This window comes from Nocardia sp. NPDC004718 (assembly GCF_053601535.1).
The window spans coordinates 1-112,709 of the sequence record NZ_JBSGCA010000025.1 but is presented as its reverse complement, the minus strand read 5'-3'; the positions used below and the strand labels follow the sequence as shown (position 1 = coordinate 112,709).

105 protein-coding genes and 3 tRNA genes (1 of these 108 running past the window's edge) are annotated in these 112,709 nt (G+C 69.0%); 49 read left to right on the top strand and 59 right to left on the bottom strand.

The features are described 5' to 3' along the window. From thrC to argS, 4 genes are all read right to left on the bottom strand, one after another. Positions 1-763 carry the 5' portion of a threonine synthase gene (thrC, locus tag ACWEH3_RS20475; protein WP_450016495.1) on the bottom strand. Its footprint begins 359 nt before the window's first position, so only the first 763 of its 1,122 coding nucleotides appear in the window; it begins with the start codon at positions 761-763; its stop codon lies beyond the left edge, outside the window. Positions 764-786: 23 nt separating this feature from the next. Next, positions 787-2,142, bottom strand: a complete 1,356-nt coding sequence (locus ACWEH3_RS20470) for a homoserine dehydrogenase (RefSeq protein WP_450016331.1) — start codon at positions 2,140-2,142, stop codon at positions 787-789. After that, positions 2,139-3,560 carry a diaminopimelate decarboxylase gene (gene lysA / locus ACWEH3_RS20465; RefSeq protein WP_450016333.1) on the bottom strand — a complete coding sequence of 474 codons (1,422 nt, stop codon included), beginning with the start codon at positions 3,558-3,560 and terminating at the stop codon, positions 2,139-2,141. Before lysA ends, ACWEH3_RS20470 begins: the two co-directional genes overlap by 4 nt. 133 nt (positions 3,561-3,693) lie before the next feature. Next, the gene (argS, locus tag ACWEH3_RS20460; protein WP_450016334.1) at positions 3,694-5,352 is read right to left on the bottom strand and encodes an arginine--tRNA ligase; all 1,659 of its coding nucleotides are present in this window, start codon (positions 5,350-5,352) and stop codon (positions 3,694-3,696) included. A 92-nt stretch (positions 5,353-5,444) separates the two neighbouring features. On the opposite strand from argS, the gene ACWEH3_RS20455 reads away from it, so the two are divergent. From ACWEH3_RS20455 to ACWEH3_RS20445, 3 genes are all read left to right on the top strand, one after another. Then, positions 5,445-6,380, top strand: coding sequence for a DUF3105 domain-containing protein (locus tag ACWEH3_RS20455; RefSeq protein ID WP_450016336.1), 936 nt, complete (start codon positions 5,445-5,447; stop codon positions 6,378-6,380). A 365-nt stretch (positions 6,381-6,745) separates the two neighbouring features. Further along, complete coding sequence (locus ACWEH3_RS20450) at positions 6,746-7,381, top strand: DUF305 domain-containing protein (protein WP_450016497.1); 636 nt, start codon at positions 6,746-6,748, stop codon at positions 7,379-7,381. 105 nt (positions 7,382-7,486) lie between these two features. Beyond that, positions 7,487-7,559: transfer RNA gene (locus ACWEH3_RS20445), tRNA-Arg, on the top strand. 121 nt (positions 7,560-7,680) lie between these two features. Here ACWEH3_RS20445 and ACWEH3_RS20440 read toward each other — a convergent pair. Beyond that, entirely contained in the window at positions 7,681-7,938 is a 258-nt protein-coding gene (locus ACWEH3_RS20440) for a Txe/YoeB family addiction module toxin (RefSeq protein ID WP_450016338.1), read from the bottom strand. After that, positions 7,935-8,255 (bottom strand): type II toxin-antitoxin system Phd/YefM family antitoxin, encoded by a 321-nt coding sequence (locus ACWEH3_RS20435; RefSeq protein ID WP_450016340.1) that lies wholly within the window; start codon positions 8,253-8,255, stop codon positions 7,935-7,937. The genes ACWEH3_RS20440 and ACWEH3_RS20435 overlap by 4 nt, the downstream gene beginning before the upstream one ends. A 508-nt stretch (positions 8,256-8,763) precedes the next feature. Here ACWEH3_RS20435 and ACWEH3_RS20430 point away from each other — a divergent pair. Next, positions 8,764-9,831, top strand: coding sequence for an asparagine synthase-related protein (locus ACWEH3_RS20430; RefSeq protein WP_452358368.1), 1,068 nt, complete (start codon positions 8,764-8,766; stop codon positions 9,829-9,831). Here the strand turns inward: ACWEH3_RS20430 and ACWEH3_RS20425 are convergent. Further along, positions 9,760-10,089, bottom strand: coding sequence for a type II toxin-antitoxin system Phd/YefM family antitoxin (locus ACWEH3_RS20425; RefSeq protein WP_452358370.1), 330 nt, complete (start codon positions 10,087-10,089; stop codon positions 9,760-9,762). The two genes, ACWEH3_RS20430 and ACWEH3_RS20425, sit on opposite strands and share 72 nt — an antisense overlap. A gap of 164 nt (positions 10,090-10,253) precedes the next feature. On the opposite strand from ACWEH3_RS20425, the gene ACWEH3_RS20420 reads away from it, so the two are divergent. Further along, the gene (locus ACWEH3_RS20420) at positions 10,254-11,141 is read left to right on the top strand and encodes a hypothetical protein (RefSeq protein WP_450016344.1); all 888 of its coding nucleotides are present in this window, start codon (positions 10,254-10,256) and stop codon (positions 11,139-11,141) included. Between the two features lie 164 nt (positions 11,142-11,305). Here ACWEH3_RS20420 and ACWEH3_RS20415 read toward each other — a convergent pair whose 3' ends face one another. Together ACWEH3_RS20415 and ACWEH3_RS20410 are read right to left on the bottom strand one after the other, a co-directional pair. Further along, entirely contained in the window at positions 11,306-11,989 is a 684-nt protein-coding gene (locus ACWEH3_RS20415; protein ID WP_450016346.1) for a hypothetical protein, read from the bottom strand. Between the two features lie 136 nt (positions 11,990-12,125). Continuing rightward, complete coding sequence (locus tag ACWEH3_RS20410) at positions 12,126-12,548, bottom strand: hypothetical protein (RefSeq protein ID WP_450016348.1); 423 nt, start codon at positions 12,546-12,548, stop codon at positions 12,126-12,128. Between the two features lie 141 nt (positions 12,549-12,689). On the opposite strand from ACWEH3_RS20410, the gene ACWEH3_RS20405 reads away from it, so the two are divergent. From ACWEH3_RS20405 to ACWEH3_RS20380, 6 genes are all read left to right on the top strand, one after another. Continuing rightward, positions 12,690-13,091, top strand: a complete 402-nt coding sequence (locus tag ACWEH3_RS20405; protein ID WP_450016349.1) for a nuclear transport factor 2 family protein — start codon at positions 12,690-12,692, stop codon at positions 13,089-13,091. 248 nt (positions 13,092-13,339) lie between these two features. Then, positions 13,340-14,197 carry an Rv0361 family membrane protein gene (locus tag ACWEH3_RS20400; protein WP_452358367.1) on the top strand — a complete coding sequence of 286 codons (858 nt, stop codon included), beginning with the start codon at positions 13,340-13,342 and terminating at the stop codon, positions 14,195-14,197. Between the two features lie 145 nt (positions 14,198-14,342). Continuing rightward, entirely contained in the window at positions 14,343-15,623 is a 1,281-nt protein-coding gene (locus ACWEH3_RS20395; RefSeq protein ID WP_450016351.1) for a metallophosphoesterase, read from the top strand. Between the two features lie 108 nt (positions 15,624-15,731). Continuing rightward, positions 15,732-16,754 (top strand): iron ABC transporter substrate-binding protein, encoded by a 1,023-nt coding sequence (locus ACWEH3_RS20390; protein WP_450016352.1) that lies wholly within the window; start codon positions 15,732-15,734, stop codon positions 16,752-16,754. 2 nt (positions 16,755-16,756) lie between these two features. Continuing rightward, positions 16,757-18,310: an ABC transporter permease gene (locus ACWEH3_RS20385; RefSeq protein WP_450016353.1), complete on the top strand. Its 1,554-nt coding sequence runs from the start codon at positions 16,757-16,759 to the stop codon at positions 18,308-18,310. Then, the gene (locus ACWEH3_RS20380; protein WP_450016354.1) at positions 18,307-19,359 is read left to right on the top strand and encodes an ABC transporter ATP-binding protein; all 1,053 of its coding nucleotides are present in this window, start codon (positions 18,307-18,309) and stop codon (positions 19,357-19,359) included. Before ACWEH3_RS20385 ends, ACWEH3_RS20380 begins: the two co-directional genes overlap by 4 nt. 89 nt (positions 19,360-19,448) lie before the next feature. Here the strand turns inward: ACWEH3_RS20380 and ACWEH3_RS20375 are convergent. Further along, a tRNA-Cys gene (locus ACWEH3_RS20375) sits at positions 19,449-19,523 on the bottom strand. Positions 19,524-19,636: 113 nt separating this feature from the next. Between ACWEH3_RS20375 and ACWEH3_RS20370 the strand changes: the two genes are divergently transcribed. Together ACWEH3_RS20370 and ACWEH3_RS20365 are read left to right on the top strand one after the other, a co-directional pair. Continuing rightward, complete coding sequence (locus ACWEH3_RS20370) at positions 19,637-20,188, top strand: MarR family winged helix-turn-helix transcriptional regulator (RefSeq protein ID WP_355073651.1); 552 nt, start codon at positions 19,637-19,639, stop codon at positions 20,186-20,188. A gap of 125 nt (positions 20,189-20,313) precedes the next feature. Next, complete coding sequence (locus tag ACWEH3_RS20365; RefSeq protein WP_450016355.1) at positions 20,314-21,345, top strand: Hsp70 family protein; 1,032 nt, start codon at positions 20,314-20,316, stop codon at positions 21,343-21,345. A gap of 37 nt (positions 21,346-21,382) precedes the next feature. Here ACWEH3_RS20365 and ACWEH3_RS20360 read toward each other — a convergent pair whose 3' ends face one another. The 6 genes from ACWEH3_RS20360 to ACWEH3_RS20335 form a co-directional block, all read right to left on the bottom strand. Further along, positions 21,383-22,156 carry an enoyl-CoA hydratase gene (locus ACWEH3_RS20360; protein ID WP_355073647.1) on the bottom strand — a complete coding sequence of 258 codons (774 nt, stop codon included), beginning with the start codon at positions 22,154-22,156 and terminating at the stop codon, positions 21,383-21,385. Further along, positions 22,153-23,049: a 3-hydroxyisobutyrate dehydrogenase gene (gene mmsB / locus ACWEH3_RS20355; RefSeq protein ID WP_450016357.1), complete on the bottom strand. Its 897-nt coding sequence runs from the start codon at positions 23,047-23,049 to the stop codon at positions 22,153-22,155. Before mmsB ends, ACWEH3_RS20360 begins: the two co-directional genes overlap by 4 nt. Next, positions 23,049-24,113 (bottom strand): enoyl-CoA hydratase/isomerase family protein, encoded by a 1,065-nt coding sequence (locus ACWEH3_RS20350; protein ID WP_450016359.1) that lies wholly within the window; start codon positions 24,111-24,113, stop codon positions 23,049-23,051. Before ACWEH3_RS20350 ends, mmsB begins: the two co-directional genes overlap by 1 nt. A 70-nt stretch (positions 24,114-24,183) precedes the next feature. Continuing rightward, positions 24,184-25,323, bottom strand: a complete 1,140-nt coding sequence (locus ACWEH3_RS20345; protein WP_450016361.1) for an acyl-CoA dehydrogenase family protein — start codon at positions 25,321-25,323, stop codon at positions 24,184-24,186. Between the two features lie 5 nt (positions 25,324-25,328). Beyond that, positions 25,329-26,828: a CoA-acylating methylmalonate-semialdehyde dehydrogenase gene (locus ACWEH3_RS20340; RefSeq protein WP_450016363.1), complete on the bottom strand. Its 1,500-nt coding sequence runs from the start codon at positions 26,826-26,828 to the stop codon at positions 25,329-25,331. 137 nt (positions 26,829-26,965) lie between these two features. Beyond that, a complete protein-coding gene (locus ACWEH3_RS20335) occupies positions 26,966-27,943 on the bottom strand; it encodes a DUF2157 domain-containing protein (protein WP_450016365.1) in 978 nt (325 codons plus the stop codon). A 193-nt stretch (positions 27,944-28,136) separates the two neighbouring features. On the opposite strand from ACWEH3_RS20335, the gene icmF reads away from it, so the two are divergent. Both icmF and ACWEH3_RS20325 read left to right on the top strand, forming a co-directional pair. Continuing rightward, a complete protein-coding gene (gene icmF, locus ACWEH3_RS20330; RefSeq protein WP_450016367.1) occupies positions 28,137-31,355 on the top strand; it encodes a fused isobutyryl-CoA mutase/GTPase IcmF in 3,219 nt (1,072 codons plus the stop codon). A 212-nt stretch (positions 31,356-31,567) separates the two neighbouring features. Next, positions 31,568-32,638: an amidohydrolase family protein gene (locus ACWEH3_RS20325; protein WP_450016369.1), complete on the top strand. Its 1,071-nt coding sequence runs from the start codon at positions 31,568-31,570 to the stop codon at positions 32,636-32,638. 144 nt (positions 32,639-32,782) lie between these two features. Here ACWEH3_RS20325 and ACWEH3_RS20320 read toward each other — a convergent pair whose 3' ends face one another. The 3 genes from ACWEH3_RS20320 to ACWEH3_RS20310 form a co-directional block, all read right to left on the bottom strand. Next, positions 32,783-33,580, bottom strand: coding sequence for a helical backbone metal receptor (locus ACWEH3_RS20320; RefSeq protein ID WP_450016371.1), 798 nt, complete (start codon positions 33,578-33,580; stop codon positions 32,783-32,785). Between the two features lie 282 nt (positions 33,581-33,862). Continuing rightward, on the bottom strand, positions 33,863-34,630 hold the full coding sequence (locus tag ACWEH3_RS20315) for an SWIM zinc finger family protein (RefSeq protein ID WP_450016373.1): 768 nt from the start codon (positions 34,628-34,630) through the stop codon (positions 33,863-33,865). Then, positions 34,627-37,446 (bottom strand): DEAD/DEAH box helicase, encoded by a 2,820-nt coding sequence (locus ACWEH3_RS20310; RefSeq protein ID WP_450016375.1) that lies wholly within the window; start codon positions 37,444-37,446, stop codon positions 34,627-34,629. Before ACWEH3_RS20310 ends, ACWEH3_RS20315 begins: the two co-directional genes overlap by 4 nt. 149 nt (positions 37,447-37,595) lie before the next feature. On the opposite strand from ACWEH3_RS20310, the gene ACWEH3_RS20305 reads away from it, so the two are divergent. Beyond that, on the top strand, positions 37,596-37,958 hold the full coding sequence (locus ACWEH3_RS20305) for a hypothetical protein (protein ID WP_355073623.1): 363 nt from the start codon (positions 37,596-37,598) through the stop codon (positions 37,956-37,958). 4 nt (positions 37,959-37,962) lie between these two features. Here the strand turns inward: ACWEH3_RS20305 and ACWEH3_RS20300 are convergent, their stop codons facing one another. After that, a complete protein-coding gene (locus ACWEH3_RS20300) occupies positions 37,963-38,781 on the bottom strand; it encodes a sulfurtransferase (protein WP_450016377.1) in 819 nt (272 codons plus the stop codon). A 237-nt stretch (positions 38,782-39,018) separates the two neighbouring features. On the opposite strand from ACWEH3_RS20300, the gene ACWEH3_RS20295 reads away from it, so the two are divergent. Continuing rightward, positions 39,019-40,167 carry a benzoate/H(+) symporter BenE family transporter gene (locus tag ACWEH3_RS20295; protein WP_450016501.1) on the top strand — a complete coding sequence of 383 codons (1,149 nt, stop codon included), beginning with the start codon at positions 39,019-39,021 and terminating at the stop codon, positions 40,165-40,167. 331 nt (positions 40,168-40,498) lie between these two features. Here ACWEH3_RS20295 and ACWEH3_RS20290 read toward each other — a convergent pair whose 3' ends face one another. Genes ACWEH3_RS20290 through ACWEH3_RS20280 form a run of 3 tightly spaced genes read right to left on the bottom strand, consistent with a single transcriptional unit; the run spans position 40,499 to position 42,499 of the window. Then, the gene (locus ACWEH3_RS20290; RefSeq protein ID WP_450016379.1) at positions 40,499-41,305 is read right to left on the bottom strand and encodes an SDR family oxidoreductase; all 807 of its coding nucleotides are present in this window, start codon (positions 41,303-41,305) and stop codon (positions 40,499-40,501) included. A gap of 20 nt (positions 41,306-41,325) precedes the next feature. Further along, complete coding sequence (locus tag ACWEH3_RS20285) at positions 41,326-41,964, bottom strand: antibiotic biosynthesis monooxygenase family protein (protein WP_450016381.1); 639 nt, start codon at positions 41,962-41,964, stop codon at positions 41,326-41,328. 43 nt (positions 41,965-42,007) lie between these two features. Then, positions 42,008-42,499 carry an Lrp/AsnC family transcriptional regulator gene (locus tag ACWEH3_RS20280; protein ID WP_450016383.1) on the bottom strand — a complete coding sequence of 164 codons (492 nt, stop codon included), beginning with the start codon at positions 42,497-42,499 and terminating at the stop codon, positions 42,008-42,010. Positions 42,500-42,647: 148 nt separating this feature from the next. Between ACWEH3_RS20280 and pdhA the strand changes: the two genes are divergently transcribed. Genes pdhA through ACWEH3_RS20265 form a run of 3 tightly spaced genes read left to right on the top strand, consistent with a single transcriptional unit; the run spans position 42,648 to position 46,242 of the window. Then, positions 42,648-43,760 carry a pyruvate dehydrogenase (acetyl-transferring) E1 component subunit alpha gene (gene pdhA, locus ACWEH3_RS20275; protein ID WP_450016385.1) on the top strand — a complete coding sequence of 371 codons (1,113 nt, stop codon included), beginning with the start codon at positions 42,648-42,650 and terminating at the stop codon, positions 43,758-43,760. Continuing rightward, entirely contained in the window at positions 43,757-44,740 is a 984-nt protein-coding gene (locus ACWEH3_RS20270; protein WP_450016387.1) for an alpha-ketoacid dehydrogenase subunit beta, read from the top strand. Before pdhA ends, ACWEH3_RS20270 begins: the two co-directional genes overlap by 4 nt. Before the next feature lie 29 nt (positions 44,741-44,769). Beyond that, positions 44,770-46,242 carry a dihydrolipoamide acetyltransferase family protein gene (locus ACWEH3_RS20265; RefSeq protein WP_450016389.1) on the top strand — a complete coding sequence of 491 codons (1,473 nt, stop codon included), beginning with the start codon at positions 44,770-44,772 and terminating at the stop codon, positions 46,240-46,242. Positions 46,243-46,254: 12 nt separating this feature from the next. On the opposite strand, the gene ACWEH3_RS20260 is transcribed toward ACWEH3_RS20265, so the two are convergent. Both ACWEH3_RS20260 and ACWEH3_RS20255 read right to left on the bottom strand, forming a co-directional pair. Then, complete coding sequence (locus ACWEH3_RS20260; protein ID WP_450016391.1) at positions 46,255-46,677, bottom strand: acyl-CoA thioesterase; 423 nt, start codon at positions 46,675-46,677, stop codon at positions 46,255-46,257. Beyond that, on the bottom strand, positions 46,674-47,627 hold the full coding sequence (locus ACWEH3_RS20255) for an AraC family transcriptional regulator (protein WP_450016393.1): 954 nt from the start codon (positions 47,625-47,627) through the stop codon (positions 46,674-46,676). Before ACWEH3_RS20255 ends, ACWEH3_RS20260 begins: the two co-directional genes overlap by 4 nt. 387 nt (positions 47,628-48,014) lie before the next feature. On the opposite strand from ACWEH3_RS20255, the gene ACWEH3_RS20250 reads away from it, so the two are divergent. Then, the gene (locus tag ACWEH3_RS20250) at positions 48,015-49,367 is read left to right on the top strand and encodes an MFS transporter (protein WP_450016395.1); all 1,353 of its coding nucleotides are present in this window, start codon (positions 48,015-48,017) and stop codon (positions 49,365-49,367) included. Between the two features lie 5 nt (positions 49,368-49,372). Here the strand turns inward: ACWEH3_RS20250 and ACWEH3_RS20245 are convergent, their stop codons facing one another. The 5 genes from ACWEH3_RS20245 to ACWEH3_RS20225 all read right to left on the bottom strand — a co-directional run bounded on the left by ACWEH3_RS20245 (position 49,373) and on the right by ACWEH3_RS20225 (position 53,493). Beyond that, the gene (locus tag ACWEH3_RS20245; protein ID WP_450016397.1) at positions 49,373-49,537 is read right to left on the bottom strand and encodes a hypothetical protein; all 165 of its coding nucleotides are present in this window, start codon (positions 49,535-49,537) and stop codon (positions 49,373-49,375) included. 22 nt (positions 49,538-49,559) lie between these two features. Beyond that, complete coding sequence (locus ACWEH3_RS20240) at positions 49,560-50,306, bottom strand: proline-rich domain-containing protein (protein WP_450016399.1); 747 nt, start codon at positions 50,304-50,306, stop codon at positions 49,560-49,562. A 237-nt stretch (positions 50,307-50,543) separates the two neighbouring features. After that, entirely contained in the window at positions 50,544-51,974 is a 1,431-nt protein-coding gene (locus tag ACWEH3_RS20235) for an NAD(P)(+) transhydrogenase (Re/Si-specific) subunit beta (protein WP_450016503.1), read from the bottom strand. Beyond that, positions 51,974-52,288: an NAD(P) transhydrogenase subunit alpha gene (locus tag ACWEH3_RS20230; RefSeq protein WP_063023007.1), complete on the bottom strand. Its 315-nt coding sequence runs from the start codon at positions 52,286-52,288 to the stop codon at positions 51,974-51,976. The genes ACWEH3_RS20235 and ACWEH3_RS20230 overlap by 1 nt, the downstream gene beginning before the upstream one ends. Continuing rightward, positions 52,288-53,493 (bottom strand): Re/Si-specific NAD(P)(+) transhydrogenase subunit alpha, encoded by a 1,206-nt coding sequence (locus ACWEH3_RS20225; RefSeq protein WP_450016401.1) that lies wholly within the window; start codon positions 53,491-53,493, stop codon positions 52,288-52,290. Before ACWEH3_RS20225 ends, ACWEH3_RS20230 begins: the two co-directional genes overlap by 1 nt. 406 nt (positions 53,494-53,899) lie before the next feature. Between ACWEH3_RS20225 and ACWEH3_RS20220 the strand changes: the two genes are divergently transcribed. Genes ACWEH3_RS20220 through ACWEH3_RS20210 form a run of 3 tightly spaced genes read left to right on the top strand, consistent with a single transcriptional unit; the run spans position 53,900 to position 55,855 of the window. Next, on the top strand, positions 53,900-54,361 hold the full coding sequence (locus tag ACWEH3_RS20220) for an HIT family protein (RefSeq protein ID WP_450016403.1): 462 nt from the start codon (positions 53,900-53,902) through the stop codon (positions 54,359-54,361). Then, positions 54,358-55,194, top strand: coding sequence for a maleylpyruvate isomerase family mycothiol-dependent enzyme (locus ACWEH3_RS20215; RefSeq protein ID WP_450016405.1), 837 nt, complete (start codon positions 54,358-54,360; stop codon positions 55,192-55,194). The genes ACWEH3_RS20220 and ACWEH3_RS20215 overlap by 4 nt, the downstream gene beginning before the upstream one ends. 7 nt (positions 55,195-55,201) lie before the next feature. Continuing rightward, positions 55,202-55,855 (top strand): Type 1 glutamine amidotransferase-like domain-containing protein, encoded by a 654-nt coding sequence (locus tag ACWEH3_RS20210; protein ID WP_379252129.1) that lies wholly within the window; start codon positions 55,202-55,204, stop codon positions 55,853-55,855. A gap of 368 nt (positions 55,856-56,223) precedes the next feature. Here the strand turns inward: ACWEH3_RS20210 and ACWEH3_RS20205 are convergent, their stop codons facing one another. Both ACWEH3_RS20205 and ACWEH3_RS20200 read right to left on the bottom strand, forming a co-directional pair. Continuing rightward, positions 56,224-56,733 (bottom strand): GtrA family protein, encoded by a 510-nt coding sequence (locus ACWEH3_RS20205; protein ID WP_450016408.1) that lies wholly within the window; start codon positions 56,731-56,733, stop codon positions 56,224-56,226. Between the two features lie 60 nt (positions 56,734-56,793). Next, positions 56,794-57,123, bottom strand: a complete 330-nt coding sequence (locus ACWEH3_RS20200; RefSeq protein ID WP_450016410.1) for a hypothetical protein — start codon at positions 57,121-57,123, stop codon at positions 56,794-56,796. 225 nt (positions 57,124-57,348) lie between these two features. Here ACWEH3_RS20200 and ACWEH3_RS20195 point away from each other — a divergent pair, with 225 nt between their 5' ends. Beyond that, entirely contained in the window at positions 57,349-58,707 is a 1,359-nt protein-coding gene (locus tag ACWEH3_RS20195; RefSeq protein ID WP_450016412.1) for an FAD-binding oxidoreductase, read from the top strand. A 46-nt stretch (positions 58,708-58,753) separates the two neighbouring features. After that, positions 58,754-59,038, top strand: a complete 285-nt coding sequence (locus tag ACWEH3_RS20190; RefSeq protein WP_397280147.1) for a GNAT family N-acetyltransferase — start codon at positions 58,754-58,756, stop codon at positions 59,036-59,038. A 103-nt stretch (positions 59,039-59,141) separates the two neighbouring features. Here the strand turns inward: ACWEH3_RS20190 and ACWEH3_RS20185 are convergent, their stop codons facing one another. The 3 genes from ACWEH3_RS20185 to ACWEH3_RS20175 form a co-directional block, all read right to left on the bottom strand. Next, complete coding sequence (locus ACWEH3_RS20185) at positions 59,142-59,348, bottom strand: DUF397 domain-containing protein (protein ID WP_450016415.1); 207 nt, start codon at positions 59,346-59,348, stop codon at positions 59,142-59,144. 75 nt (positions 59,349-59,423) lie between these two features. After that, on the bottom strand, positions 59,424-59,630 hold the full coding sequence (locus ACWEH3_RS20180) for a DUF397 domain-containing protein (RefSeq protein ID WP_450016417.1): 207 nt from the start codon (positions 59,628-59,630) through the stop codon (positions 59,424-59,426). Further along, complete coding sequence (locus ACWEH3_RS20175) at positions 59,627-60,034, bottom strand: DUF5753 domain-containing protein (protein WP_450016505.1); 408 nt, start codon at positions 60,032-60,034, stop codon at positions 59,627-59,629. The genes ACWEH3_RS20180 and ACWEH3_RS20175 overlap by 4 nt, the downstream gene beginning before the upstream one ends. Before the next feature lie 15 nt (positions 60,035-60,049). On the opposite strand from ACWEH3_RS20175, the gene ACWEH3_RS20170 reads away from it, so the two are divergent. Both ACWEH3_RS20170 and ACWEH3_RS20165 read left to right on the top strand, forming a co-directional pair. Then, the gene (locus ACWEH3_RS20170) at positions 60,050-60,244 is read left to right on the top strand and encodes a hypothetical protein (protein WP_450016419.1); all 195 of its coding nucleotides are present in this window, start codon (positions 60,050-60,052) and stop codon (positions 60,242-60,244) included. Continuing rightward, on the top strand, positions 60,237-60,458 hold the full coding sequence (locus ACWEH3_RS20165) for a hypothetical protein (protein WP_450016421.1): 222 nt from the start codon (positions 60,237-60,239) through the stop codon (positions 60,456-60,458). Before ACWEH3_RS20170 ends, ACWEH3_RS20165 begins: the two co-directional genes overlap by 8 nt. 339 nt (positions 60,459-60,797) lie before the next feature. Here the strand turns inward: ACWEH3_RS20165 and ACWEH3_RS20160 are convergent, their stop codons facing one another. Then, on the bottom strand, positions 60,798-61,955 hold the full coding sequence (locus ACWEH3_RS20160) for an acyl-CoA dehydrogenase (protein ID WP_355073573.1): 1,158 nt from the start codon (positions 61,953-61,955) through the stop codon (positions 60,798-60,800). A 166-nt stretch (positions 61,956-62,121) separates the two neighbouring features. Beyond that, the gene (locus ACWEH3_RS20155; RefSeq protein WP_450016423.1) at positions 62,122-62,808 is read right to left on the bottom strand and encodes a TetR family transcriptional regulator; all 687 of its coding nucleotides are present in this window, start codon (positions 62,806-62,808) and stop codon (positions 62,122-62,124) included. Between the two features lie 83 nt (positions 62,809-62,891). On the opposite strand from ACWEH3_RS20155, the gene ACWEH3_RS20150 reads away from it, so the two are divergent. After that, on the top strand, positions 62,892-63,056 hold the full coding sequence (locus ACWEH3_RS20150; RefSeq protein WP_450016425.1) for a hypothetical protein: 165 nt from the start codon (positions 62,892-62,894) through the stop codon (positions 63,054-63,056). A gap of 182 nt (positions 63,057-63,238) precedes the next feature. On the opposite strand, the gene ACWEH3_RS20145 is transcribed toward ACWEH3_RS20150, so the two are convergent. The 3 genes from ACWEH3_RS20145 to ACWEH3_RS20135 all read right to left on the bottom strand — a co-directional run bounded on the left by ACWEH3_RS20145 (position 63,239) and on the right by ACWEH3_RS20135 (position 66,624). Continuing rightward, positions 63,239-64,282, bottom strand: a complete 1,044-nt coding sequence (locus tag ACWEH3_RS20145) for a hypothetical protein (protein ID WP_450016427.1) — start codon at positions 64,280-64,282, stop codon at positions 63,239-63,241. 29 nt (positions 64,283-64,311) lie between these two features. Then, positions 64,312-65,244, bottom strand: a complete 933-nt coding sequence (locus ACWEH3_RS20140; protein WP_450016429.1) for an RNA polymerase sigma-70 factor — start codon at positions 65,242-65,244, stop codon at positions 64,312-64,314. A gap of 180 nt (positions 65,245-65,424) precedes the next feature. Next, a complete protein-coding gene (locus ACWEH3_RS20135; RefSeq protein ID WP_450016431.1) occupies positions 65,425-66,624 on the bottom strand; it encodes an NAD(P)/FAD-dependent oxidoreductase in 1,200 nt (399 codons plus the stop codon). Between the two features lie 212 nt (positions 66,625-66,836). Between ACWEH3_RS20135 and ACWEH3_RS20130 the strand changes: the two genes are divergently transcribed. Then, the gene (locus tag ACWEH3_RS20130) at positions 66,837-67,304 is read left to right on the top strand and encodes a helix-turn-helix domain-containing protein (protein WP_450016433.1); all 468 of its coding nucleotides are present in this window, start codon (positions 66,837-66,839) and stop codon (positions 67,302-67,304) included. Positions 67,305-67,313: 9 nt separating this feature from the next. Here the strand turns inward: ACWEH3_RS20130 and ACWEH3_RS20125 are convergent, their stop codons facing one another. From ACWEH3_RS20125 to ACWEH3_RS20115, 3 genes are all read right to left on the bottom strand, one after another. Next, positions 67,314-67,892, bottom strand: coding sequence for a phosphotransferase (locus ACWEH3_RS20125; RefSeq protein WP_450016435.1), 579 nt, complete (start codon positions 67,890-67,892; stop codon positions 67,314-67,316). 166 nt (positions 67,893-68,058) lie between these two features. Continuing rightward, the gene (gene purE, locus ACWEH3_RS20120) at positions 68,059-68,574 is read right to left on the bottom strand and encodes a 5-(carboxyamino)imidazole ribonucleotide mutase (RefSeq protein WP_450016437.1); all 516 of its coding nucleotides are present in this window, start codon (positions 68,572-68,574) and stop codon (positions 68,059-68,061) included. Further along, positions 68,567-69,787, bottom strand: coding sequence for a 5-(carboxyamino)imidazole ribonucleotide synthase (locus tag ACWEH3_RS20115; protein ID WP_450016439.1), 1,221 nt, complete (start codon positions 69,785-69,787; stop codon positions 68,567-68,569). Before ACWEH3_RS20115 ends, purE begins: the two co-directional genes overlap by 8 nt. 39 nt (positions 69,788-69,826) lie before the next feature. Here ACWEH3_RS20115 and ACWEH3_RS20110 point away from each other — a divergent pair, with 39 nt between their 5' ends. Then, complete coding sequence (locus ACWEH3_RS20110; protein ID WP_355073560.1) at positions 69,827-70,366, top strand: GtrA family protein; 540 nt, start codon at positions 69,827-69,829, stop codon at positions 70,364-70,366. Between the two features lies 1 nt (position 70,367). On the opposite strand, the gene ACWEH3_RS20105 is transcribed toward ACWEH3_RS20110, so the two are convergent. Genes ACWEH3_RS20105 through ACWEH3_RS20095 form a run of 3 tightly spaced genes read right to left on the bottom strand, consistent with a single transcriptional unit; the run spans position 70,368 to position 72,911 of the window. Beyond that, positions 70,368-71,669: a sensor histidine kinase gene (locus ACWEH3_RS20105; RefSeq protein ID WP_450016441.1), complete on the bottom strand. Its 1,302-nt coding sequence runs from the start codon at positions 71,667-71,669 to the stop codon at positions 70,368-70,370. 1 nt (position 71,670) lies between these two features. Continuing rightward, positions 71,671-72,348 carry a response regulator transcription factor gene (locus ACWEH3_RS20100; protein ID WP_040865082.1) on the bottom strand — a complete coding sequence of 226 codons (678 nt, stop codon included), beginning with the start codon at positions 72,346-72,348 and terminating at the stop codon, positions 71,671-71,673. Positions 72,349-72,365: 17 nt separating this feature from the next. Then, positions 72,366-72,911 carry a PH domain-containing protein gene (locus ACWEH3_RS20095; RefSeq protein ID WP_450016444.1) on the bottom strand — a complete coding sequence of 182 codons (546 nt, stop codon included), beginning with the start codon at positions 72,909-72,911 and terminating at the stop codon, positions 72,366-72,368. Between the two features lie 158 nt (positions 72,912-73,069). Here ACWEH3_RS20095 and ACWEH3_RS20090 point away from each other — a divergent pair, with 158 nt between their 5' ends. After that, entirely contained in the window at positions 73,070-74,023 is a 954-nt protein-coding gene (locus ACWEH3_RS20090; protein WP_450016507.1) for an acyl-ACP desaturase, read from the top strand. 17 nt (positions 74,024-74,040) lie between these two features. Here the strand turns inward: ACWEH3_RS20090 and ACWEH3_RS20085 are convergent, their stop codons facing one another. Both ACWEH3_RS20085 and ACWEH3_RS20080 read right to left on the bottom strand, forming a co-directional pair. Further along, the gene (locus ACWEH3_RS20085) at positions 74,041-74,844 is read right to left on the bottom strand and encodes a biotin--[acetyl-CoA-carboxylase] ligase (RefSeq protein ID WP_450016446.1); all 804 of its coding nucleotides are present in this window, start codon (positions 74,842-74,844) and stop codon (positions 74,041-74,043) included. 27 nt (positions 74,845-74,871) lie between these two features. Further along, complete coding sequence (locus ACWEH3_RS20080; RefSeq protein ID WP_356964601.1) at positions 74,872-75,060, bottom strand: hypothetical protein; 189 nt, start codon at positions 75,058-75,060, stop codon at positions 74,872-74,874. A gap of 205 nt (positions 75,061-75,265) precedes the next feature. Between ACWEH3_RS20080 and ACWEH3_RS20075 the strand changes: the two genes are divergently transcribed. From ACWEH3_RS20075 to ACWEH3_RS20065, 3 genes are all read left to right on the top strand, one after another. After that, positions 75,266-76,906 carry an acyl-CoA carboxylase subunit beta gene (locus ACWEH3_RS20075; RefSeq protein ID WP_450016448.1) on the top strand — a complete coding sequence of 547 codons (1,641 nt, stop codon included), beginning with the start codon at positions 75,266-75,268 and terminating at the stop codon, positions 76,904-76,906. 203 nt (positions 76,907-77,109) lie between these two features. After that, complete coding sequence (locus ACWEH3_RS20070) at positions 77,110-77,436, top strand: acyl-CoA carboxylase subunit epsilon (RefSeq protein ID WP_450016450.1); 327 nt, start codon at positions 77,110-77,112, stop codon at positions 77,434-77,436. Continuing rightward, positions 77,433-78,065 carry a nucleoside triphosphate pyrophosphatase gene (locus ACWEH3_RS20065; protein ID WP_450016452.1) on the top strand — a complete coding sequence of 211 codons (633 nt, stop codon included), beginning with the start codon at positions 77,433-77,435 and terminating at the stop codon, positions 78,063-78,065. Before ACWEH3_RS20070 ends, ACWEH3_RS20065 begins: the two co-directional genes overlap by 4 nt. Here the strand turns inward: ACWEH3_RS20065 and ACWEH3_RS20060 are convergent. Then, on the bottom strand, positions 77,994-78,767 hold the full coding sequence (locus ACWEH3_RS20060) for a helix-turn-helix transcriptional regulator (protein ID WP_450016454.1): 774 nt from the start codon (positions 78,765-78,767) through the stop codon (positions 77,994-77,996). The two genes, ACWEH3_RS20065 and ACWEH3_RS20060, sit on opposite strands and share 72 nt — an antisense overlap. A gap of 169 nt (positions 78,768-78,936) precedes the next feature. Here ACWEH3_RS20060 and ACWEH3_RS20055 point away from each other — a divergent pair, with 169 nt between their 5' ends. The 3 genes from ACWEH3_RS20055 to ACWEH3_RS20045 all read left to right on the top strand — a co-directional run bounded on the left by ACWEH3_RS20055 (position 78,937) and on the right by ACWEH3_RS20045 (position 82,928). Beyond that, positions 78,937-79,854 (top strand): sulfurtransferase, encoded by a 918-nt coding sequence (locus tag ACWEH3_RS20055; protein ID WP_450016456.1) that lies wholly within the window; start codon positions 78,937-78,939, stop codon positions 79,852-79,854. Between the two features lie 197 nt (positions 79,855-80,051). Then, positions 80,052-81,857, top strand: coding sequence for an acetyl/propionyl/methylcrotonyl-CoA carboxylase subunit alpha (locus ACWEH3_RS20050; RefSeq protein ID WP_450016458.1), 1,806 nt, complete (start codon positions 80,052-80,054; stop codon positions 81,855-81,857). 132 nt (positions 81,858-81,989) lie between these two features. Further along, positions 81,990-82,928, top strand: coding sequence for a patatin-like phospholipase family protein (locus tag ACWEH3_RS20045; protein ID WP_450016460.1), 939 nt, complete (start codon positions 81,990-81,992; stop codon positions 82,926-82,928). 180 nt (positions 82,929-83,108) lie between these two features. Here ACWEH3_RS20045 and ACWEH3_RS20040 read toward each other — a convergent pair whose 3' ends face one another. Then, positions 83,109-85,070 (bottom strand): protein kinase domain-containing protein, encoded by a 1,962-nt coding sequence (locus ACWEH3_RS20040; RefSeq protein WP_450016462.1) that lies wholly within the window; start codon positions 85,068-85,070, stop codon positions 83,109-83,111. A 170-nt stretch (positions 85,071-85,240) separates the two neighbouring features. Continuing rightward, a complete protein-coding gene (locus ACWEH3_RS20035; RefSeq protein ID WP_452358366.1) occupies positions 85,241-86,692 on the bottom strand; it encodes a protein kinase domain-containing protein in 1,452 nt (483 codons plus the stop codon). Positions 86,693-86,723: 31 nt separating this feature from the next. Here ACWEH3_RS20035 and ACWEH3_RS20030 point away from each other — a divergent pair, with 31 nt between their 5' ends. Next, entirely contained in the window at positions 86,724-86,876 is a 153-nt protein-coding gene (locus ACWEH3_RS20030; protein ID WP_450016466.1) for a hypothetical protein, read from the top strand. Then, positions 86,876-87,220 carry a hypothetical protein gene (locus ACWEH3_RS20025; protein WP_355073528.1) on the top strand — a complete coding sequence of 115 codons (345 nt, stop codon included), beginning with the start codon at positions 86,876-86,878 and terminating at the stop codon, positions 87,218-87,220. Before ACWEH3_RS20030 ends, ACWEH3_RS20025 begins: the two co-directional genes overlap by 1 nt. A gap of 22 nt (positions 87,221-87,242) precedes the next feature. Here ACWEH3_RS20025 and ACWEH3_RS20020 read toward each other — a convergent pair whose 3' ends face one another. The 3 genes from ACWEH3_RS20020 to ACWEH3_RS20010 form a co-directional block, all read right to left on the bottom strand. Further along, positions 87,243-88,484 (bottom strand): YVTN family beta-propeller repeat protein, encoded by a 1,242-nt coding sequence (locus ACWEH3_RS20020; RefSeq protein WP_450016468.1) that lies wholly within the window; start codon positions 88,482-88,484, stop codon positions 87,243-87,245. 126 nt (positions 88,485-88,610) lie between these two features. Then, positions 88,611-89,945, bottom strand: coding sequence for an L-lysine 6-transaminase (gene lat, locus ACWEH3_RS20015; RefSeq protein WP_450016470.1), 1,335 nt, complete (start codon positions 89,943-89,945; stop codon positions 88,611-88,613). Positions 89,946-90,009: 64 nt separating this feature from the next. After that, positions 90,010-90,462 carry an Lrp/AsnC family transcriptional regulator gene (locus tag ACWEH3_RS20010; protein ID WP_355073522.1) on the bottom strand — a complete coding sequence of 151 codons (453 nt, stop codon included), beginning with the start codon at positions 90,460-90,462 and terminating at the stop codon, positions 90,010-90,012. A gap of 112 nt (positions 90,463-90,574) precedes the next feature. On the opposite strand from ACWEH3_RS20010, the gene amaB reads away from it, so the two are divergent. The 4 genes from amaB to ACWEH3_RS19990 all read left to right on the top strand — a co-directional run bounded on the left by amaB (position 90,575) and on the right by ACWEH3_RS19990 (position 95,353). Then, positions 90,575-92,104 (top strand): L-piperidine-6-carboxylate dehydrogenase, encoded by a 1,530-nt coding sequence (gene amaB, locus ACWEH3_RS20005; RefSeq protein WP_450016473.1) that lies wholly within the window; start codon positions 90,575-90,577, stop codon positions 92,102-92,104. 75 nt (positions 92,105-92,179) lie between these two features. Further along, positions 92,180-92,253 (top strand) — tRNA-Met (locus tag ACWEH3_RS20000). Between the two features lie 611 nt (positions 92,254-92,864). Then, entirely contained in the window at positions 92,865-93,494 is a 630-nt protein-coding gene (locus ACWEH3_RS19995) for a hypothetical protein (RefSeq protein ID WP_450016475.1), read from the top strand. Positions 93,495-93,889: 395 nt separating this feature from the next. Next, on the top strand, positions 93,890-95,353 hold the full coding sequence (locus tag ACWEH3_RS19990; RefSeq protein WP_450016477.1) for a subtype B tannase: 1,464 nt from the start codon (positions 93,890-93,892) through the stop codon (positions 95,351-95,353). Between the two features lie 55 nt (positions 95,354-95,408). On the opposite strand, the gene ACWEH3_RS19985 is transcribed toward ACWEH3_RS19990, so the two are convergent. After that, entirely contained in the window at positions 95,409-98,882 is a 3,474-nt protein-coding gene (locus ACWEH3_RS19985; RefSeq protein WP_450016479.1) for an indolepyruvate ferredoxin oxidoreductase family protein, read from the bottom strand. A 286-nt stretch (positions 98,883-99,168) separates the two neighbouring features. Here ACWEH3_RS19985 and ACWEH3_RS19980 point away from each other — a divergent pair, with 286 nt between their 5' ends. Next, the gene (locus ACWEH3_RS19980) at positions 99,169-99,648 is read left to right on the top strand and encodes a hypothetical protein (protein ID WP_355073468.1); all 480 of its coding nucleotides are present in this window, start codon (positions 99,169-99,171) and stop codon (positions 99,646-99,648) included. 359 nt (positions 99,649-100,007) lie between these two features. Beyond that, complete coding sequence (locus ACWEH3_RS19975) at positions 100,008-101,195, top strand: lipase family protein (protein WP_450016481.1); 1,188 nt, start codon at positions 100,008-100,010, stop codon at positions 101,193-101,195. Positions 101,196-101,250: 55 nt separating this feature from the next. Here the strand turns inward: ACWEH3_RS19975 and ACWEH3_RS19970 are convergent, their stop codons facing one another. The 3 genes from ACWEH3_RS19970 to ACWEH3_RS19960 form a co-directional block, all read right to left on the bottom strand. Beyond that, a complete protein-coding gene (locus tag ACWEH3_RS19970; protein WP_450016483.1) occupies positions 101,251-102,087 on the bottom strand; it encodes an SDR family NAD(P)-dependent oxidoreductase in 837 nt (278 codons plus the stop codon). Then, complete coding sequence (locus tag ACWEH3_RS19965; protein ID WP_450016485.1) at positions 102,084-103,031, bottom strand: patatin-like phospholipase family protein; 948 nt, start codon at positions 103,029-103,031, stop codon at positions 102,084-102,086. Before ACWEH3_RS19965 ends, ACWEH3_RS19970 begins: the two co-directional genes overlap by 4 nt. A 62-nt stretch (positions 103,032-103,093) precedes the next feature. Then, entirely contained in the window at positions 103,094-103,642 is a 549-nt protein-coding gene (locus ACWEH3_RS19960) for a histidine phosphatase family protein (protein WP_039796212.1), read from the bottom strand. 108 nt (positions 103,643-103,750) lie between these two features. Between ACWEH3_RS19960 and ACWEH3_RS19955 the strand changes: the two genes are divergently transcribed. The 3 genes from ACWEH3_RS19955 (at position 103,751) to ACWEH3_RS19945 (ending at position 110,158) form a co-directional block, all read left to right on the top strand. Continuing rightward, complete coding sequence (locus ACWEH3_RS19955; RefSeq protein WP_450016487.1) at positions 103,751-108,643, top strand: ATP-dependent helicase; 4,893 nt, start codon at positions 103,751-103,753, stop codon at positions 108,641-108,643. Positions 108,644-108,682: 39 nt separating this feature from the next. After that, on the top strand, positions 108,683-109,465 hold the full coding sequence (locus ACWEH3_RS19950; protein ID WP_450016489.1) for a DNA-formamidopyrimidine glycosylase family protein: 783 nt from the start codon (positions 108,683-108,685) through the stop codon (positions 109,463-109,465). Positions 109,466-109,591: 126 nt separating this feature from the next. After that, positions 109,592-110,158 carry a TetR/AcrR family transcriptional regulator gene (locus tag ACWEH3_RS19945; protein WP_450016509.1) on the top strand — a complete coding sequence of 189 codons (567 nt, stop codon included), beginning with the start codon at positions 109,592-109,594 and terminating at the stop codon, positions 110,156-110,158. A 6-nt stretch (positions 110,159-110,164) separates the two neighbouring features. Here ACWEH3_RS19945 and ACWEH3_RS19940 read toward each other — a convergent pair whose 3' ends face one another. After that, positions 110,165-111,898, bottom strand: a complete 1,734-nt coding sequence (locus ACWEH3_RS19940; protein ID WP_450016491.1) for a glycerol-3-phosphate dehydrogenase/oxidase — start codon at positions 111,896-111,898, stop codon at positions 110,165-110,167. Between the last annotated feature and the right edge of the window lie 811 nt (positions 111,899-112,709).

Genomic DNA, 112,709 nt, shown 5'->3' with positions numbered 1-112,709 from the left:
CCTTCACCGGGGCGCCGTTGACCAGCGGGGCCGCGCCCGCGGCCTGCACGCCGAGCATGCGCGGCAGCCCGCCGGTGACGCCGTCGGCGTAGTACTCCCGGTAGCCACGCCAGTACGCGGTGATGTTGCCCGCGTTGCCGACGGGAAGGGCGTGCACATCGGGGGCCTTGCCGAGCACGTCGCAGATCTCGAAGGACGCTGTCTTCTGGCCCTCGATGCGGGCCGGGTTCACCGAGTTCACCAGTCCGATGCTGGGGAAATCAGCGGTGACCTTGCGTGCGAGTTCGAGGCAGTCGTCGAAGTTGCCCTGCACCTGGATGATCTTCGCGCCGAGCATCACGGCCTGGGCCAGCTTGCCCATCGCGATCTTGCCCTGCGGAATCAGCACGGCGCAGCTCATGCCCGCGCGGGTGGCGTACGCGGCGGCGGATGCCGAAGTGTTGCCGGTGGACGCGCACAGCACCGCCTTCTGGCCGCGGTACTTGGCGTCGGTCATCGCCATCGTCATGCCGCGGTCTTTGAACGAGCCGGTCGGGTTCAGGCCCTCGACCTTCAGGTAGACCTCGCAACCGGTGATCTCGGACAGGTGCGGCGCGGGCACCAGCGGCGTTCCGCCCTCGTACAGCGTGACCGGCTCCCAGTCGGCCGCGCCGGCGAGCCGGTCGCGGTAGGCAGCGATCAGGCCAGGCCAGCGGGAGTGCACCCCTGCCTGTGGCGCGACGCCGGTCGCGTGCCCGCCCGTCTCCCGGCCGCCGCCCCTCATGGAGTCGCTGCGCGACGCTGTGGTCATTCTTCGGTGCCTTCCAATCTCAGAACGCTGGTCACGGATGTGACGGATGCCATTCCCGCCAGTGCGGCCACGGTGTCCGCGAGCGCCGACTCCACGGCGTGGTGGGTCACCACGACCAGGCGCGCACCCGAGCCGTGCCCTTCTTGACGGACGGTCGAGATGCTCACCCCGTGTTTGGCGAATTCGCCCGCCACCGCGGCCAGGACTCCAGGACGGTCCTCGACCTGCAGGTTCACGTGATAGCGGGTGGGCGTATCGCCGATCGGCGCGATCGGTAGCTCAGCATAAACCGATTCGCCGGGAGCGCGACCCCCATAGAACTTGTTCCGTGCCGCCATCACCAGATCGCCGAGTACGGCCGACGCGGTCGGAGCGCCGCCCGCGCCCTGCCCGTAGAACATCAGCCGCCCGGCGTTCTCCGCCTCGACGACCACCGCGTTGAACGCACCGGTCACCGCGGCCAGCGGGTGCTTGCGGGGGATGAGCGCCGGGTAGACGCGCACCGAGACGCGCTCTTTGCCGCCGTCCTCCGGTCCGGGCTCGCCGGGACCCGCGTCCACCCGCTCGCAGATGGCCAGCAGTTTGACCGTGCAGTCGAGCGCGGAGGCGGTTTCCAGATCCTCGGCGGTGATCCGCGAGATGCCCTCGCGGTAGACATCGGCGGCGGTGACCCTGGTGTGGAACGCCAGCGAGGCGAGGATCGCGGCCTTGGCCGCGGCGTCGAAACCCTCCACGTCGGCGGTCGGGTCGGCTTCCGCGTAGCCCAGCCGGGTGGCCTCGGCCAGCGTCTGGGAGTAGTCGGCGCCGGTCTCGTCCATCGCGGAGAGGATGAAGTTGGTGGTGCCGTTGACGATGCCGACGACCCGATTCACCCGGTCGCCCGCCAGTGACTGGATCAGCGGGCGCACCACGGGGATGGCGCCCGCGACGGCGGCCTCGAAGTACAGGTCGGCGCGGCTGGCTTCGGCGGCGGCCGCGAGCTCGCCGGTGTAGTCGGCCAGCAGCGCCTTGTTCGCGGTCACCACGGATTTGCCCGCGTTCAGCGCGGCCAGGATCAACCGGCGCGGCGGATCGATGCCACCGATCACCTCGACCACCAAGTCGACGTCGTCGCGGGCGACCAGGGCGTCCGCGTCGGTGGTCAGCAGGTCCGCGGGGATGCCGCGGTCGGTGGCGAGACTGCGCACGGCCACACCGCGGAGCACCACCGGCGCGCCGACACGGGAACGCAGGTCGTCGGCGTGCTCACGCAGGATGCGCACGACCTCGGTACCCACATTGCCCATGCCGAGGACCGCCACCCCGATCGGGCGATCGGTCCCCCACACGCCGTTCTTCGCGTTGACCGTCACGCTTCCACCTCCAAGCTGAGCAGGTCCGCCACCGTTTCCCGGCGCAGAATCAGACGCGGCTGTCCATCCCGCACCGCGACGACCGCGGGCCGGGTCAACTGGTTGTACCGGCTGGACATCGAGTAGCAGTACGCGCCGGTGGCGGCGACGGCGATCAGGTCGCCGGGGCCGACGTCGGCGGGCATCCAGGTGTCCCGGATGACGATATCGCCGCTCTCGCAATGCTTTCCGACGACGCGCGCGACCACCGGCCCGGCCTGCGACGACCGCGAGACCAGACGGCAGTCGTAGTCGGCCTGGTACAGCGCGGGCCGGATGTTGTCGCTCATGCCGCCGTCGACACTCACGTACCGGCGGCGCAGACCGCCGTCCAGCGAGACATCCTTGATGGTGCCGACCTCGTAGAGCGTCACCGTGCCGGGCCCCGCGATGGCGCGGCCCGGCTCCACCGCGATCGTCGGCGTGGGCAGGCCCGCGCGTTCGGCTTCGGCGGCGACCAGTTCGCGCAGGCTCGCCGCGAACCGGTCCAGCGGCGGCGGGTCGTCCGACGGCAGATACGAAATGCCAAGTCCGCCACCGAGATCCAGCGTCGCGATCTGCACGGTGCGCTCGATGCCGAACTTGTCGATGGCCTCGCGGAGCAGGCCGAGCATGCGCCGCGCGGCGATCTCGAAGCCGTCGATCTCGAAGATCTGCGAGCCGATGTGGCTGTGCAGGCCGACCAGGCGCAGGTTGTCGGCGTCGAAGACGCGCGCGAGCGCCTCCATCGCGTCGCCGCCCGCGATCGAGAAACCGAACTTCTGGTCCTCGTGCGCGGTCGAAATGTATTCGTGGGTATGGGCTTCCACTCCGACGGTGACCCGGACCAGTACGTCCTGCACCACGCCCGCGCGGCTCGCGACGGCTTCCAGGCGCTCGATCTCGATGAGCGAGTCCACCACGACGTGGCCGACGCCCGCGGACACCGCGGCTTCCAGCTCGGCGACGGATTTGTTGTTGCCGTGCAGGGCGATTCGCTCCGCGGGGAAGCCCGCGTGCAACGCGACGGCGAGTTCGCCGCCGGAACACACGTCCAGCGAGAGGCCCTCGTCCCGGATCCAGCGGGCGACCTCGCCGCACAGGAACGCCTTCGACGCGTAGTGGACTCGCGCGTTCGCCCCGAACGCGCGGACCATGTCGCGGCAGCGGGAACGGAAGTCGTCCTCGTCCACCACGAACAGCGGCGTGCCGAACCGCTCGGCCAGCTCGTACACCGGCACGCCCGCCAGGTGGACCACGCCCGCGTCGTCGCGGGTCGCGTTGCGCGGCCAGACGTTCGCGGGCAGGTCGATCATCTGCCGCGGATCGCTCGGGCGCTCAGGCAGATTCGGCGCATGCGGCATCTCGGCGTGCCGGGGACCGGCGGGATGCGCGCTCATACCTCCACCTCGCTAGCGCTCGGCTCCGGCATGACCGCGCATGCGGCTGTAACGATGGTTCGCAGGCTCACGACGTCCACCTCGCTACGCTCGCTCACTTTCGCTTCCTTCCTCGCTTCGGTCGACCGGACGGTCACATGCGCTCCGGCGCGCTGACGCCGAGCAGGCCCAAGCCGTTGGCCAGGACCTGGCGCGTGGCGTTGACCAGAGCGAGCCTGGCCGCGTTCGTCGGCGAGACGGGGTCGTCGCCGAGCGGCAGGACGCGCAGGTTCTTGTTGGTCTGGAAACGGTGGTACGCGCCGGCCAGTTCCTCCAGGTAGCGGGCTACCCGATGCGGTTCGCGCAAGCTCGCCGCACCGCTCACCACGCGCGGGTATTCGCCGAGGGTGCGGATCAGCTCGCCTTCCTCGTCGGACGACAGCAGCGCGAGGTCGGCGGCGACGGAGTCGTAATCGAATTCGGCGGCGTTGCGCGCGATGGACGCGGTCCGCGCGTGCGCGTACTGCACGTAGTAGACCGGGTTCTCGTTGCTCTGACTGGCCCACAGGTTCAGGTCGATGTCGATGCTCGAGTTCACCGACGAACGCACCAGCGAGTACCGCGCCGCGTCCACGCCGATCGCCTCGACCAGGTCGTCCAGGGTGACCACGGTCCCAGCGCGCTTGCTCATCTTCACCGCGACGCCGTCGCGCAGCAGGTTCACCATCTGCCCGATCAGCACCTCGACCGCGGCCGGGTCGTCGCCGAACGCGGCCGCGGCGGCCTTCAGCCTGCCGATGTAACCGTGGTGGTCGGCGCCGAGCATGTAGATGCACAGGTCGAAGCCGCGGGCCCGCTTGTCCTGGAAGTAGGCGATGTCGCCCGCGATGTAGGCGGCTTTGCCGTCGCTCTTGATGACCACCCGGTCCTGGTCGTCACCGTATTCCGAGCTGGCGATCCACCAGGCGCCGTCCTTCTCGTACAGGTCTCCGGAGTTCTTCAGCCGCTCCACGGCCTGCTCGACCGCGCCGGAGGCGAACAGCGAGCTCTCGTTGAAGTAGACGTCGAAGTCGGTGCCGAATTCGTGCAACGACTCCCTGATGTGCGCGAACATCAGCTCGACGCCCTCGGCACGGAACAGCTCCAGGCGCTCGGCCTCCGGCATGCTCAGCACGTCCGGGGTGGCGGCCACGATCTTGTCGGCGATCTCGCCGATGTAGGCGCCCGCGTACCCGTTCTCCGGGGTCGGCGCGCCGGTGGCGGCCGCGGCCAGCGAGGCGGCGAACCGGTCGATCTGCGCGCCGTGGTCGTTGAAGTAGTACTCGCGCACCACGTCCGCGCCCTGCGCGGCCAGGATGCGGCCCAGCGCGTCGCCGACCGAGGCCCACCGGGTGCCGCCCAGATGCACGGGACCGGTCGGGTTGGCCGAGACGAACTCGAGGTTGATCCGGGTGCCCTTCAGCGTCTCGGCGGTGCCGTACGCGGCGCCCGCGGCGAGCACCCGCTCGATGATCGCGCCCTGCGCGGAGGCCGCGAGGCGGATGTTCAGGAAGCCGGGCCCGGCGACCTCGGCGGCGGCGACGCCGTCGGCGGCGGCCAGCGCGTCGGCCAGCCAGGTGGCCAGATCACGCGGCTTGGTTCCGGCGCGCTTGGCCACCTGCATCGCGACATTCGTGGCATAGTCGCCGTGTTCGGGGTTGCGGGGACGCTCCACGGTGACCTCGTCGGGCAGGACCGCAGGGTCCAGTCCACGTTCGACAAGCACCTTCGCCGCGGTAGAGCGAAGGAGATCTGCAAGGTCAGCTGGAGTCACGAGTCTCTATCCTATGGTCTTGGCGGGTGTGCACCTCGGGTGGGCACTGCGCAGCCAGCGGATCCATCCACGTCGAAAGAGCACACTGAGCGATGCCTAGCAGTCCCAGCGCCAAATCGGCCAAGGCCGCCAAGGCCGCGGCGAAGTTGTCGGCTCCCCGCAAGCGGGGCGGGCAAGGACAGCTTCCGAAGAAGAATCGCCAGGTTCCCTGGTTGGCCATCGGCGCGGCCGTAGTAATCATCGCATTGATCGGCGCGCTGGCTTACAGCCTGGTCCCCAAGTACCGGGAAAAGGCCGACCTGGAGAAGTACACGCCGAGCGCGCAGAAGAAGGACCCGTCCGACGGGATCGCGGGCGTGGTGAAGAAGGAATACCCCGCCGGGCTGCACATCAGCTCCAGCCAGCGCGTGGCCTACGACCAGGCTCCACCCTTCGGCGGCCCGCACGACCAGTCGTGGGCGACCTGCACCGGCGTGGTCTACAACAAGCCGATCCGGGTGGAGAACGCGGTGCACTCGCTCGAGCACGGCGCGGTGTGGATCACCTACAACCCGGACAAGGTGAACGCCGACGGCATCGCGACGCTGAAGGCGAAGGTCGAGGGCAAGCCGTACACGTTGATGTCGCCCTACCCCGGCCTCGACTCCGCCGTCTCCTTGCAGTCCTGGGGGCACCAGTTGAAGCTGGACAGCCCCGACGACAAGCGCGTCGGCCAGTTCATCACGGCGCTGCGGCTGAACAACTACGCCTACCCCGAGGTCGGCGCGGACTGCTCGACCATCGTCTTCGACACCGACAACCCGCCGCCGTTCGACCCCACGCCGCCCGGACCCGACGCGGTGCCGATGGACGGCAAGGGCTTGCAGCAGGACCAGACCGAACTCGGCGGCATGCCCGGTGGTCTGCCCGGCGTGCCCGGCGTGCCAGGTCTTCCCGGACTTCCCGGTGTGCCCGGCGCTCCGGTGCCCGCGCAGCCCGCGCCCGTTCCGCCGGCGCCCGCGCAGCCCGCTCCTGGCGCGGGGCAGTAGTGGCCGGCGATCAGGGAGGCGCCGATCGCAGCGCTACCGGGTCCGGCGAACCGACGACAGCCGCCGGCACCGGAGTCACCGAGTCCGGCGATCTCCAAGCCGCCGGGTCCGGCGATCGGGCAACAGCCGCAGGGTCCGGTACCGAGGAAGCCAGCAGGCCCGAGAGTGTCGGATCCTCGAGATCGGGCGATCGAAAGACACACGTCGAATCAGACAGCGAAGCGTCCGCCGGGTCACCCTCGCCCGAAGCCCCCGCCGGATCGGACGATCGCCGAGCTACCGCATCCGAACGCGAAGCAGCTGACGGATCCGATGACCGTGAAGCATCCGGCGTCGGCGGACAGTTCCGCCGCCAGCGCACCGCGCTGCTGACCCTCGGCATCATCGGCGCCATCCTGATCGGGTTCGCGATCGGCGTGCTGGCCCGGATTCCGCTGAACGGTTCAACCGAGCCGGACCCGGGCCCGGTCGACGTCGGTTTCGGCCAGGACATGTCGGCGCACCACGCCCAAGCCGTCGAAATGGCGGGCGTGCTGCTGGTTCGCTCCACCGACACCGAGGTACGCCGCCTGGCCTACGACATCCTCACCACCCAGCAGAGCCAGATCGGGCGCATGCAGGGCTGGTTGCAGCTGTGGGGCGAACCCGCGCAGAGCGTCGACGGGTTCATGGGCTGGATGACGGAGCCGATGAGCGGCCACGATCATTCCGGTGCCGACATGCCACATCACTCCGGTCCGGTGTCCACCATGCCCGGCATGGCCACCCCCGCCGAACTCGCCGCGCTCCGCCAGGCCACCGGCCCCAAGCTGGACACGATGTTCCTGCAGCTCATGCTGCGCCATCACCAGGGCGGGCTGTCGATGATCGACTACGCCGCCCAGCACGCCGACACCACAGCGGTGCGCACCCTGGCCGAAACCATGGCCACCACCCAGCGCGGCGAATCCGACCTGATGACCACCATGCTCACCGCGCGGGGCGCCGCCCCCCTCCCATGACCCGAAACTCCGCCGCCGTCCGCCCTTTTTGGCGGACGGCCGCCGATAGGATAGGCTGACCCAGCCCGATCGGACCGCCATCCAGGCCCGACCGAGCCCTATCCCGCCCTCGTAGCTCAGGGGATAGAGCGTCTGCCTCCGGAGCAGAAGGCCGCAGGTTCGAATCCTGCCGAGGGCACAACGCGAAGGCCCCTGACCAGCCGGTCAGGGGCCTTTCTCGTCAGCAGCCTCAACCTCATGGACGAGAAGTGCTCAGTCGACGCTACGACAGATGAGCTGCCCGTCGTCGCGCAGTCCGATTACTCATAGCGATAGCGGCAGGAGATGATCACGACCGCATCGCCGTCGATCGCGTACACGATCCGGTGTTCCTGGGTGATGCGGCGCGACCAGTAGCCAGCCAGGGTGTGCTTCAACGCTTCCGGCTTACCAATGCCTTCGTAGCCGTTACGTTCGATGTCCTCGATGAGGGTATTGATCCGGCGCAAGATGCGCTTGTCGTTGCCGAGCCACCACTGGTAGTCGTCCCAAGCGGAATCGGTGAATGTCAGTTTCACTCGGCCGCCCTGCGACGGGATGCATTGCGCTCGAGGGTAACTTTTTCGTCGTCTTCGTGCTCACCTGGGTCCGCCAGTTCCCGAGGTGTGGCACCGCCGCCCCGATGTTCCGCTATTGAACGTTCGAGGTGTCGCGCATTAGCCGGATTACCGAGAAGGTACGCGGTCTCCTTCAGCGCTTGGTATTCACTCAGGGCGACCACCACGGCAGGTTCGTGCCCGGCACGGGTGATCACCACTTCTTCCAGGTCTTCGGTGGCGCTGTCGAGAACCGATGCGAGGTTCGCTCGCGCCTCGGTGTAGTTCATCGGCTTCATATTCCCAATGTACAGGATCCTGTACAGATAGGAACCGCAGTTATTCGGCCGCCCACGGCCGCCGGACCTTTCCCTTCTCGGTCTTCGTCCCGACCTGCTCGAGCGCCGACACGAGGTCGTCCAGGTGCTTGCGTGAGCTTCGGTACCGGGAGCCCGCCGTACTGTTCTCGCAGGGGCGCGAGGTTGTACCGGTATCCCGCCGGCGTCGTGCGCCGAGCCCAATGCAGGCTGCCAGCCAGTCTTGACAGACCTCCTCAACCGGTCACGTCCTTGCGCGGTACGAAACTGCCGGACGCGGCTTCCGCCATGGACTTCGGGGTCCACGTCGTAGCCGACGCAGCGGCGCAGGTTCTGAATCCACCGGTCGACCAGCTTGGAGAAGAACACGATGTCACGGGCGGCCCGCGCCTAGTCGTAGCTGTCCGGGTTGCGGGGTGAGCCGTCCGAGCTCGGCTTGCCCTCGGCGTCCTTCGCGCCGTCTTGGTTGATCGACCCGTAGGACGGCATGGTGAGCGTGACCGGCGACCGGCATCGCCTCATCTGGACAACAACTGAAACGGTGGACATGACCGACCCAACCCGCCTGGCCCCGCAGACTTCCGAACCACTCGAGTTCGTCACCGACCTGCTTGGAGACATCGGACGCCTTCAACCCGACTCGCGAACACTTACCGATCCCCGCGAGGCCGCTCACCTCATTGCTGAAGAAACTCGGTCGCGGATCACTGCTGTTCTCGACAAGTTCGGAGGAACGCCGATCGTGCTGCTGAGCGGCGGCGTCGATTCGATCTACGTCACAGCCGTCGCGGTCGCTCTCGGCGCGAAACCGACAGCGGTCACGATCTTGACCGAAGACCAATCGGACGAACGGAACGCAGCAGCCGCGGCCGCAGCCTTCGGCCTGAGGCATGACCTCATCCGCCTGACACCACAAGAGGTCAGCCAACTGGCTCGTGACACTATGCGGCGACTTGGCACGTCGGAACTCTGGGAGGTAACCGCAGGCATCCCGATACTCGCCGCTCGTAGAAGCTTCGACAAGATCGCACAACTTGGCCCGATCTTGAACGGTAGCGGCGCGGATGCAATCCTCGGTGGCGGCAAGCGACTCACCCATCCAGTGGCATCGCTCGACGCGAGGGGCGAGCTCGACCGAATCATTCGAACGGAGTCAGCCGCGAACTTCAGATATGACCGGCTCGTTCCACACTTCTATCCAGCGCTGCTGGATGAGTATGCCGATCGGCTTGTTCATGTGTTCCAGACGGTGCGGTGGTGGCAGATCGCCGAACGGTTCGCTCCCCCAGCACTTTTCGGATCGCGCGACGGTATGACTGTTGACAAACTCGCCCTCCGCTTGGCGTGTGAAGAAGAGCTTCCACCAGGAGTGAAGCACCTTGCCTGGGCAGTGAAGTCGCCGATCCAGCGTTCATCCGGCCTAATGTCCGTCCTTGCGACTGCCGCCCGGTCGTACGCCGCCAACCTTCCAGGAGCACGGACCTACTCAGATCCCATGACCGAGGACGCCGAAGCCGTAGCAACACGCTTGTACCTCTCGATCCTGGAGAACAGCTAGCGGCACCGCTCCAAGATTCGCCCATGCTGTGGAGCCCTCGAGGTGTCGCGCGTCAGCTGGGTTGCCGAGACGGTAAGCGGTCTCCTTCAGCGCTCGATATTCGCTCAGGGCGACCACCACGACAGGTTCGCACCCGGTACGTGTGATCACCACTTCTTTTAGATCCTCGGTGGCGCTGTCGAGAACCGATGCGAGGTTCGCTCGCGCCTCGGCCGGTGACTGCCCGCACGAGAGGAGGACCGTGGCACAGCACGACATTTGGTGATCACACCGTCCTCTGGCGAATTGCGCGAGGATCGCGGATCGCGACCCCGAGATGATGTTGACGAGTGGCACACTGTCGAAAGGTCTACTCGACATTTGCCGCAACCATGTGCCACTCGTAAACGGAGAGTTTGCGGGGACGTGCGCGGTGCGGCACGGTGACAGTTATGGTCGGTGGGCTGGACGCGGTGTGGCGGTCGGTGCGCGATGTGCTCGGCGCGGCCGCCAAGGACTACAGCGCCGCCGCCGCCGCGATGCCCAGGAACGCCGCCCGTGGCGTCACCGAGACCACCGCAAGGCTCGTGGATGCCGATGCGGCGAACGCACCGGCTCTGCGTGCGGCATTCTCCGACTCTCCTGGCGGTATCGCCACCAACGCAAGGTCTTCCACCTATGTACGCGGCCGCGATCTGATCGACGAAGTGGACTACAGCGCACTGCGGCGGGCAAGGGGAACCGGGTCCTCGGGGTCCTACCCGACGTTGGAAGAGATCCAACGCCTGCAAGGATTCGACGGCCCCGTCACCATCGCCACACAGCACGAGGTCGACGCGGCGGTCGCGGCGGGCGGGCAAGAGCTGTTCCGAGGTTTCGAGGAGGACCGCTACCTCGACGCCTTCGTCGCCGGCCCGGTGCGACCTGGCGGTGGGCCCACCGGATCGGGCACGTATGCTTCGCCGCTGGAGGAGGTCGCACTCCACTACGCCGATCCCACCCGCGCGCAGGACCTCTCCACCCGGCAGGCCCGGGTGGTGCGCATGGCGTTACGCCCCGATGCCAAGAAAATCACTCTCCGCGCGCTCGAGTCCGAACGGACCCGCACCCTGGCGGAGGTCGCTCGGGAACTACGGGTTCTGCGTGATTCGGCGAACCCCACGGCCGAGGACATGGCTCGCTACACTGCGCTGCAGGACAAGGAGCTGACGTTGGCCGACATCGGCCAATACGGTGCCGTACGCGGCTGGGACGCCATCGACGGCTCCGACACCTTCTCGAACAGGGAGTGGGTCGTACTCAACCCGACCGCCCTGTTGGTCCAACGCTGAGCATCGCCCCCCGGCGCCCACGCTCCAGCTGAGTGGCCACCGCCCGCACTCGGCCGCCGACTGCCGTGGCATGGGGTGCGGATGAGCAATGCCGCCGCATATGAGAAAGGCCCCCTTGCCGGGAGCCCGTCTCGAATGGTTGGGTGCCGTCTGCGGCGCGACGATTACAGCAGGGGTTCGGTGGGTTTGCCGGTGGAACTGAAGACGCCCGCGTTGGTGAGGTAGGTGAAGGCGGGGGCTGTGAAGCCGGGCTGGAGGAAGTAGAAGTGGGCCTTGGTGACGGCACCGTTCTCGGCGGCGTCGCAGAGCGCTTGCAGGGCGGTGGGGTCGACGGTGACGGCGGTGAGTTTGCCCGCCTCGTAGTCCATGTCCACCCACTTGGCGTGAATGGCGGCGCTCATGACGCTGCCGGTGAAGTCCTCCCGATCCGAGGCGGCGCTGAGGCCGAGCTCGAGGCCGTCGTCGAGGTCGGTCGGGGTGTGCTGCCAGCGGCCGTACTCCCACCAGCGCACGAAGCTGACGGGGCCTTCGACGCCGCCGGGCAGCTTCGTCGTCGGTTCCACGGAACGCACCCAGGCGGGCGCAGCGGCCAGCGGATCATAGGAGGTCCCGGCGACCTCGTTGTCCTCGTCCCTTCCGAATAGCAACGCGCGGTCATCGGGATATCTGACCAGCGAGAACCAATTGCCCTCCCCGTCGTCGTTGATCAGCCGGCCGCCTTCCACTCTGGCCGTCTGCCCGATCTCCTGTCCGCTCGCGGCCCCATCGGTGTGGGTGGCGGCGGTGATCACGTCCAAGACGGTCACGCGCGCCCACAACACCTCGGGATGCGGCAACTGAAATCCCATGCCGGGCAACGTATCACCGGCCCCCTACGGCGACAACCGGGCCGGCAATCGACGGGACAACCCATTCGGGCCGCGGTGCGCTCGACAGCAAACCTGGTCGGCGGCGATCACACAGATGCGGGCAGGGCAGGCAAATTCACGGCAATGAGTCCGGCTCGGATCGCGCGACATTTCCGCGTGACGATCGAGCCGATTCCGGTCCGGATTGTCCGGTATCACGCGGACGCAGCGCATAGGCGGGAACCAACTGATCGCGCACCTGCAGATCCGGGCGTCCGTCGGCGAACTGGATGCTGTAGTTCACCCGGCCCATCCAATCGCCGTCGACGGTGGGCAACCAGTGCGTCAGGGTTCCGGGTCGCTCGCCGCGCATGATGACCCCGGCGCCGTTCACATGGCGCGGCGTCCCGGGATCGCGGACCAGGATCGCGTCCAGCCGCACCCAGACCGGGCGCGGCGGGTAGGTCAGCGTCCGGTAGTAGTGGCCGGTCCGGTTCGGGTAGACCAGCTCGGGTTCCGTTCCTTCGGTTCGCGGCGTTTCATCGCTTATCGAACCCATGTTCGAATGTTAGCCGGACATATGCGGCAAGCACCAGGCAACCTCGACCCGAATCGGGCGCCATGACGACGGCCACAGTGCCATCAGGGGCCACGTTCTAGTATGTTCGTTCTAGAATGATCATATTAGAAGGGGTACGACATGTCGGCGAAGTTCGAGGTGGTCAAAGGTTTCTACGCCGCCACGCAGACCGGTGACGGACCGGCGATCCTGGCGCTGCTGCATCCGGAGTTCGAAGCGCGAACCGCACCGGGCATGCCGTGCGGCGCGGGCGGCGCCTTCCACGGGCCGATCGCGGCGATGACGGGTATCTGGGGACCGGTCGCGCGAGATTTCGCCACCGCGCCGTACGACGAGACGTGGCAGGAGACAACCGACGGCACCGTCGTGGTGACCGGGCATTATCGCGGCACGGCGCGCGCCACCGGCCGCGAGTACGAAGCGGAGTTCGTGCACCTGTGGCAGGTCGGCGACGACGGGCGAATCACGCGCCTGCACCAGTACACCGACACCGCACGCTGGCACGCCGCATTGGACGCCTGACGCCGCGAGTGCCGACCTCGCGCCGATAGCTGTTCCGCCGACATCCGCGCGGACAGCCCCGAACACAACACCTGCGCCGGACCACATCACGAGCGATCACCCTCCCCACCGGGCACCCGCGCAGACAGCCCGAACACGACGCTGCGGACCACATCGGGAGCCGGTCACCGCCTGGCGGCTCCACGACCTGACCGAACGATGCGGTCTGGTTTGGTTTCGGGTCACCCGGGCACGCCTTTGCCGTAGCGATGCAGGCACCCGGGGGCAGACCGGAGGACGACATGGCTTATCCACCGGGCGGGCAACCGCCGGATGACCGACCGCCGCAGCCGCAACAGCCGCCCCCCGGCTCCCCGCCGCCCGAACCTGAGCACCCCCTTCCGCCGCCGGAGCCGGTGCGACCCTCCCCACCACCCGGTCCGGGAGAACCGCCTTCCCCGCCGGGGCAACCTCTCCCACCGCCAGGTCCGGGGCAACCCCCTTCGCCCCCCGAACCCGGGCGACCCTTCCCACCACCCGGACCGGGACAACAACCCTTCCCACCACCCGGTCCCGGACAACCCTTCCCACCACCCGGACCGGGTTATCCACCGCCCGGGCCCGGTTATCCGCCACCCGGCTACGCCCCCGGCGGATACCCACCACAGCCCAGGAAGAGCCACACCGGCCTGATCGCCGGCTTGGTCGTGATAGTCGTGCTGGTGATCGCGGGCGCGCTGATCGCCGGGGTCTTCTTGACCACGCAGGGCAAAGGTCCGCTCGCCTCGGACGAGAAGAAGATCGAGCTCGCGATCCGCGACTTCTACGAGACTCTCGACCGGCGCGGCTTCCGCGCGGCGGCCGAACAGGCGTGCGCCCGCGAACGCGCCGCGTTCGAGGCGATGACCGAGAGCGAGAAGAAGGAATTCGACCGCACCTCGGTTTCGGTCACCATCGATAGGATCGACGACATCGTCGTCACCGGGGACACCGCGACCGCGAAGGTCACCGGCAAACTCACCGTCGCGGTGCCGGGCGAGCAGCCCGATACCGAAACCAGCACGACCGAGCATCTGAAGAAAGAAGACGGCAAGTGGAAGGTCTGCTCCCCGGAGGGCACGCGCTGATCGCATGCACCCACGCATGAGTTGCTGCGGCCCCAGCCGCAGGACCGTCCTCGGCGCGCTCGGCCTCGCCGCTCTGCTCCCCCTCGCTGGTAGACCGAAACCGGTTCGCGCTCAACCGAATACGACCATCGCGACAGATCTGGAAGTGGTGACGATCACCGACACCTCGGTGATCCTCACCTGGACCACGCTCGCGCCCGACCCCGGCGGTCGGCTGCTGCCCGTCGACACCGACACCCAGGTGCGGATCGGTCCCGCCGACTCGCCGCGCGCACCGGCCCAGGTCTTCGCCGACGACCACCCGACCCCTTTTCACTACGCCGAGATAGCGGGCCTCGAGCCGGGCCGCGCCTACCGCTTCGAAGCCTGGTCCGCGGGCCTGCGCGCCACACCGGCGCTTTCGCTCACCACCGCCGACCCGGCAGCGCCGGAAGCGCGCGGCGAGTTCACCACCCTGGTCCCGCCGCCCGGTCGCAGGCTGCGCACGCTGGCACTGGCCAACGACGTGCACTACGGCGAGCAAGTCAGCGGGCTGATCGCGGGCGACCTGCCCCCCGGCTTCCGGCAGGGCCCCGGTCTCGCGCCCTACCCCGAAGTGATGCTGACCGCGATGCTGGACGACTTGCGTCGTCCCGATCGCGCAGCCGAACTTTTGCTGCTCGCGGGCGACCTGACCGCCGAAGCCTCCGAGCAGGACACCCGCACGGTCCGGACCCGCCTCGATGCCTGGGGCACGCTCGGCCACGACTACCTGGCCGTGCGCGGCAACCACGACCGGCCGCACGTGGGCGGCGAATACGCCGGTTGCGCGCCCGCGCCCGCCGACCACCGCGACTGCTGGGCCGATGTCTTCTCCGCACGACAGGAAATGGTCGAACACGAGGTCGGCGGTCTGCGGGTGCTGGGATTGGACACCAGCCAACTCGACGGCGCGGGCGGCTCCATCGAGCGCCCGCAGTTCGATCACCTCGCCGAACGCCTGCGCGCCGATCCGGACCGGCCCACGCTGGTGTTCGGCCACCACCCGGTCACGACGGAGTCCGGACTGACCAACCTCGCCGGGCCCGGCTTCGTGCTCGACGGACGCGACAGCGCCGAGTTGCAGGCGCTCTACGCCCGCAGCCCCGGAGTCTTCCTGCAACACAGCGGCCACACCCACCGCAATCGCCGCACCAGGCCGGACGCGCCGTGCGCGGTGGAGTTCCTGGAGGTCGCCGCGGTCAAGGAGTACCCGGGCGGCTACAGCCTGCTGCGCCTCTACGAGGGCGGGTACATGGTCAATTTCTACAAGACCCGCACCGAGGACGCCCGGCGCTGGAGCGCGCTCACCCGCGGCGAGTACTTCGGACTGCAGCCGGATTACACGCTCGGCACCTGCGCGGACCGCAATCACATTGCACTGCGGGACTTTTCGGGGCTGACGTAGCGTCCGCGAGAAATCCGCAGATCTGCCAGGGTTCCCGCATGTCGGACGCGGTATCTTCCTTAGGTAAGGCTCAACATATGCACGGGTAACGCGGTCGGAAGGACGAGGATGAAGCCGGTCAGATGGAAGACGATTGCCGCTGGATTGGTCCTCACCATGACGGCCATCGGCGGCACGGCTTGCTCGAATTCCTCCGACAACGCGAACGAGATCACCGTCTACAACGCGCAGCACGAATCGCTCACCAAAGAGTGGGCCGACCAGTTCACCAAGGAAACCGGCATCAAGGTGACATTGCGCCAGGGCGGCGACACGGCGCTGGGAAACCAGCTGGTCGCCGAGGGCGCTGCCTCGCCCGCCGACGTCTTCCTCACCGAGAACTCCCCCGCCATGGCGCTGGTGGAGAACGCGGGCCTGTTCGCCGACGTGGACGCCAAGACCCTGGAGCAGGTGCCCGCGCAGTTCCGCCCGTCCACCGGCAAGTGGACCGGCGTCGCCGCGCGGTCGACGGTGTTCGTCTACAACAAGAACAAGGTCCAGCCCGGTCAGCTGCCCGCCTCGCTGTTGGATCTGGCGCAACCGCAGTGGAAGGGCCGCTGGGGCGCGGGCGTCTCCGGCGCCGACTTCCAGGCCATCGTGGCGGCCCTGCTCGCGCTGAAGGGTGAGGACGTCACCCGCGCCTGGTTGAAGGGCATGAAGGAGAACGCGACACCGTTCCCGAACAACGTCGCCACCATGAAGGCGGTCAATTCCGGCAGCCCGGACGGCGGCGTCATCTACCACTACTACTGGTACCGCGACCAGGCGAACACGAAGGAGAGCAGCGCCGACACCGCCTTGCACTACTTCAAGAACCAGGACCCGGGAGCCTTCGTCAGCGTCTCCGGCGGCGGCGTGCTGAAGGCGAGCAAGAAGCAGGAGGCGGCGCAGAAGTTCCTGGCGTTCATCGTCGGCAAGACCGGACAAGAGGTGCTGCGCGACGGCACGTCGCTGGAGTACCCGGTCGCCGCCGGAGTGGCCGCGAATCCGGCGCTGCCGCCGCTGGCCGATCTGCAGGCCCCCGCGGTCGATCCGTCCAAGCTGGACTCGAAGAAGGTCACGCAGCTGATGACCGAAGCGGGTCTGCTGTAGCCGTGGCAGTCCGGACCGTTGTCGCCGCGCCCCGGGTCGGCAGGCCGGGGCCGCTGGTCACGGGCGTCGCGCTGCTGCTGGTGGCGGCGACGTTCGTGCCGCTCGGATACATCGTTTCGACGGTCTTCTCCACCGGCCTCGAGCAGGCGAAGGAGCTGGTGTTCCGGCCCAGAGTCGGTGAGCTGCTGGAGAACACGGCCGCGCTGGTGGTGTGCACCGTGCCGATCTGCGTTGCGCTCGGTATCGGGCTCGCCTGGGTGGTCGAACGCACCGACGTGCCGGGGAAATCCTGGTGGGGGCCGGTTTTCGCGGCGCCGCTCGCGGTTCCGGCGTTCGTCAACAGCTATGCCTGGGTGAGCGTCTTTCCGGCCATGCACGGTCTGTGGGCGGGCGTGGTGATCTCCACGATGTCCTACTTCCCGCTGGTCTATCTGCCCGCGGCGGCCACACTGCGCCGCCTGGATCCCGCGGTGGAGGAGTCGGCGCGGGCGCTGGGCTCGGGCCCGGTCGCGGTGTTCGCGCGGATCGTGCTACCGCAGCTGCGCTTGGCGATCCTCGGTGGCGGGCTGCTCATCGGGCTGCATCTGCTCGCCGAGTACGGCGCCTTCGTGATGGTCCGGTTCGACACGTTCACCACGGCCATCTTCGAGCAGTACCAGTCCAGCTTCGCCGGTCCGGCCGGCAGCATGCTCGCCGGTGTGCTGGTGCTGTGCTGCCTGGCGCTGCTCGGGGCCGAGGCGGGGCTGCGCGGGCGGGCGCGCTACGCGCGGATCGGCAGCGGGGCGCCGCGCGCCGCGACCAGGACCCGGTTGGGCGTCGGCACGTTGCCGGTGCTGGCGGCGCTCGTCGCGGTGACGGTGGGTGCGCTGGGCGTGCCGCTGTGGACCATCGGGCGCTGGTTGCGCATCGGCGGCGCGGCGGTGTGGGATCTCACCGATATCGGCAACGCGCTCGGGCAGACGATCGGACTCGCGTCGGTCGCCGCACTGCTCACCACGCTGTGCGCGTTCCCGGTCGCGTGGATCGCGGTGCGTTCCACCTCCGCGTTCGCGCGACTGGTCGAGGGCGCCAACTACATCACCAGTTCGCTGCCCGGCATCGTGATCGCGCTGGCCATGGTGACCGTGACCATCCGGTGGGCGCCCGCGCTCTACCAGACGGCGGGCATGGTGATCGCCGCCTATCTCCTGCTGTTCCTGCCCCGCGCCCTGGTCAGCGTGCGGGCCGGGCTCGCTCAGGTGCCGGTCGGCTTGGAGGAGGCGTCCCGGTCACTGGGCAAATCGGGGCCCGCGACGTTCTTCCTGGTCACGCTGCGTCTCGCGGCGCCTGCCGCGGCTGCCGCCGCCGCACTGGTGTTCGTCGCCGTGGCGACCGAGCTGACCGCGACGCTGCTGCTGGCGCCCAACGGAACCCGCACGCTGGCGATGCGGTTCTGGAGCCTGTCGGGCGAATTGGACTACGCGGGCGCCGCGCCGTACGCCCTGATCATGATCGTCGCCGCGGTGCCGGTGACGTACCTGCTGTTCACCAACTCGCGGAAGGCGGCCGGGATATGAGTCGCGTTGTCGTCGCAGATGTCTCGAAGACCTTCGGCCACACCCGGGTGCTCGGCGGGATCACTCTCGACGTGCCGGATCACACCGCGACCGCGGTGGTCGGGTCGTCCGGGTGCGGCAAGACCACCCTGCTGCGCGTGATCGCCGGATTCGAGTCGCCGGATGAGGGTTCGGTGTCGATCGGAACGGAAACCGTTGTCGGTGAACGGGTAACGGTACCGCCGCAGCGCCGCAACATCGGTTACGTCGCCCAGGACGGTGCGCTTTTCCCGCATCTGACCGTCGGCCAGAACATCGCCTACGGGCTGCCCGGCCTGCGCCGCAACAGCCGCGGGCGCGTCCGCGAACTGCTGGAGATGGTGTCGCTGGACGCGTCCTATGCCGACCGGCGACCGCATCAGCTCTCGGGCGGTCAGCAGCAGCGCGTCGCCCTGGCCCGCGCGCTGGCGCGCAAGCCGTCGGTGATGCTGTTGGACGAGCCGTTCAGCGCGCTGGACGCGGGCCTGCGCGCCACGACCAGGCAGGCGGTGGCCGACACGCTGCGCGAGGCGGGCATGACCAGCATTCTGGTGACGCACGATCAGGAGGAAGCACTCAGTTTCGCCGAGCAGGTCGCGGTGATGCGGGAAGGCCGCTTCACCCAGGTCGGAACGCCGGAGGAGGTCTACGCGACGCCGAAGGACCTGTTCACCGCCCGGTTCCTCGGCGATTGCGTGCTGTTGGACGCGGTGGTCGAGGCCGACGTGGCCAAGTGCGCGCTGGGCCGGATCCCGGTGCAGCGCGATGCCGCGTGCGGGCCGTCGACGATCATGCTGCGACCGGAACAGCTTGTCGCCCATGTCGCTTCGGAGAACGAGGCGGAGGCAGGCCGAGTGCGCGCCGTCGACTTCCGCGGCGCCGACGTCATCCTGACGATCGAACTGGACGGTTCCGGCACTCCCATTCTCGTACGCCGGGCCAGCGTCGCGGCCCCCGTCACCGGGCAGCGGGTTCGCCTGGAAGTGATCGGATCGGCGGTGGCGTATTCGGAGCCGGACGAAGCCGCTTGAAGCGGGCGCTCGGATTCGTCACGACCACGCGCCGCTTCCTGGATGCGCCTCGGTGCTCGGCAGTGGCGTGACCGAGCACCGAGGACGTTTGGAGCGAGCGGCGGGAATTGAACCCGCGTAAACGGCTTTGCAGACCGTTGCCTAAACCACTCAGCCACGCCCGCCTCGCCCTAGATAGTGCCCGTGGGCGACGGCCCGGCCCACCATTGCGCTCACGGTGATCCGAAGCCTGGCCGGATGCCACCGCCCTCCTGTGGTGGCATGGAATGATCGGAACATGTCTCGGCCACGCCCGCTTCCGAACGATCCGATCGAGGAAGCCCACCGCCAGTGGGTCGGCCACGGCTGGGGGGATGTCGCCGACGGCATGGCCGCGGTGACGTCGCTGGTTCGGGCTCAGCAAATCGTGATGGCACGGGTGGACGAGGCGCTGAAACCGACGGGATTGACCTTCTCTCGCTACGAGTTGCTCCGGCTGCTCAGTTTCAGCAAAACCGGCGCGCTGCCGATGGCGAAGGCCAGCGCTCGCTTGCAGGTGCACCCCACCAGCGTCACCAACACCGTCGACCGGCTGGAGGCGGCGAAGCTCGTCGAGCGGGTACCGCATCCCAGCGACAGGCGCGCTACCTTGATCGAAATCACCGACGCCGGACGCGAATTGGTGGCGAAGGCGACCGAGGAACTCAACGCGAAAGTCTTCGCGCTCCCCGGACTCCCTCCGGAACGACTGCACACTCTCCTGCAACTGCTCGCCGAATTCCGACATGCCGCGGGCGACTTCGAGACCGCGGAGGGAACGGCGCGCTGGTCGGCTACGGCCACAGACTGATTCGACGTACCGGTCGGTCGCATACCGCTGCCGACCGACCGAGGGATGACATTCCGGCATCCAACCGGCGAATTACCGGGCATGCCGTCTTGGCAGCGGAACGGAAAAGGTCCACCATGGAGATCATGGTGCTGGTCTTGGGTGTATCGGCGGGCGCTGGCGGCGCTCACGCGATGCTGACACACTCCGATCAGCCACACCTACCCCCGATCGATAGCTGCGAAGTGCCGCGGCGGGCGGGCGGCGGCGTCGAGGAATCGGTCCTCGAGGCGATCCGCCGCATAAACGGCGCCGCCGACCGGCGCGACGAGCTGATCTCGGGCACGGCGGTGACGTGCCGCTGTCCGCTGCACGCCGACGCCATCCGCGCAGGCGTCGGCGGCCGTGACGTGACCATCGTCGACGAACCGCTCGCCCAGCTGCGCTACCTGCGCTTCACCGGGCAACTGCCGGACAGCGGCACGGTGATCCTCTACGACCTGGGCAGCTCGGGACTGACCATCACCCACGCCGATTGCCGCACCGACACGATTCTGTCCAGCAAACGCAGCACGGTGCTCGGCGGCGACGGCTACGACGCGCTGTTGCGCTGGCGCCTGGCCCGCGACGGCGTGCTCACCGACACGCCGACCATCCGGCGTCATCGCGAGGAACTGAGCGAGGCAAGGGTGGTCACCGCGATCGACGACGGCACCGGCGACCGGGCCGTTCTCACCCGCAGCGACCTGGCCGAACTGTGCGCGGCGGGCATCCATCACTCGGTGTCGTTCGTGCGGCAGATCATCGACGAGACCGGCGTGCGACCGGAGGCCATGGTGCTGCTCGGCGGTTGCACCCGCAGTCCCAGCATTCGCGCCGAACTGGCCGAACACATCGACCTGCCGATCGTCTACGACCCCGAACCCGACTTCGTCTCCGCGCGCGGCGCCGTGCTGCTCGCCGCGGAACGACGAGGCGGCGACGTCCGGATGGCGCGGCTGCGCGCCGGAGCCACCCTGGTCCCGGCCACCGTCGACCGGCGCAAACTCATCGCGGCGGCGGCGGTCACCATCGCGCTGGGCGCCACCATCGCCGGACTGCTCGCCACGAACGAGGACGCGCCCCCGCCGGAAGGCAACAAGGTGCCCGCGAAGATCGTCGCGCCCCCCACCGGATGACCGCCCGGCCGAGCGATGCGGCCGGGCGGAACCGGTGTCAGCGGTTGGTGAACTTCGCCGGACGCTTCTCGACGAAGGCGCTCATGCCTTCCTTCTGATCCTCGATCGCGAACAGCGAGTGGAAGACTCGCCGTTCGAAGCGCAGCCCCTCGGCGAGCGTGGTCTCGAACGAGCGGTTCACCGCTTCCTTGGCGATCATGGTGACCGGCAGCGACATCCCCGCGATGGTCTCGGCGACCTCGAGGGCGGTGTCGAGCAATTCCGCGGCGGGCACGATACGCGAGACCAATCCCGCCCGCTCGGCCTCCTCCGCGTCCATGTTGCGGCCGGTGAGCACCAGATCCATGGCCTTGGCCTTGCCGATCGCGCGGGTCAGGCGCTGTGAGCCGCCGATGCCGGGGATGACGCCGAGCTTGATCTCCGGCTGCCCGAACTTGGCGGTGTCGGCCGCGAGCAGGATGTCGCAGATCATGGCCAGCTCACAACCGCCGCCCAGCGCGTAGCCCGCCACCGCCGCGATGGTGGGCTTGCGGAACTGCGCCAGCCTGTCCCAGCGGGCGAAGTAGTCGTTCAGGAACATGTCCATGTACGACTTGGGCTGCATCTCCTTGATGTCGGCGCCCGCCGCGAAGGCGCGCTCCGAACCGGTGATCACGATGGCCCCGATCTCGTCGTCGTGCTCGAGCTCGTCGAGCGCGGCGATGACGTCGTCGAGGACCTGCGCGTTCAGCGCGTTCAGCGCCTTCGGTCGGTTCAGCGTGATCCAGCCGACCCGGCCCTTGCGTTCCAGCAGAATCGTCTCGAAGCTCACTCGGCACCCTCTTGGTCGGAACGGTCACGGATATCGGTGACGATAGCCGAGAAGTCCCGTCCGGCATCCGTCTGGTTGAAACGGTCGTAGATCGTGGCGGCGAGCAATCCGAGCTGCCCGTCGACGTTGTTGTCGCGCAACGCGTTCGCGGCCAGGCCCAGGTCCTTCGACATCAGCGCCGTCGCGAAGCCGGGCCGGTAGTCGTTGTTGGCCGGACTGGTCGGCACCGGGCCGGGGACCGGGCAGTAGCTGGTCAGCGCCCAGCTCTGGCCGGAAGCCGTGGAGACCACGTCGAAGAAGGACTGATGGCTCAGGCCCAGCTTCTCGCCAAGCACCAGCGACTCCGACAGCGCGATCATGGACACGCCGAGCAGCAGGTTGTTGCAGATCTTCGCCGCCTGGCCCACGCCGGAGCCGCCGCAGTGCACGACCTTGCCGCCCATCACCTCGAGCACCGGCAGCGCGGCGGCGAAGTCCGCGGCGGCGCCGCCGACCATGAAGGTCAGCGTGCCCGCCGCCGCGCCGCCGACACCACCGGAGACCGGTGCGTCCAGCGCGCGGTGCCCGGCGGCGGTGGCGCGTTCGGCCGCGACCTTGGCATCGGCCACGTCGATGGTGGAGCAGTCGATGAACAGCGTGCCCGGCGCCGCGGCCGGGAGCAGCTCGGCGTACACGTCCAGAACGAGTTTGCCGTTGGGCAGCATGGTGATCACGGTCTCGGCCGCGGCGGCCTCGGTGGCCGAATCCACCACGATCGCGCCGTCGCGCCCGGCCTGCTCCCGCGCCGCGGGCACCGGGTCGAAGGCGAGCACCTCGTAGCCCGCCCGCACCAGGTTGGCCGCCATCGGCGCGCCCATGTGGCCGAGGCCGAGGAAACCGATTCGCTTGCTCATCACGCCACCTCCGGGGTCCGCAGACCCAGCTCTCGATCGCCCAACTCGGCGAAGTACGCGTCCACCTGCGCGTCCGTGACCGCATCGAGGGTCGCGGGCGACCATCGCGGATCACGATCCTTGTCGATCACCTGGGCGCGAATGCCCTCGACCAGATCGTGCGACGACAGCGACGCGATGGACACCCGGTACTCCTCGTTCAGCACCGCCTCCAGACTCGGCGCGGTGCGCGCCGCCCGCAGCGAGCGCAGCGTCACCTCCAGCGCCACCGGGGATTTCGCCAGCATCTCGGTGGCCGCCGCCCGCGCGTCCGGCGCGTCGTGCGCTTGCAGCCGCGCGACGATCTCCTCCACGGAATCGGCTCCGTAGCAGGCGTCGATCCAGTCCTGTCCGGCGGCCAGCGCGGATTCCGGTGCGTCCGTGGCGAATTTGGCGATCGCGATGTCGGCGCTCTCCGTGCGCAGCGTCTCCAGCAGGGCGGGCAGATGCTCGGAGGCGACGAAGTAGTCCGCGAAGCCCGCGGCGATGGCATCGCCCGCGCTCATGCGGGCGGTGGTCAGCGCGACGTGCGTGCCGATCTCGCCCGGCGTCCGCGCGAGCAGGTAGGTGCCGCCGACGTCCGGGACGAACCCGATGCCCACCTCGGGCATGCCGATCTTGGAGCGCTCGGTCACGACGCGGTGGCTGCCGTGGCCCGAGAGCCCGACACCGCCGCCCATCACGATGCCGTCCATGATCACCACGTACGGCTTCGGGTAGCGGCCGATCAAGGCGTTGAGGACGTACTCGTCGCGCCAGAACCGTCCGGTGGCCGAATCTGCCGTATTCGCACCGCTTTTCGCGTCGGCGTGGATGGCGACGATATCGCCGCCCGCGCACAGGCCGCGCTCGCCCGCGCCGGTGACCACGACGGTGCGCACAGCGTCGTCCTCGGCCCACTCGCGCAGCGCGTCGGTGATGGCGAGAGCCATCGAGTGGTTCAGCGCGTTGATGGCCTTGGGCCGGTTCAGCGTGATCAGGCCGAGCCCGTCGCGCTGTTCGAGCAATACTTCCGGTTCGCTCATGCTCTGTCCTTTCCGGCATGCGCGGGTCTTTGCGTGGTCACGCCGCGCTGCCTCTTCCAGGCCCGGCCGTTCATGCCGCTCCTACCAATGAGCGGGCGACGACCACCCGCATGATTTCGTTGGTGCCCTCGAGGATCTGGTGCACCCGCAGATCCCGGACGATCTTCTCCACGCCGTATTCGGTCAGGTAGCCGTAGCCGCCGTGCAGTTGCAGGGCCTTGTTCGCCACCTCGAAGCCCGCGTCGGTGGCGAAGCGCTTCGCCATGGCGCACAGCTCCACCTTGTCCGGCGCGTCGGCGTCCAGTGCCGCGGCGGCCCGCCACAGCAGCGTGCGGGCGGCCTCCAATTCGATGCGCATATCGGCGAGTTCGAATTGCAGCGCCGGATTCCGCAGCAGCGGCTTGCCGAACGCGTGCCGCTCGGCGAGATACGGCACCGTCTTGTCCAGCGCCGCCTGCGCGCCGCCGACCGAGCACGCGGCGATGTTGAGCCTGCCGCCGTTGAGCCCGTTCATCGCGATGCGGAAGCCGTCGCCCTCCGCGCCGAGGCGGTTGGCCGCGGGGACCCTGGCATCGGAGAAGATCACCTGACGGGTCGGCTGTGCGTTCCAGCCCATCTTCTTCTCGTTGGCTCCGAACGAGATACCGGGAGTGTCGGCGGGCACGATGAACGCCGAGATGCCACGCGCCCCCGCGTCACTCGTCCGCGCCATGACCACGTAGACGTCCGTGGCGCCCGCGCCGGAAATGAACTGCTTGGCGCCGTTGAAGACATAGTCGTCACCGTCGCGCACGGCCCTGGTGCTCAACGCCGCCGCGTCGGAGCCGACCCCCGGCTCGGTGAGCGCGTAGCTGGCCAGCAGTTCCATCGCGGTCAGCCCGGGCAGCCAGCGGTGGCGCTGTTCGTCGTCGCCGTAGCGGTCGATCATCCACGTCGCCATGTTGTGGATGGAGATGTAGGCGGCGATGGCCGGGCAGCCGGTGGCCAGCTGCTCGAAGATGCGCACGGCGTCGAGCCTGCGCAGGCCCGAACCGCCCACGTCCTCGCGCACGTAGATGCCGCCCAAGCCCAGCGGCCCCGCCTTGCGCAGCACATCCACCGGAAAATGCTTCTGCTCGTCCCATTCCAGCGCGTTCGGGGCGAGGAATTCGTCGGCGAAGCCGCGCGCGGTGTCGCGGATCGCCTTCTCGTCGTCGTCGAGTGCGAACATCCGCGTCAGTCCATCGTCGGGATGACGAACGCGTTGCTCTCTTTGAGCCCAGCGGGCCAGCGCTGCGTCACCGTCTTGGTCTTGGTGTAGAAGCGGATCGAGTCCGGCCCGTGCTGGTTCAGGTCGCCGAAGCCCGAACGCTTCCACCCGCCGAAGGTGTAGTAGGCGATCGGCACCGGGATCGGCACGTTGACGCCGACCATGCCGACCTGCACGCGCGCGGCGAAGTCACGGGCGGTGTCGCCGTCCCTGGTGAAGATCGCGACGCCGTTGCCGTACTCGTGCTCGTTGGCCAGCCGCAACCCCTCCTCGTAGTCCTTGGCGCGGACCACGCCGAGCACCGGGCCGAAGATCTCCTCGCGGTAGATCCGCATCTCCGGGGTCACCTTGTCGAACAGCGTCGCGCCGACGAAGTAACCGTTCTCGGCGCCCTCCACGACCAGGCCGCGGCCGTCCACCACCAGTTCGGCGCCCTCATCGATGCCGATCTGGACGTAGTTGTTCACCCGGTTCACGCCGTCCTGACCGACCAGCGGGCCGTAGTCGGCGCCGGGATCGTCGGAGCGGCCGACGTTGAGCTTGTGCACCCGCTCGGTCAGCTTGGCCACCAGGCGGTCGGCGGTCTCCTCGCCGACCGGGACGGCCACCGAGATGGCCATGCAGCGCTCGCCCGCGGAACCGTAGCCCGCGCCGATCAGCTGATCGGCCACGTCGTCGAGGTCCGCGTCCGGCATGACGATCGCGTGGTTCTTCGCGCCGCCGAAGCACTGGGCGCGTTTGCCGTTCGCGGTCGCGGTCTCGTAGATGTACTGCGCGATGGGGGTGGAGCCGACGAATCCGACCGCCTTGATGCGCGGATCGCGCAGCAGCGTGTCGACGGCTTCCTTGTCACCGTTGACCACGTTGAACACACCGGCGGGCAGACCGGCCTCGAGGAACAGCTCCGCTAGTCGCAGCGGCACCGAGGGGTCGCGCTCGGAGGGCTTGAGCACGAACGCGTTGCCGGTGGCCAGCGCGGGACCGGCCTTCCACAGCGGGATCATGGCCGGGAAGTTGAAGGGCGTGATGCCCGCGACGACGCCGAGCGGCTGACGCATCGAGTACACGTCGATGCCGGTGCCCGCGCCCTCGGTGTATTCGCCTTTGAGCAGGTGCGGGATGCCGGTGGCGAACTCGATGACCTCCAGGCCGCGCTGGATGTCGCCCTTCGCGTCGGCGATGGTCTTGCCGTGCTCGGACGACAGCAGGGCGGCCAGCGAGTCCATCTCGTCCTGCACCAGGGTCAGGAACTTCATCAGCACACGCGCCCGCTTCTGCGGGTTGAACGCGGCCCATTGCGGCTGCGCCGCCTCGGCGTTCGCGATGGCCGCCTCGACCTCGGACATGCTCGCCAGCGGCACCCGCGCCTGCACCTGGCCGAGGTTGGGATCGAAGACATCGCCGAAATTGCCGGACGTGCCCGGCACATGCTGTCCGCCGATGAAATGGGTGAGTTCGCGAACCATGCCAGTCCTGTTCTCGTAGCGATCGGGACACCGCGGAGCGGTATGCGGTCATCCTATAGTTGGACGTCCAAGTATTGGCAGGACGTCGGGGGCGATGTGATTCATCCCACGTGTCCACGGACGACCGCGCGGATGGCCTACGCCTGCGATACCGGAACCGCCGGGTCGGCTTCCTTCTCCCGCCGTGGCCGCGCCAACCGGAACGCGCCCACCGCGAGCGTGATCGCGCCGATCGCCACGACCACCGCCGCGGCGCCGAGCGAGTCACCGATCCATTCCGAGACCGCCTCCCCCGCCGCAACCGCGATGGCCACACCGCCCCCGATGACGAGCACGGCCGAGCGCTGGGTCGCATACAACGCGAAGCAGACCACCGCGATCACCGCGGTGATCGCGTAGGCCCAGGTACGACCGTCGATATCGAGACTCTGCGCGGCCGCGACGGAGGTGACGATCGCGATCAGGTATCCGACCCGCATATCGACCAGGGCGCCGATCCTGGTCAGCGCGAACCACCCCGCACCGAGCAGCAACACCGCCACGCAGGCCCACGTGTCGTCGAGACCGAACACTTCGGTCAGCATCCCCGCGACGGCCGCGGGCACGAAGCAGGCGCAGACGAGCATGCCGAGGACGGAGGGCAGCGCGAGATAACCGAGTACCGCGACCACCGCCCCCGCCACGCATGCGAAAACCCAAGCGGCGTCGGCCGCGTCGAGCGCGGTGCCGACGGACCCGGCCAGCGCGACGGAGCCCAGCGCGAACAGCACGGCCGCCAACCTGTCGCGGGCGTTCAGCGCGCTCCGGCGGCCGGACGGCACCCCCGCGAGCACTACTCCGCCGAGCAGCAGGCCGGCCGCCACGACGGCGAGCACGCCGACCCGGACCGGCCGGTCGAGCGCGTCCCAGGACGACGCTGCCACCAGGGCGATCCCGCCGAACACCAGACCGGCGCCGACGTACGCGGCGATCTCGGCGAGCACCTTCCCGCGCGCGGTCGCCGCGGCCCGCTCGACGGCCAGCGCCGCGAGCACCGCGTCGGCCTGGTCGCGAGTCAGCACGCCGTCGGCGACCAGCCGTCCGATCGCGGCTTCCGCTTTGCCGTCGCTCACCATGCGCCCAGTATGTCCGAGTCCGCCGCCATGACAACACGATCGGCCACGCGAACCGGTCGGCCCGGGGCCCTTCGTTCGAGGAAACCGAGCGCGCACGACCCGCCGCAATCGGCTAGCGGTGTGATCACAGTCACCGTAGAATTAGTTTGACGTCCTAGTATCGGGCGACAATGGAATCCCCGGAGGAATCCCAGTGGCCGACAGCAGCGCGCTCTACACGCCCACCCATCCCGTTCGCTTCGTCACCTCGGCGGCCCTGTTCGACGGGCACGACGCGGCGATCAACATCATGCGCCGCATCCTGCAGAGCCAGGGGGCGGAGGTGATCCATCTCGGTCACAACCGCTCGGTCAGCGAGGTGGTCGACGCCGTGCTCACCGAAGACGCCCAAGGCGTCGCGGTCAGCTCCTATCAGGGCGGCCACGTCGAGTACTTCGAATATCTCGCGGACGCCCTGCGGAAAGCCGGAGCCGAGCACGTGCGGATCTTCGGCGGTGGCGGTGGCGTGATCGTGGCGGAGGAGATCGCCCGACTGGCCGCGTCCGGCGTGACCATCTTCTCCCCCGAGGACGGACAGCGACTCGGACTGCCCGGCATGATCAATCAGCTCATCCGCGCCTGCGACGTCGACCTCGCGGCCGAGCCGCCGGTGCTCGACGCGGTGCTCGCGGGCGAGCGCGCCGCCCTGGCGCGCGTCATCACCTGTCTGCAAGCGGACGCGCTGCCGGAGGCCGACCGGCGGAAGCTGGCCGAGACCGCGGCGGCGCGAACCGTGCCGGTGCTCGGCACCACCGGCACGGGCGGCTCCGGAAAGTCCTCGCTCACCGACGAATTGGTGCGCAGGCTGCGCTCGGACCAGCAGGACAAGCTGCGGGTCGCGATCCTCGCGGTCGACCCGACCCGGCGGCGCGGGGGCGGCGCGCTGCTCGGCGACCGCATCCGCATGAACGCCCTCGACGGCGAACACGTCTTCTTCCGGTCGCTGGCCACCCGCGGCGGACACGAACTGCCCGACAACATCGATCTCATCGTGGCCGCCTGCAAGGCAGCGGGATACGACCTGGTCATCCTCGAAACACCGGGCATCGGCCAGGGCGACGCCGCGGTGATCGACCACGTCGACGTGTCGATGTACGTGATGACGCCCGAGTTCGGCGCCGCCTCCCAGCTGGAGAAGATCGACATGCTGGACTACGCGGACGTGGTGGCGATCAACAAGTTCGAGCGCCGCGGCGCCGCGGACGCGCTGCGGGACGTGGCCAGGCAGCTGATCCGCAACCGGGAGGAGTTCCACGCCGCGCCGCAGGACATGCCGGTCTTCGGCACCAGCGCGGCGACGTTCAACGACGACGGGGTGACGGCGCTCTACCAGCACCTGACCGGACTGCTCGCGAACCACGGCCTGCGGCTGGAGCCCGGCGCGCTGCCCCGGGTGGACACCCGCGCGTCCACCAGGTTCGCCCAGCTCATCCCGCCCGCACGGGTGCGCTACCTGGCCGAGATCGCCGAGACCGTGCGCGACTACCACGCCGAGACCGCCGCGCAGGTCGTCGCCGCGCAACGGCTGCAACGGCTCGAGCAGGTGGCGCTCGAACTGCCGGCCGACACCGCCGTGGCCGAACTGACCGAACGCGCCCGCGCCGACCTCACCCCCGCGAACGCTGCACTGCTGGCCGAGTGGCCCGCCCTCGCCGAGTCCTACCGCGGGGAAGAACAGGTGGTCCGGGTGCGGGACCGGGAGATACACACTCCGCTGCGCCGGGAGACCCTGTCGGGCAACTCGATTCCGCGCGTCGCCCTGCCCCGCTTCACCGATCACGGTGAGCTGCTGCGTTTCCTGCGCGCCGAGCATCTGCCGGGGCGCTTCCCCTTCACCGCCGGAGTGTTCCCGTTCAAACGCGACAACGAGGACCCGGCCAGGATGTTCGCGGGTGAGGGCGACCCGTTCCGCACCAACCGCCGGTTCAAGGTGCTCAGCGAGCACTCCGACGCGAAAAGGCTGTCCACGGCGTTCGATTCGGTCACCCTCTACGGGCACGATCCCGCCGAGCGGCCCGATATCTACGGCAAGGTCGGCACGTCCGGCGTGTCGATCGCCTCGCTCGACGACATGGAAGTGCTCTACGACGGCTTCGACCTGACCGCGCCGACCACCTCGGTCTCGATGACGATCAACGGTCCGGCGCCGACCATCCTGGCCTACTTCCTCAACACCGCGATCGATCAGGCGCTGGAACGCTTCACCGCGGAGCAGGGACGGCCGCCGACCGACGCCGAAGCGGCCGACCTGCGGGCCCGCACGCTGGCCACGGTGCGCGGCACGGTACAGGCCGACATCCTCAAGGAGGACCAAGGCCAGAACACCTGCATCTTCTCCACCGAATTCAGCCTGCGCATGATGGCCGACATCCAGGAATGGTTCGTGCGCAACGGCGTGCGCAATTTCTACTCGGTGTCGATCTCCGGCTACCACATCGCCGAGGCGGGCGCGAACCCGATCAGCCAGCTGGCCTTCACCCTGGCGAACGGATTCACCTATGTGGAGGCGTATCTCGCGCGCGGCATGCACATCGATGACTTCGCGCCGAACCTGTCCTTCTTCTTCTCCAACGGGATGGATCCGGAGTATTCGGTGATCGGCCGGGTGGCCCGCCGCATCTGGGCCGTGGCCATGCGGGACCGCTACGGCGCCAACGAGCGGTCGCAGAAGCTGAAGTACCACATCCAGACCTCCGGCCGGTCGCTGCACGCGCAGGAGATGAACTTCAACGACATCCGCACCACGTTGCAGGCGCTGATCGCGATCTACGACAACTGCAACAGCCTGCACACCAACGCCTACGACGAGGCGGTCACCACCCCGACGGAGGAATCGGTGCGGCGCGCGCTGGCCATCCAGCTGATCATCAACCGGGAGTGGGGCGTCGCGATGAACGAGAACCCGCTACAGGGCAGCTTCCTCATCGATGAGCTCACCGATCTGGTCGAGGAGGCGGTGCTGACCGAGTTCGAGCGGATCAGCGAACGCGGCGGCGTGCTCGGCGCGATGGAGACCGGCTACCAGCGCGGCAAGATCCAGGACGAGTCGATGCGCTACGAACAGCGCAAGCACGACGGGTCGCTGCCCATCATCGGGGTGAACACCTTCCGCAACTCCCACGAGGAGCCGCACCGGGAGCTGGAACTGGCGCGCGGCACCGAAGCGGAGAAGCAGTCGCAGCTACGCCGGGTGCGCGAGTTCCAGCAGCGCAACCGGGACGCCGCCCATGCCGCGCTCGCCCGGCTCGAAGCGGTCGCCCGCACCGACGACAATATTTTCGAGGTGCTGATGGACGCCGCCCGCGTGTGCACGTTGCAGCAGATCACCGACACGTTCTTCACCGTCGGAGGTCAGTACCGCCGCAACGTGTGAGTCTTTTGCGCGCCGTGTTGAGCCGGTCGCTCGCGCGGGTTTCGAGCAGCCGGTATGCCCGGGTGGCCCGGTTCGCGCTCGCGGACCGGGTTCGCCCGCGAATCCGGCGGAACCCGCCGTGCCGACTCGGCGGGCGCGGATTCCGAACTCACCGCGCGCCGGACATGTGACAATCGCCGAGCAAACCTTCGGCGCGGTTGGGGACGGCAGACATGGACCTCTCGGGAATCCGGATCATCGACGCACACATCCACCAGTGGGATCCGTTCGGCACACCCCGGGATTTCAGCGCCCTGGCGAAGCTGTTCCGGCTGTTGCCGGTCCCGGTGGACGCCGCGAAGCGCCTCGCGCCGCGCCGGGACCGGGAATTCGTCGGTGACCCGGTCGCCTACCTGCGGCCCTACCTTCCGTTCGACTACCGCGCCGACGCCGGGAACGCGCCGGTGGAGGTGGTCGCGCACATCGAAGTCGAATGGTCGCAACCGGGACCGCTCGGGAAAGCCGGGGAGACCGCCTGGGTGGCCGGGCTGCCGCTGGAAGCGGCGCCACGGCTCGGCGCGATCCTCGCGGGCGGCGATCCGGCCGACCCCCGGTTCGGGGAGCTCCTCGACGCGCACGCGGCCGCCTCGCCGCTACTGCGCGGTATCCGCACCATGGTCGCCCACCATCCCGATCCCGGTGTGCGGTCGTTCACCGACGCGCCCGGCAAGCTCGCGACCAAGGAATTCCTGGACGGCTTCGCGCGGCTGGCCGAGCGCGGCCTGTCGTTCGAAGCCTGGGTGTACTCGCATGCCATCCCCGACGTCACCGCGCTGGCCGAACGCTATCCCGAAGTGCCGATCGTGCTGAACCACCTCGGCACGCCCGCGGGGATCTTCGGGGCGGTGGGCAAGCACACCGGCACCAATCCCGGGCTGCGCAGGCAGTTGCTGGTGCGGTGGCGCGACGATCTCGCCGCACTGGCCGCGCGCCCGAATGTGGTCGCGAAGGTGAGCGGGCTGATGATGCCGATCCTCGGCCACCCGATCCCGCCGCGCGGCACGCCGACGCCGGTGCCGCAGCTGCTCGACCGGATCGGTCCGCTGGTCGAACACGCCTTGGACGTCTTCGGCGCGGACCGTCTCATCTGGGGGTCGAACTTCCCGGTGGACAAGCCGGTCACCAGCATCGCGAACAGCATCGAGGCGATCGCGACCGCCGTCACCGGCCACGGCGGCGGTCCGACCGAACTCGAGCGGGTCTTCCGGACCACCGCGCAGCGGGTGTACCGGATCGCCGACTGAGCCGGTTGTCGGTGCCCGCGGCGCCGACCGCACGAACGAATCCTGCGTGATCGTGCCCGCCAGCGCCACCGGTGACCTCGCGGGCATCACGGGCACGGACGGACCGCACGTGGACGCCGACGGCACGCACCACATCTGGTTCGACTACGAATTGGGTTGCGCCGCCCGAGCCAGTTGCGCGGAGAGGGTATCGCGGGCGGTCGCCAATGACGGCCCGTACCAGGTGAGGGCGCGGCCCTCGACCAGCGCGACCGGGATGTCCGGAAACACTTCTGGCCCATCGGTTTCGGTGAAGACATAGGGTTCGTCGGGAAGCACCGCGAGGTCGACGCCTTCGATCAATTCGGCCGGTGTGACGCGCGGATAGCGGTCGGGGCGATCGGCGTGCACCAGCCGCAGGCCCAAACGGCGAGCGATGTCGCCGGTGAAGGTGTTCCGTCCGACCACCATCCACGGGTCGCGCCAGACCGGGATGACGGCGGCGCGTGTCGGCTCGGGCGATGGTGCGGCCCAAACCGATCGGGCCTCGGTGAGCCAGGCGGGCAGGTCGACGCCGAGCGCCTCCACGCAGAGCCGGGCCAGGGAGCCCATGGCCTCGTCGACGGTCTCTATCTCGGTCACCCACACCGGAATTCCAGCCGCGCGCAGGCGTTCGACGTCGAGGCGGCGGTTCTCCTCCTTGTTGCACAGCACCAGGTCGGGGGCGAGTTCGACGATACGGCGGACATCCGGGTTCTTGGTCCCACGAACGCGCTCGACCGCGAGATCGGCTGGGTGCGTGCACCATTGCGTGGCGGCGACGAGGACTTCCGGACAAGTGTTCGCCACCGCCTCGGTCAGCGACGGAACGAGCGACACCACCCGGCGCGGGGGTGTGCGGAGATCCACCGGAGTACCGAGGTCGTCTCGGGGCGACCCGGCCGCTGGGCTCTTTCCTGCCACGCTGCCAGCCTATAACAGAAGGTTCACGCAGGTCAGCCGCCTTTTCTGGACGAAGCGAGACCAGCCGCGACGATCGGGCCACGCCGGGAGATATGCGGCAAGTGCGGTGCAAGGGCAGCATCCGGGCGTGGCTGGGGCAGTTCCGCGCTGGGTTGAGCGGCGCGACACTGAATAACGGCACCCGGCGTCGGGAAGTCTCCGGTCCCTTCGCTCCGCCGGTATCGATCCCGCCCCGACAGACCGGCGGTAACCGACAGCCCCGATGCTGGGTGCCAACCAACGTCAGCGGTCGAACCGCCGATAGAGCGCGGTGAGATCGCGCAGACCGGTCGCGGCGATCGTCTCGTCCGCCGAGGTCATCCGCAGCGCCTTACGGAGCAGCAGCGGATCCAGATCCTCCGGCGCAGCCCGGAATTCGACCGTGGGCAAGTCCGGCAGCGAAACGCGCTCACCGTACGGATCGTCGGAAACGGTGGGTCTCGGCTCGCGTTCGATGCCCGCGATCAGCGTGTCCAGGTCGAGTCCGCGCAGGGTCAGGATCTCGCGCGGGTGTTCGTCGAGCCGCTCGGCCAGCAGGTAGCAGACCGCCGCCACGTGCTTGCACGGCCATCCCGGGTCCGGGCAGCTGCAGGTGAAATCCAGGTCCGCCGCGGTGCTCGGCAGCAGCAGCGGCCCCAGCCCGATGGGCAACGCCCCAGAGGCGATCTCGGCGAGCATGCCCGGCGCCGAGCGAATGGTCTCGATGAGCAATTCGAGTTCGTCCTCGCGCACCGGGCGCACGGTGAACACCGCCGTGAACGGACGCGGTTGGCTGCCCTGCACTTCCGCCGTCACCGCGCCCGGCTCGATCCGGTAGTTCACCACCTGGCCGGATCTGGCGTAGTTGCGACCGCGCGCCAGCCGCCCCGGCTCCGCCATTCGCTCGACCGATTCCACCAGCGCCCTGCCCCACCAGGTGCGCCCGAAACCGCCTCGTCTGCTACGGGCTTCCACTCCGCCGCGCACCGGCAGCTTCTTCCCGTACTCGGAGTAGTCGATGAACGGACTCATTCGCCCACCGCCGCCGCGCCCAGGGCGAACAAGTCGCGCAATTCGTCGGTGCTCAGTTCGGTGATCCAGTTCTCCCCCGCGCCGACGGCCAGATCGGCGAGCTGCCGCTTGCCGTTGATCATCTCGTCGATCCGCTCCTCGATCGTGTCCACGCACACCAGCTTGCGCACCTGCACGTTGCGCTGCTGGCCGATCCGGAAGGCACGGTCGGTGGCCTGGTTCTCCACCGCGGGATTCCACCAGCGATCCAGGTGGACCACGTGATTGGCGGCGGTGAGATTGAGCCCGGTGCCACCCGCCTTGAGCGACAACAACATCAGCGGCGGCCCGTCCGGCGCTTGGAAGCCGGTGACCATCGCGTCGCGCTTCTTCTTCGGCACGCCGCCGTGCAGGAACGGGATCGCCGCGCCGAACCGCTCGGCCAGATAGGGCGCGACCAGCTCGCCGAATTCCCGGAATTGGGTGAACAGCAGCGCCTTCTCACCGTCGGCCAGCACCGCGTCCACCACGTCCTCGACGAGGGCGAGCTTGCCGGAGCGATGTGCCCCTCGGTGCAGCACACTCGACCCGTCGCCCAGGAAATGCGCGGGATGGTTGCACACCTGCTTGAGCCGGGTGAGCGCACCGAGCACGGCGCCCTTGCGCGCCATGCCCTTCGCGTCCTTGATCTTGGCCAGCATGTCGTCCACGACCGCCTGGTACAGCGAGGCCTGCTCGACGGTGAGGTTGGCCCGCACGGTCATCTCCAGCTTCTCGGGCAGGTCGCTGATCACCGTGGGGTCGGTCTTCACCCGGCGCAGCACGAACGGCTGGGTCAGCCAGCGCAGGCGACTGATCGCGTTCTGGTCGCGCTCGCGTTCGATCGGCACCGCGAAGCGAGCGCGGAAGGACTGCGGACTGCCGAGCACTTTCGGCATCGCGAAATCCATGATGGAACGCAGCTCTTCCAACCGGTTCTCCACCGGGGTGCCGGTGAGCGCCAACCGATGTCGAGCGCGCAGCGACCGCGCCGCCCGAGCCTGCCGCGTCCCCGCGTTCTTGATGTGCTGCGCTTCGTCCAGTACGACGCGATCCCAGTGCTGTCTGCCGAGTTCCCCGGCGTCGCGCGCCAGCAGCGCGTAGGTGGTGATCACGAGATCCGCGGCGGCGACCGTCTCGTCGAGTTCGGCGCCCACCCGCCGGCCCGCGCCGTGATGCACCCACACCCGCAGGTCGGGCGCGAACCGCTCCGCCTCGCGCTGCCAGTTGCCGACCACCGACATCGGGCACACCAGCAAGGTCGGGCCCGGCGGCGCCGGCTCGGACATCGCGTTCTCGCGCTCGTACACCAGCAGGGCGAGCACCTGGACGGTCTTGCCGAGTCCCATGTCGTCGGCCAGGATCGCCCCGCAACTCATCCGGCTCATGGTGGCCAGCCAGGCCAGGCCGCGTTCCTGGTAGGGACGCAGCTCGGCCTTCAACCCGACGGGCGCGGCGACCGCCTCCGGCTGCCGAGCGCGGTCGAGCAGGTCCCCCGCCCATCCCGAGGCGGTGACCTCGGTGATCGGCACCTGGGGCACCCGGGAGACCGCGATCTCGCCGAGCATGTCCGCGAAGGTGATCGGCGAGTCGTCGGCGTGCGCGGCGACGTACTTGGCCGCGGCGGCCAGCGCCTTGTGATCGGCCTGCACCCATTGACCGCGCAACTGGACGAGATCGGATTTGGCGCGCACCAGGCGTTCCATCTCGGCCGTGGTCAGCACCATGCCGCCGAGCGCGAGTTCCCAGCGGTAGGACACCAGGCCGCGCAGACCGACCGCGCTCTCCGCGGCGGGCACCGCGCTCTCCACCCGCAACCGCATGCTGGGCTCGGCGACACTCCAGGCGCGCGGGAGCAGCAGTTGGACCCCCACCGCATGCAGGGCGTGCACGCCGTGCGCGACCAGGTCGAGCACCACTTCGGTGGGCAACAGCAGATCCATGCTGCGCGGATCGCTCGGCAGGTCACGCAGCCTCGGATACGCCCGCTTGGCCGCGCCGAGCTTGTCCACCGCGATCCGGACCAGATTCGGGTCATCGTGCAGCGGAACGGTACTGGGCGCCTCACCGGTGAGCCGCAGGCACACCTCCAGCCGCCACAACGCCACCGACTCGTCGGTAAGGCCGAGTTCGCCGTCCGGTTCCAGCAGACGCAGCACCAGTTCCGGCTCGTCACCGGTCAGGCTGGCCCGCCAGCCCTCCAGCACCTCGGCGACCTGATAGCTGCCGTTGTCCAGCGGAATGTCGCCGACCAGGGCGGCCACCAGGGGATGCGGCGAGTCCCGCAGGTCGGCCAGTGACCGCGCGATCGGGTCGGTGAGTTCGATGACCAGGTCCTCGAGCAGCGCTGCCGGACGCCCGGCCACCCGCAGCGCCTCCGGCATGGCGACCGCAAGCTCGGCCAGCCAAGCCCGCTGCCGCTCCCCGCCGACCAGCCGCCAGCGCACCCACCACTGGCCGTCCTCCCTGCGCATGTCCGGCACGACACGCCCGGCGCGCACCCAGCGTTCGATGCCGCGTGCGACATGCGCCAGATACCGCAGATCCGCCGCCACCAGGTCGGCGGGCAACCGCTGCCGGAGGGCCTCCGCCGCCGCGACCGGGGCCAGCGCGTGCGCGCGGACCTGCTCGGTCCCGGCGATCCCGTGCTCGACGACCAGGACCTCGGCCCGGTGCCGGAACTTCGACGCGCGCAGCACGCTGCCCAGCGGATCGGGAAGCTCGCCGGACATCGCGGCGACCGGCGAGTCGTGCCAGAGCAGCAACCCGGCACCCGGCGACCACAGTCCGTGCAGCATCACCCCATCCAAGCAGGCGGGTACGACACGGCCGCGCACACCGTGCCCCGACCGTTGTGGATTTCTGCGCCCAACCGGCACATACTGGAATATCCGCAGGTCATCGCAGAACAACCGCAGCTTGGTGTCAAGGAAGCGGAGGAAGCAGCATGACGATTCTGCTCCAGGTTCTCGAGCAGAGCTTCACACCGACGACCACGTGGGAACGGCGCAAATTCACCTTCGTGCATGCCGACAAGATCGTCGGCATGCGGCTCGACGGGCAGTGCGGCGTGTGGCTGGACCTGTCGCGCCCCGGTGAATCCCAGCGGCTGGCCCGCACCACCGACCCGCGCGAGGCGATCACGTTCCTGCTCACCACCTTCGCGAAGATCGCCGAATGCGAGGAGCGCGGCGGCTCGTGGGTGATCGGGCACGACGGATCGCATATCGAGTCGATCGCGGCCACCCGGTTCCCGCCCCGGGCGAGCGAGGTCGTCGACGACGATCTCCTGGCGAGGGCCTGGCTGTAAGGCGTCAGTTACCGGTGGCGACCGGCCGTTTCGGATCGTTCGACCACTGCGACCACGACCCGGGGTACAAGGCCGCCTCCACGCCCGCGATGGCGAGCGCAGCGACTTGGTGCGCCGCGGTCACACCGGAACCGCAGTACACGGCCACCGGCCCGGATCCGAAATCGGCGAAGCGGTCGCGCAGTTCCGCGACGGCGCGGAAGCGCCCGTCCGCGTCGAGATTGTCGGCGGTCGGAGCGCTCAGCGCGCCGGGGATGTGCCCGGCGCGGGGGTCGATCGGCTCCACGTCGCCGCGGAAGCGCTCGCTCGCCCTGGCGTCCAGCAGCACGCCCTTCCAGCGGGCCGCCGCGTCGGCGTCGATCACGGGCAGGTGACCGGGACGCAGTTCGACATCGCCCGGCTCGGGGTCGGGTTCCGCGCCGGTCGCGACGGACCCGCCCGCGTCGATCCAGGCGGGCAGCCCGCCGTCGAGGATGCGCACGTCCGCGACACCCGCCCAGCGCAGCAGCCACCAAGCGCGCGCGGCGGCCATGCCGCCGGTGGCGTCGTAGACCACCACGGGGTCGCCCTCGCACAGGCCCCAGCTGCGCGCGCACTTCTCCAGTTGCGCGGGCTCCGGCAGGGGATGCCTGCCGCGCGCGGGTGACGGCGGCGCGGCCAGCTCGGTTTCCAGGTCGACGAACACCGCGCCGGGAACGTGGCCGGCGAGATAGTGCTGCGGCCCGTCCGGATCGCCCAGCGCCCATCGCACGTCCAGCAGGCGAAGCCGCTTGTCCGGCAACGCTTCCCGAAGCTCATCCGGTGAGATCAGTACCGCGCTCAACTCAGCTCCTCGTCCCGAATCGCGTCCTCGCGCACCGACTCCCCCACCCTACGCACCCGAATGTGCCGATGTCGCCGAACACTCCCGCGCCGTGCCGCACACCGGCTCGAGTCAGTCCAGTTTCGGGGCACTGGCAGGCGACACGCGTCCGTGACCAGCGGCAATATCCGACCGGTGTCGAACGTATCCACCACCGAGACCACCGCGACGCGGGAACCCGAACGGACGCGAGCGGGGCTGGCGCCGCCACTCGGCGCGGGCGTGGTGACGGCCCTGGTCGGATTCACCAGCTCGTTCGCCGTGGTGCTGAGCGGATCGACCGCGGTCGGGGCGAGCTCCGCGCAGGCCGCGTCGGGTCTGCTGGCGCTGTGCGTCACCCAGGCGATCGGCATGATGGCGCTGAGTTACCGCTACCGCATGCCGATCACGCTGGCCTGGTCCACACCGGGCGCGGCGCTGCTGGCCGGGACGGGCGCGGTGGCGGGCGGCTGGCCCGCCGCGATCGGAGCGTTCGTGGTAACGGGGGTGCTGATCGTCGTCACCGGACTCTGGCAGCGGCTGGGCACCCTGGTCGCGGCGATCCCGGTGGAGATAGCGCAGGCCATGCTGGCCGGAGTTCTGCTGCCGCTGTGCCTGGCGCCGGTGCGGGCGGTGCAGACGAGTCCGGCGGTGGTGGCGCCGGTGATCCTGGTCTGGCTCGTGCTGCAACGATATGCCCAGCGCTGGGCGGTGATCGCGGCCTTTGTCACCGCGGCGGTAGCCGCCGGCGTGAGCATCGTCGTGCAGCACCGTCATCTCGACGTCGGCGCGATGGCTCCGCGACTGGAACTGACGCTGCCGCATTGGAGCTGGCAGGCGCTGATCGGCGTCGCGATCCCGCTCTACATCGTCACCATGGCCTCGCAGAACATCCCTGGCACCGCGGTGCTGGCCTCGTTCGGCTACCGGGTGCCCTGGCGCGCGGCGATGACGGTCACCGGTCTCGGCACCGTCGTCGGAGCGCCCGCGGGCGGGCACACGATCAATCTCGCCGCCATCAGCGCCGCGCTCGCGGCGGCCCCGGCGGCTCATCCGGACCCGAAACGGCGCTGGATCGCGGCATTCACCGCGGGCGCGATGTACCTGCTGCTCGCGCTGGGCTCGGCCGCCGTGGTCACGCTGATCGCGACCGCCCCGGCCGGAACCCTGGAAACAGTGGCCGGTCTGGCCCTGCTGGCGACCTTGGGCGCGGCCCTCGGGGCGGCGCTGCGCTCCGAACACCGCGAAGCCGCCGTGGTGACGTTCCTGATCGCCGCCTCCGGTGTCGGCTTCGCGGGAATCGGCGCCGCCTTCTGGGCTTTGCTCGCGGGACTCGTGGTGCGCAAAGTGCTACGTCAGCCGCAATGAGCGCGACCCGAGGGAGTCCGTCCACCGCTCGCGCGAGACCGATCAAATGCGAGGGAGCCACCAATGAGCGCAGCGGCCGAACTCCGATCACTAGCGCCCACCGGGCCGAACAAAGCCGAGACAGCCGCCCGGCCAGCGCAGCCCGACCCGGTCCGCCACAACACGCGCCGAGCCGAGCAAAGCCGAAGCAGCTTCTGAACAGGCGCAGCCGGACGCAGTCCGTCCACAGCCCGCACCGGGCCGAGCGAAGGCGAGGCAGCTGCTCAACAGGCGCAGCCGGACGCAGTCCGTCCACAGCCCGCACCGGGCCGAGCGAAGGCGAGGCAGCTGCTCAGGCCTGGAGCGTGGCCTGGAAGCGCCGCATGCCGTCGATCCAGCGGTCGTAGTCGGAGCCCTTGTGGCGGTACATCTTCAGCACCTCGGGGTGGGGCAGGATCAGGAAGTGCTCGTCGGTCACCCCGGCGAGCACGATCTCGGCGACATCTTCCGGGGACAGCACCTCGCCCGCGCTGGTGACGGCCTTCACCGCGAGTTCCGCCTCGGCGGCGTGCTCCGGCGGAACGAGGCCGCCGCGCAGCAGCCGCGTATCCACACCCATCGGGCACACGCAGCTCACCCGCACGCCTCGGTCGCCGTAGGTGACCGACAGCCATTCCGCGAAACCGACGGCCGCGTGCTTGGACACCGCGTAGGGGGCCGAGCCGAGCTGGGTGAGCAGCCCTGCCGCCGACGCCGTGCCGACGAAATAACCACCACCACGGGCCATCCACCCGGGGACGAGCAGCCGCGCGGCGCGGACGTGGGCCATCACGTTGACCTCGAGCGCCGCGGCCCATTGCTCGTCGGTGCTGTCCAGACCCGCGCCGCCGCCGATGCCCGCGTTCGCGAAGTACAGATCGACCGGCCCGAACTGCGCCTCGGCGCGCTCGATCAACGCGCGGATCACCGCCTCGTCGGCCACGTCCCCGCCGACGGCGACGGCATCCGCCCCGAGAGAGTCCGCGACCCGCGCCGCGCTCGCACCGTCGAGGTCGGCGAGCACCACGCGCGCACCGGCGGCGACGAGCCGGGCGGCCAATGCCGCCCCGATCCCCGCGCCCGCCCCCGTGACAATGGCAACTTTGCCCGAAATCTCCATCCCCGCACCCTAGCGGGACATCACCGGTCTTCCGCCGGGAAGCCCGCGACCACCTCGTAGAGCTGCGGATGCGCGGTGGCGAACCCGGGCGCGGCGGCGAGCCGCCGCTGAAACGCCGGATTCTCCGTCGCGCTGCGCCATGCGGCGGCGCTGTCCCAGTGCGCCACGTTCACCGCCGTGTACCGCACGGCGGGGTCGAGCGCACGGTGCAGGCGATTGTCGCGGAAGCCGGGGGCCGCGCTCATCAGCTCGGCCCTGGTGCGCCAGTGGGCCAGGAATTCCTCGAAGTGTTCGGCGGGCAGTTCGAAGACGTTGACGAAGGTGATGCCGGGCCCGTCCGAGTGCACGGCGGAGCGATATTCGGCGGCGACCCGGTACTCGCTGCCGACGACCTCGGCCTTGGCACCGGCGGCTCGGGCCGACGCGCGGAACGCGGAGTCGCGCAGCGCCGCGTCCCTGGCGGCGACGCTGTCCCACTCCGCCACCATGACCAACGGCAGCGGCGCGTCGGCGGAGGTCGCGCGGTGCATCCGGGCGGAACGGAAGCCCGGTGCCCGGCTCACCTTCCCGGCGCGCTCGCGCCACTGCGCGATGTACTCGTTCGCCCCGTCGAGCGGCAGCCGGATGGTATCGATCACGGTCATTCCGTCATGCGTCATGCCGCCATCCTGAAACCTCGATCACACTCGAGGTCAAGGGCATTCAGCCCGATTTCGCCAAGCGGTCCAGCAACGGGGCGGTACGCGGACCGACCAGCTCGCGCATCACCAGCGCCATGTTCGTCCGCTCGACGCCGGGGATCTTGAGGATCTGCCCGGCGATGCGATAGAGGTCGTCGGCGTCCCGCGCGACCACCCGCACGGTGAGATCGGTGAGTCCGGTCATGCCGCACACCTCGGTCACCTCGGGCACCTCGGCCAGTTCGTCCACCACCGAATCCAGCCGGTGCTGGTCCACGACGACCGCGACGAACGCCGCGAGCGGATAGCCGAGCGCGCGCGGCTCGACGCGCCGCTCGAAGCTGCCCAGCACACCACCGGCCTCCCAGCGGGACAATCGAGCCTGCACGGTGTTGCGGGACAGACCGAGCCGAGTAGCCAGCTCGACACCTGTCGCCCGGGGATTGGCGACCAGTTCCAATAACAGCCTGGCGTCGGTGGCGTCCAGGCTCACGCCGGCGGTTTCTCTGGTCATACCACGCAGTATGACACCACCGCGCGGGTCGCAATTGAGCATTCTGCCCATCCCCCGGCCGACCACTTGCGCAGTTCGCATTGGAGTGGATGCTGTGAGATAGGACACAATCCGACCTGTCGAACACCTGGCGAGGAGGCGATCACTCATGCCGGGCAAATCCGAGTATCCGGTGCAACTGGTACAGCCGGACGGCCGTCGCGTCCTCGATCGCGAGCACGCCGCGCTGGTCGCCGACATCGGGCCGGACGACCTGCGGGCGCTGTACGAGGACATGGTGGTGGCCCGCCGGATCGACATCGAGGCCACCGCGCTGCAACGGCAAGGCCAGCTCGGCCTGTGGGCGCCCATGCTCGGGCAGGAGGCCGCCCAGGTCGGCTCCGCGCACGCGCTGCATCCCGACGACTACGTGTTCTGCAGCTACCGCGAAACGGCGGTCGCCTACTGCCGTGGCGTGCCGCCCACCGATCTCACCCGGCTGTGGCGCGGCGCCGCACACCATTGCTGGGATCCGCACGCGGTGAACATGACCAACCCCAATATCGTCGTCGGCTCGCAGGGCCTGCACGCCACCGGCTACGCGTTCGCGGCGCACATGGACGGCGCGGAGACAGCCACCATCGCCTACTTCGGCGACGGCGCCAGCAGCCAGGGCGATCTGGCCGAAGCGCTCGGCTTCGCCGCGACCTGGAGCGCGCCCGTGGTGTTCTTCTGCCAGAACAACCAGTGGGCGATCAGCGCACCGGTGCGGGTGCAGAGCGCGACGCCGATCGCCCGCCGCGCGTACGGCTACGGCATGCCGGGCAGGCAGGTCGACGGCAACGACGTGCTCGCCGTCCTCGCCGTGACCAGGCAGGCGGTCGCGAGGGCGCGCACCGGCGGCGGCCCGTCGTTCATCGAGGCGCTCACCTACCGGATGGGTCCGCACACCACGGCGGACGATCCCACCCGCTACCGTTCGGCCGCCGAGACCGAGCAATGGGCGCGGCGCGATCCGATCGACCGGATCCACAGGTTGCTCGAGCGCGAGGGCCACTGGGACGACGCGTTCGGCACGCGGGTTGCCCGGCGGTCGGACGAGATGGCGGCAGTGGTGCGCCGCGCGACCATCGACATGCCCGATCCCGCGCCGAGCGAACTGTTCGAGCACGTCTACACCACCCCGCATCCGCTGATCACCGAACAGCGGAGGGCGTACGCGGAGTACCTGGCCGGCGATCCCGGCGGGCCCTCCGCACGAGGAGAAGGAGTCCCGCGATGATCACCACCTTCGCCGCCGCGCTCAACACCGGCCTGCGCCGCGCGCTGGAGGACGATCCGAAGGTCTTGCTGATGGGCGAGGACATCGGGCGCCTCGGCGGAGTGTTCCGGGTGACCGACACGTTGCAGAAGGACTTCGGCGACAATCGCGTCATCGATACGCCGCTGGCCGAATCCGGCATCATCGGAACGGCTTTCGGCATGGCGCTGCGCGGCTACCGGCCGGTGTGCGAGATCCAGTTCGACGGATTCGTCTATCCCGCGTTCGACCAGATCGTCTCGCACGTGGCCAAGATCAACTATCGCACCCAGGGAAAGGTCAACGCGCCGTTGACCATTCGCATCCCGTTCGGCGGCGGCATCGGTTCGGTCGAGCACCACTCCGAATCGCCCGAGGCGTATTTCGCGCACACCGCCGGGCTGCGCGTCGTGACACCGAGCAACCCGGCCGACGCGTACTCGATGATTCGCGCGGCGATCGCGCTGAACGATCCGGTGATCTTCTTCGAACCCAAACGCAGGTACTGGGACAAGGCCGACGTCGATTTCGCCGCGCTCGACCGCGACGGCGGCCTGCCGCTGGACCGCGCGCGCGTGTGCACGACAGGCGCGGACGCGACCGTCGTCGCCTACGGCGGGACCGTGGCGACCGCCCTTACGGCCGCGAAGATCGCGGCGCAGGAGGGACACGCGCTCGAGGTGATCGACCTGCGCAGCCTCTCGCCGATCGACTTCGACACCGTCGAGGAGTCGGTCGCGAAGACCGGGCGGCTGATCGTCACGCACGAGGCGCCGGTATTCGCCGGGCTCGGCGCGGAGATCGCCGCCCGCATCACCGAGCGCTGCTTCTATCACCTTGAAGCGCCCGTGCTGCGCGTCGGCGGATTCGACATCCCCTACCCCCCGGCTAAGCTCGAGAAGCACCATCTGCCCGACCCCGACCGCATTCTGGACGCGGTCGACCGTTCCCTCGCCGCGTGAGGCGGGCTCGCCGTAGTGAGAGGTGCCGCGTGGAAAACTCGGTCGGCCATGATCTTCCGGCGTCCGTGCTGGAATTCCGGCTGCCGGACCTCGGCGAAGGGCTGACCGACGCCGAACTGGTGTCGTGGGAGGTGGCCGTGGGCGACACGGTCGAGCTGAACCAGGCCATCGCCGACGTGGAGACGGCCAAGGCGGTCGTCTCGTTGCCGTCGCCGTTCGCGGGCCGCGTGGTCGAATTGCTGGCGCGGCCGGGCGACACCGTCGCGGTCGGGTCGCCGCTCATTCGCATACAGGCGGCTGGAGCGGAAGAGACGCCGAACGACACGGGGCGCAGGTCGGTCTTGGTCGGCTACGGCCCTGAGGCGGAGGCGACGTCCCGGCGGCGTCCTCCCGCACAGCCCGCCGTTTCGCGGTCCGACCGCGCGGACGGCCAGGCGGAGGCGCAGGGCGTTTCGCGGTCCGACCGCGCGGACAGCCAGGCAGAGGCGCAGGGCGTTTCGCGGTCCGACCGCGCGGACAGCCAGGCAGAGGCGCAGGGCGTCTCCCGGTACGACGGCACGGAGAGCCTGGCGGAAAAGGTTCACGAGCGGCAGCCGGGCACCGCGCTCGGCGCGCCGCGGGCGGCGGCGACACCCGCCGCGCGGAAACTGGCTCGCGAACTCGGCCTGGACCTGTGGTTCATCGCGGGTTCCGGCCCAGGCGGCGCGGTCACCGTCGAGGACGTGCGCGGCGCGGTACCCGTCTCGCAGCCGCGTCCGGCCACCGCGCCCGCCGTCGCGGACGCCGGAGCGCGCCCGGCCGCCCGCGAGGAGCGCACCCCGATCAGCGGCATCCGCAAACGCACCGCGGCGGCGATGCTGACCAGCGCGCGCACCATCCCCCAGGCCAGCACGTTCGTCACCGCGGACTGCACCGCCTCGATGGAACTACTCGATCATCTACGCAGTACGAAATCCTTCACGGGCCTGGCCTTGACGCCGCTGCCGCTGGTCGCCGAGGCGGCGCTCGCCGCGCTCGCCGACTTCCCCGGCATGAACGCCTGCTGGGATGAAGCCGCTCAGGAAATCGTCACCAAGCACTACGTCAACCTGGGTATCGCGGTGGCCACCGAGCGCGGGCTGCTGGTACCGAACATCAAAGAGGCGCAGACCCTGAGCCTGCGCGACCTGACCCGCGAGATCGGCTGGCTGGCCGACACCGCGCGCGCGGGCAGCGCGACGCCCGCCGAGCTGCGCGGCGGCACGTTCACCATCACCAACGTCGGCGTCTTCGGCGTGGACGCCGGAGTCCCGCTGGTCAATCCGGGCGAGGCCGCGATCCTGTGTCTCGGCTCGATTCGCCGGCGGCCGTGGGTGGTGCGCGACGAGATCGCGATCCGGTGGGTGACCACCCTGGGCGTCAGCTTCGACCATCGCATGGTCGACGGCGAACTCGCCGCCCGCTTCCTGGCCACTGTCGCGGGATTCCTGGAGGACCCGCTCACCTTGCTCAGCCGCGTGTGACACGCCCGCCGGTCAGTCCGTGACGAGCTCCGCCGCGGCGGCGCGGATGACCTCCGGGATCTCGACCGGTTTGCGGGTTTCGGCGTCCACGTAGACGTGCACGAAGACACCGGTGGCGGCCAGTTCGAGCGCATCGTCGGCCTCGCGGAAGATGGCCAGATCGTAGGTGATGCTGGAGCGGCCGAGCCGGGAGATGCGCAGGCCGACCCGCAACTGATCCGGGAAGCTGATCGAGCCGAGGTACTGGCAGGAGGTCTGCGCGACCACGCCGAGCGCGGGCAGGTCACGGATGTCGGTTCCGGTGGCGTGCATCAACCACGCGTTGACCGCGGTGTCGAAGTACGAGTAGTAGGTCACGTTGTTCACGTGCCCGTAGTGGTCGTTGTCGGCCCACCGAGTCGGCACCGGCCAGAGCACCGGATACTGCTGCGTCACCCGGCCGACGATAGCTCAGTGGCGGTCACGCCCAACCGGTGGTCGCGCGGGGAGATCCCGAAGTGCCGTTTGAACGCGGTGCTCAGCGCGAAGGCGCTGCCGTATCCGACCTGACGGGCGATGGCCTCGATGGTGGCGTCGGATTCCTGCAACAGGTCCGCGGCCAGCGCCAGCCGCCATTCGGTGAGGAACGCCATCGGCGGCTCACCCACCAGATCGGTGAACCGGCGCGCCAGCGCGGCCCGCGACATCCCCACCGCCTCGGCCAGGCCCGCGACCGTCCACCCGTGCGCCGGATTGTGCTGCAACAGGCGCAGAGCCTTGCCGACCAGCGGGTCGCCGTAGGCGTGGTACCAGCCGGGCGCGTCGGCGCGGGAGAACCAGGCGCGCAACGCGGCGATCAGCACCAGATCCAGCAGGCGGTCCAGCACCGCGCTCTGCGCGGGCTCGTCCTTGATCACCTCGTCGACCAGTAAATCGAGCACCCGGCTGTCGAACTCGCCGCGCCGCAATACCAGCACCGGCGGGAGCGCGCGCAGCAGGCGACGGCTGGCCGCGCCCGCGGATTCGTAGGTTCCGGTGACCATCAAGGTCGCGCCGTCCGGGTCGGTTCCCCACTGCCGGACGCCGAGGCTCAGTGTCTCGCAGAGGACTTCACCCTGTGGCGTCTTCGTCACCTGACCGGGATGGATGATGATCTGCGGTTCGGTCGCCGGGTCGTCGGCCACCGTGTACGGCGCGGGCCCACGGAAGATCGCGACGTCCCCCGCGGCGAGCTGCCGCGGTGCGCCCTCGTCGGTGACGATCCACGCGCCGCCGCGAATCATCGACAGCACGGTGAGCGGAGCCTCGTCCTGGATACGCAGCGCCCACGGCGGATCCAGCAGCGAACACATCAGGAACGCGCCGCGAGCGCGAGGGCCTTCGAGCAGACTGGCGAGCGCATCCACCCGTCCACAGTAGACGATCACGCATGGTCACACGCCGTTGCGCCAGGTTCCGTCTCGACCGCGCCGGATATACCGGGCTACCCGCCGCCATGGCGTGCCTGTTCGGCACCGGTGCTCGACGGTCGCAACGCCGAGCCCGCCGAGGTAGTGCGTCGCGCTCGGCCGGAGCCCGAATGATTTCGCCGACTACGTCATGGCGACGGCGGTCAGCGGAATCCGGAATGTCCCGGCACCGTGACGCGTTTCACATGGTGAACCAGGACTCGCTCGCGGACGTGACGCGCAGTGTCGAGCGTCGCGCACGGCCGCACGACCAGGTCAACGACGCCCTGGGCCGATTTCGCGAGCGAGTCCGGTCGGGGTGGAGCTTTTCTCGGTACCGTCGAAATGGTGTTGAGCCCGACGGTCGATCGTCAGTTCCGTGTGGCGCGTGCCGCGGTATTCACGGTTTTCGCGTTGAACGGCTTCCTGCTCGCCATGTGGGTGGTGCACATTCCGGTCGTCACCGACCGCACTGGGGTCGCCAAATCGACGCTGGGCATGTTCATCCTGCTGATGTCGGGCGCGGGCATCGTCGGGATGCGACTGGCGGGTCCGCTCGCCGATCGGTTCGGCAGCAGGACATTGGTCGGTGCCGCGGCGTGCTTCGGATCGGTCGCGGTGGTCGGCCCCGGCTTCGCCACCGGGCCGTTCACCTTGGCGCTCGCGCTGGCCTGCTTCGGTTTCGGCAACGGAGCCCTGGACGTGTCGATGAACACTCAAGCGGTGCATGTGGAACGGGCCTACCGGCGTCCGATCATGGCCGCCTTCCACGCGTTGTTCTCCGGCGGTGGACTGCTCGGGTCTCTGCTCGGAGCCGCCGCGCTCCGGGCGGGCTGGGATGCGCGAGTGACCCTGGTCGTCGCCGCGGTGGGCTGCGTCGCTCTGATCCTCACGCTGGTGCCGCGGTTGCTGCGGGAAACGGCAGTGGAAACGGCGGAGTCCCGCGGCGTCGTCGCGTCCGTCCACGCGACCGAACTCGACGCCGCAGCACTGGAACACGACGCGACGGTGTCGCCGCGCAAGGGCGATTCGTCCGGGCACGACGTCATGCCGACAGGGTCCGATGCGGCGTCCACCGCGCAGTCGCCGGACCGGCTCGACCGAGACCGATCATCGCGCGCTCCCGCCACGACCTCCCTCGATGCTCGCGCTCGCGGCCGAAAGGTGCTCGCGCTGGCCGTGCTCGCCTTTTCCCTGCTCTTGGCCGAAGGCGTGGCCGCCGACTGGAGCGCACTGCAGCTGCGCGATCATCTGGACGCCGACGCTGCTACCGCGGCACTGGCCTTCGGCGCCTTCTCCACCACGATGACGGTCGGGCGGTTCGCCACCGACCGGGTCAGCCACGTCTTCGGCGGGGTCGCGGTGGTGCGCTACGGTTCGCTCCTCGCGGCCATCGGCCTGGCCGTGATCGTCGTCTCGCCGTGGATTCCGCTGACGCTGCTCGGCTGGGCGTTGACCGGGCTCGGACTCGCCGGAGGCATCCCGCAGATCTTCAGCGCGGCGGGGAATCTGGGTTCCCGCACGGCCGCGACCGACATGTCACGGGTGTTCAGCGTCGGCTACCTCGGCTTGCTCGCCGGGCCCACGGTCATCGGCTGGCTCACCGCCGTGATGTCGCTGACCACGGCGATGGTGGTGCCGATCCTCGCCGTACTGCTGTGCTGCGCGTACGCGAGCGTCGTCGCCACGCCACGCTGACCGGATCACGAATTCCAGGCCAACTCGACCATCGGCACCTGGTCGATGGCCGTGCTCGTGGCTTCTTCGAGCCGTCCGCCGAACAGGAAGCCGAGCCGACCCCGGAACACCGCGATCGGCGCGCGCACGAACCATCTGGTCCGCAGCAGACGCGCGCCGATGCTCGGCATAGTTCCAAGCCAGCCCCAACCGCTACTTGGGCGGCACCAGGCACAGGGTGATCGGCTCGGGCTTGGGGTAGACGATGGTGTCGTTGTCGGTCGCCTTCGCTCCGCACGCGGACTTGTCCGCGGTGCCCCGCACGATCCGGCCGATCTTGAAGTCCGCCGTCGACCCGCAGGCCACCTTCGTGCTGGCGCCGAGGAAACCGCCGTCGATGCAGTCGCCCTCCTTGACGTTCAGTCGCAGGCATAGCGTGTACTCGTTGCCGCCGGTCTGGTAGTAGCTGGCGTAATCCTTGGTGGCGCAGTCCGCGTTCGCCCCGTCGAGCCGTTGCGCCACCACGTAATTGGCTTCGGCATCGGAGCATTCCTTGGTTTCGAACTCGGCCTTGATGGTGGTGCCCGACAGCTTCGCGCACTGACCGATCTCGATCTTCTCGCCGTCGGAGCGGAACACGGTGCGAGCGCCAACGATCAGCAACCCGATCACCAGGACGACGCCGAGTATGCCGAGGATCTTGCCGATACCGCTCCCGCCCCGATTCTGTCGGGGCGGGGGTCCGGGCGGCGGGAACCCGCCGGGGTAACCCGGCTGCTGCGGGAAACCACCCTGCGGCGGGTAGCCCGGTTGCGGCTGACCGGGGTAGCCGGACTGGGGATAACCCTGCGGCTGACCGGGATTTCCCGGCTGGCCCGGAAAGCCCTGCGGCGCACCGGCAGGCGGCTGCTGTGGATAGCCGGCCTGGCCTGGATACGGTTGATTCGGTGGTGTGGTCATGGATCCCCTCCCCGGGTCTCGCTAGATTCCGTGCGCACAGAAGCGACGGGCGAACCCATGGAATCTAGCCGATCGGTGCGCCTACCGCCGTGTGGGAAACCGCCCGGTTCGCCGCACCGACTCGCCAACCGGCGCAGTGGCTTCGGTTCGCGAGAGTTCTCGGCACGGTGTCCATCGAATTACGACAGTGCCCCCTCCACACCACGGCGAAGGGGGCACTGCGCGGAAATGCTCGGCTTACAAAGCCTTGAGTTCTTCGGTGACTGCTCCGACGGATTTCTTGGCGTCGCCGAACAGCATGGAGGTGTGGTCGGCGTAGAACAGCGGGTTGTCGATTCCGGCGAAACCACTGTTCATGGAGCGCTTGAGCACGATCACCGACTTGGCCTGGTCGACGTTGAGCACGGGCATGCCGTAGATCGGGCTCGAGGAGTCCTCGCGGGCGGCCGGGTTGGTGACGTCATTGGCGCCGATCACCAGGGCGACGTCGGTGCGATTGAATTCGCCGTTGATGTCGTCCATTTCCTTGAGCGCGTCGTAGGACACCTCGGCCTCGGCCAACAGCACGTTCATGTGCCCGGGCATGCGACCGGCGACGGGGTGGATGGCGTATTTGACCTCCACGCCCTTGGCCTCCAGCAGCGAAGCCATCTCCTTGACCGCGTGCTGCGCCTGCGCGACCGCCATACCGTAGCCGGGGACCACGATCACCTGGTTGGCGTACGCCATCTGGATCGCGGCGTCCGCCGCGGAAGTGGCCTTGGCCTGCTTCTGCTCACCACCACCGGCGCCCGGCGCGGTCCCGCCGCCGCCGAAGCCGCCCGCGACGATGGCCGGGATCGACCGGTTCATCGCCTTGGCCATCAGGTTGGTCAGGATGGTGCCCGACGCGCCGACGATCATGCCCGCCACGATCATCGCGGTGTTGTTCAACGCCAGACCCGCCGCGGCGGCCGACAGACCGGTCAACGCGTTCAGCAGCGAGATCACCACCGGCATGTCCGCGCCGCCGATCGGCAGCACGACCATCAACCCCAGCACACCCGCGAGCACCAGCACGGCGATCATCCACAGCTGCGACACCCCCTCACCCGTGGCGCCGACACCGATCACCACCGCCGCGGCCACCGCGCCCAGCAGCAGCAACAAGTTCAACGGTTGCTGCAACTTCCCGATCCCGATCGGGCGGCCGGGCAGGATCTCCTGCAACTTGCCGAACGCGATCAACGAACCCCAGAACGACACCGAACCGATGATCGCCGCGAACAGCGACCCGATCACGATGTGCACCGTCGGCTCCTCGTCGAAATGCGAGAAACCCTGGGAGTTGATGAATTCCGACCACGCGATGAGCGCGACCGTGCCACCACCGACACCGTTGAACGCGGCCACCAGCTGCGGCATCGCGGTCATCTTCGTGTACTTCGCCGGCGGCACACCCAGCACCACACCGACCACCAGACCGGCGACGATCAGAATCCAGTTGCTGGTGTGGCGGATCGAGATCAACGTCGCGATCACCGCGATCACCATGCCCACCGCGGCGATCAAGTTGCCGCGCACCGCGGTCTTCGGGCCGGTCAAGCCCATCAGACCGTAGATGAACAGCGAGAACGCCACGATGTAGAGACCGTTGACCAGATAGGTCACGTTGTCGAAGGTGTGCATCATTCACCCGCCTTCTGAGCAGCGGGCTTCTTGCTCTTGAACATGCCCAGCATGCGGTCGGTAACCACGAAACCACCGATGACGTTCAGGGTTCCGAACACCACCGCGACGAACAGGATGATCTGGGTCAGGATCGAGGGATCCTGCACGTTACCCAAGGTGACCAGCGCACCCAGCACCACGATGCCGTGAATAGCGTTGGTGCCCGACATCAACGGCGTGTGCAACGTGTTCGGGACCTTGGAGATCACGGCGAAACCCACGAACCCCGACAACACCAGGATCGCGATATTCGCCAAAAGTTCGGTATACATCAGTTCTTCACCTTCGCCTCGGTCGTCTCCGACACAGCCGCTGCCTCGGCGGACTCCGCAGCCCCCGTCGCCTCGGCAGGCGCCTCGGGCGCGTCCGGCTCACGGGTGACGCAGGAATCCGCCAGCACCTGGTCGCTGAAGTCGGGCGCGAGCTTGCCGTCCACCAGCATCAACTCCAGCAACGCCGCGATGTTCTTCGAATACAACTCCGAAGCGTGCTCGGGCATGGTCGCGGGCAGATTCAACGGCGAGGCGATGGTCACCTCGTGCTTCACCACGACCTCGCCCGGTTCGGTCAGCTCGCAGTTACCGCCGGTCTCTCCCGCCAGGTCCACGATCACACTGCCGGGCTTCATACCCTCCACCGCGGCCGCGGTCACCAACCGGGGCGCGGGACGACCCGGCACCAACGCGGTCGTGATCACCACGTCGAAGCCCTTGATCGCGTCCTCGAGCGCCTGCTGCTGCTTCGCCTTCTCCTCGTCGGTGAGCTCACGGGCGTACCCGCCCTCACCGGCGGCATCGATGCCCAGATTCAGCCACTGCGCACCCACCGACCGCACCTGATCGGCCACCTCAGGGCGCACGTCGTAACCGGTGGTCCGCCCACCCAGACGCTTCGCGGTGGCCAGCGCTTGCAAGCCCGCGACACCCACACCGAGCACCAGCACCGTCGCCGGCTTCACCGTGCCCGCCGCCGTGGTCAACATCGGGAAGAACCGCGTCGACTCCGACGCCGCCAGCAACACCGCCTTATAACCCGCCACATTCGCCTGCGAGGACAAAGCGTCCATCACCTGCGCACGCGAGATCCGGGGAATCGCCTCCACCGCGAACGCCTGCACCCCCGCCGACTTCAGCGCACCGATCTGATTCTCGGCATTGCGCGGCGCGAGGAAACCGATCAGCGTCTGCCCCGACGACAGCTTGCCCACCTCGGCGTCACTGGGCGGAGCGACCTTCACCACCACATCCGCCGACCACGGATCGCCGATCGACGCACCCGCCTCCACATAGGCTTCGTCGGGAATCAGCGCGCCTTTCCCGGCCCCGGACTCGACGACTACTTCCACACCCTGTTTCACCAGGCTCGGAATGATTTTCGGCACCAAAGCGACACGTCGCTCGCCCGCGTTGGATTCGCGAACGACACCGACACGCGCGCCGCGCGGCGACAGATCGCCTACGCTCTGCGTTGTCTCCACTTGTCAGACTTCCTTCTCTTACTGAGCTTCAGGCAACGGGCAGACGACCGGACGATGTTACTGATGAGTAAGTTCGCCCAAATCCTCGCAACTGTACCTGGCCCGCCGTGAGCCTAGCTGAGATGCCCATCACACACGCCGGACGGATCGCGCCAGGACGCCGGAGTTCCTCGGTCGCCACCGAGGGAGCCGCCGACCGCCGAGCGGCGTCCACCGTTTTTCCTTTTCGCTGTGTGATCGTGGTCTCCGCAGGTGAACACGGCAAGACCGTACGGAGAAGTTCGTTACCAACCTCGAGGTTGGGCACCTGGTGGGACGCCCGGCCCACAGCAGCATAGTGACGTGCGTCATGCCGATCGGCGATCCGGGGTGTTCCGCTCGGCTCGTACGCCGTATGGTCCAGCGTGTGAACGACTGCGTCTTCTGCCGCATCGTGGCAGGCGAGGCACCGGCGGCGAAAGTGTACGAGGACGACACGCTGTGCGCGTTTCTCGACGTCCGGCCGGTCGCCCGCGGGCACACGCTGGTCATACCGAAGCGGCACGCCGCCGAGTTGGAGGACCTCGACGCCGAGCTCGGTGCGCAGATCTTCCGGACCGGTCATCGGCTCGCCCTGGCCATCCGGCGCAGCCGCCTCGCCGCCGACGGCGCCAATCTGGTGCTCAACGACGGAACGGCGGCGTTCCAGACCGTCCCGCACGTCCACCTGCACGTGATCCCGCGCAGACACGGCGACACGCTGCGATTCGCGAAGGGCTTTCTCCTGCGCCGCCCGCACGATCCGATATCCACCGCCGCGGCCATCCGGGAAGGCATCGCGGCATTGGACAACGAGGGCACCGGCCCGGAAAAGGAAAACGAGGGATGACCGAGACGTTCGATCGCGCCACGCTGATCGACCTGCTGTCAAGGCAGTGGGAGGCGATCGACGCGCTGATCGCTCCGCTGGACGAGGATCGTTGGCGCACCCCGTCGTCGCTGCCGGGCTGGACCGTGTTCGACGTCGTCGCCCACATCATCGGCACCGAATCCTTTCTGCTGGGTGACCGGCCGCCCGCGCACGATCCGACCAAGGCCAAGACCGACGTGCGCACGCTGCCCTACGTGCGCAACGAGACCGCGGTGCTCAACGAGATCTGGGTCGACCGGCTGCGCCCGCTGTCCGGGGCCCGCCTGCTCGCGTTCTATCGCGACGTCATCGACCGCAGGCGCGCGGCGCTCGCGGCCATGGGCGACGCCGAATGGGAGAAGGAGACGGTCACGCCGATCGGGCAGGTGACCTACGGCAGGTTCATGCGAGTGCGGTTGTTCGACTGCTGGATGCACGAACTCGACATCGCCGACGCGCTCGGGGTCCGGGTCGAGGAAGGCGGTCCCCGCGGCGAGTTGGCGTTCGACGAGTTCGCGGCCAGCATTCCGCGCGTGGTGGCGAAGAAGGGCGAAGCGCCGGAGGGCGCGCGGATCGCCTTCGCGCTGACCGGTCCGCTGGCCAGGACCCTGCGCATTCAGGTGGCGGGCCGGGCGAACTACGTGGACGCGTTCGACGGACCGGCCACCGTCGAGGTCGGCTTGGACTCGCGGCTTTTCGTGCGTCTCGGCGGCGGCCGGACGAGCGCCGAGGAGCACTCGAGCGAGATCACCGTCGAGGGCGACGACGAACTCGGGCGGCGCCTCGTCCGTCACCTGGCCTTCACCATCTGAGCCGCCGGTGCGACTGTTCCTGTCCAGCTACCGGTTCGGCGCGCACTACGACCGGCTCGTCACGCTCGCGGGCCCGCCCGGCCGGGTCGCGCTGATCCCCAATGCCTGCGACGCCTGGCCGCAGGCGTGGGCGGGTGCGGTAACCAGCGACCTGGCGCCGCTGCGCAAACTCGGCTACCAGCCCGAGGTGCTCGACCTGCGCGAGTACGTCGGCCGGGAAGCCGAGCTGGAACGGAAGCTGGCGGAGTTCCCGCTCGTGTGGGTGCGCGGCGGCAACACGTTCGTGTTGCGCGCGCAGTTCGCCCGCAGCGGCGCGGATCGCGTTCTGCCCCGGCTACTCGCCGCCGACGCGCTCGTCTACGCCGGTTACAGCGCCGGGGCCTGCGTGCTGACCCCGGATCTGCACGGCCTGGATGCGGTGGACGATCCGGCCGAGGTCGCTCCCGCCTGCGGCGTCGAACCGCAGTGGGACGGACTGGGTTTGGTGAACCGCCGGATCGTGCCGCACATCGATTCGGCCACCGACCCCGAAGGCGACTGCACTCGCCTCGCGGCTCGTTACCGCGCCGAAGGCGTCGCGCACTGGGCGCTGACCGACGACGACGTGATCGTCGTCGACGGGGCGCGCACCGAAGTGCTGATCAGTCCGGTGGCGTCGTGAACTCCAGCCGCCGTTCGGGATCGCCATCCGCCACGACGATGGACATGCTCTCGCTGCAAGCGGCCGAGTGTCGAGGTCGAGTGCCACGATCGCGGCGGTGAGATCGCCCGTCCCGTCAGGCGCAACGCCGATTCCGTATATCGAGACGGCTCGGCGCTCGTCGTCGCACGGACCCCCTGGCGACCGGTAGCGGTGGCGACCCATGGATTGACCCACAGCCGTTGTCCGACAGCCGAGCGGCGATCGACCTCGGCGATCGATGTCCGTCGATTCAGGGCGAGCCGTCCGGACCGGCGGCCACTCAGCCGGGTCGCGGCCTCCTCGTGGCGCGATACAGGTGTCCGCGGCACATCTCCACCGTCGACACCTCACATCGCGTCGGGCGCCAGCTCCCGTTCCGGCTCGACCGCGCGGCGGAAGACCACCCAGCGCATGGCGCTGTACATGTAGACGGCCTCGCACGCGCCCGCCAGCAACCGGGACACGTGGTACTCCACGCCGAGGGCGGTGAGCCCGCTGCCGATGCCGAGGATGAACGCGAGGTAGTTGACCACCACCACCACGACATACACCGCGGCCTGCCTGCCGACCGGCGCGTGGGAATGGAAGTTGAAGGTGCGGTTGAGCACGAAGCTGAGCCCGAACGCGCACACGTATGCCACCGTCACCGACGACCACACCGGCAGCTCGAACCAGCCGTGCAGGACGGTGAGCAGCGCCAAGTCGACGGCGAAGGTGCCGCTGTTGATCAGCGCGAAGCCCAGGAAGGTCGGCGGGACGAGACGGTTCAGCCCGAACGGCATCCGGCGCACGACCGACTCGCACCAGCGGGTGAACCGATCGGCGATGGTGTCGGCGGTCTCGGACAGCTCGTGCACGCGACCAGCGTGCCAGCGGCAGATGTCCGGCAGATGAGCAGGCGGCGACCGCCGGGTGGCTCAGCCGATCTGCGCCCGGCCCGGGTCGTCCGCGGCGTGGTCCAGGCTCGCCCATGCCGCCAGGCATCGCCGTCGCGCGACATCGTCCGCGTCCGCCAGCAGCGCCTCCAGCAACTCGCGGGGCTCGCGCCGCCAGAGGTCGGCCAGCTCGGCGCGGGTCTCCTTGTCGAAGACACCGGAGCGGTCCAGCGCGGTCAGCCATTCCTCGTGCTCACCCGCGTGCACCCGGCGCAGCACGTCGGGGTCGATACCGTCCTCGACGAACTCGCTGGAGAACATCGCGGCGACCAGTTCCCGGCGACTCGGTTGCTCGCCCTGCATCCGTTCCATCCCTCCAAGTGCTCCGCGGCGAACCGCATGGACTTCCGGCGCCACGACGTGGCGGCGCCAGGAGAACTCGATGCCCCGAACAGTCAAGCCTCTGTCGGCATTCTGGTCTCCCGTAGGCGGTAATACCACTGTGGCGGCTGACATCACATGCCAGGCCTTCCGTTCGCCACACACGCACGGTCGACCGATCAGCAAATATCGCGCACGGGGAGCTAGCGTGAAGTGGTGGACCTGCATGACTTGATCGCCGCGCTCCCCGACGGCGCGGTGCTCACCGACGCCGACCTGCTGGCGAGCTACCGCCAGGACTGGGCGCGCGATCCGGGCGCGGGCACCGCCCTGGCCGTGGTGCGTGCCACCAGCACCGACGACGTGGCCGCGACGCTGCGGTGGGCCGGCGCGCATCGCGTCCCGGTGATTCCGCGCGGGGCCGGATCCGGGTTGTCCGGCGGCGCGACGGCCGTCGACGGTGCGATCGTGCTGACCACCGAGCGGATGCGGGAAATCTCCGTCGACCCGGTGACCCGGACCGCCGTGGTGCAGCCCGGCCTGCTGAACGCCGAGGTCAAGCGCGCGGTCGCGGAGCACGGGCTGTGGTACCCGCCGGACCCGTCGTCGTTCGAGATCTGCTCGATCGGCGGCAACGCCGCGACCAACGCGGGCGGCCTGTGCTGTGTGAAGTACGGCGTCACCACCGACTACGTGCTCGGCATGCAGGTCGTGCTCGCCGACGGCACCGTCGTGCGGCTCGGCGGTCCGCGTTTGAAGGATTCGGCCGGGCTGTCGCTGACGAAGCTGTTCGTCGGGAGCGAGGGCACCCTGGGGGTGATCACCGAGCTGACGCTTCGGCTGCTGCCCGCCCAACCGCCGCAGAGCACGGTCGTCGCCAGTTTCGCCACGCTCACCGCCGCCACCGAGGCCATCCTGACCATCACCGGCGAACTGCGGCCGTCGATGCTCGAGTTCATGGACTCGGTGTCGATCAACGCCGTGGAGGACGAGCTGCGGATGGGGTTGGACCGGAATGCGGCCGCGCTGCTGGTCGCGCGCTCCGACGCACCCGGCGAATTCGCCAGGCGCGAGGCCGAGATCATGGCGGCGGCCTGCGAGAAGGCAGGCGCGACAGAGGTTTTCCACACCGAGGACCCGGCCGAAGGTGAAGCGTTCACGGCCGCCCGACGTCTGGCGATCCCGGCCGTGGAAAAGCTCGGGCCGCTGCTGCTCGAGGACGTCGGCGTTCCGCTGCCCCGGCTCGGCGACTTGGTGAGCGGCGTCGCCGAAATCGCCGCGCGCAACGAGGTCACAGTGTCGGTGATCGCGCACGCGGGCGACGGCAACACCCACCCGCTGATCGTGCACGACCCCGCCGACGCCGACCACACCGCGCGAGCGAACCGCGCCTTCGGCGAGATCATGGATCTCGCCATCGCCCTCGGCGGCACCATCACCGGTGAACACGGCGTCGGACGATTGAAGAAGGCATGGCTGCCCGACCAACTCGGCCCCGACGTCATGGCCCTGACCCGCCGCATCAAGGACGCCCTCGACCCCGACGGCATCCTCAACCCCGGCACGATCCTGTGACCACCGCGACGGAACATTCCCCACGCACAAGGAGTTCTACCCCGACATGACGACCAGGCTCGAACACAACGTCGCCGATACCCGCTTCGAGATCTACATCGACGACACCCTAGCCGGGTACGCCGACTACGCCGAACGCGAAAACCCCAAGGTCCGCGACTTCCACCACACCCTGACCTTCCCCGAATTCCGAGGCCGAGGAGTCGCCGCCCAGGTCGTCGAATACGCCCTCGCCGACTCCCGCGCCGCAGGCTTCTCGGTCATCCCCACCTGCTGGTACGTAGAGCAGTACATCACCCAACACAGCGAATACGCCGACTTGGTGAAGTAAACACACCCAAGCGCCGCGAGTGGCACACCACCGAGAGGTCTACTCGCGTTTTGCCACAGCCATGTGCCACTCGCGAAAGTGTGCCAGCGGGCTGATGGTGGGTTCAGGGTCGCTTGAAGTCGCCGCCGGTGATGCCAGTGGTGAAGGTGTTCCACTCGCCGGGCGTGAAGACCAGCGCTGGGCCGGTCGGGTTCTTCGAGTCGCGTACGCCGACCAAGCCTTCGCCGAGAAAAGCAACCTCCACGCACTCCTTACCGGCCTGGCTACGGCTGCTTTTGAACCACTTCGCCTGGGAAAGAATGGTCTTCACGGCTTCATACTCCCGTGCTATCTGTTGGAGCAGGTTGTAGAGCTATCCGGGTCCAGCGCCGCACGTTCGCTCGCTTCACGGGCATTCGTATACGCCGCGTGCTATCCCAGCGGTGAAAGCGTCCCACTCGCCAGGCGAGAACATAAGCGCTGGACCGGCCGGGTTCTTGGAATCCCGCACGCCGACATGGCCTCTCGAGAGAAAGGCGACTTCGACACATGCTTTGTCAGCCCCGCTGTAGCTGCTCTTGAACCACTTCGCCTCGGAGAGATCGGTATTCACGGTGCATACTCCCTTGCTATCTGCCGGAGCAGGTTCTTGCTCTGATCCGGGTCCAGCGCCGCGCTTTCGAACCGCCGGTAGGCATCGAGATACCGGTTCACAGCGCTGTGCTTCTCCAGGTACAAATCGCCCGTGAAGCTCTCAACGTAGACAACTGTAGGCTCCTTCGGCTGTCGCTTGCTGTCACCCCCCGACTTCAAGATCACGAATGGCCCTACGGCCACACCCATGGGAAATCCGGCCGAGAACGGGAGCACGCGGATCGTGACGTTGGGCAGCCCCATGAGGTCCACCAGATGGCGGAGCTGGGCCGACATGATGCGCTCATCACCGACCATCCCGCGTAGCACCGACTCTCGAAGAATCGCATTCACAGTGACGGGTTTCGTTTTGCGTGTGATCAGCGATTGGCGCTTCGCTTGAACGTGTCCATCATCCGCTACGGCGGCATGATCGCGCTGCCGAGCCCTGCCGACCGAGGGACCAAGTTCCGCGCGTGGATACTACGCCCGGACACGGCATTTCGCCCTTCCGGCTGCGTGGTCGTCGCGGCGATCCGCCATTGCGTGGCCGCGAAGCTCGCGCGCGGTCGACGGGTGATCGCATATGCCTGACCGCGCAGTCTCCCCGATCCCGTCGGAGCCGGATGTGCACCTGTCGGTGTTCTGGCACGGAGCCCGCCTGGACTTCGTCGCCTGCGTAACGGCCGCATGCCTTTTCGTCCAGGAATGGCGCGCCCGGTACTGGCACGACGCAGTGGAAGTATCCACAGACACCACCGACGACTACCCCAGACTCCCGTGCGAACGCCTCTACCTGGAGCCCTGACAGCGCCCCACCGACGTCGCCCCGGCAAAGTCCGCGACATGCGTCCACGAGTGGCACACCAGCGAGAGGGTCACTCGCGTTTTGCCGCAACCATGTGCCACTCGTGGCTGCATCGCTTCGAGAGAGGGGGCGCGCCTGGGATGGGGCCGACTCTGGGCCTGGCGAAGCGCAGGCATCGGGACGTCCCGGTGATCCGGGTTTCAGGTGCGCACCTATTTGGTGCCGTCGAGCCGACAGCGGGCGCGCGGTGTGATCGACAGGATGTTCGGGCGGCTTATGCCTCGACGTCTCGAGAGACGGTTTCGGGCGCGCCCGAACATCCGGCGATCTACCACAACCTCACTTGAGCAGGGCGCGGCTCATCACCAGGCGCTGGATCTGGTTGGTGCCCTCGTAGATCTGGGTGATCTTGGCGTCACGCATCATCCGCTCCACCGGGAAGTCGGTGGTGTAACCGGCGCCACCGAACAGCTGGACGGCGTTGGTGGTGACTTCCATGGCGACGTCGGAGGCGAAGCACTTGGCGGCGGCGGAGATGAAGCCGAGGTTCTTCTCGCCGCGCTCGGCGCGGGCGGCCGAGGTGTACACCATGAGGCGGGCGGCCTCGATCTTCATCGCCATGTCGGCGAGCATGAACTGGGTGTTCTGGAAGTCGGCGATCGACTTGCCGAACTGCTTACGGTCCTTGGTGTAGGCGATGGCCGCGTCCAGCGCGCCCTGGGCCAGGCCGACGGCCTGCGCGCCGATGGTGGGGCGAGTGTGGTCGAGGGTCTGCAGCGCGGTCTTGAAGCCGGTGCCCGGCTCGCCGACGATGCGGTCACCCGGCACCCGGCAGTTCTCGAAGTACAGCTCGGCGGTGGGCGAGCCCTTGATGCCGAGCTTGTGCTCCAGCGGGCCGACCACGAAGCCCTCGTCGTCCTTGTGCACCAGGAAGGCCGAGATGCCGTTGGCGCCCTTGTCCGCGTCGGTCACCGCCATCACGGTGTACCAGGAGGACTTGCCGCCGTTGGTGATCCAGCACTTGGAGCCGTTGATGATCCAGTCGTCACCCTCCTGCTTGGCCCGGGTGCGCATGCCTGCCGCGTCGGAGCCCGCCTCGCGCTCGGACAGCGCGTAGGAGGCCATCTCGCCGTTGACGATGTCCGGCAGCACCTTCTGCTTCAGCTCCTCGGAGCCGTTCAGGATCAGGCCCATGGTGCCGAGCTTGTTGACGGCGGGGATCAGCGAGGACGAACCGCAGACGCGCGCGACCTCTTCGATCACGATGCAGGTGGCCACCGAGTCGGCGCCCTGGCCGCCGTAGGCCTCGGGGACGTGCACGGCGTTGAAGCCGGAGGCGTTGAGCGCGGTCAGCGCCTCCTCCGGGAAGCGGGAGTTGCCGTCGACGTCCTTCGCGTGCGGGGCGATCTCCTTCTCCGCGAGGGCGCGGATCGCTTCGCGTAGTTCGTCGTGGAAGTCCTCGAGCTTGAACAGGTCGAAATCGGGGTTTCCCGCCATGGGGCCTTCACTCCTGATCGTCGGTGGTCGGCGCCGCTTTCCGTCGAACAAAAGCAGCATCTCGGCACTCAGTGCCATATATGAATCGAGTATACCCATATGGACGCCGATTACGTGGGGAGATGACGTGGCACTCAGTGTCAGATCGGTCGCACTTCGATCCGGTTCACAGGTTGCCGAGCTTGCGGACCAGCAGGTCCGCGATCTGCTTCGGCGCGATGTCACGGGGAAACACCGCGACGACCAGCTCGTCCGCGCTCGCGGTACGCCCGGCGCCGCGCGGGATGGCGGCCAGCTCCATCCGCAGGTCCGCGGCGCCCGCGTCCGACTCGCCGCGCACCATGCGGCGCAGGAGATAGTTGTGCGTCGCCGTCACCGCGGCGGTGAACTGCACCCGGGCCAGATCGGGAACGTCGGGCAGCCGCTCACGCAGGTAGTCGGTGAACAACCGTTCATAGCGGAACACCGTGACGATCTCGCGCTCCCGCAGCGCGGGCACCCGCCGGACCACCTGGTAACGCCGCGCCGCGATCTCCCGCCACTGCGTGAACCGCTCGAACACCTGCACCACCGCCGAGCACACCGCCTCCCACGGGTCCTCTCGCGAGGCGGCGAGGAACTCCTCCGCTTGTGCCAGCTGGGACTCGTGGTCGGCGAAGATCACGTCCTCTTTCGACCGGAACTGCCGGAAGAACGTGCGCCGGGAGATGCCGGCCGCCTCCGCGATCTCGTCGACGGTCGTCGCCTCGTACCCCTTCTCGGCGAACAACCGCAGCGCCTGATCCACCACCGTGAGCCGAAAATGCGCGGTTTCGTCGCCTCCCCGCGTCCGAGCGATATCCCCTGTAGTCACGACCTCACACCGTAGTCAGCGGCCGAGAGCGCGAGTCCCCGACACCGGAAGCTTTCGCGGTCCGCCGCCGTATCACCAGGTCGATGGGGCTCGACCGCAGTGGCCGCGTCTCGGCGAGACCGACCGTGCTCCCAACCGGCGTTGCCGCGATCGTCGCGGTGACCAGGGCGCGCGCCGCGCGTTATACCGCAACGGCGGCCGTGCCGGAATCCCGGCCGATCGCGTTGTTCGAGCCGATCTCGGCATAGCGGGTGAGATAACGCAGCACCGACTCGAGCGAGGACCCCGTCGCCGACGTGGCGACCGTGATGGCTCCGATGCTGCCGTGGTTCGGTCCTTGATGTGTCGGTGAACACGCTGATCGACCCCCCGTTCATTCGCGCGCAGCCGATCAGCGTGCACAAGCATCGACCGCATGCCCTTCGTCTGGTCAGCTCCCGAGGGTTGCCGACATGTCGGCCGGCGTTGCGGCACCTCGAAGTCCCGCCGCGCCGATGGCGGCACGGCGCGCGCGCAGCCCGCTGACCAGGCACAGCGTGAGGCCGAGCGCGAGCCAGGCCAGCAGGACGAGGACGGCCTGGGTGGCTCCGCGACCGTCGAAGAAGGCGGTGGAGCGCAGCAACCGGCCACCGGCACCGGGCGGCAGGAGCCTGCCGAGCGCGCCGGACCAGCCGGGCAGCATTTCGGGTGCGGTCGCGGTACCCGAGAGCGGGTTACCGATGAGCATCATGATCACGGCGCCGATTCCGATCCCGGCGTAGCCGAGCAGCGCCTCCAGCCCGAGAACAGCCGAAGCGGTGGCCGCGATGGACAGAGCGACGGCGCCGGAGTTGGCGAGGTAGGAACCGCTGAGCGAGCCGAGCCAGAACTGCAGGATCGCAGCGACGGCCAGGCCACCGGTGATCGCGAAGGCGAGCGCTCCGGTAACCCGACGGGCGGTGCCGCGCACCAGCCGGGTCAGCAGCACCGCGGCCAGCAGACCACCCATGACCAGGGGCAGTGCGCCTGCCGCCAAGCCCGCGCCGCGCGGGTCGTCGGCGGGCAGGGCGGCGAGGTCGCGGACCGCCGTGCCGGGCTTCCCCTCCTGCGCGAGGCCGCTCGCGATGCCCTGCAAAGTCTGGGCGACCGCGGTGCTCGCGGCGGAGGCGACGATTACCTCGGGAGCACCGGAGCCGAGGTCGATCGCCCCGTACACCCGCCGGTCACGAATCAGCGTTTCCGCGGCCGCGGTGTCGGGGACCTCGGTGATCTCGAAGCCGCCCGGCAGCCGTTGCTCGAGTGCCGTGCGGATCTGGGCGACCGCGGTGGCCGGACCGGCGACGGCGATCGGCACATCGTGTACCGATGACCGCGCCGACGGCCAGGCGAAGGCGATGAGCAGCACGCTGACGATCGCCGTGAGCAGGGCGACCGCTCCGGCCACTGTCGGCCATCGCGACGGGAAAGTGTCGGCGAGCGGGGCTCGCGTGGTCATGTCTACTCCTCGAACGGTGGGGTCGGTGTTCATCGCAGGGTGAGCGGGGTCTGCGAATCGACGTGGGTCAGTTTCTGCGGGTTGCGCACGTAGTAGAGGCCGGTGATACGGGTGTCCTCGACGCGCATCGCGAGGACGCCGTCCAGTTCCCCGTCCATGCGCAGAGCCAGCGCGGGGCTGCCGTTGACCGTGGTCGATTCGACGGTGAGCGCGACATCGTTCTTGGTGAGGCCGCCGACGATGAAGCGGGCCACCTTTTCGGCGCCCAGGACCGGCCGTGGCGTGGCCTGTTTGATACCTCCGCCGTCGCTGATGGCGATGACGTCGGGGGCGAGCACGTCGAGCAGTCCTCGCACGTCACGCGTCTCGAGCGCGCGCCGGAACGCCTCGGCGGCCGCCTCGGCCTGGCGCGCGGTGACCGATCGGCGCGGACGACGGGCTTCGACGTGGCGGCGGGCGCGGTGGGCGATCTGGTGGACGGCGGCGGGCGTCTTGTCGACCGCGGCCGCGATCTCGTCGTAGCCGAACCCGAATGCTTCGCGCAGCACGAACACCGCACGTTCGGTCGGTGTCAATGTCTCGAGCACGAGCATCAGCGCCATCGACACGCTTTCGGCGAGCTCGACGTCGGCGGCCACATCCGGTGTGGTGAGCAGCGGCTCCGGCAGCCAGGAGCCCACGTATGCCTCCCTGCGGCGCTTCACCGAGCGCAGCCGGTTGAGCGCTTGCCGGGTGGTGATCCGGACCAGGTAGGCGCGCGGCTCGGTGACCTGCGCCGCGTCGACGCCGACCCAGCGCATCCAGGTCTCCTGCAAGACATCGTCGGCGTCGGCCACCGAACCGAGCATTTCGTAGGCGACGGTGAACAGCAGGTTGCGGTGGGCGAGGAACGTTTCGGTCGCCACGGCGGTGGCGTGGTCACCACTGTCGCGTTGCGCACCGGCTCCACTGGTTGCTTCCATGAGGTCCTCTTCTATCGGTAGTTCGATCCGGCTCATCGGAAGGTCGGAACACGGACCCGGCGCTCGCCGCCGCTCGCAGTTCGGCGGATCGCCGAGGTCACGCGGGTGCGGCGGCGAGAAACGACGCCGCCACACCCGGCCCGGTCGAAGTGGTTCGCCCGGCGACCTCCTGCGGCGCTGCTACGCAACCTGTTCGGCGGCGGCCGGCGCGCCGCCACGCTGAGCCTGCAGCAGTTGGGGGCGGTGCTTGCCGTCCTTGGGCCAGTGATGCGAGCCGGGCTTGCGCGCTTCGTTCACCAAGTGCTTCACGCTGGAGAGGCAGGCGAACTCCTTGAGCTTCTTGCCCGCGAGACCGCTGAAGTACAGCGGCATCGCGGTGTCGTCCTTGTGGCCGAGCTGGAAGATCCCGGTGTTGCGGCCGAAGCTGATGCACATCGCGGCGAACGACATGTCGATCGGCTCCGGGCGCTCACCCGCGATCCGGTTGAGAACGGTGTCGGCGGCGTGCGCGCCGAGGCACCCCGCGGCATAGGCGCTCATCCGGAACGGCAGGTTCGATGGCGCCGCCGAATCCCCGGCCGCCACGATGCGCTCGTCGTCGACGCTGGTCAGCGTCTCATCGGTGAGCAGCCGCCCCGCCGCGTCCGTGCTCAGCCCGCTGCGGGCGGCCAGATCCGGCACCCCGAACCCGGCGGTCCAGATGGTCACCCGACTCGCCAACCTACGGCCGTCACCGAGTTCCACGGCCTCCCGCGTCACCGCCGTGACCGCCGCATCCGGGCCCTCCAGCACGGTGACCCCCAACTTGGCGAGGTACTTGCGGGCAGTGCGCCGGGCCCTCGGGTGCAAGTACGGGCCGACCACGCCACCGCACACCAACGTGACCGCGCGACCCCGCTCCGCCAGCTCCGCAGCGGTCTCGATGCCCGTCGGACCACCCCCGACGACCGTCACCGCCGCCGTCATCGGCGTGTCGAAAAGCACCGACCGCAACCGCTGCGCCGCCTCCAAAGTCGCGATCGGATAAGCGAACTCGTCCACGCCCGGCACCCGCGAACCCGCGTTGCCGCTACCCACCGCGTAGACCAGGTAGTCATAGGCGACCGTGCCACCCTCGGCCAACGTCACGCTGCGCCCGGCCGCGTCGATTCGCGCCACGCCGTCGACCACCAGCCGGACCCCCTCGGCCAGCACTTCGGTGTAGTCGACGACCGCATCGTGCGTCCCGCCCACCAACTGATGCAGACGCAACCGCGGCACGAACAACGAGCGCGGATTGATCACCGTCACCCGCACGTCCGCACGCTGCGTCAAGCGATTGGCCGCCATCACACCGGCATACCCGCCACCGATCACGACCACATCGATCTTCTTGCTCATGGTGTCTCCTTGCTCCGAGAGGCTCGAGCACAAGACACCGCATCTCCGAACATCCTGACATCCTGTGACACAGATCACTATCCCAGCGCCGCCGGGTGCGCACCGGCATCGCGGGGGCTGGCCGCAGATCCGCGGCACCGCCCAGTGACTCGGTTGCGATGCCTGAAGCACGTTTCGAATATTTTGATTAATTCGTATACTGCGATTAGGAGGTGATCAGCGTGGCGAACATCCGAGACGCAAAGCGCGCCGAGCCAGGAGCGATCGACGCCGATGTCGCAGCTCGGGCCATGCGTCGGATCAAGGACTATCTGATGCGGCACCCCGGCGAGCAGACCATCGAGGTGGCCCCTGAGCATCCGGGCGATGACGCCTTGGTGCTGCCCCGCCAGGCCGTGAGCATGTTGGCATTCATCCTGGCGCAGGCGGCCGAGGGACGCGGTGTCACCGTCGTGCCCTCGCATGCCGAACTCACTACGCAGCAGGCGGCGGACATGCTGAACGTGTCGCGCCCCTACGTCGTGACGCTGCTGGAAACAGGCGAGATTCCCTTTCGCCTGGTCGGGCGTCACCGTCGGATCCGATACGACGACTTGAAGCAGTACCAGCGGCGAACCGAGGCCAAAAGCCGAGCCGCGATGGACGAATTGGCGGAAATCAGCCGAGATCTCGGCATCTGACCACGGCCGCTACAACGCGGCTTCCAGCTCGACGCGATGCTCGGTGACCCACCGGTGTGCGGCGTGAATGCGTTCAGGAACGCCGGCCGCGCGAAGGCGCACCATGGCGGGTTCGCCTGCCTCCGCGGCGGTTTCGATGCCATGCCGACAGCGCTCCTGCCACCACAACGCCGTATCGACGAGTTCGGCGCGCTCACCGGTTCCGTAGGCGTCGCACATCAGGCGCAGCAGGCTGGCGGTTGCGGAGAGATCGCCGACACCAGGGCCCAGGTCGAGAAACTGCCAGCAGGCAAGCCCGAGATCGTGGATACGGCGGCCGGGCGCGGCGAGGTCCCAGTCCAGGAATGCCACGGGCCGTATGCCATCACGGTCCTGCCGGTAGACGGTGTTCCTCGGCGAGAGATCGTTGTGACAGACCACCTCTGCCTCTCCGGCGAGGTCGGTACCCGCGGTGAGATCGTGGAACTCGCGGATCAGCTCAGCCACCCGCGCCAAGGCCGCGCGCGAGCCGGTCGACGCCGGACGGAGTCCATCGATCGGCACGTGCCCATCGAGGTAGGTGAGGATTTCGCGCCCGCGCTCATCCATGCCCAGCAAGCGAGGGGCGCCCGCCCAGCCGGATCGCTCGAACCACACGAGCAGCCCATGTACGAAGTCGGCACGCGCGGCAGGACGGCGGAGAACCGTATCGCCGACTCGCACCACGGCATTGACCGAGCCCCCACGCAAAGGGACCTCGCGCACCGTTCGCCGCTCAGCCCAGCAGTTTGGTGCGCAGCGCGTCGTCCTTTTCCAGCACCATTTGCTCGAGCCCGGCTTGGAACTGTTCCATGCGGGTGCGCAGGGACGGGTCGTGGGCGGCGAGGATGCGGGCGGCGAGCAGGCCCGCGTTGCGCGCGCCGCCGATGGAGACGGTGGCCACCGGCACGCCCGCCGGCATCTGGACGATGGACAGCAGCGAGTCCATGCCGTCCAGGTACTTGAGCGGGACCGGCACGCCGATCACCGGCAGCGGAGTGGCGGAGGCGACCATACCGGGCAGGTGCGCCGCGCCCCCGGCGCCGGCGATGATCACCTTCAGCCCGCGACCCGCCGCCGAACGCGCGTAGTCGAGCATGCGCTGCGGCGTGCGGTGCGCCGAGACGACGCCCACCTCGAAGCGGACCCCGAACTCGGCCAGCGCCTCCGCGGCGGCCTCCATGGTCGGCCAGTCCGAGTCGCTGCCCATGATCAGGCCGACCGCGGGGGCGATGGCCAGTTCCTCACTCATGCGGATCCCATCCGTCGGTCCAAATCGCGTGCGACATCCAATGCGCCGCCCGCTCGGCCTTCTCCCTGACCTCGGCCACGTCGTCGCCGAGGATGTTGACGTGCCCGATCTTGCGGTCGGGACGCTCGCCCTTGCCGTACAGGTGCACCTTCGCCTCCGGGATCCTGGCGAACAGGTGGTGCAGCCGCTCGTCCATCGACATCTCCGGGGCCTGCGGCGCGCCGAGAATGTTCGCCATCACGGTCACCGGCGCCAGCGGCGCGGTGTCGCCGAGCGGGTAGTCGAGCACGGCGCGCAAATGCTGCTCGAACTGCCCCGTGCGGGCGCCGTCCATGCCCCAGTGCCCGGAGTTGTGCGGGCGCATGGCCAGCTCGTTCACCAGCAGCTCGCCGTCGGTGGTCTCGAACAGCTCCACCGCCATGACGCCGACGACGCCGAGGTCCCTGGCGAGATGCAGCGCCATGGTCTCCGCTGCGGCGGCCGTGTCCTCCGGCAGCTCGGGTGCGGGCGCGATGACGACCGCGCACTGCCCTTTGCGCTGCACGGTCTCCACCACCGGCCAGGTCGCCGCCTGCCCGAACGGCGAACGGGCCACCATCGCCGACAGCTCCCGCTTCAGTTCGATCTTCGCCTCCGCCAGCAGCTGGACGCCGCGGGCGAGCTGGTCGGTGACGATCGCCGCTGCCGCGTCGGCGGACTCCGGCATCCAGACGCCGCGCCCGTCGTAGCCGCCGCGTACCGCTTTCAGCACGATCCGCCAGCCGTGCTCGTCGCCGAAGCGCACCGCGTCCTCGACCGAGGTCACCGGCGTGAACGCGGGCACGGGCAGCCCCAGCGCGCTCAGCTTGGTGCGCATCGCCAGCTTGTCCTGCGCGTAGACCAGCGCCTGCGGCGGCGGCTGCACGTTGACGCCCTCGGCGACCAGCGCCTCCAGATGCTCGGTCGGCACGTGCTCGTGGTCGAAGGTCAGCGCGTGCGAGCCGACCGCCGCCTTGCGCAGTGCGGTCAGGTCGGTATGGCTGCCGAGCACCACCTCGGGGCTGACCTGGGCGGCCGGGTCCTCGGGGTTCTCGGCGAGCACGCGCAGCCGCTGGCCCAGCGCGATCGCCGCCTGGTGGGTCATGCGCGCCAACTGGCCGCCGCCGATCATGGTGACGGTGGGCATGGCCGAAGGATCGAAGGAACGTGCGCTCACGTCGGACAATATTGTCATGTCCGGCGCAAATGACAGCGACCGGTACACTCCGGTCTTGTGTCATTCGTCGACGACGTGGTCAGCGTCCTCCCCAAGCCGCTGCAAGATATCGCGTACCGGCAGCGGGAATTGATCAAGTTCGCGATCGTCGGCGCGACCACGTTCGTGATCGACAGCGGCATCTTCTACATACTCAAGTGGACGGTGCTCGCGGAGAAACCGGTCACGGCCAAGATCATTTCCGGCGTCATCGCCGTGATCGCGTCCTACATCCTGAACCGGGAATGGTCGTTCAAGAATCGCGGCGGGCGGGAACGTCATCACGAAGCGCTGCTGTTCTTCGCCGTCAGCGGCGTCGGCGTCGTCCTCGCCTTCACCCCGCTGTGGATTTCCAGCTACGTCTTCGACCTGCGCCAGCCCAACGTGAGCTTCACGGTCGAGAACGTCGCCGACTTCATCAGCGCGTTCATCATCGGCAATCTGCTGCAGATGGCGTTCCGTTTCTGGTCGATGCGCCGATGGGTCTTCCCCGACGAAATGAGCGAACTCGAAGCGGAATTCGTCGACCTCGTGGAAGAGGAACTCGGCCGCGGCTGAGTCAGCGCGGCTCGGCCACCACCGCGTTGGCCGGACGGGCCTTCGACCCGAGGAACACCGCGAACAGCGCGGGCCTGCGCCGCTGTAATTCCAGCCGTCCGCCGTCGGCCTCGACCAGCGCCCGCGCGAGCGCCAGCCCGACACCGGTGGACCCGCCCGCCGAGAAACCGCGGTCGAAGATGTGCGGCGCCAGCTCGTCGCGCACTCCGTGGCCTTCGTCGGCCACCTCGACACACACCAGCGGCTCGCGATCGGCTCCCGGCCGCACCGAGCGCACCGACACCGTGCAGGTCCCGCCGCCGTGCATGAGCGCGTTGTCCACCAGCACCGCCACCGCCTCGCGCAACCGCGAACCCGTGATCGGGGCGCGCAACGACTCGTCGCCGGTGAGCGTCAGCGACCGGCCCGCCTCGGTGAACGGGTGTTTCCATTCGGCGACGACACCGCGCAGTTCGTCCATCACGGGCACCGGATCGCGGTCGGCCGCGTCCTCGTCGCGGGAGGCGCGGACCAGGTCGTCGATCGCGTCGGTGAGCCGGTCGACCTGAGCCATCGCCTCCTCGGCCTCGTGCACCACCTCCGGGTCGGCGTGCGCGGACAACTCGTCCAGGCGCAACCGCACGGCGGTCAGCCTGCTGCGCAGCTGATGCGAGACGTCCGCCACCAGGGCGTGTTCGCGCTGGAGTCGTCCGGCGATCTCCACCGTCGCCGAGTCGAGCACGTCGGAGACGCGATCCAGTTCCGCGATGCCGTGCCTGCGCGGATCGGGCCGGAAATCGCCCATGGCCAGCCGCGCCGCGCGCGCCGCGACGTCCCGCAGCGGATCGGCCACCCGCCGGGCGGTGACCACCGCGACCGAGACCGCGGCGCCGAGCGAGGCGAGCACCGCCAGGGCGACCACCGCGACCGCCTGGCGCTGCATGGCGTGCATCGGCGCGGAGGGGACCTCCAGGCGCAGCGATGCGGACTTGCCCATCGACAGCGACTCGACCAACGGATCGGCCACCTGGGCCGAACCGACGTCGCGGCGGGCGGCGTTGTCCTGCCGGGACGGGTAGACGATCGTGAGCTTGCCGTTCTCGGGCACCAGTGGCGCCACAGACCGGATGTCCAGTTCGCCGGGCACCGCGCCGTCGCGTTCCTGCGCGATGATCTCCGCGGCGATCCGGTCCAGCCGGTTCTGCAGGTCGTTGCGCGTGATGTCCTCCACCCACAACCACGCCGTGTAGATCAGCGGCACGCCGAGCACCACCGTGGTGAGGGTCAGCACGGTGAGCATGGAACGCAAGATCCGGCGGCGCACGTCAGTCGGTGTTCAGCCGGAATCCGACACCGCGGACGGTGACGATGCGCCGCTCGGCCATGGGGCCCTCGTCCCCGATCTTGCGGCGCAGCCAGGACATGTGCATGTCCAACGTCTTGGAACCGCGCAACTCCGCGTCGCCCCACACCTCGCGCAGGATGGTCTCGCGCGCCACCACCTGACCGGCCCGGTCGATCAGCACCTTGAGCAGCTCGTATTCCTTGTTGGCCAAACCGATTTCGACGCCGTTGACCAGTACGCGCCGGGCGGCCGGCTCCAGGCGGATGCCGCCCACCTCGACCGTGTCGTCGCCGATTCCGCTGCGCCGCAACAGCGCTCGCACCCGGGCGAGCAACTCGGCGAGCCGGAACGGCTTGCCGACGTAGTCGTCGGCGCCCGCGTCCAGCCCCACCACGAAATCCACCTCGTCGGTGCGCGCGGTGAGCATCAGCACGGCCAGATCCGCACCGCGGGCGCGCACCTGACGGCAGACCTCCAGCCCGTCCATGCCGGGTAGGCCGAGATCGAGAATGAGCAGGTCGTGCCCGCCTTCCAGAGCCCGCTGCAGCACGGCGGGGCCGAAACTCTCGACAGTCACCGAGTAGCCCTCGCGGCCGAGCGCGCGCGACAACGGGGCCGCGATGGCATCGTCGTCCTCGGCCAGCAGTACAGCGGTCATACGCCCAGGTTACGGGCTCACCGGTAGCTGCGGCGGTCGTCCCAGCGCTCGTCGCGCCCGTCCCGATGGCGTTCGACCTCGAACACCTGGTGGTACAGCAGCGAATGCACCTGCTGGACCGCGGGGATGTCGTCGTATTCCAGCGGCTCCGAGGAGGACGACTCGATGATCAACGTCCCGGTGCCGAGCAACCGATCGAACAGCCCGTGCCGGAACTGCACGCTGGAGATCCGGCTCATCGGGATGTCGATGCCGCTGTGGGTGATGACGCCCTGGCGCACCAGCACCCGCCGGTCGGTGACGATGAAATGCGTCGACTTCCAGCTGATAACCGGTACGGCGCAACGCCATAGAAGAATCGCCAGATACACCACGAGCACCGTGACGAGCAGCGCCGAGGCGGTGGTGCCCGTGGCCTTCTGCGAAATGAGTCCCCCTGTGAAACCCGCGAGAGCGGTGGCGACGATCAGCGTCACGATCGGCCAGAAGAGCATCTTCCAATGCGGGTGGCGATGCAGCAGCAACCGTTCGTCGGGCGCCAGCACATCCTCGGGATAACCCATGTCAGGAACACTACCGCGTCAAGATGCCCGAACGGCTGACACCGCAGCGCGTCATGCTGCACAATCGGCACCCTGCGTGTGACTATTCCGCGCAGTGGCTCTCTGTATCGCGCAACGCCCGGCTCACCATCATCGCCGATCCGACCGTGGAGGAACGCGTGACCAAAGACCTGACCCCGCTGCAGATCCTGTCCGAACTCGAACCCGTCGCCGAAGAGAACGTGAATCGGCACCTGTCCATGGCGAAAGACTGGAACCCGCACGATTACGTGCCGTGGAGCCAGGGCCGCAACTTCGCCGCCCTGGGCGGCGTGGATTGGCAACCGGAGCAATCGCACCTCAGTGAGGTCGCCCGGGTCGCGATGATCACCAACCTGCTCACCGAGGACAACCTGCCCTCCTACCACCGGGAGATCGCGCAGAACTTCTCCGAGGACGGACCGTGGGGCACCTGGGTCGACCGCTGGACCGCCGAGGAGAACCGCCACGGCATCGCCATGCGGGACTACCTGGTCGTCACCCGCGCCGTCGATCCGGTCGCCCTGGAGGAGGCCCGGATGATCCACATGAGCAACGGGGTCCGATCGCCGGACGGGTGGGGCGGGTTCCTGGCGAGCGTCGCCTACGTCACCTTCCAGGAACTGGCCACCCGTGTGTCGCATCGCAATACCGGCAAGGCATGCAACGACGCCGTCGCCGATCGCCTGCTCCAGCGCATCGCCGCCGACGAGAACCTGCACATGATCTTCTATCGCTCCCTGTGCGGCGCGGCGCTGGACCTGGTGCCCGACCAGGCGCTGCCCGCGATCACCAGGATCATCACGAACTTCCTGATGCCAGGCGCCGGAATGCCCAATTTCCGCCGCTACGGCGTGCTGATGGCCAAGCACGGCATCTACGACCTGCGCCAGCACCTGGAAGAGGTCGTCGAGCCGGTGCTCAAACAGTGGAACGTCTTCGACCGCTCGGACTTCGGGCCGCGCGGCGAGCAGGCGCGCGACGAACTCGGCACGTTCGTGGAGCAGCTGGGCAAGGACGTGATCAAGTTCGAGGAGCAGCGCGATCGCGCACTCGCCCGGGACGCCGCGCGGGGCGTCGCCGAGCACGTCTGAGGCCGCCGGGAGCGGCTTCAGTACTGGGCGCGCAGATGTGTGACGTCGCCCGCGGACACCGCCTCGCCACCGATGAGCAGGCGGCCGTAGTCGTCGACGCCCTCGGCGATGCCGGTGAGCTGTCGGCCGCCGGGTAGTTCGGCGCGGACCTCCGTGCCGATGGTGGCGCACCGCTCGCGGTAGGCGGCGGCCAGTTCGTCGGTCGCCCAATCCGCGTCGCGCCACGCGGTGAAGCGACGGGCGAACTCGGTCAGCAGCGACCGCACGAGCACCGTGCGGTCCGGCTGCCGCGCACCCGCGATGGTCAGCGACGTGGCGTGCGGCACCGGCAGTTCCTCTTCGGTCAGGCTCACGTTGAGCCCGAGCCCGACCACGACGGCGGGCGCGCCGCCCGCGCTCGCCGCGACCTCGGCCAGGATGCCCGCGACCTTGCGGCCGTCGATCAGCACGTCGTTGGGCCACTTGAGCTCCGCGGCGACGCCCGCCGTGGTCCGCAGCGCGTCGACCACGGCGACGCCGGTGAGCAGCGCCAGCCAGGCGAGCGAGGCGGGGCCGATTCCGGGCAGACGCACCAGCACCGACATCGCCAGTTGCGCTCGGGGCGGGCTGACCCAGGTCCTCGCGTGCCTGCCACGCCCCTGCATTTGGGTTTCCGCCAGCAGAACGACGTGGTCGGCGTCCGGATCGGCCGCCCGCGCGATCAGATCCGCGTTCGTGGACCCGGTCGACTCGACCACGTCGATCCGCGAGAAGAACGACAGTTCCGGCGAGTCGACGGCACTGCGCCGCAACTGCTCTGCATCCAACGGTGGCCTCTGCACACCGGCAGGCTACTCGCCGCGCGGGCGCTATCCGGCCAGGTCGTACCCGGAGACGAGCGGGTCGCGTGCCGCCATGCCCGCGCGGTCGTTCTCCGGCTCGCCCTCGGCGGTCTCGGTCCAGCACTCGGGCTCGCCGTACTTCGGAGCCGTCTCCGTGGTCCGTGTCCACGCCGCGGCGGCAGCGTATTCGGCGAAAGTCCTACCCCATTCCCACATGACGCGCTCCTCCCCTGAGCCGGAAATCTTTCGCCCTCAGGCTATCCGGACCCGACCGGTGGGCGATACTCATTTTCCGCCTCCCCAACGTCGCTACCGACCAGGAAGTTTGCCCCCGAAAATTGATCTAGCTGCGGTTTTCTACTCGCCGGTAGCCCCCGTCTGGGTTAGAGAGACGCACTGGTACTGGTTACACTGCGATGCCATGACGAGTGTCCAGCAGCAGCCCGCATCAGGTTCCGCGGGTTCCCCCGATATCCACACCACCGCCGGGAAGCTGGCTGACCTGCGGAATCGGCTGGAAGAGGCCAAGCACCCGATGGGTGAGGCCGCGGTCGACAAGGTGCACGCGAAGGGCAAGATGACCGCCCGCGAGCGCATCCTCGCCCTGCTGGACGAAGGCTCGTTCGTCGAACTCGACGCCCTGGCCCGCCACCGCAGTGTGAACTTCGGCCTGGAGCACAACCGCCCGCTCGGCGACGGCGTGGTGACCGGTTACGGCACCATCGACGGCCGCGATGTCTGCATCTTCAGCCAGGACGTCACGGTGTTCGGCGGCAGCCTCGGCGAGGTCTACGGCGAGAAGATCGTCAAGGTGATGGATCTGGCCCTGAAGACCGGCCGCCCGCTGATCGGCATCAACGAGGGCGCGGGCGCGCGCATCCAGGAGGGCGTGGTCTCGCTCGGTCTGTACGGCGAGATCTTCCACCGCAACATCCAGGCCTCCGGCGTGATCCCGCAGATCTCGCTGATCATGGGCCCGGCCGCCGGTGGCCACGTGTACTCCCCCGCGCTGACCGACTTCGTCGTGATGGTCGATGGCACCAGCCAGATGTTCGTCACCGGCCCGGACGTCATCAAGACCGTCACCGGCGAGGACGTCACCATGGAGGACCTGGGCGGCGCGCACACGCACATGACCAAGTCCGGCGTGGCGCACTACGTCGCCTCCGGCGAGCAGGACGCCCTGGACTACGTCAAGGACCTGCTGTCCTACCTGCCGAGCAACAACCGGGCCGAGGCGCCGCGCTTCCCGGCAACCGACCCGATCGACGGCGCGATCGAGGACTCGCTCACCGACGAGGACCTCGAGCTGGACACGATCATCCCGGACTCGCCGAACCAGCCCTACGACATGCACGACGTGATCCGTCGCCTGCTCGACGACGACGAGTTCCTGGAGGTGCAGGCCGAGCGCGCGATGAACATCATCGTCGGCTTCGGCCGCATCGACGGCCGCAGCGTCGGCATCGTGGCCAACCAGCCCACCCAGTTCGCGGGCTGCCTGGACATCGACGCCTCGGAGAAGGCCGCCCGCTTCGTGCGCACCTGCGACGCGTTCAACATCCCGATCATCACCCTGGTCGACGTGCCCGGCTTCCTGCCCGGCACCGGGCAGGAGTACAACGGCATCATCCGGCGCGGCGCGAAGCTGCTCTACGCCTACGGTGAGGCCACTGTGGGCAAAATCACGATCATCACGCGCAAGGCCTACGGCGGCGCCTACGACGTCATGGGTTCCAAGCACATGGGCGCCGATGTGAACCTCGCCTGGCCGACCGCCCAGATCGCCGTCATGGGCGCTTCGGGCGCCGTCGGCTTCGTCTACCGCAAGCAGCTCCAGCAGGCCGCCAAAGACGGCGGAGACGTCGATGCGCTGCGGCTCGAGCTCCAGAACGAGTACGAGGACACGCTCGTGAACCCGTACGTCGCCGCCGAACGAGGCTACGTGGACGCGGTCATTCCGCCGTCGCACACCCGCGGCCAGATCGTCTCCGCGCTGCGACTGCTCGAACGCAAGATGGTGACCCTGCCGCCGAAGAAACACGGCAACATCCCGCTGTGATCGAGCGATACCCTCGATAGGCCGCGCACAAAGGGTGGGGCATCGGCCTCGGTAACACTTACGCTGGCGTGTACCGGCTTGTTGCAGAGAAGCAAAGAGTGCGTCCGAGGACGATTGCTTCATCCATAACTTGTCGGAAAACGGGAACAGCCTGATCAGTTCCGCTGATAAGGGCGAAGAGAGGACCTGGCACTGTGACGACCGTGGCAGAAGAAGATGTGTTGAGCGCCGTCGAACTGGATCTCACAGTCGACCCGATCGCCGACGAGGCCGGTGCGTCCGCCGGTTCGACCGCGACAGCGCAATCCGCCGAGGCCACCCCGGAGCCGTTCTTCCGTGTCGTGAAGGGCTCGCCGACCGACGAGGAACTCGCCGCGCTGGTGTGCGTCCTGTCCGCCGCCGCGAACAGCGCCGCGCCGGGCGGGCCCGCAGGCCCGCCCGACCTGTGGGGCCACCCGACGCTGATGCATCGCGGCGCTTCCCCGTTCTCCCCGTACTCCTTCCCACAGCTGTCCCACCTGCGCGGGTGACGCGGCTGATCCTGGCCTCCGCGTCCCCGGCCCGCCGGGAGGTGCTCCGCTCGGCGGGCATCGACCCGATCGTCCGGGTCTCCGCCGTGGACGAGGACGCGGTGGCCGCCGCCCTCCCCGCGGGCACCCCTCCGCAGGGCGTCGTGGTGGAGTTGGCGCGCGCCAAAGCGGCGGCCGTCGCCACCGCGGTTCCGGAGTTCGCCGCCGACTGCGTTGTGGTGGCCTGTGATTCCATGCTGCTCGTGGACGGCGAGTTGCAGGGCAAGCCGCACACCCCCGAGGTGGCCCGCGCGCGCTGGGGCGACATGGCCGGACGCAGCGCCGATCTCGTCACCGGGCACTGCGTGCTGCGGATGCGGGACGGCGGGATCATCGCCGAAGCGGTCGACTGCAGCAGCACCACCGTGCATTTCGCCAAGCCCGAGCCGGACGAGCTGGACGCCTACATCGCGACCGGCGAGCCGCTCCAGGTGGCGGGCGCGTTCACCCTCGACGGGCTCGGCGGCTGGTTCGTCGACCGCATCGATGGCGACCCGTCCAGCGTCATCGGCATCGGGCTACCACTGCTGCGCCGACTGCTTGGCGATGTTGGGATCGGCGTTACGCAACTGTGGGGCCACACGGCCTGACGGCGTGGTGAACGCCTCGGCGTCACCGCCGGGCACCTTCGCGGTCTCCTGGGCCTCGGCGCGCTGCGCCGCGATGAGTTCCAGACGGGCCACGCACAGCTCCGGCTCCACGAACGGATGCATCCGCACGTCGATGGTCCCCTGCGCGCCGCCCCGGCGAAGGACGTCTTCGAGCAGCCCAAGGTGCACACCGCAGACCACTTCGGAATGCGTTCGCGCGAGTTCGCGCAGCGGACACGCCGTCAGCCGGATCAGCACCTTCCCCTCGTTCTCCGCGGAAGAGTCGCGCTCGGGCGCGAAACCCAGTTCCGACATCAACGTCATCGTGAGATCCTTGGCGTCCTCCAGCGACTCGACCCGATGGTCACCGACGTCGAGCCTGCTGCCCCAAGCGCGGCCCGCCGCGTTCGCCGCCTCCGCCCTGCGCCGGGGATCCGGGCCGAGCTGGTCGGCGAGCACCTGGGCGAGATCCTGGTAGCCCACCGATCGCTGCACCGCGCTGTATCCGATGCGCGGTCGCCCGCGGCCACGCGGCGGCTGCTGGAACTGCCGGACGAGGGATTCCCTGGTGAGCACATCCAGATGGAACCGGACCGTGGTGACGTGCTGTCCGGTGATTCTGGCCAGTTCCTGGGCGTCGAGAGGCTCGCTGGCGCCACGTAGGATCGCGAGCAGTCGCCGCCGCGGCCAAGAATCGGACATAGCTCACCCCTCCTCCCGGGAGACTTTATCGGATGTAGGTGCCCTTTATTCGGCCCTCATCCGATTTGTGATCTGAAACGAGAGCCACTGTCGCCTCACACCTACCATCGCTGTGAGGCCTCGAACCGCTGCCACCGCCGTCCACCCATGCGTGAAGGACCCAAACACCGTGCCCGTCGCTCCGGACCCTCATCCCTCGCTCGGTTCCTACGCACACCCACACCGACTAGTAACCACGGAGTGGCTGTCGGCAAACATAGGCGCGCGGGGACTCAAGATCATCGAGGCCAACGAGGACACGCTGCTCTACGACATCGGGCACGTTCCGGGCGCCACCAAACTGGATTGGCGAAGCGATCTGAACGATCCGGTCACGCGCGACTATATCGACGGAACGCGATTCACCGAACTGATGCGCGCGAAAGGTATAGATCGTGACGACACGGTTGTGATCTACGGGGATCGCGGGAACACGCAGGCGGCGCACGCGGCATGGGTGTTCACCCTGTTCGGGCACGAGGACGTGCGCCTGCTCGACGGCGGCCGCGCGGCGTGGATCTCCGAAGGGCGCGACACGACCTTCGAACCCGACTACCCGGTGCGCAGCGGCTATCCGGCTGTGCGCCGGGACGACAGCACCTTCCGCGCCTTCCGCGAGGACGTGCTCGCCCACCTCGGCAAACCGGCGCTCGACGTGCGCTCGGCCGAGGAGTACTCCGGCGCGGATGTGCGCCAACCGGCCAACCCCGAGGACGCGGCATTGCGCGGCGGCCATATTCCCAGCGCGTCGAACATCCCGTGGTCCGAGGCGCTCACCGCCGACGGGCGTTTCCGCTCCCGCACCGAACTCGACGACGTCTACCGCGCGTTGGCCGGCGCGGACGAGGTGATCGTCTACAGTCGAGTCGGCGCGCGATCCGCTCACAGCTGGTTCGTCCTGACCTACTTGCTCGGGCGCCGCGGCGTACGCAACTACGACGGGTCGTGGACCGAGTGGGGCAACTCGGTGCGCATGCCGATCGCCACGGGGGAAGAACCCGGCGAGGTGCCCGCGCGCGGCGGGTCGCGACGCACGCGGAGCAGGTAGGCGGGGCGCGGTCCCAAACACAGGACGCGTACGTTGTGATCCGCGACCTACTGTTCAGTAGGACTAGCCGAGTTCGGCGACTGTTGGCAGACTGCCTACACTCGCCCGAGACGTAAGTTTGTCGATTATGGGAGCGGAGCCCGCACAGCGACCCCACCCCCGGCGAAGCGACCAGAAGAATGCACACAGGAGGCTCAGTGCCCAGCCATGCCAGCGCGCGGATCACAAAGGTACTCGTAGCTAACCGAGGCGAGATCGCCGTGCGCGTGATCCGGGCGGCCAAGGATGCCGGTATCGGCAGCGTCGCCGTCTACGCCGAGCCGGATGCCGATGCCCCGTTCGTCAAGCTCGCCGACGAGGCGTTCGCCCTGGGCGGGCAGACTTCGGCCGAGTCGTATCTCGTCTTCGACAAGATCCTCGACGCCGCCGCCAAGTCCGGCGCCGACGCCATCCACCCTGGCTACGGCTTCCTTTCCGAGAACGCCGACTTCGCCCAGGCCGTCATCGACGCCGGGCTGATCTGGATCGGCCCCTCTCCCCAGTCCATCCGCGACCTGGGCGACAAGGTCACCGCGCGGCACATCGCCGAGCGCGCGAAGGCGCCGATGGCCGCGGGCACCAAGGACCCGGTCAAGGACGCGAGCGAGGTCGTCGAATTCGCGAAGAAGTACGGCGTGCCGGTCGCCATCAAGGCGGCGTTCGGCGGCGGTGGCCGCGGCATGAAGGTCGCGCACACCATCGAGGAGATCCCGGAGCTGTACGACTCGGCCGTCCGTGAGGCGACCGCCGCCTTCGGTCGCGGCGAGTGCTTCGTCGAGCAGTACCTGGACAAGGCCCGCCACGTCGAGGCTCAGGTCATCGCCGACAAGCACGGCAACGTCATCGTCGCGGGCACCCGCGACTGCTCGCTGCAGCGGCGCTTCCAGAAGCTCGTCGAGGAGGCCCCTGCGCCGTTCCTGTCCGACGAGGTGCGCGCGAAGATCCACGCCTCGGCCAAGGCCATCTGCAAGGAAGCCGGCTACTACGGCGCGGGCACCGTCGAGTACCTGGTGCAGGGTGAGACGGTCTCCTTCCTCGAGGTGAACACCCGCCTGCAGGTCGAGCACCCCGTCACCGAGGAAACCGCGGGCCTCGATCTGGTGCGCCAGCAGTTCCGCATCGCCAACGGCGAGAAGCTGGAGATCACCGAGGACCCGACGCCGCGCGGCCACTCCTTCGAGTTCCGCATCAACGGCGAGGACGCGGGCCGCAACTTCCTGCCCGCCCCCGGCCCGGTCACCGTCTACAAAGAGCCCACCGGCCCCGGTGTCCGCGTGGACTCCGGCGTGGTCCAGGGCAGCGTGATCGGCGGGCAGTTCGACTCGATGCTGGCCAAGCTGATCGTCACCGGCGAGAACCGCACGCAGGCCCTGGAGCGGGCGCGGCGCGCGCTGGCCGAGTTCGAGGTCGACGGTCTGGCCACGGTCATCCCGTTTCACCGGGCCATCGTCGAGGACCCGGCGTTCATCGGCGACGGTGAGAAGTTCGAGGTCTACACCAAGTGGATCGAAACCGAGTGGGTCAACACCGTCGAGCCCTTCACCGGCGCGGGCGCCCCGGCCGACGAGGACGAGGAAGCGCCGCGGCAGAAGGTCGTCGTCGAGGTCGGCGGACGCCGGGTCGAGGTCTCGCTGCCGGGTAACTTCACCGTGGGAGCCGGAGCGGGCGGGGCAGCGGGCAACGGCGCGGGCGTGATCCGCAAGAAGCCCAAGCCGCGCAAGCGTGGCGGCGCGGGCGGCGGCGCGGCCTCCGGTGACGCGGTCACCGCTCCGATGCAGGGCACCGTCGTCAAGGTCGCCGTGGAAGAGGGCCAGTCGGTCGAGGCGGGCGATCTGATCGTGGTGCTCGAGGCCATGAAGATGGAGAACCCGGTCAACGCGCACAAGGCGGGTGTGGTCACCGGCCTGTCCGTCGAGGCGGGCGCGGCGATCACGCAGGGCACCGTTCTGGCGGAGATCAAGTAGTACCCGGCGCAGACCGGGAAACGGGCGGGCGCGGACCTGGAGGTTCGCGCCCGCTCCTTTGTTCACGCGGCGGTCCCTCCGTCGTCACGCCGCTGGACCGATACGCATACCGTGGTGTCGTATCGTGATCCGGTGACCAGCTCGACAAGTCTCTCTCCTGTCGCGGAAGTGATCCGCGCGCGTCGTGCCACGGGCGGCCGTGCCGACGGTCACCGCCTGGCGCTGGTGGTGGAGGGAGGCGGCAGCCGGGGCGTGTACTCGAGCGGCATGGTGTCCGCGCTGGAGGAACTCGGACTCGCCGGGATATTCGATGCCGTGTACGGCACGTCGGCGGGCGCGATCAACGGCGCATGGCTGTTGTGCGGGCGCGCGATCCCCGGCATGCGCTCGTGGACCGATCCCGCCATCATGCGCCGTGCCATCGACCCGGCTCGGCTGCTGCGCGGCCGCCCCGCGTTCGATCTGCGGTATCTCGTGCATCAGGTGTACGACGGCATAGAACCGATGGACTTCGAGGCGATCCTGGCCAACTCCACGACGTTCCACCCGATCGCCACCGATATCCGGACCGGGCAGGCGGTCGACCTGCATCCGCACATCACCGACAAGCGGACGCTCATGCGCGCGCTGCGCGCGTCGGCGGGCCTGCCCCTCCTGGCCGGACCTCCGGTCGCCCTGGGCGGTTCGGCCTTCTTCGACGGAGGTCTTTCCGAGACCGTGCCGATCCGCACGGCGGTCCGAGCGGGCGCCACCCTCGCCTTGGTCCTGCGTACCCGGCGCGTGGACGAACAGCGCCCGCCCGCGTCGCGCCTGCACCAGATCGTCGGCGGCGGTTATATGCGCGCGGTGGCCCCCGGCGCGTACCGGGCCTGGCTCGAACGCCCCCGCCAACAGGAGATCGAGGATCGGGCGCTCGCCGAACTCGGCGACTCGGTACTGCAAATCCACCCGCCCCTCGGCTCTCCCGACATCGACAGCGCCGCTCGCGACACCACGCTACTGGCCGCGGGCCTGCGAATCGGCCGCCAAGCCGTCCTCACCGCGCTGTCCGCCGTCCTCCCAGCCGCCTGACCGGGCTCGCCGCTTCCCATCCACAGGCGGGCACGCCGAGAGTATCGCGGACCCGCATACAGGTGGCCGAGATCGACACCGCGCTCGCCGCGCCGTGCAGCGGAGTCACCCCGGTCGCGAGGTGTTCGGGCGGAGAGCATCCGTTTCCGGATCGGCACGGGCATCGCCGCGCGAAGACGCTCAGTCGAGGGCGACTCGGACGCCGTTGGACAGAACGAAGTCGTGGAGTTCCAGATGGTCGGGAGTGACCGTCGGCGGGAGGTCGAAGACGAGTTGAGTGGTGGCGGATTGCCCGGGGCGCAGCTCGAAGGAGTAGCCGAGGCGCTGTTGGGTGTTCTGCCACATGGTGGCGGTGGCGTTGTGGTCGAACGGAGTGTTCTGCGTGTCCAGCAGGCGCTGGCCCAGCGGCAGGAACCACTTCGATTCGTCGGAGATATTGCGGACGGCCAGCGTGACGATCAGGAACGAACCGGCGGCCGTCTGCAATCCGATGCGTGACACGCGCGCGTCGACCTTCGTCACGACGAATTCGAATTTGCCGTCGCGAACGGGAGTGCCCACCGGCGCCACGGCAGCCGGATCGGTCATGGGGTCGTCCCGGGACGGTCCGGGTTGTTCCACCGCCACCGCCGCGGGCGGCAGAGTCGGCGCGGGCGCGCCGGAGTCGCCGGTTCTGGTTCCCGCCGCGATCAACGCGACGCAACCGGCCGCGAACGCGAACGGCGCGAGGAACATGACGATCAGCGCGCCGATCAGCTTCGACAGCAAGCTCCGCCGACGCCGGGGGATCGCGGCGCCCGGCCGCCGGGGAACCGACCGCCGACCCGGACGCGGGACCGCCGGGAAGACCTTGCGCGCCTGCGCACGGTACGGCGGCGCGATCGGGCCGGGCTTCGGGGACAACACACGCGCTTGCAGGGCGAGCAATCTGCCCTGCCAACCCGGCTGTCCGCCTCCAACGGCGTACGGCGCGTTTCGATACCCGCCTGCTGAGTATGGCTGTCCCGCAGCGGGGTGACCAGGGACGGCCGACGGACCGGCATATCCCCGCACCGGCGGACCCGATTGCGAAACGTCCTTGCCCGGGGCGGGAATCGGCCCAGGGGTGACCGTGGACCAGTCGAGCCTGGTCGCCACGAGCGTCGGCGTCGGGCCTGGCCGGGGCATGACTTCGGTCGGGGTAGGCGTGCGCCGCGGCGGTGCACTCGGCGCTTCCGAAAAACGCTCTGCCGCAGCTCCAGCTGACGGACGCGGCGAAACATTTTCTCGCCCAAGGGGACCGCCGTCGCCACCCGCCCCGGGGGCCGACGGCGGCACGGCTCGCGAGTCGGGAACGCCGATCGCCGATCGCGCGGCTGCGGCGAATTCCCCGGCGGTCGAGAATCTTTCGTCCGGCTCCTTGGCCAGACCGCGGGCGATGACGGCATCCAGAGCGGCGGGGACAGCGGCGCACACCGAACCGGCTCGCGGGGGCGTCGCCATCAGATGGGCGTGCATCTGCTGTGCGGGGTCGGTGTCGCCGTAGGGCCGGGAGCCGGTCAGGCACTCGTAGAGCACGCAGGCCAGCGAGTAGACGTCGGCGCGTCCGTCCACCTTCCCGGTGAACCGCTCCGGAGCCATGTACGCCAGGGTGCCGATCGCCATGCCCGTGGTGGTCACGGCGGTCTGGCCGAGCCCGTGCGCGATGCCGAAGTCGATCAAGTAGGTGAAGCCGCTGGGGTGCACGACGATGTTCGACGGTTTCACGTCGCGGTGCACCAGCCCGCGCCGGTGCGCCACATCGAGCGCCGCGGCGACGTGGCCGATGACGCCGACCGCGACGGCCGGTGGCAGCGCTCCCTCGGCCAGCAGTTTGCCCGCCAGATCCGTGCCCTCGACGAACTGCATGTCGATGTAGAGCCGGCCGTCGATCTCGCCGAACCGGTGGATCCGGGGTACGTGCGGATCGCGCAGTTGCGCCACCGCTTCGGCTTCACGCTCGAATCGCTTGCGACATCCCGCCGCGGCGGCCAGTTCGGCAGGCAAGAGCTTCAACGCCACCCGCCGCGCGGCCACCGTGTCGTAGGCGAGCCACACTTGCCCCATGCCGCCCTTGCCGAGCAGTCGCTCCAGCCGGTAGCCCCCGAATCGCACCTCCCCCATCGCGAACCTCCAGTCACCGTTGACATCTGGCCGATCCGGCCTCCCCGCGGCGCGGAACGAAAATCAGCAGGTCACCGCGCGAATGCCGTAAAAGTGGCCTTCTTCGGAGCGTAACCCCGCCCCGCGTCACACACCACTGTGGGCTCGACGACAGTCCGGCAACGGCCCGCCTACTTGCCCGGTTTGGGCTTGTCCCTGCCATGTCCCTGGTTCGTGTGATCCGGCTTGCCACGGTCGTGCTTGTCGCCGGAATCCTGCTGCCCGGATCCGTTCGAGTCGTCGGCGTTCCGCACGGCTACACCGACGGACGCGGGCGACGCGGGAAGCCAGCTGGGGCGGCCCGCCGACGGAGTACAGGTGAGCACCAGGCCGTCCACAACGACGCTGTGCACGTCGACCGCCGGATCGCACGGCTGGCCCGCGCCGGGCAGGACCACGATGGGCGCCGAGATCGGCGCAGGCGCGGCCGGGGCATGCGACGGCGGGTTCGACGGTGTCCCGTGGTCCTGGTTCGACGACGGCAGCGGCGTTGTCGCCGGTCCCGCCTCGGCCGCGTCCGGCCGTCCGAGCCACAACGACCCGGCGACCGCCGCGACGAGCGCCCCGAACGACGCCAGCGCCAGGCGCGGTCCGCGGGACGTACGCGCGCCGGGCGAGACGCCGGTCGCGGGCGAGACACCGGTCCGGGGGGAGACACCGGTCCGGGGGGAGACACCGGTCCGGGGCGAGCCGCCGGAGGCCGCCACCGCACGGATCGGCGGCAGCACGACGGTCGGCACCGCGGAGGCGAGCTCGACCGTGTTCGCGTCCCGGCCGGTCAGCGCCACGTGTGCGGCCGAAGCCAGTTCGCCCGCACTGGACCAGCGCTGGTCCGGGTCCTTCGCCATGCCGCGCGCGATCACCGCGTCCAGTGCGGGCGGGAGGGCCGGGTTCAGCGCCGATGCCGACGGCGGGGCTTGCATGAGGTGGGCGCGCAACAGGCGTGGCGGCTCGCCGTCGTCGAACGGCCGGTGTCCGGTCAGGCACTCGAACAGCACACAGGCCAGCGAGTACTGATCCGAACGTGGGCCCGCGGCCCGGTCGAACCGCTCCGGCGCCATGTAGGCCAGCGTGCCCACCACGTTGCCGGTGGCGGTGAGCGCGGGCTGGTCGCTGCGGTGCGCGGTGCCGAAGTCGATCAGATAGACCGTGCCGCCGGGCGTCACCATGATGTTCGACGGCTTCACGTCGCGGTGCACCAGGCCGGCACGGTGCGCGATGTCGAGCGCGGCGGCCGTCTGCGCGACGATCTCGATCGCCCGCTCTGGGTCCAGCCGCCCCGAACGCCGCAGCAGCGCGGCCACGTCGCAGCCCTCGATGAACTCCATATCGATGTACAGGCGGCCGTCGAGCTCGCCGAACGAATGGATCGGCACCAGGTGCGGCCCGCGCACCTGGGTGGCGAGCCGAGCCTCCCTGGTGAACCGCTGCCGGAATTTCGGGTCCGCCGCGTACGCGGTGGGCAGCAGCTTCAACGCGACCACACGGTCGGTCGTGGTGTCGTGCGCGAGCCAGACCTCGCCCATGCCGCCGGTGCCCAGCAACCGATCGAGGCGGTAATGGCCGAAGCATAGCTCGCCCATATCGATAGAACCTCCCGCTAGCCTCTTCCTCATGATCGAGCTACCCCAAATTCGGTTCGTTACCGCGAAACGCGCAAAAGCGACGTGGCGGCCATCCGATCATGTCGCAGCGAGGCCGTTCGGCGTCGCGGAATTCGGCGGAGTGCCCGCCGGCGACACGCGCGGCGGAACGGCCGAACGCTGATGGAGCCGATCGAAATCAACGCGGGCGCCTGGTATCTGCGCGCCCTGCGCGCCGACGACCGCATCGACGACCGCCCCGCGCTGGCCGCGGGCGGCATCACCGAACCGGACTACGTGGCCCGGCGCGGCGCGGGCTGGGCGGAGGAAACGCACTTCTCCTGGGCGGTCTGCGAACCGACCACAGCCGAGCTGGTCGCCGAAATCGGGGTGACGCCCGAGGCCGACGGCACCGCGAAGGTGAGCGGATGGGCGCGCCCCGGCTACGAGGCCGCTCTGGACGCCGGGCTGACGTCCGTTCAGCGCTTCGTCGAAGGCGGTCTGGGGTTGCGTCCGGTCAGGTCCTGACCGCTGCGCCGGCCGGGCCGGGTCAGCGCATGACGCCGGTGTGGCCCGTGGAATAGCGGCCCGGCTGCGGCCAGATCGTGAGTCCGTGTGGCCCTTTCCCGACCGGGATGCGAGCCAGCAGATTCCAGTTGACGATGTCGATGGCGTACACCTCGTCGTGGTGCCGGCCGGACGCCCAGAAGACGCGACCGTCCGCGGAGATGTTGCCCATGTCGGGACTGCCGCCGCCGGGCACGAACCATGTGCGCACCAGCCCGTTCGCCGCGAAGTCCCACACCGAGACGCTGCCTTCGTGCCGGTTGGTGATGAGCATCTGCGCGGAATCGCGGGTGATGTAGAGGCCGTGGGCGCCCTTGCCGGTCGACACGAATCCGGTGTTCTCGAAAGTGTGCGCGTCGAACAGGTAGATGCCGTCGGCGGTCATGTCGGCGACGAAGAAAGTGTGGCCGTCCGGGGACAGCTTCACGTCCTGCGGCATGCCCGAGCGACCGCCGGGCAGATCGACCAGCTTGACGACTTTGCGCTCGGCCACGTCGAAAACCAGCATGCGGCCGTTGAATTCGCACGAGACCAGGGCGAAACGGCCGTCGGCGGTGAAGTCCATGTGGTCGATTCCGGCGCAGTCGGGCACCGCCATGGCGTGCGTCTTCTGCCAGGTTCGCGGATCGTAGAAATCCAGCGACTTGTCCGCCTCCGCGACCACGAGCGCGTACCGGCCGTCCGGCGTGTAGTACATGTTGTAGGGATCGCGCACGGGAAACGGTTCGCCCGGCTTGCCCGTCCTCGGGTCGATCGGCAACAGGCTGCCCGCGCCGATCGGCAGATCGTTGGTGACGTAGAGCGTCTGCAGGTCGTACGACGGCACGACGTGTTGTGGTTCCGAGCCGCCCGCCGCATAGGTGTCGATCACTCGAAAGGTCTCGGGATCGATCACCGAGACCGTGTTCGACTTGCTGTTGGGCACGTAGACGAGCGGGCGGTGGCCGGCCACGGTGGGACTGAGCTCTCGGTTGGCCACGTACACGTCGGTCGCTGAGAGCGGCGGCGGCATCCCGGGCAACGGATCGGTCATGTGCGGTGGGAGCGCGCCTGTAGTGGGGGCGGCCGCGGCGACCGGGGTCGCGACGGTGGTCTGGGCGGTCCGGCTCTGCTCGGCGCCCACCGTGCCCGCGTCACTGGCCGCGCAACCGGCCGGCGCCGACAGCAGCAGCATGGAGACGACGAGGTGGGGCGCGCAACGCCGGAACATCCGCTGTCGGATCACCTGCTGCACCTTGTCGGAGCGTGGTGAAGACGAGATGACATGGGTGCGAAGCCTAGGAGCCGAATCCGGAATTCCGGCGCACCCGCGCCGGGGTGCACCGGAATGTCCGGATCGAACCTCCGTGCGTTATTCGAGGCTGGTCAGCACCCGATCCAGCGCGTCGACGGCCTCGTCCAGTTCGGGGCCGGTGACCGTCAGCGGAGGACGGAACCGGATGCCCCGCTCGCCGGTGCCGAGAATCAGCACGTGCTCGCGCTCACGCAGCGCGGTGAGCACCTCGTCGCGCAGCCGGGAGGACGACAGGGTGATCGCGCACATCAGGCCGCGCCCGCGCGACTCGCTGACATCGGCGTGCCGGGCGGCGAGCGCGCCCAGCCGTTCGAGCAGGTGCGCCCCCAACGGCCGGGAGCGTTCGATCAGCGCGTCCTGCTCCAGCACCTCCAGGGTGCGCCTGCTGCGCACCATGTCGGCCAGGTTGCCGCCCCAGGTCGAGTTGAGCCGGGAGCTGACCGCGAAGACGTTGTCGGGCACCTCGTCCACCCGCCCACCCGCCATGACGCCGCACACCTGGGTCCGCTTACCGAACGCGACGACGTCCGGCGCCAAGCCGAGTTGCTGATAGGCCCAGGCCGTTCCGGTCATGCCTACGCCGGTCTGCACCTCGTCCAGCACGAACAGCGCGTCGTTCTCGTGACACAACTGTTGCACGGCCTGCAGGAACTGCGGACGCAGATGCCGGTCGCCGCCCTCGCCCTGGATCGGCTCGGCGATGAAACACGCGATGTCGTGCGGGCTTTCCTCGAATGCCCGCCGCACCTGGGTCAGCGCGCAGGCCTCCGCCTCCTCGACGTCGAACGCGTCGGTGAGATAAGGCGACTTGACGCGCGGCCAGTCGAATTTCGGGAAACGCGCGGTCTTCACCGGATCGGTATTGGTGAGCGACATGGTGTAACCGGTACGGCCGTGGAACGCGCCGGTCAGGTGCAGCACTTTGGCGCCGAGTTCCGGTGCGCGGCCGTGTGCCTCGTTGTGCCTGCTCTTCCAGTCGAACGCGATCTTGAGGGCATTCTCCACCGCGAGTCCGCCGCCATCGATGAAGAACAGATGTGGTAGCCGCGGATCGCCGAGCACCCGCACGAACGTCTCGACGAAGCGGGCCATCTCGACGGTGTACACATCGGAGTTGCTCGGCTTGTTCACCGCCGCGGTGAGCAGCTCGGCCCGGAACTGGGCGTCCTCGGTCAGGCCGGGGTGGTTCATGCCCAGCGCGTTGGACGCGAAGAAGCCGAACATGTCCAGGTAGGGGCTGCCGTCGCGTTCGTCGACGAGGCGGCAGCCACGGGAACGGGTGAGGTCGAGGACGAAGTCGAAGCCGTCGGCCAGGATGCTCGCCGACAAGATCTCGTGCACCCGGGCGGCGGGGGTGACCGCCGGGCGGGTGCGTTCCAGTTCGATGGTCACGCCCTGAGGGTACGTAAAAATTTACGGAACCTCTACAACATGGCGGATTAATTACACCGAATCGTCACTTGTCATAGAATGTCTGAAGGATGATGGTGCTCCTGGTGCGCACATTGGCGGTGGCTCTGATCTCTTGGAGCAACTGCTCGAGGTGCCGCGGGGACGCCACGCGCACCAGCAGGATGTAGCTCTCCTCACCGGCCACCGAGTGGCAGGCCTCGATGCCGGGGATGTGCTGCAACACCGCCGGCGCGTCATCGGGTTGCGACGGGTCGAGAGGAGTGATCGCGACGAATGCCGACAGCAGCTGGCCGAGGGCTTCCGGATCGACGTGCGCGGTGTACCCGCGGATCACACCGCGCGCCTCTAATCGGCGGACCCGTGACTGCACCGCGGACACCGACAGACTCGCCTTTTCGGCCAGATTCGACAGAGTGGCCCGTCCATCGGCCATCAGTTCACGAATCAGCAGGCGATCGATGTCATCGAGTACGGGTCTTGCCGGTGTATCCGCCATCAGCGAAGGCTAACTCAGGCAGCCCGCCTCGTGTCCGGAACCTGACCTCCACCCTCCCGCTATGTGGGACAGACACGCCGCGACGCGGCCGAAAGGTATGGCGGAACAACAGATGACCGATGTACTCGACGACCAGGCCACCCAGCGACTCGCCGCCCGCGCGGAGGCGATGCTGCGCCAATTGGGCGCGCCGCCACCGGAACCCGGCGATCTGCCCGCACGCACTCCGATCACCGGAGGGCAGCTGACCACCGTGCGATCCAGCTCGCTCGACGAGGTCGACGCCGCGATCGGCCGGGCCGCTACCGCCTTCCGCGCCTGGCGCGGTGTTCCGGCGCCCGTCCGGGCCGGGGTCGTGCGCAGCCTCGGTCGGCTGCTCACCGCGCACAAGAGCGACCTGGCCGAGCTCGTCACGCTCGAGGCGGGCAAGATCCCCGCCGAGGCCGCGGGTGAGGTGCAGGAGATGATCGACGTCTGCGAATTCGCCGTCGGCCTGTCCCGGCAGCTGTACGGCCACACCATGCCCTCGGAGCGTCCTGGCCACCGGTTGATGGAAACCTGGCATCCGCTCGGCGTGGTCGGGGTGATCTCGGCGTTCAACTTCCCGGTCGCGGTCTGGGCATGGAATACGGCGATCGCGCTGGTCTGCGGCGACACCGTGGTGTGGAAGCCGTCGGAGACGACGCCGCTGACCGCGCTGGCCTGTCACGCGCTGCTGCGGCGGGCGGCCCGCGAAGTGGACGCGGACCCCGAGATCCATCAATTGATCCAGGGTGCGAGCGCCGTCGGCTCCCGCCTGGTCGACGACGCGCGTGTAGCGCTGGTGAGCGCGACCGGCTCGGTGCGGATGGGTCGGCTGGTGGCGCCACGGGTGGCCGAGCGGCTCGGGCGCTGCCTGCTGGAACTGGGCGGCAACAACGGCGCGATCGTCACCGCGTCCGCCGACCTCGACCTCGCGGCGCGAGCCATCGTGTTCGCGGCGGCGGGCACGGCCGGGCAGCGCTGCACGACACTGCGCAGGCTGATCGTGCACCGAAGCGTGGCGGGCCCGCTGCTGGACCGACTCGAACGGGCGTACCGGCAACTGTCCGTCGGCGATCCGTTCGACGACGGGGTGCTGGTCGGGCCGCTGATCGACGGCAAGGCATACACCGGAATGCGCGCGGCGCTCGACAAGGCCGTGACCGACGGTGGCGAACTGGTCTGCGGCGGCGAGCGAGTCGACGGGTTCGGTGACGACGCCTACTACGTGCGGCCCGCCATCGTGCGCATGCCCGCCCAGACCGCGGTGGTGCGGGAGGAGACCTTCGCGCCGATCCTCTACGTGCTCACCTATGACGACTTCGATCGCGCGATCGCCCTGCACAACGAAGTGCCGCAGGGCCTTTCGTCCGCCGTCTTCACCACCGACCAGCGCGAGGCCGAACGCTTCCTCGCCGCCGACGGATCCGACTGCGGGATCGCCAATGTCAACATCGGTACCTCGGGCGCCGAGATCGGCGGCGCTTTCGGCGGCGAGAAGCAGACCGGCGGCGGCCGCGAATCCGGCTCGGACTCCTGGAAGTCGTACATGCGCCGAGCCACCAACACCGTGAACTACTCCACCGAACTCCCCCTCGCCCAAGGCATCGAGTTCGGCTGAGCGACCCACAACATGCCTTCCTACCAGCACGATTGGGTAGTTCGACGCCACCCTGTGTAGTGTTGGCAAAGCCGACGCGGGGTGGAGCAGCTCGGTAGCTCGCTGGGCTCATAACCCAGAGGTCGCAGGTTCAAATCCTGTCCCCGCTACTGCGGAACGGTCCGGAGCACACGCTCCGGGCCGTTTCTTTTTTGCCGGATCGAGTCACGACCACGGGCCACGCACAGCGGGGCGTCCGGGCGCTACACCTCATCGAACGCCGTGGCTTCCGGATCCGGCGAGGTCGCCAGCGATTCACGGAGAGCCCGCGGTCCAGCGAGGTGGTCGGCGAGGATCCGACGCTGCGCGCATCGCGTAGACCCCTGTTGCTGCTGTCGGTACCCCCGACAGTCGACGTACAAATTCCATGACTGCTGATGTCGCTTACTGCGACGTGCCCAATCCTTCGATACAGTTCGACGCTCGTCTGTTCCGTAGCTCACATCCGCATCTCCAGCAGAATAAATCTGCCGCCGATCGCCGTGGCGAATCGGTGGTTAAAAGATGGTTACGGCACCGTCCTCGATTGGTGACGTCCCAGTTGTCGTGTCACGATACTTTCGAGTCACCTGGACAAATCATCCCGAAGTGTTTCCCGCAGGCAACCCCCGGTTCCCATCACCGCACCCAGCTTGTCTCCTTCGGCGTGTTCGTAATGATTCGATCGCCACTGTCGGCCATCTCTGCGTGCAACGACAACAATCTGTGAGGAAAGTTCCGCGTGAGTGATTTCTGGAATGTGAGCTCGTCTTTGGCGTGTCTCAGCGTCGGCATTTCATTGTTCGGTGTCATCGCGTACCTGGCGGGGATACTCGAAGGGGACACCCGGCCGCGCATCGCGTCGTGGGCGGCCTGGTGCACCGCGAACACTGTGTTCGCGGTGGTGGCGTACCTCGAGGGCGGCTATCTCGCCGCGGCCATCAACGCCGCGGCGGCGGCGATGAACGCGGCGGTCATCGCCGTCGGCATCACCCGCGGGTCCGGCCTGCGACCGGAAGACAATATCGATTGGGCCTGTCTGGTCTCCTCGATCGCATGCGTGCTGGTGACGGTCGGCGTACAGGAAAAGGCATTCGGCGCGCTCTTCGCGATATGCGCCAATCTCATCGCCACCATTCCTACGCTCCGGCATGTGTGGTCCAAACCGCACGAGGAAACCTGGCAAACGTTCGCCGCGAACACACTCGCGAACGGCCTCGGCCTGCTCGGCGTGCTCCTGGTGAGCGGGTTCGAATTCGTTTCGATCGCCGGTCCGATGATTTCCACGGCGGGCAATGCCGGTTTGGTCGCTCTTACCGTCGGTCGTGCTCGATTCGCCGCTGCCGCGGTCGTCCCGGTGAAAGTCGGCTGATCTCGCGTGCGATCGGTCACTTCCAATATCGGCGACTGCTTCGCCGACCCGGGCGAACTCACCCAGGGGCAAGCCCGGCGCGCTCTCGAAATCCACGTCATCTGTTCCTCGCGCTGCCTCGTCCTGCGGCGGGCCAAGCGAGTGCTGGGAGTAGATGACCCGACCGACGCGCCGCCAGGTGGTCGTTGACCGCCGACCGGCAGGTTGCGCCCGACGCCCGCCTTCCGGCGGACGCGTCGGGGGCAGCCGCGCAGGTACGCGAGCGCGGCGTCCCCTGCCGCTATCCTTCGATCTCAGCGACCCGATGACCAGCTGATTCGTTCCGGGCAAGAGTTCTGACGACGCCGCTCCGGCCGCGACGCCGAACGCTTGCCACGAAGGCGAAGGAGAGCGCTGTGCGGCGCAGGGCGATGCTCGAGGGGTGTGTGGCGGCGGTTGCCGCACCGATGTTCGCCGCCTGCGGCCTGCTGAAAAGCGACGCGCAACCGGCGGACGAGCTGGCTTTCGACCCGGACGAATTCACGGTGCGGAAGAAGACCGTCGCCACCTTCGAGCGGGACAAGAACGTGACCTACCGGTTCTACGACAGCGTTGTCTACGTGGCGAAACCGGTGAACAAGACGTATCAGAGCTTGAACATCAGCGTTCCCGTCGAGATCGACGGGAACACCGTCGACGCGAGCAAGGCTCCGATTCTCTTGAGCAACTCCATCGGCGGCTATCTGTCGTCGGCGGCCGAGGGCGGCAAGCCGGACGACGGCGGTGATCGGGACAGGAACCGCGAGCTCGCCCTCGCGGCGGGTTATGTCGTCGTCGAGCCCGGTGCGCGCGGGCGCGACCTGGTCGCCCCGGACGGCACGTACTACGGCGTGGCGCCCGCCGCCATCGTGGATCTCAAGGCCGCGGTCCGATACCTGCGGCACAACTCCGGCCGGGTTCCGGGAAACACCGACCGGATCGTCGCCACCGGGGTCAGCGCGGGCGGCGCGCTGTCCGCCCTGCTGGCTGCCTCCGCCGACAACCGGATGTACGACCGGTATCTCGCCGAACTCGGCGCGGCGGACGCGAGCGACGCCGTTTTCGCCGCCGCCCCTTACTGTCCCGTGACCGATCTCGACCACGCGGACATGGCCTACGAGTGGAATTGGGGCGCCAACCCGCTGCGCTCCGGCGAACTCGACGCGACGGCCTCGCGCGAACTGAGCACCGCGTTCGTGGACTATCAAGCATCGTTGGAATTGCAAGGGACGGACGGATTCGGGCCGATCACGGCCGACAACTACGGCAACTACCTCGTGCGGACCTACCTCGAACCGGCGGCGACCAGGTATTTGACCGCCTTGCAGGACTCCGAGCGTTCGAGCTACCTGGCGGCCAACACGTGGATCACCTGGTCGGGTGACCGGGCGGAGTTCACCTGGCCGAATTTCCTCGCGCACGTGGGCGAGCGGAAGAAGGGCGTGCCCGCGTTCGACGCCTTCGACTTGTCCTCTCCGGAGAACAACCTGTTCGGTGCCGGCACCGTCAAGGTCAGGCACTTCACCCTGTTCAGCCTGCGGCGAGCGACGGGCGACCCGGGCGCGCAACTCGACAGCGACCTGCCCGAGAAGATCAGCATGATGAACCCCATGTTCTTTCTCCGGCAGCGCAATCCCGCCCGGGCGAAGCACTGGTGGATTCGCGTCGGCACCAAGGACACCGATGCGTCGCTGACCATCGTGGGCAATCTCGCCGCGAGCCTGGCGAATCTGGGCGACCAGGTCGACGCCGCGATGTATTGGGACGCGGGGCACGGCAGCAACGAGGACGCCGCGGATTTCGTCGCGTGGATCGGCAAGGTGACGGGCTACACCGGATGACGAGAGGCCGGCCGGGCCGTCGACCTCGGCGGCCGGCCGACCACCGATGTAGCCGCTAGCAGCGCGGCGGCTCGATACCGAGTTCGCGCAGGCGTTCCGCGTAGTCGGCGACGTTGGCGAGTTTGATGTCCTCGTATCCGCGCACCACGTCGGCGAGCGCCGCCGCCCGCACGGCGCGGTCGTAGCCCGACCGGTCCAGCCCCTCGGCGAGGTCTGTCACCATCGCGGTGTAATGAGTGCGCAACTCACGTTCCACCCGTCGCACGTGCGCGTATCCGAACGGGTCGAATCTCGTGCCGCGCAGCCGCTTTCCCTTGGCCAGCAAGCGCAGGGCGAAGTGGCTGCCCGGCCCCATTCCGATCTTGTCCTTCCGTCCCAGCGCGCGCAGGATCGGCGGGTGCAGCCGATAGGTGAGGTTCGCCCCCTCGGGTACCTGCGCGGCGACCTCGGCCAGGAACGACGGATCGGTGAGCCGTCGCGCCACCTCGTACTCGTCCTTGTATGCCGTGAACTTGTACAGCCCGCGCGCGACCTGCTCGCTGAACTCGGTACGGTCGGTCACCTCGCGCTCGGCAGCCCAGACTCGTTGCATCGTGGCCACGTAGTCGCGCGCCGTCGCGACGCTCTGGAAGCCGATCAGCTCGACGGCCCGCAGCTCGACCAGCCGCCGCGTCTCGCCCGTCGCGGTCAGCTCGTCGAACAGGTCCGCGGGCACCGGTACCGGAGTGGGTTCGGCCGTGCGACGCGTGGTGGCGGCGGCGAACTCCCCTGGCCGCGCTATCGCGACCCGGCCCCAGCGGAAGGCCGCGAGATTGGCGTCCACAGCCACGCCGTTGATCTCGATGGCCTCCTCGATCGCCGTGCCCGGCAGCCGCAGACCACCGAGTTCGTAGGCTGCGCCGACCAAGAGGAAGTTCGCGGCGGCAGTGTTGCCGAACAGCACCTCCGCGGCGGCGAGAGCATCGAAGGACCGCACCGAGCGCGAGACCTGTTCCAATCGCCGCAGCAACGCCGCCTCGCCGGGGTAGGTGACGGACCGGTCGTAGACCATGTCCCCGGTCGGGGTCTCGCTGGTGGAGGCGACCGAGACGGTCGTCTCCGCGCAGCCGTAGGCCAGGTTCTTGTTGTCGGTGGCGGCCAGCAGGTCGAACGCCACGATGCAGTCGGCCGAGGCCGGGGCCAGCCGGTTGGCCGGCTCCAGCGCCCCGACGGCGAAACGCAGATGCGAGACCACCGGCCCGGCCTTCTGGCTCATGCCGATCTGGTCCAGGCTCGCCACCTCGTACCCGGCGCGCATCGCGGCGGTCGCCAGGACCTGGTTCACGGTGACGATGCCGGTGCCGCCGATGCCGGCGAGAAAGACGTTCTGCGTGGTCGTCGGCGGTTCGTGGACCAGGTCCTGCAGCCGAGGCGGCTGCGGCGCGCGACCGGCTCGGCGCGGCTTCCGCGCGGCCGGGTCGGGCAGTTCGACCGTGACGAACGCGGGGCAGTCGCCCTTCAGGCAGCTGTAGTCGGTGTTGCACGAGGTCTGGTCGATCCGCGTCTTGCGCCCGAACTCGGTGTCCACCGGCTGCACCGACAGGCAGTTGCTCTGCACGCCGCAGTCACCGCAGCCTTCGCACACCGCCTCGTTGACGACCACCCGGGTGCGGCGCACCGGCAGCGCGCCCCGCTTGCGCTGCCGCCGCGCGTCGGCCGCGCAGTGCTGGTCGTAGATCAGCACGGTGACGCCGGGGATCTCGCGCAGTGTGCGTTGCGCTTCGTCGAGGCGGTCGCGGTGCCATAGGAGGGCGCCGGGAGCGAGATCGCGCTTGCGGTAGCGCTCGGGCTCGTCGGCGCAGACGATGATCCGCCGGACGCCCTCGACAGCGAGTTTGTGGGTGAGCGTCGGCACCGTGAGCGCGCCCTCGGCGTGCTGCGCGCCGGTCATCGCGACCACATCGTTGTGCAGCAGCTTGAAGGTGATGTTCACGCCGGCGGCGACGCACGCCTGCACGGCGAGCTGGCCGGAATGGAAATACGTTCCGTCACCGATGTTCTGGAACAGGTGCGGCACGTCCGTGAACGGCGCTTGACCGATCCACTGCGCGCCTTCGCCGCCCATCTGGGTCAGCCCGGTGACCTTGCTGTCGGCGCGGCCGGACATGGTCACCAACGTGTGACAGCCGATGCCACCGCCCGCCAGTGAGCCCTCCGGAACGGCGGTGGAACGATTGTGCGGGCAACCGCTGCAGAAGTAGGCCGCGCGCTTGGCGGGCAGCACCGACAGCGACAGCGGTTGCGGCAGTGGACGTTTCAGTTCGATGTGCCCGTCGAGCACCCGGCGCAGCGGTGCGGCGACGCGCCCGGAGGTCAGTTCGCCGTCGGCGCCGAACAGCGGGCGGTCCGCCTCGTCGCGCTTGCCGAGGATTTCCGGCGCGCCCGCGACCCCGTACAGGATGTCGCGGATCTGGGTCTCGATGAAGGCGGTCTTGTCCTCGACGACGATCAGCTGGTCGAGCCCGGCGGCGAACTCGCCGACCCGGTCGGGCGCGAGGGGAAACGGCATTCCGATGCGCAGCAGGCGGATCCCCGCGTTGTACAGCGCTTCGTCGTCGGCGCCGAGGTCGATCAGCGCTTGGCGGACCGCGTCGAAGGTGGTCCCGGTGGCGGCGATGCCGATCGTGGCGCGGACCGGGTTCACCTCGATCACGTCCAGACCGTTGCGCGTGCTGTAGGCGCGCACCAACTCCCAGCGGGGACCGTAGAGGTCCGCTTCGGCGAGCAAGCTGTCGGCAGGCGCGGCCATCGGACGCTGCCGGTAGTGGAACCGCTGTCCTTCCCAGTCGATTTCGGGCACAACGATGTCGATGTCTCTCACCGAACCGTCCACGGTCCACGCGCCGTCGGCGACGTCGGCGACGATTTTCAGCGCCACGAGGCAACCCGAGGCGCGCGACAGGGCGACGCCGTGCAGGCCCATGGTGATGACCTCGCGGGCGTTGCGCGGGAACAGCACCGGAATGTTCATCGCGGCCAAGGAGCGCTCGCTCACCGCGGGCACGGTGGAGGACTTGGCCGCCGGATCGTCGCCGACCAGCAGCAGGACGCCGCCGCGCGGATGCGCGCCGTACATGTTGGCGTGGCGCAGCGCGTCGGTCGCGCGGTCCAGGCCGGGGCCTTTGCCGTACCAGACACCGACGACGCCGTCGTGGGTCGCCGCGCCCGCGGGCAACTCCGCCTGGCTTCCCCACACGGAGGTCGCGGCCAGTTCCTCGTTCAACCCCGGGACGAACGAGATGTCGTGCTCGGCGAGCACCTCCGGCATGCCGGACAGCATCTTGTCGACGCCGCCGAGCGGACTGCCCTGGTAACCGGACACGAACGTGCCCACTCGCCGCCCGGCGCGCAGATCACGCACATGCTGCTCCACCAGCTGCCGCGCGATGGCCTGCACGCCGGTGAGGACAACGGTCCCCGAGCCGACGCGGTAACGGTCGGCGAGGTCGTAGGGAGCTGCGATCAGATCGCGGTCGGCGAGCTCGGTCATCCGGATCCACCCGTCCGCTCGGCGCCGATCCGGCGCTTCGCCTCGTTGAGCACTTGGTGTCGATATCGTGTCTCCGAAGATCTGAACGCACAACCTTTGAATAATAAGTTGAGCAATCTGCTCAATTAGACATGTCATCGATAGGCACCGGCTAAGCACTGTGCGAGGTCGCTGTGACGGCGCGCACATAAATGCGTCGAGGCGTCCGGTCATTTCCGCGAGCCGCACCGGTGCCACACCGCGCATCCTCCGCCGCACCCGCGTCCACCTGTGTGAAGGTGGAGAGGTGGCACTGCGCAGGATGGGTACGGCGATCGTCGCCGCCATCACGTTCGGAACGCTGACCGCGTGCGGGCAGCAGGCGGACCCGGCCGTGCCCGCCACTCCGGAGCGCACCGCGGAAGCGGCGGCGGGGATGCGGGCCGACCCGGGCCCCCGGCGATACGCGGGCGGGACGATGGTCGTCATCCCACATGCCGCGGACCTGGAATCCAGTTCCGCCCTGCCCTTCTCGGAGTACGACGTCGAGGACGGGACCGACAAGCTCGGGATCCACATCCCCGGCCCGGTCGGCTGCCCGAGCATAGGATTCACCGCGCGGGTGGAGGAATCGGCCGACCTGGTGAGCGTGCGGTTGATCCACGGCCTGCATCGCGGCATGCCGCCGTGTCAGGGCGCGAACCCGGAGCAGAAGCGCGAGTACGGCGTGGTCGTCGTCGACCTGCAACGCCCGCTGGGCGGGCGCGCGGTGCTCAGCTTCACATGAGCCGGATCGGTGCGCGACCGGGTAGGCCGCCTCCGTTAGTGATCTTGTCGAATGGCGGGCCGCGGGCTTTGTGACTTGTCCGGTTCGCCTGTCCCGGAGCGGCGTCCGGAGAATGCCGGGCGCTATCTTCGCAGCGGATGGTGCCGCCTTCGCGGCTACCGGCGGTCCCGGAGTCGAAGGAGGTGCGGCAGTCCGCCATGATCGACTCAGGGTCCCCACCGCGGCGGTTCCTTCTGCTCCGCCCGCAGCGAAGGTTCGCTGCGGTTTCTCTTGTAGTGCCGGTGCGTCCGAAGCACCGACGCGCGGCGTGCCCGCCGCGGGTCGGTGGGTCGGTGACGGCTGACTTTCGAAGGAAACCCGTGTCCAGAGCTCCGTTCAGGATCGCGATCTTGCTGGTGAGCATCGTCTCGCTCGGCCTGCTCGGCCTGCCCGCTACCGCGCAACCCCTCTATCCCACTCCCGATCCCGATTCCTTCTACACCGCGCCGCCCGACCTGGGGGCGCTCACCCCGGGCGACGTCGTACGGACCCGCAGGATCGACACCGGTATGTATGTCGGGACCGTCGGCTGGCAAGTCGCGTTCCGCTCCACCAATTCGCAGGGCAACCCTGTCATGGGCATCACCACGGTCCTGATGCCCGCCGGGGTGCGGAATCCGCCGCTGGTCTCCTACCAGGCGCTGATCAATTCCCTCGGCACCCAGTGCAATCCGTCGCGCTCGCTGTTCAACGGCGAACTACAGGACGCGGTCGGCGCGATGTTGCCCATCGGACGCGGATGGGCGATCTCGCTGCCGGACTATCTGGGCCCCACCTCCGCCTACGGCGCCGCGCGCCTGGCCGGAATGATGACCCTCGACAGCGTGAAGGCCGTCCGCAAGGTCGCCGAACTGGGGCTGTCCGACTCCCCCGTCGCCATCGCGGGGTACTCCGGCGGCGGCATGGCCACCGCGTGGGCCGCCGCCATGCAGCCCACCTACGCGCCGGATCTGAAACTCACCACCGCCGTGGCCGGTGGCATCCCCGCCGACCTGGAGGAGATGGCGATGGCGCTCGGCTTCGAGCCGCACCCCGGATTCGGCCTCGCCTTCGCCGCCGCCATGGGGCTGGAGCGGGAGTACCCGGACCGGCTGCCGATCTCCGATCAGCTCAACGAGAACGGTTTGTGGTTCCGGGAATTCACCCACGACGCCTGCCGCCGGTTCCTGCTCTTCCACGGCGCCTTCCGCAGCGCGGAGCAGATGGCGGCGTCCAAGAGCCTGATGGACAGCCCGGAGGCGCACGCCGTCCTGCGGGAGAACAGCCTGAAGTACTTCGACGGCGTTCCGACTGTGCCGACCTACATGTGGCAGGGCCGCTTCGACACCCTCACCTTTTACAACCCGGTCGCCGAGGTCGCCGACCGGTACTGCAAGGCGGGTGCGCGGTTGACGTTCCATACCGTCGACATCTCCGAACACCTGACCGCGGCCGCCGCCGGGTTCGCGGACGCGTGGAACTACGTCGAGGCCAGGTTCCGCGGCGAACCCGCACCGACCAGCTGCTGAAACCCAGAAGACAAGCGGGCCCGGGAGTGCTTCTCCCGGGCCGCTCTTCGTTGCATCAGCCGATGGAACGCACCTCTTTCTCGTACTGCGCGCGGACCTTCTCGTCGGCCGGGTGCAACGCGCGATCCCCGTCGAACAGGCCGCGGATCAGGCGCACCGCGCGTTCCGGCGCGGCGGCCAGTGCGATGTCGAGCGGGCCGAGGTAATTCGGCACGGCCACCTCGGCTTTACGGGTGACGCAGGTGCGCACGATCGCGGCGGCGACGTCTTCCGGGTCGACGGTCGGCATGCCGTGGCCGAGTGTCAGCCCCGAGGAAAGGCGGGTCCGCACGGCCGACGGCAGGACGCAGCTGACACTGACGCCATGCCCGGCGAATTCCAGGCGGGTCGCCGCCGAGAGACCGACCGCGGCGAACTTGCTCGCGTTGTACACGGCCAGCCCCGGAATCGGGACCTTGCCCGCCAGCGAGGCGACGTTGACGACATGGCCGTGACCACGCTCGATCATGCCCGGCGCGACGGCGCGCATGCCGTGGATGAGACCCCAGACGTTGATGTCCAGCGTGGCCTGACCGACCACGTCCGGTTCGTCCAGGAACGCGCCCGCGGGCATGACACCGGCGTTGTTGACCAGCACGTCGATTCCGCCGACCGCCGCGGCCACCGCGTCCCATTGCCCGCGCGAACGCACGTCGAGTTCGAACGCGCCCGCCCCGATCGCGGCGGCCGTCTCCTCGGCGGCGGGTTTGTCCACGTCGGCGATGACGACACGGGATCCTTTCGCGGCGAACAATGCCGCGGTGGCCCGGCCGATTCCCCGTCCGCCTCCGGTGATCAGGACTGTCGCCTCGCGCAGGTCGATCGCGGGGTAACCGGATCCGAGGATTCTCATACGAATGCTCCTTGTTCGAGCGTGCGGCGGGTACTGCGCAGGCTGTGTTCGAAGGTGGCGAGACGGCGGCGGCCGTCCATGAAGTTCGGTCCCGTCACCGCGAGGTCGTCGGCGGTCGCGCCCACGAACAGCACCTTCGTGCCCGCGGCGCGCAGTCGTGCGATCTCGGTGCGAAGCTTGTCGCTCATCCGGTTGCGCAGCTGCCGTTCCAGCAGGTGCCCGGGGCCGGTCGCCGGGATCCGGGCCGCGGAGGCCATCGGAGCCAGCACGAGGAGTTCGTCCAAGTTCTCGGCGACGAGCAGGTCCACCGAGGCCGTGGAGCCCACGCCGCCGTCGACGAAGCGGCGGCCCCCGATGGTGACCGGAGGGAACCATCCGGGAACGGCCCACGACGCCCGCAGTGCCGCGCCGATGGTCGCGGCGGGCGCACCGGGCGCGCCGAACGCGACCCGCTCGCCCGTCGCGTAGTCCATCGCCACCAGCCGGGTCGCCGGATGCGGCACCCAGTCGCGGCCGGGGTTCAGTCGTTCGGCCAGCCGTTGCAGCCAGCCCGGGTCGCCACCGCCGACCGGAAGCAGTCCGCTGCCCGCGGCCAACAGCGCCTGGCCCGGCTCGTGGCGACGCAGCGGCAGTCGGGGCGAGCCGAGCCGCGGGCGCGGCAGCGGCGGAAACCGGCCGGGCTCGGCGGCGCGGTGCTCGCACAGGATCGGGTCGCTCGCGGTGCCGCGCTGCAACGCGACCAGGTCGTCCACCGAAACGCCACTGCCGAGCATCGTCACCGTCTCCGCACCCGCGGACGTGCCCAGCAGCACGTCCGCCTCGCGCGGATCCCAGTCGAGCACGTCCCGGGCGGCGGCGAGGGCGGCGACGATCCAGGCCGCCCCCACGGTGCCACCGCATCCGATGGCCAGGCCGCGCCGCTGCGACCCTTTGTTGTTACCCATAGTCTCAGACACTAGCCCGGCTCGGCCCGAAAGCCACCCCCTCGAGCGGTCGGTATCCCGGCTCAGGCCGTGAAGTGCAGCGTCCATTCACCGCGATAGTGCAGGCGGGTGACGCTGCCGGGCGGGATGTCGATGCGCCAGAACGATTTGGGTGGAGCGTCCAGCGTCACCAGCAGCGCGGCCCGGACGACCGCAGGGTGGGTGACCGCGATCGTGGACACCGACCGCGCGGCGACCTCGGCCATCCAGAGCCTGGTCCGTTCGATCACGTCCAGCACGGACTCGCCGCCGTGCCCGCGGAACGCCGGGTCGGTCAACCAGGCGTACAGCTCGTCCTGGGGCACCGACATCAGTTCGCCGCCGCGCCAGGCGCCCGCGTCCAGGTCGCGCAGCCGGTTGTCCTCCTCATCCGGCAGCAGCCCCAGCAACGCGGCGGTCTCCACCGTCCGGCGTTCCGGGCCGGTGAGCACCCGCGCGGCGGTGAGCGGCCCGCATCCGGCCACCGCCCGCCTGCCCGCCTCGGTGAGCGATTCGTCCACCGGGAACCGTGCCTTCCGCATCGCCTCGGTCATCCCATGGCTGACCAGGTCGAGTCTGAGCACTTTTTGCACCTGTCGAAGCGTACGGCCCGGCGTCGGCGGCCGTTGTTCGATTGCTCCCGCTTCGCTCGCGAATCGGTACGGGCGTGCTTGTCGGTGGGCCGGTGCACACTTGAATCCATGGCCCAGTTCTCCCGCGCGACCCAGGAGTGGTTCGACGGCGCGTTCCCCGCGCCGACCTCCGCTCAACTCGGGGCGTGGAAGGCGATCGCGGCGGGCGAGCACACTCTGGTCGTCGCGCCCACCGGGTCCGGCAAGACGCTCTCGGCGTTCCTGTGGGCGATAGACCAGTTGGCCGGCCGGGAACGGCGGCCGGAGCGGGCGGGCACCTCCGTGCTGTACGTGTCCCCGCTGAAGGCGCTGGCGGTGGACGTGGAACGCAATCTGCGGGCGCCGCTGGTTGGCGTCACACAGACGGCGAAACGCCTGGGACTGGAGCCGCCGGAGATCACTGTCGGGGTCCGTTCCGGCGACACCAGCGCGTCCGATCGGCGGTCCATGCTGCGGACCCCGCCGGACATCCTGATCACCACGCCGGAGTCGCTGTTCCTCATGCTCACCTCGGCGGCCCGCGAGACGCTGCGGGACGTGCGCACGGTGATCGTGGACGAGGTGCACGCGATCGCCGGTTCCAAGCGCGGTTCGCACCTGGCGCTGTCGCTGGCCCGGCTGGATCTGCTGACCGAGCGGCCCGCCCAGCGCATCGGGCTGTCGGCGACCGTCCGGCCGCCGGAGGAAGTCGGCCGCTTCCTGGTCGGCAACGCGCCGATCACCCTGGTCGCGCCGCCCGCGCCCAAGACGTTCGACCTGTCGGTGCGCGTGCCGGTGGCGGACATGACCGAGCCCGGCGACTCCGACCAACCGGGCTCGATCTGGCCCCACGTAGACGAGGCGATCGTCGAACTCGTGCTGGAGCACCGGTCCTCGATCGTGTTCGCGAACTCCCGCAGGCTGGCCGAGCGGCTCACCGCCCGGCTGAACGAGGCCTACGCGGCGCGGCTGGGCGAGCCGGTGGAGACCGAGCACAAGCCGCCCGCCCAGCTCGGCCCGTCCACCGAGGTGATCCACGGCGCGGGGCCCCTGCTGGCGCGCGCGCACCACGGTTCGGTCAGCAAGGAGCAGCGAGCGCTGATCGAAGACGATCTCAAGAGCGGGCGGCTGCGCTGCGTCGTCGCGACCAGCAGCCTGGAACTCGGCATCGACATGGGCGCGGTCGACCTGGTGGTCCAGGTGGAGGCGCCGCCCTCGGTGGCCAGCGGATTGCAGCGGATCGGGCGGGCCGGGCATCAGGTCGGCGAGATCTCGCGCGGGGTGATCTTCCCCAAGCACCGCACCGACGTCATCCATTGCGCGGTGGCGTCGCGGCGGATGACGGCCGGACAGATCGAGGCGATCCAGATCCCGGCGCATCCGTTGGACATCCTCGCGCAGCAGACCGTCGCCGCGTGCGCGCTGGACCCGATCGACGTCGACGCGTGGTTCGACGTCGTGCGCGGTACCGGCAGCTACGCGTCGCTGCCGCGCTCGGCCTACGAATCGGTGCTGGACCTGCTCTCCGGGCGGTATCCGTCCGACGAGTTCGCCGAACTGCGTCCCCGGCTGGTCTGGGATCGCGACGCGGGCACGCTCACCGGGCGGCCCGGCGCGCAACGGCTGGCCGTGACCTCGGGCGGAGCGATCCCCGATCGCGGCATGTTCGCGGTGTACATGGTGGGCGAGAAGGCTTCCCGGGTCGGGGAGCTCGATGAGGAGATGGTCTACGAGTCCCGGGTCGGCGATGTGTTCGCGCTCGGGGCGACGAGCTGGCGGATCGAGGAGATCACCTTCGACCGGGTGCTGGTGACGCCCGCGTTCGGGCAGCCGGGGCGGTTGCCGTTCTGGCACGGCGACGGGCTCGGTCGGCCCGCCGAACTCGGCGCGGCGCTCGGTGAATTCGTGCGCACGGTCGCACAGGACCTCGCCGCCGAAGCGTCCACGGGTACCGGGAAGACCGCACGGCGCGATGCCGGCACACCTCCGAAGGCGTCGAAACAGACTCGCGCGCAGGAGGATTCGATACACAACGGCATGGGTCGCACGCCCGCGATACCGGAGCGCGTCGCGGATATCATGCTTTCCGCCGGTCTCGACGACAACGCGACCGCCAACCTGCTCACACTCCTGGACGAACAGCGCACCGCGACCGGACATCTGCCCACCGACCGCACTCTGGTGGTGGAGCGGTTCCGCGACGAACTAGGCGACTGGCGGCTGGTGCTGCACTCCCCCTACGGTCTTCCGGTCCACGCCCCCTGGGCGCTGGCCATCGGGGCGCGGCTGCGCGAACGGTTCGGTGTGGACGCCGCGCCGAACGCCTCCGACGACGGCATCGTCGTGCGGCTGCCCGATACCACCGATGATCCGCCGGGCGCCGAACTGTTCGTCTTCGAGTCCGACGAGATCGACGACATCGTCACCGAGCAGGTGGGCGGCTCGGCGCTGTTCGCCTCCAGGTTCCGCGAATGCGCCGCCCGCGCATTGCTGCTGCCGCGCCGCGACCCGGGCAAGCGAGCGCCGCTGTGGCAGCAGCGGCAGCGCTCGGCCCAGTTGCTGGACGTGGCGCGCAAGTTCCCCGAATTCCCGATCCTGCTGGAGACGGTGCGCGAATGCCTGCGCGATGTCTACGACCTGCCGTCACTGCGCGACCTGCTCGGACAGGTCGGTCGGCGCCGGATACGGCTGGTCGAGGTGGAGACCGCGACGCCGTCACCGTTCGCCAACGCCCTGCTGTTCGACTACATCGGGCAGTTCATGTACGACGGCGACAGCCCGCTGGCCGAGCGGCGCGCCGCCGCGCTCTCGCTCGATTCCGGTCTGCTCGCCGAGTTGCTCGGCCGGGTCGAGCTGCGCGAACTGCTCGACGCCGCGGTAATCGAGCAAACCGAGCGAGAACTGCAGCGGCTCACTCCCGAGCGGCACGCGCGCGACGCCGAGGGTTTGGCGGATCTGCTGCGGCTGCTCGGGCCGCTCACCGCCGCCGAAGCCGCCGAGCGCTCCGACGAGGATCCCGTCGCCTGGTTCGAGAGCCTCGTGTCCGCACGCCGTGCGCTGGAGGTCTCCTTCGCGGGGCGCAGCTGGTGGGTCGCGGTGGAGGACGCGGCCCGGCTGCGCGACGCGCTCGGGGTTCCGCTGCCGATCGGCACGCCGTCGGCGTTCATCGAGCCGGTGGCCGATCCGCTCGGCGATCTGGTCGGCCGCTACGCCCGCACGCACGGCCCGTTCGGCACGGAGGCGGTGGCGGCCCGGTTCGGGATCGGCACCGCGGTCGCCGCCACCGCACTACACCGGCTCGCCATCGAAAAACGGGTGGTCGAGGGGGAATTCACGCCCGGAGCCGCCGGGGCGGAGTGGTGCGACGCGCAGGTGCTGCGCCGGCTGCGCCGCAGATCGCTCGCCGCCGCCCGGCACGAGGTCGAGCCGGTCTCGACCGCCGCGTTCGGGCGCTTTCTCCCGTCCTGGCAGCACGTCGGCAGCGGCGAACTGCGCGGCGTCGACGGCGTGGCGGCCGTCGTGGAACAACTCGCGGGCGTGCCGATCCCGGCCTCCGCCTGGGAATCGCTCGTCCTGCCCGCGCGGGTGCGTGATTACACCCCGGCCATGCTCGACGAACTCATGGCGACGGGTGAGGTGATCTGGTCCGGGCACGGCGCCATCACCGCCAAGGACGGCTGGATCGCCCTGCATCCGGCCGAGCAGGCGCCGTTCACCCTCGCGCCGCCGGACGAGGTCGATCTCACCGAGGTCCAATTGCGCCTGCTCGCCGCGCTCGGCGCGACCTTCGTGCCATGGACACCACCCGGCCCCGCGGAAACCGTGCCGGATCGACCGCCCGTGCCGTTGGACGAGCCGGATCCGCCGACCGGCAGTGCGTCCGACGGTCACGGCGCGCGCCCGCGATCCGCCGAGACGGCCGGTAGAGCCACACCGAACGAGTCGGACAACGGCCGACGTGGCAGGCGATCACCGGTCGGCTCGGAAGACGCGGCCGACGCGGGGCATTCGATCTCCGGCGCTCCCGCGGAACGACTGATACCCGTGCCGCAGGGCGGCGGCGCGTACTTCTTCCGGCAACTCTCGGACGCCACCGGCCTGCTCGACGACACCGCCGCGGCCGCCGCACTGTGGGAATTGGTGTGGGCCGGAATGGTTTCCGGTGACACGTTCGCGCCGGTACGGGCGTTGCTGTCCGGCACGGCCCGGACCACGACGGCCCACCGCACGCCCCGCCGCGCCCCGCGAGGGCGGGCCTACCTGCCCCGGCCGAGCATGCCCACCCGTTCCGGCCCGCCCTCGGTCGCCGGGAGATGGTCTCTGCTCCCGGAGCGGGTCTCGGACAACACCGTGCGCGCCCACGCGACCGCGGACCTGCTCCTGGAGCGGTACGGCGTGCTCACCAGGGGCTCGGTGCAGAACGAGGGGGTGCCGGGTGGGTTCGCGCTGATGTACCGGGTGCTCACCGAGTTCGAGGACCGAGGACGCTGCCGCCGCGGCTATTTCGTCGATTCGCTGGGCGGCGCGCAGTTCTCCACCACCGACGTGGTGGACCGGCTGCGCTCCTTCGACCCGGAACGCGCCCGTCCCGAGTCCAGGGAGCCGACCGGCACGGTACTGGCACTGGCCGCGTCCGATCCGGCGAACCCATATGGCGCCGCTCTGGCCTGGCCGAAGAGCGACGTGGAGGGCGGGCATCGCCCCGGACGTAAAGCCGGAGCGCTCGTCGTGCTCGTCGACGGCGAACTGGTGCTGTATCTGGAGCGGGGCGGCAAGACCCTGCTCACCTTCACCGAGGACCCCGACGCGCGCCGCGCCGCCGCCGCGGCGCTCGCCGACCTGGTCCACCGCCGCCGGGTGGACTCGCTGGTCATCGACCGGGTCAACGGAGACACCGTGCACGGCAACACGTTCGCCGGGTTCCTCACCGAGGCCGGCTTTTCCGCCACCCCCCGCGGCCTGCGTCTCCGGAGCCGTCCGTGAGCCCGCGGCGATTCCGCGCCGACTCGGCGGAGCTGTCGTATGCCTGAGGGGGACACCGTTTTTCTCGCCGCGAAACGGCTTCGCACCGCGCTGGCGGGAAAAGAACTGACACGCAGTGACTTCCGTGTACCGCGATACGCGACGGTGGATCTGCGCGGGCAGGTGGTCGAGAGCGTCGGCAGTTACGGAAAGCACCTGTTCATCCGCACGCCCACCGTGAGCGTTCACACCCACCTGAAGATGGAGGGCAGCTGGCGCGTATTCCACTGCGGACAGCGCTGGACGAAACCGCGAGTCGCCGCGCGAGTCGTGTTGAGCACCGCGGACGTCGAAGCCGTCGGGTTCTCCTTGGGCACCGTCGAGGTCGTGCGGGTGGGCGACGAGCACCGCATCGTCGACCATCTCGGACCCGACCTGCTGGGCCCGGATTGGGATGCGGCGGAAGCCGCCCGGCGATTGGCGCGGTATCCGGATCAACCCATCGGCGTCGCGCTGCTGGATCAGCGCAACCTCGCCGGTATCGGAAACATCTTTCGCAGCGAGGTGTGTTTCTTGCGCCGCGTCCACCCCGCGACCAGGGTCGGCGACGTCCCGGACCTGTTGGCCATGGTCAACGAAGCACACCGCATCCTCGCCGAATCGGTGGCCAAGCCGCCGCGGCGCGCTCTGGCCTACGGCCGAACACACCGTCCGTGCCAGCGCTGCGGCACCCCACTCGTCGCCGACCTACTCGGTGACACCGCACCGGATCACGACCGGGTGGTGCAGCGCGAGCGGGGCATCTTCTTCTGCCCTCGATGTCAGCCCATCCCGGCCGAATGATCCGATGCCGCGAGTCCCAAGCGCGGCGCGGGCGGACGAACTGCTGCTCGAGCTACCTTCGACGGCGTGACCACCGACCGCTCCACGGCCGAGCGCGGTACCAGCGAGGCGCGGCCGAAGCGCCGGATGTCCGCAGCCGACCGCCGTACCCAGCTGCTGAACGTGGCGCGCGACATCGTCGCCACCGAAGGCTTCGGCGCGGTGAGCATCGACCGGGTGGCCCGCCAAGCGCGGGTCGCCCGCGCGCTGGTGTACCAGCAGTTCACCGACCTGTCCGGGCTGACCTCGGCGCTGCTGGACCGCGAGCCGGCCATCGCCTTCGCCGGTGTGCGCAGCGTGGACTGGGACCACGGTGACGTGGACCGGGTCGGTCGCGGCATCCTCGCCTACCTGCACGCCGCGCCGACCAGCTGGCGCATCATGCTCAGCCCGTTCGACGGCGGGCCGCCGGAGCTGCGCGAGCGACTCGCGCTCGGTCGCGCCTACGCGCGGGCGATCGGCGCGCGTCATCTGTCCCGATACCTCGGGGTAACGGTGGACCCGAATGGTCCGACGGAGCGAATCCTGTTGGCCGCCATGGAGGAACTGGCCCGGCTGCACCTCACCGGCCCGAGCGCGTATCCGCACGAACTGGTGTTGCGCTACCTGCGCTCGCTGGTCGGCTGGGCCATGGCGATGGAAGCACCCGACTGACCACACTCAGCCCTCCGACGGCACCGGCTCCAGGATCTGCGGGCGCGGCTCGGGCGCGGCGATCCGCAGGGCATCGGCGGAGGCGTCGTCCGGTTGAGTCTGCGATTCGATCTCCGCCTCGACCCGCGCCTGATAGGTGCGGACCTCCCGGTCGATCTCCTCGTCGTCCCAGCCCAGGACGGGCGCGACCAGCCGGGCCACCTGCTCCGCGCAATTGGCTCCGCGGTGCGGGTACTCGATCGAGATCCGGGTCCGCCGGGCCAAGATGTCGTCGAGATGCAGGGCGCCCTCGGCCGCCGCCGCGTAGACCGCCTCCACCTGGAGATAGGACGGCGCGTCCGTGATCGGTTGCAGCAGTTCGGGTTGGTCCTCGGCGAAGGACATGACATCGGCGATCAGCGAGCCGTACCGATCCAGCAGGTGCTTGATCCGGTACGGATGCACCCCGTAGGTCTCGGCCAGCTGCACCGTCTGGTTGACCAGCGCGAAATAGCCGTCGGCGCCGAGCAGCGGCACCTTCGCCGTGATCGACGGTGAGACCCGGGCCGGTATGTCCTGCGCCGCTTCGTCCACCGCGTCGAGAGCCATCACGCGATAGGTGGTGTACTTCCCACCCGCGATGCCGACCAGGCCGGGCGCGACCCGGGCGACGGCATGTTCGCGAGAGAGCTTGGAGGTCTCGTCGCTCTCCCCGGCCAGCAACGGGCGCAGGCCCGCGTACACGCCGTCGATGTCGTCCGGCGTGAGTGGCTGAACCAGTACTTGGTTCACCCGTTCCAGCAGATAGTCGATATCGGCCTTGGTCGCGGCCGGATGCGCGAGGTCGAGATTCCACTCGGTGTCGGTGGTGCCGATGATCCAGTGCGCGCCCCAGGGGATGACGAACAACACCGATGTCGCGGTGCGCAGGATGATCGCGGTGTCGCTCACGATCCGGTCGCGTGGGACCACGATGTGCACGCCCTTGGAAGCCCGCACATGGAACCGGCCGCGCTGATGCGAGAGAGCTTGGACTTCGTCGGTCCACACGCCGGTCGCGTTGATCACCACATGTCCACGGACCTCGCCCGCGCGGCCGTCATCGGTGTCGCGCACCTTCACGCCGACCACCCGGTCGGCTTCCCGCAGGAACCCGACGACCTGGGTGGACGTGCGGATCACCGCACCGTAGTGCGCGGCCGTACGCGCCACCATCATGGTGTGGCGTGCGTCGTCGACGACCGTGTCGTAGTAGCTGACACCGCCGATCAGCGAATCGCGCCGCAACCCGGGCGCCAGCCGCAGCGCGCCCGCGCGAGTGAGATGCCGTTGCCCGGGAACGGATTTCGCCCCGCCCATGGTGTCGTACAGGACCAGTCCCGCCGCCACGTACGGACGCTCCCACACGCGGTTGGTCAGCGGGTACAGGAAGCGCAGCGGCTTGACCAGGTGCGGCGCCAGCATGGACAGCGCGAGCTCGCGCTCGCGCAGCGCCTCGCGCACCAATCCGAACTCCAGCTGCTCGAGGTAGCGCAGCCCGCCGTGGAACATCTTCGACGACCGGCTGGAAGTCCCGGACGCGAAGTCGCGGGCTTCGACCAAGGCGACCTGTAAGCCCCTGGTCGCCGCGTCCAACGCGATACCGGCCCCGACCACGCCCCCACCGACCACGACCACATCGAAATGATCTTTGCCGAAGCGCTCCCAGGCCACACTGCGCTGCTCCGGCCCGAGAAGCTGCGATTCCGGTTTCTTCGCCATGCTCGACTCCTCCAGCGGATGTGTCCGATCGAGCGTTCAGATCCAGGCTAGGCGAACCGCCGCGAATCGACCGCCCGCGCCCCGGCCCGTGTCGCCCCGTCCTACTCGTCGGTAACAAGCCCAACCCTAGCTGAGCGGCGAGCCGTCCCCACCGCCCAGTGAGGCACACAACAGCACACTCCCGCATTCACCAACCCCGCCGCCGCAACGACCGGATCGCCTCATCAGACCCAGCACAATTGCGACCGAACCGAGACCGAGCAGCTGCCCAGGCAGGGCAAAACACCCCGGCGGACCGGCAACTACTGCGGCCTCATGCACAACGTCTCGAATCCGACCCACGAGTCGCACGCGCCCCGCCACAGCCCGAACGGCCAACACGCCTGCCCCTCCGGCCAGTCCCGGCCGAGCACATGCGCCGGCGACCAACACAGCCGACTCGTACCCGACAACTCGCCGAACCGATCGAGCCGACACCAGAGCTACCACCAACCGCTCGCACCGGGTAGCAAGCCTCGACCCCGACGGCACCCACGCCTTCAGCGCGAAGCGAGACCGAGCATCCACCCTTCGCCGCCCGGCTCCGGTCCGACTGGCCGCCGCGTACGCGACGAAAGGAGGAACAGACCGCCGGACCCGCAGCCAGCACTACAACCGCGTGCACCGGTAGCCGAACTTCGACACCGACGCGCCCAGCGCACCGCAACCACGTCTTTCGAGCGAAGCGAGACCGAGCATGCACCGTTCGCGGCCCGGCTCGCGTTTGCGCGGCCGCCGCGTACGCCCCCGCGAAGAAGGCCAGCGCGCAGAT

What these genes read in the sequence shown, in the direction of transcription:
- amaB (WP_450016473.1), top strand. Translation starts at nt 90,575, where the DNA reads ATGACCGATGTACTCGACGACCAGGCCACCCAGCGACTCGCCGCCCGC.
- ACWEH3_RS20305 (WP_355073623.1), top strand. Translation starts at nt 37,596, where the DNA reads ATGACGATTCTGCTCCAGGTTCTCGAGCAGAGCTTCACACCGACGACC.
- ACWEH3_RS20035 (WP_452358366.1), bottom strand. Translation starts at nt 86,692, where the DNA reads ATGGGCGAGCTATGCTTCGGCCATTACCGCCTCGATCGGTTGCTGGGC.
- ACWEH3_RS20290 (WP_450016379.1), bottom strand. Translation starts at nt 41,305, where the DNA reads ATGGAGATTTCGGGCAAAGTTGCCATTGTCACGGGGGCGGGCGCGGGG.
- ACWEH3_RS20140 (WP_450016429.1), bottom strand. Translation starts at nt 65,244, where the DNA reads ATGGAAGCAACCAGTGGAGCCGGTGCGCAACGCGACAGTGGTGACCAC.
- ACWEH3_RS19985 (WP_450016479.1), bottom strand. Translation starts at nt 98,882, where the DNA reads ATGACCGAGCTCGCCGACCGCGATCTGATCGCAGCTCCCTACGACCTC.
- lysA (WP_450016333.1), bottom strand. Translation starts at nt 3,560, where the DNA reads ATGAGCGCGCATCCCGCCGGTCCCCGGCACGCCGAGATGCCGCATGCG.
- ACWEH3_RS20215 (WP_450016405.1), top strand. Translation starts at nt 54,358, where the DNA reads ATGACCGAGACGTTCGATCGCGCCACGCTGATCGACCTGCTGTCAAGG.
- ACWEH3_RS20250 (WP_450016395.1), top strand. Translation starts at nt 48,015, where the DNA reads ATGGTGTTGAGCCCGACGGTCGATCGTCAGTTCCGTGTGGCGCGTGCC.
- ACWEH3_RS19950 (WP_450016489.1), top strand. Translation starts at nt 108,683, where the DNA reads ATGCCTGAGGGGGACACCGTTTTTCTCGCCGCGAAACGGCTTCGCACC.
- ACWEH3_RS20230 (WP_063023007.1), bottom strand. Translation starts at nt 52,288, where the DNA reads ATGTATACCGAACTTTTGGCGAATATCGCGATCCTGGTGTTGTCGGGG.
- ACWEH3_RS20095 (WP_450016444.1), bottom strand. Translation starts at nt 72,911, where the DNA reads ATGGGTTATCCCGAGGATGTGCTGGCGCCCGACGAACGGTTGCTGCTG.
- purE (WP_450016437.1), bottom strand. Translation starts at nt 68,574, where the DNA reads ATGAGTGAGGAACTGGCCATCGCCCCCGCGGTCGGCCTGATCATGGGC.
- ACWEH3_RS20145 (WP_450016427.1), bottom strand. Translation starts at nt 64,282, where the DNA reads ATGACCACGCGAGCCCCGCTCGCCGACACTTTCCCGTCGCGATGGCCG.
- ACWEH3_RS20345 (WP_450016361.1), bottom strand. Translation starts at nt 25,323, where the DNA reads ATGTTCGCACTCGACGACGACGAGAAGGCGATCCGCGACACCGCGCGC.
- ACWEH3_RS20240 (WP_450016399.1), bottom strand. Translation starts at nt 50,306, where the DNA reads ATGACCACACCACCGAATCAACCGTATCCAGGCCAGGCCGGCTATCCA.
- ACWEH3_RS20200 (WP_450016410.1), bottom strand. Translation starts at nt 57,123, where the DNA reads ATGGAACGGATGCAGGGCGAGCAACCGAGTCGCCGGGAACTGGTCGCC.
- ACWEH3_RS20405 (WP_450016349.1), top strand. Translation starts at nt 12,690, where the DNA reads ATGTCGGCGAAGTTCGAGGTGGTCAAAGGTTTCTACGCCGCCACGCAG.
- ACWEH3_RS20165 (WP_450016421.1), top strand. Translation starts at nt 60,237, where the DNA reads ATGCCTGACCGCGCAGTCTCCCCGATCCCGTCGGAGCCGGATGTGCAC.
- ACWEH3_RS20125 (WP_450016435.1), bottom strand. Translation starts at nt 67,892, where the DNA reads ATGGATGAGCGCGGGCGCGAAATCCTCACCTACCTCGATGGGCACGTG.
- ACWEH3_RS19945 (WP_450016509.1), top strand. Translation starts at nt 109,592, where the DNA reads ATGTCCGCAGCCGACCGCCGTACCCAGCTGCTGAACGTGGCGCGCGAC.
- ACWEH3_RS20190 (WP_397280147.1), top strand. Translation starts at nt 58,754, where the DNA reads ATGACGACCAGGCTCGAACACAACGTCGCCGATACCCGCTTCGAGATC.
- mmsB (WP_450016357.1), bottom strand. Translation starts at nt 23,049, where the DNA reads ATGAGCAAGCGAATCGGTTTCCTCGGCCTCGGCCACATGGGCGCGCCG.
- ACWEH3_RS19970 (WP_450016483.1), bottom strand. Translation starts at nt 102,087, where the DNA reads ATGAGAATCCTCGGATCCGGTTACCCCGCGATCGACCTGCGCGAGGCG.
- ACWEH3_RS20380 (WP_450016354.1), top strand. Translation starts at nt 18,307, where the DNA reads ATGAGTCGCGTTGTCGTCGCAGATGTCTCGAAGACCTTCGGCCACACC.
- ACWEH3_RS20270 (WP_450016387.1), top strand. Translation starts at nt 43,757, where the DNA reads ATGATCACCACCTTCGCCGCCGCGCTCAACACCGGCCTGCGCCGCGCG.
- ACWEH3_RS19955 (WP_450016487.1), top strand. Translation starts at nt 103,751, where the DNA reads ATGGCCCAGTTCTCCCGCGCGACCCAGGAGTGGTTCGACGGCGCGTTC.
- ACWEH3_RS20310 (WP_450016375.1), bottom strand. Translation starts at nt 37,446, where the DNA reads ATGCTGCACGGACTGTGGTCGCCGGGTGCCGGGTTGCTGCTCTGGCAC.
- ACWEH3_RS20335 (WP_450016365.1), bottom strand. Translation starts at nt 27,943, where the DNA reads ATGGTGAGCGACGGCAAAGCGGAAGCCGCGATCGGACGGCTGGTCGCC.
- ACWEH3_RS20410 (WP_450016348.1), bottom strand. Translation starts at nt 12,548, where the DNA reads ATGGGTTCGATAAGCGATGAAACGCCGCGAACCGAAGGAACGGAACCC.
- ACWEH3_RS20400 (WP_452358367.1), top strand. Translation starts at nt 13,340, where the DNA reads ATGCAGGCACCCGGGGGCAGACCGGAGGACGACATGGCTTATCCACCG.
- ACWEH3_RS19940 (WP_450016491.1), bottom strand. Translation starts at nt 111,898, where the DNA reads ATGGCGAAGAAACCGGAATCGCAGCTTCTCGGGCCGGAGCAGCGCAGT.
- ACWEH3_RS20425 (WP_452358370.1), bottom strand. Translation starts at nt 10,089, where the DNA reads ATGTCGTGCTGTGCCACGGTCCTCCTCTCGTGCGGGCAGTCACCGGCC.
- ACWEH3_RS20455 (WP_450016336.1), top strand. Translation starts at nt 5,445, where the DNA reads ATGCCTAGCAGTCCCAGCGCCAAATCGGCCAAGGCCGCCAAGGCCGCG.
- pdhA (WP_450016385.1), top strand. Translation starts at nt 42,648, where the DNA reads ATGCCGGGCAAATCCGAGTATCCGGTGCAACTGGTACAGCCGGACGGC.
- ACWEH3_RS20285 (WP_450016381.1), bottom strand. Translation starts at nt 41,964, where the DNA reads ATGACGCATGACGGAATGACCGTGATCGATACCATCCGGCTGCCGCTC.
- ACWEH3_RS20235 (WP_450016503.1), bottom strand. Translation starts at nt 51,974, where the DNA reads ATGCACACCTTCGACAACGTGACCTATCTGGTCAACGGTCTCTACATC.
- ACWEH3_RS20315 (WP_450016373.1), bottom strand. Translation starts at nt 34,630, where the DNA reads ATGAGTCCGTTCATCGACTACTCCGAGTACGGGAAGAAGCTGCCGGTG.
- ACWEH3_RS20370 (WP_355073651.1), top strand. Translation starts at nt 19,637, where the DNA reads ATGTCTCGGCCACGCCCGCTTCCGAACGATCCGATCGAGGAAGCCCAC.
- ACWEH3_RS20390 (WP_450016352.1), top strand. Translation starts at nt 15,732, where the DNA reads ATGAAGCCGGTCAGATGGAAGACGATTGCCGCTGGATTGGTCCTCACC.
- ACWEH3_RS20115 (WP_450016439.1), bottom strand. Translation starts at nt 69,787, where the DNA reads ATGACAATATTGTCCGACGTGAGCGCACGTTCCTTCGATCCTTCGGCC.
- ACWEH3_RS20350 (WP_450016359.1), bottom strand. Translation starts at nt 24,113, where the DNA reads ATGAGCGAACCGGAAGTATTGCTCGAACAGCGCGACGGGCTCGGCCTG.
- ACWEH3_RS20030 (WP_450016466.1), top strand. Translation starts at nt 86,724, where the DNA reads ATGATCGAGCTACCCCAAATTCGGTTCGTTACCGCGAAACGCGCAAAA.
- ACWEH3_RS20415 (WP_450016346.1), bottom strand. Translation starts at nt 11,989, where the DNA reads ATGGGATTTCAGTTGCCGCATCCCGAGGTGTTGTGGGCGCGCGTGACC.
- ACWEH3_RS20100 (WP_040865082.1), bottom strand. Translation starts at nt 72,348, where the DNA reads ATGACCGCTGTACTGCTGGCCGAGGACGACGATGCCATCGCGGCCCCG.
- ACWEH3_RS20150 (WP_450016425.1), top strand. Translation starts at nt 62,892, where the DNA reads ATGGGGCTCGACCGCAGTGGCCGCGTCTCGGCGAGACCGACCGTGCTC.
- ACWEH3_RS19965 (WP_450016485.1), bottom strand. Translation starts at nt 103,031, where the DNA reads ATGGGTAACAACAAAGGGTCGCAGCGGCGCGGCCTGGCCATCGGATGC.
- ACWEH3_RS20080 (WP_356964601.1), bottom strand. Translation starts at nt 75,060, where the DNA reads ATGTGGGAATGGGGTAGGACTTTCGCCGAATACGCTGCCGCCGCGGCG.
- ACWEH3_RS20135 (WP_450016431.1), bottom strand. Translation starts at nt 66,624, where the DNA reads ATGAGCAAGAAGATCGATGTGGTCGTGATCGGTGGCGGGTATGCCGGT.
- ACWEH3_RS20075 (WP_450016448.1), top strand. Translation starts at nt 75,266, where the DNA reads ATGACGAGTGTCCAGCAGCAGCCCGCATCAGGTTCCGCGGGTTCCCCC.
- ACWEH3_RS20060 (WP_450016454.1), bottom strand. Translation starts at nt 78,767, where the DNA reads ATGTCCGATTCTTGGCCGCGGCGGCGACTGCTCGCGATCCTACGTGGC.
- ACWEH3_RS20280 (WP_450016383.1), bottom strand. Translation starts at nt 42,499, where the DNA reads ATGACCAGAGAAACCGCCGGCGTGAGCCTGGACGCCACCGACGCCAGG.
- ACWEH3_RS20365 (WP_450016355.1), top strand. Translation starts at nt 20,314, where the DNA reads ATGGTGCTGGTCTTGGGTGTATCGGCGGGCGCTGGCGGCGCTCACGCG.
- ACWEH3_RS20245 (WP_450016397.1), bottom strand. Translation starts at nt 49,537, where the DNA reads ATGCCGAGCATCGGCGCGCGTCTGCTGCGGACCAGATGGTTCGTGCGC.
- ACWEH3_RS20435 (WP_450016340.1), bottom strand. Translation starts at nt 8,255, where the DNA reads ATGAAGCCGATGAACTACACCGAGGCGCGAGCGAACCTCGCATCGGTT.
- ACWEH3_RS20010 (WP_355073522.1), bottom strand. Translation starts at nt 90,462, where the DNA reads ATGGCGGATACACCGGCAAGACCCGTACTCGATGACATCGATCGCCTG.
- ACWEH3_RS20025 (WP_355073528.1), top strand. Translation starts at nt 86,876, where the DNA reads ATGGAGCCGATCGAAATCAACGCGGGCGCCTGGTATCTGCGCGCCCTG.
- ACWEH3_RS20340 (WP_450016363.1), bottom strand. Translation starts at nt 26,828, where the DNA reads ATGGTTCGCGAACTCACCCATTTCATCGGCGGACAGCATGTGCCGGGC.
- ACWEH3_RS20160 (WP_355073573.1), bottom strand. Translation starts at nt 61,955, where the DNA reads ATGGCGGGAAACCCCGATTTCGACCTGTTCAAGCTCGAGGACTTCCAC.
- ACWEH3_RS20325 (WP_450016369.1), top strand. Translation starts at nt 31,568, where the DNA reads ATGGACCTCTCGGGAATCCGGATCATCGACGCACACATCCACCAGTGG.
- ACWEH3_RS20040 (WP_450016462.1), bottom strand. Translation starts at nt 85,070, where the DNA reads ATGGGGGAGGTGCGATTCGGGGGCTACCGGCTGGAGCGACTGCTCGGC.